This is a genomic window from Rhodococcus sp. NPDC003383 (assembly GCF_053589115.1).
The window spans coordinates 171,495-260,878 of the sequence record NZ_JBSFRG010000005.1 but is presented as its reverse complement, the minus strand read 5'-3'; the positions used below and the strand labels follow the sequence as shown (position 1 = coordinate 260,878).

The window sequence follows — 89,384 nt, the reverse complement described above, 5'->3', positions numbered from 1 at the left end:
GCCGGTGACGGTGAGCCGGGCGAGTTGGGTGTCGGCGGCCGAGAGCCGGGCCATCGGACTTACCTGCGGTGGGGTTTGCAGGTCGGTGATCCGCACCCGGGGGGACTGCACGGCCCCCGAGTCCGTTTCACCGCTCCGGCGGGTCCGGGCGAGCAGTTGCCGGCGCACACCCCGCGCGAACCCCGCCGGCACGTACTCCGCAGCACACTTTGGTGCGGCGATGCGTCCGGTAGCGGGATCGAACCGGGCCGACAGCGCCGCGATCGCCGCATCCCGATACGCCAGGGTCCGCAGGGTCGCGGTGGCGTGGGCGGTGACCACCCGCGTCACCCGCGACGGCACGTACACCCCGTCGGGATAGATCGGGGTCCAGCCCAGACGCGCCGCCGCGACGTGCCCGTGCCTCGGCAGTGCCCGGCCGTCGCGGTCACGGCCGGCGGCCAGGGTGTCGAAGGTGCTCGGCTGCCACAGTCGGGTGAGCAGTTCGGTTTCGGCGCCGGTGATCAGGTCGAGCAGCCATGCGATGCGAATATCGAGGTCGTCGAGTCCGATCTGCTCGCCGGTGCTGTCGTCGACCGCCGCGTACGGGCGGGTGGTGAACGCGAACGGGCGCCGGCCGATCGGTGCGGTGTTGCTCATCCGTTCACCCCCGCCCTGTGTCGTCGTCGATCGGTTCCTGCCGGGAACATCTCGTCGTGCTCGACTGCGGCTCCGACCGTATCGTCGGGCACCGACAGATTCGGTTCGGTCCGCGTCACGACCGGGTCGGGGTGTGTGCCGCCGCGGTGACCGGCCCTGCGGTGCGTGCCGATCCCGCTCCTCCGGGACACGCAGCAAGGCAGCAGGAAGAATCGGAGAGTATGACGGAGTATCGGATTTCTCGTCGACTGTTGTGAGCCTGCCGATGTCGCGGTCGTCGGGGACGAGACGTCGGTGCGGGCACAGTTACGGTCGCTGGTCGCCGCCGGCGCGACCGACGTGTGGGCGGCACCGTTTCCGGTCGGGGACGATCCGCGCGCCTCGTTGCGGCGCACCCGGGACCTGCTGAGAGACCTGGCCGCCGAGCCGGACTGACCGGCCTAGGGTGGGGTGGTGAGCCCGACCGTCATCGCCGCCGTACCGCCCGGATCGAACGTTCCCACCGACGGACTCGCAGGATGGGCGTTGTCGCTGATGGATCGGCTCGGCGGCCTCGGCGCCGGCCTGGCGATCGCGCTCGAGAACTTCTTCCCACCGCTGCCCAGCGAGGTGATCCTGCCACTCGCGGGGTTCGCGGCCGGACTCGGCAGTTTCACGCTGGCGTCGGCGCTGTTCTGGACGACCCTCGGATCCCTGCTCGGCGCGCTGGGGTTGTATGCGATCGGACGGGCGGTCGGACAGGAGCGGATCCGGCGGATCGTGGACCGGATGCCGCTGGTCGACGTCGCCGATCTCGACCGGACGACGGACTGGTTCCACCGGCACGGCGGCAAGTCGGTGTTCTTCGGCCGGATGATCCCGCTGTTCCGCAGCCTCGTCTCGATTCCCGCCGGGATCACCCGGATGCCGGTGTGGCGGTTCGCGGTTCTCACCGCCGCCGGAAGCGCGATCTGGAATGCGGTGTTCGTGCTGGCCGGATACCAGCTGGGAAACAACTGGTCGCGGATCGAGCCGTACGCGTCGGGATTCCAGCGCATCGTGATCGTCGCGGCCGTCGTCGTGGTCGCTGTCCTCGCGATCCGCCGGATCCGGCGGCGGCGCACCCCTGACCGCGCTGCCGAAGAATGAACGGGACTCAGAACCGGTGCCGGGCCGCCGCGAGATCGACCCGGTCCCCGCGGATCGGTGTGCCCTCCAGGGCGAGCCGCGCCAGCTGACGGTGAGCCAGATGCGCGGCCGGTTTCCCGGACGCCGGCAGCACCCGGTGCCACGGCAGGTCGGCGCTGTCGGTGCGCATGATCCACCCCACCGTGCGCGGGCTCGACAGGCCGGCGGCGTCGGCGATGTCGCCGTACGTCGCGACCTTGCCCGCGGGAATCGACGCGACCAGTTCCCGGACCCGTTCGATCTGGGCGTCGGTGGTCGCGGCCATCTACAGCATCCTGCGGATCAGGGCAGCGGTCTCCTCGGGCCGTGCCTGGTCGATCATGTGGTCGCAGTCCATCTCGAGTTCGGTCAGGTTCGCCCCGAGACGTTCGGCGAGCGCCGCGCGGAACTCGTCGGTGACGTACGGCGGCTGCACCTTCGCCGCGCGCACCACCGTGGTCGGGATGTGCGCGGGCGGGAGCACGAAGTCGCGGGCCAGTTCGCTCCAGGACGTCACCAGCGCCGGCACGAACAGGCGCCAGTTCACCCGCCCGGACTCCAGCTCGACGAGGTGCTCCGCGATCTCGGCGTCGAGCAGTTCCTCGGCGACGTCACCCCACGAGCCGTGTACCTTCTCGGAACGGGCCTCCGCGGCGTCGGTGTAGTCGGGGTAGCGGACCGTGAGATCGGCGATCTCCTGCATGCGGTCGGGCGGCAGCCCGATCGCCGGGTCCAGCAGCAGCAGCCCGCGCACCCGCTCGGGCGCGGTGGCCGCGAGATGTACCGCGAGGGCACCGCCGAACGAATGCCCGACGACGAGCACCGGTTCGGTGGTGTGCGCGTCGAGCACTCCGAGCAGGTCCTGCACGTGCGTCTCGAAATTCCACGGCGGCGTCCACGGCGAACGGCCGTGCCCGCGCAGATCCGGCGCGACGAACCGGGCCTCCGGCAGATGCCGGGTCGCGATGTGTTCCCACCGGCGGCCGTGCCCGGTCAACCCGTGCAGGGCCAGGATCTGCGGGCCGCCCGCAGGTCCGAACAGGTGGGTGTGCAGCGGTGACGGAGGCGTGTTCACGTCGATCACTATCGCAGAGCGACGTCCGGGGAAGCCGGTGAGCGCCGTGGTGCGCCGGTGCCCGGCAGCGACGACGGGCTCTGTCCGTCACAAGGGGGCGCGGTCCGTCACAAGGGAACGGGGTCGACGCCGTCACTGTGTTTACGGGTGAACCCGCCTGCCGTGCCCAGTCGGACCGGGTCGATGCGCCGCAGGATCTCCGCCGCCGCGGTCTGTGCCGAGGACAGCAGCCGCCGATCACGGACCCGCGACGTCGGGCCGGACACCGACAGCGCCGCCGAACCGGACCGGCCGATCCGGCCGATCGGCACGGCCACGCAACCGAACCCCTTCGCGTACCGGTCCATCTCCGCGACCATGCGCAGCTCGCGGACCCGCGTGATCTCCGGTGAATCCGCCGGGGACGCGGGGTCGACGGAGAGCAGTGCCTTGCCGATAGTCGACGTCGCCAGCGGCAGCCGGTTGCCGATGCGGGACCACACGCTCGGGGCGAACTCACCGCCGATCGTCTCCAGATGGACGGCTTCGGTGCCGTCGCGAATTCCGAGGTGCACGACGCAGCCGCTGACACGATGCAGCCACTGCAGAGTGGGCAGTGCGGCGCGACGTAGCTCGTCCTGGTGCGCGGCGGCGGCACCCAGCACGATCATGCGCAGGCCCAGCCGGTAGTCCATGCCGTCGCGGGACACCCAACGCAGCGCGACGAGCTGCTCCAATGCGCGGTGCACGGATGTGCGTGGCAGCCCCGTGGCCGCTGCGACCTGGGACAGGTTCATCTGACCGACGTTCTCGAGCGCATCGAGGATCACCGCTGCACGCTGCAGAGTTCCGGTTGGCCCTTCCATCCGATCCCACTCCTTCCCGGCACATGGGTAGGCACATGGGTAACAGAACCGCCTCATGCGCGTGCCGATACTTCCGGCTACCGGAAACGGTGGTTTCGAATGTGGTTCCGGCGTGGTTGTAATCCGAGGTATGTCTGATCCCCTGTGCACGAGTCCGGGCGCAATGCTCGTGGGCCGCCGCGCCGTGGTGGCCGGCGGCACCGGCGGAGCCGACGCGTGCGACGGCCCTCACGAGGTCGACTGCGTGCACGTGATGCGCCTGACCCGCGCGGTCACTCTCCGCGGAGGTGGGTCCCCTCGGGATCCGTGTCGATGTGGTCGCGCCCCATCTCGTGATAACGCGGCAGATTCGGGAAGGCGGTCGCGTGACCTGATGTAAACCGTTCTACAACAACCATTCCGGTAAGACGCACATCCGTGGGATGTGCGTCTTTCGGGCGTTCGCCGCTGCCGTGAGGCGGTGGCAGGGACGGTGCGGCGCACCCGATCCCGACAGTGTGTGCTGTTGCACAATCGGCCGCTGTTGCTGCTATGGTCGTCCCCAGTGACAGGCGAGGTGGAAACCTTCCTGCCGCTTCACTTTCGAGCGCATCTCTACGGTATCCGAGATCGGAAATCTGTCCGATCGTGCGGCTACCGGGTGCGCGCTCGGCCGATTCTTCCCCGCGACACGCGTGACTGCGTGGTCGAGTTCGGCCGCTGTCGATATCCAGGAGGACACAGGATGAAAAACACATGGGTTCGCACCGCGCGGACGATCGCCGTCGCAGCTTCGGTTTCCGCTGTCCTGGCGGCCTGTGGTGGCGGTGGAACCTCCTCGACGTCGGCGGGTGGCCCGACGGGTGAACTCGATCCGGCTGCGGTGCTGCGCATCACGGCCAGCGCCCCCACCCGCAATCTCGACCCGTATCTGCAGACCAGTTACGGCGGATGGGGCTACATCACGCCCGTCTACGACCGGCTCATGGTCGTGGACGGTGACGGGAACCTGCAACCGGCACTTGCCGAGTCGTGGGAGTTCGCTTCGGACGGCAAGTATCTCGAGCTGAGGCTGCGCACCGACGTCACTTTCCACGACGGCACACCCTTCGATGCCGCGGCCGTCGCAGCGAACATCGAACGCGGAAAAACCATGGCCGGCAGCACGGTCGTGTCGGCGCTCGCCGACGTCACCGGCGTCGAGATCGTCGATGCGCACACGGTTCGTCTGATGCTCGCACCGGGCAGCGGCGTGCAGCTGCCCGGAACGTTCACCACGAACGTGGGGATGATGGTCAGCCCCAAAGCCATCGCATCCGGAGCCGACCTGCGGACGGCGCCGGGCGACGCCGGGTCCGGAGCCTATCTCGTCGACTCCTACGTACCCGAGGAATCCTTGACGCTGGTCCGCGCCGAGGGAACGAACTGGGATCCCGAGGCCGGCAAGGTCGCATCGATCCGGTTCGAGGCCATCTCCGACGCCAGCACCCGGCTCAACGGCATGAAGACCGGAGCCACCGACCTGACGTGGGTCAGCTCGGCCAACGAGGTCGTCGAAGCCCAGAACCTCGGTGCATCGGGTTCGTTCGACGTCGACGAGGTGAAGTTCCGGAACGTGCTCGGGCTGTACATGCGGCCCCAGGGCGACCTCGCGAAGCCGGAAGCCCGGCAGGCGGTGGCGACCGCGATCGATCCCGCAGCAATCGATGCGCTGTTCTCCGGGACGTGCACCCCGAACCGGCAGCTGTACCCGTCGGGGAGTTGGTCCGTCGACGAGTCGTACCGGTATCCGTACGAGTACGACGTGGACAGGGCGCGCAGTCTCGCCGAGGCGGCGGGCGGACCGACCGTCACGTTGACGTTCGCGGCAGGCACCAACACCGAGAAGTCTGCGAACGTGCTGCAGTCGCAGCTCGCGGAGGCGGGAATCACCGCGGAACTGAATCCCGTGCCGAATGTGCAGAACGAACCCCGCTACATCGCCGGTGACTTCCAGTCGATGGTGGCGAACAGCTTCAGCCCCAAGGTCGATCCGGCCGACACCGTCAACCAGTTCGTCACCGGTCCCTACGACCTGGGCAACGGCAACCCGCAGATCGCCGAACTCGCCGAGAAGGCTGCCGACCCGGCGCTGACGCCGGACGAACGGGCGCCGCTGTACCGGCAGATCTGGGATCTCACGCTGAAGGAGGCGATGTTCGTGCCGATCTGCAACCAGACCAACGCCTCCGTCTCCAACGGCAAGGTCACCGGCCTCGACGACATGCCGTGGGTCGACCTGGGCATCTTCGACGTGCGTCACGTGGGGATGGTCGGCTAGCCGACCACCCACGTCGACACTCCGATACATGCGGGAGGAAGACGATGTTGCTGTACGCCGGGCGTCGCCTGCTCGCAGCGATTCCGTTGCTGCTGGTCGTGCCGTTGCTGATATTCCTGTTGATCGATCTGGCGCCGGGGGATCCGGCGGTGATCCTCGCCGGCGAGAACCCCACTCCGGACCGGCTCGACGAACTGCGTTCGACGCTGATGCTCGATCAGAACGTGTTCGTGCGCTACCTGGACTGGCTGGGCGGGGTTCTGCGGGGTGACCTGGGGACGTCGCTGCTGTCCGACCAGTCGGTGAGCGACCTGCTGCTGCGCCGGATGGCGACGACGCTGTCGTTGGTGGCATTCGCGATGGTGCTGGCCGTGATCATCGGCGTGGTGCTCGGGGTGCTCGCGTCGTTGCGCCCCGGCGGCCTGCTCGACCGCGTGATCAACGTCGTCGCATCCGTCGCCATCGCGATCCCTGCGTTCTGGTTCGGGCTCGTGCTCGTGTCGGTGTTCGCGGTGTCGAACCAGATCTTCCCGGCGTTCGGATACGCGCCGTTGTCCGAAGGCGTAGTGCCGTGGTTCCAGCATCTGGTGCTGCCCGGCATCGCGCTCGCTCTGCTGCCGGCGGCGGAAGTGACGGTGCAGTTGCGGTCGGCGCTCGGGCAGGTGATGGCCGGTGACTACATTCTCAACGCCAAGGCCAGGGGATTGTCGCCCGCGAGCATCGTCCTCAAGCACGGCCTGAAGAACGCGTGCATCCCGGTCGTCACGGTGCTCGGCTTCCGTGTCGCCGAGGTTCTCGGTGGTGCAGTGACCATCGAGATCATCTACAGCATGCCGGGCATGGGCAGCCTCGCGGTCAACAGCGTCCAGAACCACGACGTGCCGGTCCTTCTCGGGTTCGTCCTGTTCACCACATGTGTCGTCGTGCTGGTGAACCTGCTCGTCGATATCTCGTACGGCTACTTCAATCCGAAGGTGCGCGCATGACCACCACACTCGCGGACACCGTCACGACGTCCGACGCCGCTCCCGGGATCGCGCAGCGCGCAGCAGCTTTCGTGAAGAACCAGCCCGCGGCCGTCGTTGCCGGCGCCTTCGTGCTGCTGCTCGTCGTCGTCGCGATCTGCGCGCCGATTCTCGCGCCCTACGATCCGTACACCCAAGCGGTCGTCGACCGCCTGCAGCCGCCGTCGTCGGCGCATCTCCTCGGAACCGACGACTACGGTCGCGATGTGTTGAGCCGCATCATTTTCGGAACCCGAATCTCGCTGCAAGCATCCCTGCAAGCGGTCGCGCTCGCGCTCGTCCTGGGGCTTCCGCTGGGCGTGATCGCCGGATACCGCGGCGGGTGGGCCGACACCGTTCTCACCCGGATCATGGACGCATTGATGAGTGCGCCGTCGCTGGTGCTGGCGATCACCATCGTCGCGGTTCTCGGCTCCGGGATCACCAACGCCATGCTCGCGGTCGGTCTGGTGATGGCGCCGCGCTTCTTCCGGGTGGCGCGGGCCTCGACGATGGACGTACGCGGAGACACCTACATCGAGGCGTCGGTTGCGCTGGGATGCAGCACATTCCGCACCATCGGGCGACACATCCTGCCGAACGTGATGCCACCGATCGTGCTGGTGATCTCCGTGTCGCTCGGGACGGCGGTGGCCGCCGAGGCCAGCCTGAGTTTCCTGGGGCTGGGCGCTCCGCCGCCGGCCGCGAGCTGGGGTGCGATGCTCAGCACCGCTGCCTCGAACATGGCGCTCGCGCCCTATCTGGTGTGGCCGCCCGGTGTGATGATCTTCCTGACCGTGCTTGCCTTCACCTACCTCGGTGACGGTGTACGCCGCGCCCTGACGAGGAGCCGCAATGCCGGAAACTGACACCCTCATCCGACTCGGCGAGAAGCCCGGGGAATCGACGACACCGCTGGTGCGGGTCCGCGACCTCACCGTCGAATTCCGGTCGGGACGCAAGAACTGGGTGACTGCCGTGCAGGACGTGTCCTTCGATGTCGCCGCAGGTGAATCCGTGGCACTCGTCGGCGAATCCGGATCCGGCAAGACCGTGTCGTCGCTTGCGGTGATGGGACTGACCGGCGACACAGGTGGCCGGATCGCTCGTGGCAGTGTCCAATTCGACGGGCATGAGCTCGTGGGTGCACCGCCGTCCGAGTGGCGAGCGTTGCGCGGCACCGGGATGGGCATGATCTTCCAGCAGCCCATCCGCAGCCTCAACCCGGCGTACACCGTGGGCGACCAGATCGCCGAATCCGTGCGGAGACATCTCGGTCTCGACCGCAAATCAGCGATGGACCGCGCCGTCGAGATGCTCGACATGGTGCAGATCCCGCGTGCCGCGGACCGTGTGAACGAGTATCCGCACGCGTTCAGCGGGGGCATGTGTCAGCGCGTGATGATCGCGATGGTGATGGCGTGCAGTCCTCGGCTGCTCATCGCCGACGAACCCACCACCGCGCTCGACGTGACCGTGCAGGCCACCATCCTGCAGTTGCTGCGCGACCTGCAGGAACAGACCGGTGTGGCGCTGCTGTTCGTCACCCACGACCTCGGTGTCGTCGCGGAACTGTGCGAGCGGGTCGTCGTCATGTACGCGGGGGAGGTCATCGAGGACGGCCCCGTCGACGGTGTCTTCGCAGCACCGCAGCACCCGTACACGTCGGGGTTGCTCGGGTCGATTCCCCGTCCCGGTGCCGGCCGCCGGCTCACCGCCATTCCAGGCCGGATCCCGCCGGCCGGGGAGTGGCCGGTCGGCTGCCACTTCCACGACCGCTGCGGGCACGCCGTTGCGGGCCTGTGCGACCGCACCCACCCACCACTGGCCGCGACCACCGAGGGCCGTGCGGCCCGCTGCTCGAGAGTGGCAGACCTGGAGTTGCGAGGAGTGACGGAATCATGAGCCTGCTCGAAGTGCGGAACCTCACCAAGTCGTTTCCCACCGGACGGGACCTGCTGGGGCGCCGCACCGGATGGACCCACGCGGTCGCGGACGTCTCGTTCACCCTCGAAGCCGGCGAGTGCCTGGCGGTCGTCGGCGAATCGGGCGCGGGCAAGTCGACGGTGGGCCGGATGGTGCTGCGTCTGATCGAACCCGATTCGGGCAGTGTGGTGTTCGACGGCGAGGATGTTCTCGCTGCGTCACCGTCCCGGCTGCGGCAACTACGTCGCGGCATGCAGATGATCTTCCAGGACCCGCACAGCTCCTTGGACCCGCGGATGACGGTGCGCGACGCCGTCGTCGAACCGCTCGTCGTGCACTCCGACATGGATCGGGAGTCGCGTCGTCGTCGCGCCGAGGAACTGCTCGACAGGGTCGGAATCGGTTCCCGCTACCTGGGCCGATATCCCGCCGAACTGTCGGGTGGCCAGTTGCAGCGTGTCGCGATCGCCCGCGCGCTGACCCTCGAGCCGAGGATGATCGTGTGCGACGAACCCGTTGCGGCGCTCGATGTGTCGGTTCGCGCCCAGGTACTCAATTTGCTCCGTGATCTGCAGGAAGAACTCGGACTCGCCTACGTGTTCGTGTGCCACGATCTCGCGCTCATCGAGGTCATCGCAGACCGGGTCGTGGTGATGCGGTCGGGGACGGTCGTCGAATCCGGCACCGTCGAGCAGGTCTACCGGGATCCGGCGGAGGAGTACACGCGACAGTTGCTCGATGCGATACCCGTCCCCGTTCCCCGGTCGGTGCGCGCGACGTGAGCCCGGGGCCGACCACGCACGTTGCGTGATCGAACGGACCGAGCGCGTCGGTCGCCGCTGGGGCGGGCCCGGAAATGTCGGACCCGTCTGATGGGATGACAGTCATGACCGCAGCCGACACCCGCATGCCCGACCGGACGCGCCGTCCGGCCGCGCGGCTGGTGCAGCGACCGGACACCGCCCCACCGCGCCGCGAATGGCCCGACGACGTGCGGAAGGTGTTCGCGGACGCCCCGCCGCTGCCGCGCTGGCGGCCCTGGCAGATTCTCGGCGGTCCCGGCACCGGCAAGACGTCGCTGCTCGTCGACCTGGCCGTCTCCCGGATCGCGGCCGGAGCCGAACCGGAATCGGTGCTGGTGCTCACCCATTCGCGGCGCGCCGCAACGGCGGTGCGCGAGGAGATCACCGCGGGCCTGCTGCGCGAGGGGAACGTCACCGGTGCCCGCGCCACCCGGGAGCCGCTCGTCCGGACCGTGCACTCTTACGCCTTCGCGGTGCTGCGGCTGCAGGCGTCGAGGCACGGCAATCCGCCGCCGCGGCTGATCACCGGTGCCGAGCAGGACGCGGTGCTGCGCGAACTGCTGCGCGGCGACATCGACGACGGTGCCGGCATGTGGCCCGAGCGGCTGCGGCCCGCGCTGGGGATGACCGGTTTCGCGGTCGAGCTGCGCGACCTGATGCTGCGTGCCAACGAACGCGGTCTCGGACCGGAGGACCTCGTCGCGCTCGGCGAGGAACGCGACCGGCCCGAATGGGTCGCGGCGGGCCTGTTCGCGGCCCGCTACGAGCAGGTGATGCTGCTGCGCGGCGCGGTCGGTCTCGAAGCCCCCGAGGCCACGGCCCCGGCACTCGACGCCGCCGAACTCGTCGGTGCCGCCCTCGCCGCGTTCGCCACCGACCCGGATCTGCTCGCGTCCGAGCGCAGCCGCATCCGGCACCTGCTCGTCGACGACGCCCAGCACCTGGATCCGCAGTCGGCACAATTGATCAAGGCCATCGGCGTCGGCACCCGCACCGCCACCGTCGCGGGCGACCCCGACCAGATGGTGTTCACCTTCCGCGGCGCGGACAGCAGGTTCCTCACCGAACTGGCCGAGGCGGATCCCGAGCGGCGCATCGTCCTCGCCGCCAACCATCGCGCGGCCGCCGACATCGCTGCGGTCACCGATTCGATCGCGCGGCGGCTGCCGGGCCTGCAGCCGCATCGCGGGGCCGCCGCGGTCGCCGGTGAAGCCGAAGCCGGTCGGGTCCGGGTGCGGGTGTTGTCGACGCAAGCGAAGGAAGCGGCCCTGATCGCCGACACCCTGCGCCGCGCACACCTCATCGACGAGGTGCCCTGGTCGCGTATGGCCATCGTGGTGCGCTCGGTGCCGCGGGTCCTCGCGCCGCTGCGCCGCGCCCTGCTCGCGGCGGGTGTCCCCATGACGACCGCGGCCTCCGAACTGCCACTGGCCCGTCAGCACAGCGTCGCCGGCCTGCTGCTGGTGCTGCGGGCGCTGTCGGGCCGGCGGTTCGGCGGCGAGGAAGCCCTGGCGTTGCTGTCCGGTCCGGTCGGCGGCGCCGAACCGGTGACCCTGCGGCGACTGCGCCGGGGCCTGCGGCGCGTCGAGCTCGCCGCCGGGGGAGACCGCGACTCCGCGGAACTGCTGCGTGCGCTGCTCGTCGACGGGGAGGACGCCGAGACCACCGCGCACCTGATGCGCGGGCTCACCGAGGTCGAAGCGGCGCCGCTGAAGGGCGCGCTCGCGGTGCTCGGCAAGGCCCGCGCCGCGATGAACCGCGGTGGCGGTGTCGAGGACGTGCTCTGGGAGGCATGGCAGGCCACCGGCCTCGAACGCAAGTGGGCGGCGGCGTCCGCGCGCGGCGGACCGGCCGGGGCGCAGGCTGACCGGGATCTCGACGGGATCGTCGCGCTGTTCGACGCCGCCGCCGACTACGTCGACCGGCTGCCGCGCGCCCACATCGCCGGGTTCGTCGACTACCTCAGCGAGCAGGAGATCCCGGGCACGGTCCGCAACCGCGCCACCGCCGAATCCGAAGCGGTCACAGTGGTCAGCGCGCACTCGGCGGTCGGCCGCGAATGGGACGTCGTCGCGGTCGCCGGAGTCCAGGAAGGTCTGTGGCCGAGCCTGCGGGCGCGCGGCACCCTGCTCGGGATCGAGGCGCTCCTCGACGCGGTCTCCGGGGTCGACGGGGGAGCCGACGGCACCACCCGGCTGTCGCGGACCGCGCCGCTGCTCGCCGACGAGCGCCGGTTGTTCCTCGTCGCGTGCAGCCGCGCCCGCCGTCGGCTGCTCGTCACCGCAGTCGACGCGGCCTCCGCGGATACGGACCTGGTGCGGTCGCGGTTCGTCGACGAACTGCTCGGCCGGGACGGTGACGACACGGACACCGACGACGAGGCGCTCGAACCGGACGGGCTCCCCGACGAGGCCCGGATCCGGGTGCTCGCGTTGCCGGCGCTCGTCGCCGAACTGCGCAGCGTGGTGTGCGATCCGGTGGTCGCCGCGCACGACCCGGAACGGCAACGACGGGCCGCGGCGCAACTGGCCCGGCTCGCCCGGGCGGGGGTGCGCGGCGCGCATCCGGATCGTTGGTACGGCACCGCCGACCCCAGTACCGACCGGCCGCTGTGGGATCCCGAAACCGAGGCGGTTCCGCTGTCGCCGTCCACGATCGAGCAGCTCACCACGTGTCCGCTGCGGTGGATGTTCGAACGGCACGGCGGCACCGACGGCCAGAACAGCCACGCGGTCGCGGGAACGCTCGTGCACACCCTGGTGCAGGCGCTCGCCGGACGGATCCCACCCGACCAGGTGGACCGCGCCCTCGAACGTGCCTGGGACTCGGTCGATCTCGGTTCCCAGTGGTACGCACGCCGCGAGCTGGAGCGGACCCGCACGATGCTCGACACGTTCACGACGTGGCTGCGCGGCACCCGCGACGAGCTGACCGAGGTCGGCGTCGAGGTCGGTGTCGACGGCATCCTCGAACCGCCGTCCGACGACCTGCCGCGGGTCCGGCTCCGCGGCCGCATCGACCGCCTCGAACGCGACCCGGACGGACGGCCCGTCGTCGTCGACGTCAAGACCGCCAAGAACCCGGTGACCAAGGACGCCGCCCGTGACCACGCGCAGCTCGCCGCCTATCAGGTCGCGGCCGCGGCCGGGGCGATCGAGGGGCAGCCGGCGTCCGAACCCGGCGGCGCGCGGCTGGTGTTCGTGGCCAAGCCGCACAACAAGGAGGGCGCCACCCAGCGGGTGCAGCCACCGCTGGACGCGGAGGGGCTCGAGCGTTGGCGCACGGTGATCCACGAGGCCGCGGCGGCCACCCGCGGCCCGCAGTTCCTCGCGCAGGTCAACGACGGATGCCGGCACTGCCCGGTGATGTCGAGCTGCCCCGCGCACGACGAAGGCAGGCAGGTGACCGGCGGATGAGCACGCCTCGGGATCTGCGGGGGCGCACCGTCGGGGCGGTCGAACTGGCCGCCGCGGTGGGGCAGAAGTTCCCGCCCACCGACGAGCAGGTCGCGGTCATCGAAGCGCACCGCGGGCCGACCCTCGTCGTCGCGGGAGCCGGTGCCGGCAAGACCGAAACGATGGCCGCGCGCGTGGTGTGGCTGGTCGCGAACGGATTCGTCGCCCCCGAACAGGTGCTGGGCCTGACGTTCACCCGCAAGGCGGCCCAGCAGCTGACCACCCGCATCCGCACGCGCCTCGCGAAACTCGCCGGCTCGCGGCTGGTGCGCGACCTGGACCCCAGCGGTGAGCTGCGCAGCCGCATTCTCGGTAGCGAACCGGAGGTGAGCACCTACCACGCGTACGCGGGACGCCTGCTCGGCGAGCACGGGTTGCTGTTGCCGATCGAGCCGTCGGCGACGCTGCTGTCGGAAACCGAGCTGTGGCAGATCGCGTACCGGGTCGTCAGCGCATGGGACGGTGACCTCGACACCGACCGCAACCCCGCGGCCGTCACCGAGGCCGTGCTCGCGCTGTCCGGTCAGCTCGCCGAGCACCTCGTCGAACCCGACGACCTGCGTGAGGCCCACACCGAGCTCGACAAGCTGATCCACACGTTGCCGGCGGGGCCGGGGCAGCGCGGTGGACCGTCGAAGGCGTTGCTCGGCTACCTCGAGACCCAGCACGACCGGATCGCGTTGCTGCCCCTGGTGCAGCGGCTTGCGGAGACGCTGCGGCGTGAGGGCGCACTCGATTTCGGCAGCCAGATGTCGCTCGCGGCGAGGGTCGCGCAGGACCACCCGGAGGTGGGCCGCACCGAACGCGAACGATTCCGGGTGGTGCTGCTCGACGAGTACCAGGACACCGGGCACGCCCAGCGAATCCTGTTGTCGTCGTTGTTCGGTGGCGGCCAGGATCCGGATCTCGCCGTGACCGCGGTCGGCGATCCCATGCAGTCCATCTACGGTTGGCGCGGTGCCTCCGCCGCCAACCTGCCGCGGTTCACCGCCGACTTCCCGGTGCAGGGACGGCCCGCGCCGATCCTCGAACTGCTCACCAGCTGGCGCAATCCCGCGGAAGCGCTGGCCCTGGCCAACCACGTGACCGAACCGCTGCGATACGGCGGCGTCGAGGTCAGCACGCTGCGCCCGCGGCCGGGCGCCGACCCCGGTGACGTGCGGCTGGCGCTGCATCCCGACATCGAGACCGAACGGAACTGGATCGCCGACCGGATCGCCGCCGAATACACCGCGGACGGTCGCGACAAGCCGCCGACCGCTGCCGTGCTGGTCCGTCGCAACGCCGATGCCGCGCCCATCGCGGAGGCGCTGCGGGCCCGGGGGCTTCCCGTCGAGGTCGTCGGCCTCGGGGGTCTGCTGCACACCCCGGAGGTCGCCGACGTCATCGCGATGCTGCGGCTGGCGGCCGACCCGATGGCCGGCAGCTCCGCGGTGCGGGTGCTGACCGGTGCCCGCTGGCAGCTCGGTGCCGCCGACCTGACGGCGCTGTGGCAGCGGGCCCGAGAGCTGGCGATCGGCGGTCGGTACGCGGTGACCGGGGCGGTCGACGACACCGCGGCCCTCGACGACGCACTCGACGCCGCTCTTCCCGGCGAGCAGGCCGAACAGGCCGGGCTCGCCGACGCGATCTCCGATCCCGGTGCAGCGCAGAACTATTCGGAGTTCGGGTATGCCCGCATCACCGCGCTCGCGAAGGAACTGGCGTCGCTGCGCGAACGGCTCGGGCAGCCGCTGACCGAACTGGTCGCCGAGGTCGAACGGGTATTGGGCATCGGTATCGAAGCGCAGGCCCGTGTCGACACCCGCGGCAGCGTCACCGGGCGCGAGCACCTCGACGCGTTCGCCGACGTCGTCGCCGGATACGCCGGACGTGGCAACGCCACGCTTCCCGGGCTGCTCGCCTATCTCGCCGCCGCCGAACAGATCGAGCAGGGCCTCGCACCCGGTGAGGTGGAGGTCGACCCGAACTGCGTGCAGGTTCTCACGGTGCATTCGGCCAAGGGCCTCGAATGGGAGGTCGTCGCCGTGCCGCACGTCAGCGCCGGGGTCTTCCCGTCGTCGACCGCGGCGGCGACGTGGCTCGGCTCGGTCACGGAACTACCGCCGCAGTTGCGCGGCGACCGCTCCGAGATCTTCGCGGACGGCACTGCGACGGAGGGGGTCCCGCAACTCCACCTCGACGAGGTCTACGACCGCAAGGTCCTCGAGAACACGATCTCCGCGCACAAGGACGCGCTCAAGCAGCGCAAGCTCGACGAGGACCGCCGCCTGTTCTATGTCGCGCTGACCCGCACCGAACGGGCCCTGTTCGTCTCGGGCCACCACTGGGCCGAGTCCGGAAGCGAACCGAAGGGCCCGTCGCCGTTCCTGACCGAACTCCACGACCTCGTGGAGGCGCAGCCGGACCTCGGGGTGATCGAGACCTGGGCGCCCGCACCGGAAGCCGGCACCGAGAACCCGCTGACCGCGACCCCGCGCACGGCACCGTGGCCGCGCGACCCGCTCGGTGCCCGCCGGGCCGACGTCGAACGCGGGGCGGCGCTGGTCCTCGCGGCGCTCGACGCACCCGAACCGCCACCCCCGGCGAGCTTCGAGGACGATCCCGACGAGTGGGCCGCCGACGTCGACGCGTTGCTCGCCGAACGGGAACGCCGCGCCGAGAGCGCCGCCGAGGTGGTGCTGCCCGCGCAGATGTCGGTCAGTCAGCTCGTCGACCTCGCCACCGACCCGGACGCCCTCGCGGCCCGGCTGCGGCGGCCGCTGCCGTTCCGTCCCAACCCGCTGGCCCGCCGCGGCACCGCCTTCCACGCGTGGCTCGAGCGTCGGTACGGCGCGACGCGGTTGCTCGATCTCGACGAACTGCCCGGCGCCGACGACGAGGACGGCGACGAAACCGACTTCGACCGGTTGCAGGAGGCGTTCCTGCGGTCGCCGTGGGCGCAGCGCAGCCCGGTCGAGGTGGAGGTGCCGTTCGAGACGTCGATCGGCGGCACCGTGATCCGCGGCCGCATCGACGCGGTGTTCGAGGATCCAGACGGCGGCTGGACCGTCATCGACTGGAAGACCGGTGCCGAGCCGACCGACGAGAAGCTGAAGTCGGTGGCGATGCAGCTCGCCGCCTACCGGCTCGCGTGGGCGCAGCTCATGGCCGCCCGTACCGCGCGGCACACCGGCCGGCCCGCCGAGCTGCCGCTCGACCGGGTGCGGGCCGCGTTCCACTACGTGCGCACCGGCCGCACGGTCGCGCCGGCCGATCTGCCGGGCGCCGGGGAGCTCGAGCAGCTGATCCGCTCGGCCGGGGCGGTCGGTGAACCGGATCCGCCACTCGAAGGCGAAGCGCCACAGGAGCTTTCGTAGCAGGGTCCGCTTCCGCCGGTGCCGGCCGGCATTGTCGGGCGAGCGACAGCGTCATGAAGATGCTGTTCGGATCGTCGAGGTAGTCGCCGAACGGTGGACACTCGACGAAACCGGCTCCGGCATACAGACGACGCGCCGGTGCGAAGAATTCCATCGAGCCGGTCTCCAACGAGAGCCGTGTAACCCCTCGGCCTTCGGCCTCCTGAATCAGGTGCTCGAGCAGGGCGCGTGCAATTCCTCGTCCTCGTAGGTGGGGAGCGGTGCGCATGCGGCCGGGTTCCGGAGCTCCGACAGATCGAGGGCGTGTCGACTTTCCGCCGGTGCGGTGGGGGCGATGTCGTCCAAGTGCGCCTGTAGGAAGAGCGCCAGGCTCGAATCGTCGAAGTCGGCACGTTCGAAAACGGGATCCACATGTGAATGGTGACCGACGGCCGGCGATTCCCGTCGGACGTGAATGTGCCGAAACCGGCGGTATTGATATACGTAGACATATACGTATACTCGTGCCATGGTTACGATGGCCTCATGCCGAACAAGACGATCTACGTCTCCGATGCCGACCTGCCGGTGTTCCAGCGCGCCCAGGAACTCACCGGGGGCAATCTCTCCGCGGCGATCTCCAAGGCTCTGCACCGCCTCGTCGAGGTCGAGGAAGGGCGTCTGGAAGGCTTCGAGGAGATCACCGTCCGGGTCGGTGTCGGCGCCGGGAAACTGCAGCGGTTCCAGGGAGTACTGCTGGCCGACTGGAACCGATCCACCGCCACCGGGACCGAGCACTACCGCGTGTATCGAACGCGCACCGGCAAACTCGCCGTCCACGTCTCCCGGCCGAAGGGCTTCGTGCACACCGCCGGCAAGGACGGCCAGCTGACCGGCTGGCGCAAGCATTTCGCGACCGACCAGCAGTGGGGGGAAACCCCCGCGGCCGCGATCCTCGAGGTCTACGACACCTTCGAGGACCTGCGGGCGGAGGTCCCCGCCGAGCTGGCCGCTCTGGTGGAGGTCAATGCCACCGAACCCGAGGTCGAGGACCTCGACATCTGACGCTCCCGGCGGTGCCCGGGGGCACCCGGTCCCACCGCGAGGAGTGTTCATGTCCACCCACCCTGCCCCGGCGATCGAGATCGCCGGGCTCCGCAAACAGTACGGCGACCGGACCGTGCTCGACGGCCTCGACCTGACGGTGCCGGCCGGTACCGTCACGGCGCTGCTCGGGCCCAACGGCGCCGGCAAGACCACGACCGTCTCGATCCTGTCCACGCTGCTTCCCGCCGACGGCGGCACCGCGCGGGTTCTGGGCCACGACGTCGCCCGTGAACCGGACATCGTGCGGAGGCTGATCGGGGTGACCGGTCAGCTGTCGGCGGTCGATCCGCTGCTGACCGCCACCGAGAATCTGCGGCTCATGGCCGATCTGTTCCACCTGCCCCGATCCGAAAGCCTCAGCCGCATCGCGGATCTGCTCGACCGATTCGGCCTCGCCGAGGCTGCGCGCCAGCAGGCGCAGCAGCTGTCCGGCGGCATGCAGCGCAAGCTCGACCTAGCCATGACCCTCGTCGGCGATCCGCAGGTGGTCTTCCTCGACGAACCCACCACGGGCCTGGATCCGCGTGCCCGCCGCGACCTCTGGGACCAGGTGCGGACCCTGGTCGACGGCGGCACGAGTGTGCTGCTGAGCACCCAATATCTCGACGAGGCGGACCATCTCGCCGACCGCGTCGCCGTCCTGCACGGCGGCCGCCTCGTCGCCCACGACACCCCGGCCGGACTCAAGGCCGCTCACGACGCCGGTTCGCTCGACGACGTCTTCCTCACCCTGACTGCACCGACCGACACGAAGGAGGTGGCGTGATGACCGCCGCCGACGCCACCGCATTCGCTCCCGCGCTCGTTCCGGCGGGCCCGTCCGGCCTGACCCGCGCCATCCGCGATCTGATGACGATGACCAGGCGCGGCCTGCTGCGCCTGGTCCGCTACCCGTCGCTGACCGTGACCGTCGTCGGAATGCCGGTCGTGCTGTTGCTGCTGTTCGTCTTCGTCTTCGGTGGCGCCTTCGGAGCAGGTGTCGCCGAAGGTGTTTCACCGGGAGCCGGGGGTCGTGCCGCCTACCTCGAGTACCTCACGCCGACCATGCTCGTGATGACCGCGGCGGCCGTCGCGCAGTCCACCGCGATCGGCGTCGCGATGGACATGACCGGGGGCATCGTCACGCGGTTGCGCACCATGCCCGTCGCACCCGTGTCGGTACTCGGCGGCCATGCCGGGGCGGCCGTCGTGCAAACCATGCCGGCCATCGCGGCGGTGCTCGGTGTGGCCGTCGCCCTGGGATTCCGCCCGGGCGCAGATGCTGCCGAATGGCTTGCGCTGGTGGGTTTCCTGGCTCTGGTCGCGCTCGCGCTCACCTCGCTGTCGGTCGCGATGGGCGTGGCCGCGCGCAGCGTCGAGTCGGCGTCGAACACCCCGATGATCCTGCTGCTCCTGCCGTTCTTGGGTAGTGGGTTCGTGCCGGTCGAGACCATGCCCACCGCGGTGCGCGTGTTCGCCGAATACCAGCCCTTCACACCGATCATCGAGACCGTCCGTGGACTCCTCGCCGGCACCGGCCCGGAGGCGGCGACCGCCGGGATCGCCGTCGCGTGGTGTGTGGGCCTGACCCTCGCCGGCTGGCTGTGGGCGCGGGCCGCTTACCGCCGGCCCCGCGTCTGAGTGCGGGGCGAGCGTCGCCACACCGTCACGGCCTCGGTGACCAACGGAATCTGCAAGGGCAGTCGCGCGACCGCGGCTGCCTTTGCCGCGGGCGAGAGTCGGTCGCTGCGCAGCCACGACACGGCCATCTGAATGTTGGCGGGAAACACCGCGACGAACAGCACCGCGGCGAGGGCACCCCCGAGCCGGCGCGTGCGCGGAACCACCAGTGCGATACCGACGGCCAGTTCCGCCGCACCCGACGCGTAGGTGTAGCCACGGGCCTCGCCCGGCAACGCCCTGGGCACGATCCGATCGAACGGTTGCGGGCGAACGAAGTGCAGTGTTCCGGAGCCGAGCAGCAGCGCGGCGAGCCGCAGGGCGGGCGCGCGGGCCGGTTGCGTGGACATGTGAGCCACGGTAGCCCTCTGAGCGTAGGCTGCGACGCGATGTCTGCACGTTCCGGTGCGGGCAACCTACGACGAAGAGGTGGAGTCCACGCAATGCCCGGCAGGTTGCGCGCGCGGTTCAGCCGCTCCGATCAGCTCACCGAGCGCCCGGATTTCGCGCTGGTGGGCGTCCTGCGTGTGCCGCAGGAACAGCAGAGCCCCGGCGTGGCGATCGCCCGGAGGATCGGGTACGCGCTCGCCGCACTGGCGCTGGCGGTTCTCGTCGTCTACATCGACCGCGACGGGTACCGCGACGTGCAGGACAACGAGATGTCCCTGCTCGACTGCATCTACTACGCGACGGTCTCGCTCTCCACGACCGGATACGGCGACGTCACCCCGTTTACACCGGAAGCGCGGCTGATCAACGTCCTGGTGATCACCCCGCTGCGGATCTTTTTCCTCATCGTCCTGGTCGGTACGACCCTGTCGGCGCTCACCGAGAATTCCCGCCAGGCATTCAAGATTCAGCGTTGGAGGCGCAAAGTGCGTAATCACACCGTCGTCATCGGCTACGGCACCAAGGGCCGTACTGCTGTCGACGCCATGCTCGGTGACGGCATTTCACCGTCGGACATCGTGGTCGTCGACATGGACCCGGTGGTGCTGGAGACGGCGGCCGGGCAGGGGCTGGTGACGGTGCAGGGGTCGGCGACGAAGTCGGATGTGCTGCGCCTGGCCGGGGTGCAGCACGCGTCGGCGGTCATCGTCGCCGCGAACCGCGACGACACCGCCGTGCTGGTGACACTCAGCGCCCGCGAGATCGCGCCGAAGGCGAAGATCGTCGCCGCGATCCGCGAATCCGAGAACACCCATCTGCTGCGCCAGTCCGGCGCGGACTCGGTGGTCATCTCGTCGGAAACCGCGGGACGGTTGCTCGGCATCGCGACGACCACCCCGAATGTCGTGGAGATGATCGAGGATCTGCTGACCCCGGAGGCCGGGTTCGCGATCGCCGAGCGCGACGTCGAACCGGGCGAGGTCGGCGGATCGCCGCGGCACCTGTCCGACATCGTGCTCGGCGTCGTCCGCGACGGCCGCCTGCTGCGCATCGGCGCCCCGGAGGTCGATGCGGTCGAGGCGAACGACAAACTGCTCTACATCCGCCGGGTGTCTGCCTGATCCGCCGGCGCGAGGCGCGGATAAGGTGCAGGGCGTGACCCGTTTCGAACTGTCCGGCACCCCGTTGCTCTCCCGCACCGTCGTCGACCGTGCCGAGGAATTGCGCTCCGACGCCGAGGCGTTGCGCGCGGGCTGGGCGCAGGCCCGGCTGCTGCGCGTCGACCGTCGTGGTCAGGTGCCGGTGGACGGCGACCAGATCGTGTTCGGCAAGGCCGTCGAACTCGGGCCCGAACCGCAACCGGGCGCGGTGTTCCTGGGGGTGCGCGAGGACCGGCACATCTGGGCCGTCCGCGTGCTCGCGCAGACCGGGAAGGTCGCCGACCTGCGTCGGCTGGGGGAGCGTCTCGACAGTGCCGACGCGGACCTGATGGTCAGCGCAGTCGCGCTGCTCAACTGGCACGACCAGGCCGGGTACAGCGCGATCGACGGATCCGTGACCGAACCGACGATGTCGGGATGGTCGCGCATCAGCACCGTCACCGGTCACGAGGAGTTCCCGCGCACCGACCCCGCAATCATCTGTCTCGTGCACGACGACGGCGACCGCGTGCTCCTCGCCCGGCAACCGACCTGGCCGGAGCGACGCTTCTCGGTGCTCGCCGGATTCGTAGAGGCCGGCGAATCCCTCGAATCCTGCGTGGTCCGGGAGATCCGAGAAGAGGTCGGACTCGACGTGCGTGACGTCCGCTACCTGGGCAGCCAGCCGTGGCCGTTCCCGCGGTCGGTGATGCTCGGGTTCGCCGCGGTCGCCGACCCGGACCAGCCGTTCGAGTTCCAGGACGGGGAGATCGCCGAGGCGTTCTGGTTCACCCGCGAACAGGTCCGCGCGGCCCTCGAGGTCGGGGATTGGGCGTCGCCCGAGGACGCGCCGCTGCTGCTGCCCGGGTCGATCTCGATCGCGCGCGGCATGCTCGAAGGCTGGGCGAACGCCTGAGTTCGCCGACCTACAGGATCCGCTCGGCCGTCAGTCGTCCACTCTGACGATTGCGTCGGCGGATGACTGGCGACCGAGCGGATACGAACAGAAGCTACAGGCCGAGCGCGGCCTTGACCTCGACCAGCGACGGGTTGGTGGCGGTGCTGCCGTCCGCATACTTCACGGTCGGGACGACGTGGTTGCCCCCGTTGACGCTGCCGACGAACTCCGCGGCGGCCGGATCGGCCTCGATGTCGATCTCGGTGTACGCGATGCCGTTCGCATCGAGCTGCGTCTTCAGACGGCGGCAGTAGCCACACCAGGTGGTCGAGTACATCGTGAGGGCGGGGGTTTCGATCGTCATGCTGGCGAGAACACCACATCGAGGCGGATCTGTTCCCGACGGGGTGCCGAATGTGTTCTGCGCCACAGGCGTCGAGGGAGTCGTGGCAACCGGCTGTCGGGACGCACTGCCATGATGGAGGCCATGCGAGTGGATGCGGCGGTGGACGGGCTGGACCCGGAGCAGGCGGCGGCGGTACTCGCCCCGCGAGGCCCGGTATGTGTACTCGCCGGCGCCGGCACCGGCAAGACCCGCACCATCACCCGGCGCATCGCGCACCTCGTGTCCGCCGGTCACGTCTCCGCCGGCCAAGTCCTCGCGGTGACCTTCACCGCCCGCGCGGCGGGGGAGATGCGGTCCCGCCTGCGTGCACTGGGAGTCGGCGGATCCGGCCCCCAGGTGCAGGCCCGCACCTTCCACGCGGCCGCGTTGCGGCAACTGCGCTACTTCTGGCCGCAGGTCGTCGGAGACATCCCGTGGCAGCTGCTCGACCGCAAGTTCGCGGTCGTGTCCCAGGCCGCGCACCGCGCCAAGTTCGCGACCGATACGGACACGGTGCGCGACCTGCTCTCGGAGATCGAATGGGCGAAGGGCTCGCTCATCGCGCCCGAGGACTATCCGGCCGCGGTCGCGCGGGTCCGCCGCGAACCCCCTGCCGAGGCTTCCCGGGTTGCAGCGGTCTACGAGATCTACGAGAAACTCAAGGTCCGCGAGGAGGGGATGTACCTCGACTTCGACGACCTGCTGCTGCACACCGCGAGCGCGCTCGAGGAGAACAGCGCCGTCGCCGAGGAGTTCCGCGACCGGTACCGCTGCTTCGTCGTGGACGAATACCAGGACGTCACCCCGCTGCAGCAGCGCGTCCTCGACGCGTGGCTCGGCGACCGCGACGACCTCACCGTCGTCGGCGACGCCAACCAGACCATCTACTCGTTCACCGGCGCCACCCCGAAGTACCTGCTCGACTTCACCCGGCGCTTCCCCGATGCGACGATCGTGCGCCTCGAGCGCGACTACCGCTCCACCCCGCAGGTCGTCGACCTCGCCAACCGGGTGATCGGCGCGGCCCGCGGCCGCATCGCCGGCACCCGGCTGCAGCTGATCGGGCAGCGCCCGCCCGGCCCCGAGCCGCACTTCGCCGAGTACGACGACGAACCGGCCGAGGCCACCGCCGTCGCGAAGGCGATCGCCAAGCTGCTGCGCGACGGGGTCGACGCCGCGGAGATCGCGGTGCTGTACCGGATCAACGCGCAGTCGGAGGTGTACGAGCAGGCGTTCACCGAGGCAGGGATCCCGTATCAGGTGCGCGGCGGTGAAGGGTTCTTCCAGCGCGACGAGGTGCGGCAGGCCGTCAACGCGCTGCGGCAGGTGCACAATCGCGACGACCTGCCCGAGGAATCGGGCCGGGGCACCGGGCTCCTCACCCTCGTCCGCGCGGTCCTGGTGCCGCTAGGCCTCACCGACACCGAACCGGCGGGTGCGCAGGCCCGCGAACGCTGGGCGTCGCTGACCGCGCTCGTGCAGCTCACCGAGGAACTGCTCGAGCACCAGCCCGAACTCACCCTCGACGAATTGCTGCGCGACCTCGCGGCACGCGCCGAAGCTCGGCAGCCACCGACCGTGCAGGGCGTGACCCTCGCATCGCTGCACGCCGCCAAGGGCCTCGAATGGGACGCCGTGTTCCTCGTCGGACTCACGGACGGCATGCTCCCCATCAGCCATGTCACCGGCGACAGCAACACCCCGCCGGACGAGGCGGGCATCGAGGAGGAACGCCGCCTGCTGTACGTCGGGGTGACCCGCGCCCGCGTCCACCTGCACCTGTCGTGGGCGCTGTCGCGCAGCGAGGGCGGTCGCCGGACGCGGCGCCGGTCCCGGTTCCTGCACGGGCTCATCCCGGAGGACTCGCCGGCCTCCCGCATCGCGACACCCCCGCCCTCGAAGAAGAAGCGGCCGCAGTGCCGGGTGTGCGGCAAGCCGCTGATGGGGTCGACGTCGACGATGCTCGGCCGGTGCGAGACCTGCCCGTCGAACCTCGACGAGGACCTGCTGGTGGCCTTGAAGAACTGGCGGCGGGAACGCTCGAAGGAGCAGAAGGTGCCGGCCTACGTCGTGTTCAGCGACAACACGCTCGTCGCGATCGCCGAGCAGCGGCCGGGCGACACCCGATCACTGGTGGCGATCCCGGGGATCGGTGCGAAGAAGCTCGAGCAGTACGGCGAGGACGTGCTGGCCCTCGTGCGCGGCGAACGCACCGCGGACACTCTCGACCTCTGACCGCAAAACCCTCTGACCGCAAAACCCTCTGACCGCAAAACCGCAGGTAGAAAATAACTTGTGCGATCGACGGCATCGAATCTAGGCTGGACGATGTTGTCACGGGAAGAGCTCGTGCGCGAACGATGTGAGGAGGTGGCCACGATGATCGGCTTCAAGGCAGCTGCAGCAGCACTGGCCGCCGCGCGCGTCGTGGCGCCGCTCGCTGCCGCACGGCAGGCGCATCGCCGCCGCGCCGCCGCCGCCTCGTCCGTGGCCCGAAGCCGGTTCCGGGAGATTCCCCGGTAACCAGCCCCATCGTTTCGGCCACGGACCCCGCTCAGCGGACCGTGGCCGTTCTTCTTTCCGGCCACCGGTTCGCTCACATCATCCGAACCAGCCAGAAGGAGGCCCTTGTGCCGACCGCAACTGTGCCCACCACGACGACCGCGACCGTGACCGAGATCGTCGTCGCGATCGACCGGACCGGGGCGGCACGTGTGCGTGAACTCCCGTGCCGACAGGACAACCCGGACCTGTGGTTCGCCGAGACCCCGGCCGAGCTCGAGCAGGCCAAGGCGCTGTGCACCGGCTGCCCCATCCGCACGCGCTGCCTCGCGGCGGCACTCGATCGCGCGGAGCCGTGGGGTGTGTGGGGCGGCGAGATCTTCGATCGCGGAACCGTCGTCGCACGCAAGCGTCCCCGGGGTCGCCCCCGGAAACAGTTGGTGTGCGCGTGAATTCGTGACCACTCCGGACCCGGTCCGGGGCCCTCGGGATCAGGGGATCACTCGAGGACCTCGGACCGGTCGTCCGTGAAACCGGGCAACCATTCCGACAGGATGCGCATGTACGGTGCGTACGCGTCGAGCTGCGCGCAGATTCCCACCGAGCCCAGCAGCACCCGGAACACACTCACGTACTCCGGCGGCAGGTTCAGCGTCCGCGCGGTGCGGAACTGCGGGCTCGAGAAATCGGTGGCCGTGCCGGCGGCCTTCTGCAGCCACGCCCGCGTGAAGTGGAACGATTCGGTGCGGATCGGATCGGTGAACGGCCGGAGGTAGTCCGCGATCTCGCGGTCCGTCACCTCCTTGCCGGGCAACACGAACCGATGCGAGTACAGCAGTTCGGTCAGCTCGTCGAACCGCTCCTCCACGGCCAGGCGCACCATCCGGCCCAGCACCGGCGGCAGCCCGTCGGGCATCGCCGCGGTCGCCCCGAAATCGATGATGCCCAGGCGGCCGTCGTCGAGCAGCATGAAGTTCCCGGGATGCGGATCGCTGTGCAACAGCCCGACCACTGCGGGCGAGGCGAAATGGAACTCGGCGAGCAGCGCCCCCGCGCGGTTGCGCTGCTCGCGGGTGCCGTTCTGGATGATCGCCGACAGCGGTGTTGCCGAAAGCCATTCGGTCACGACCACTTTCGGTGCGCTCGCGACAACGTGCGGCACCACGAAGCGGGGGTCGCCGTCGAACGCCCGGGCGAAGGCCCGCTGGTTGTCCGCCTCGATGCGGTAGTCGAGTTCCTCCTCCGTGCGGGCGGTCAACTCGTCGAGGACCGGACGCACGTCGGTCCCCGGCATGACCGTCCCGAACAGACCCGCGAATCGTTGCAGCGTGCGCAGATCCGCGCGCAACGCCTCGTCGGCACCCGGATACTGCACCTTCACCGCGACGTCGCGACCGTCGGACCACACCGCCCGGTGCACCTGCCCGATGCTCGCCGACGCCGTCGGCACGTCGTCGAACGAGGAGAAACGCTCGCGCCAGCGGGTTCCCAGCTGCTGATCGAGTACCCGGTGCACGGCCTTCGCGGGCAGCGGTGGAGCCTCGGACTGCAGCTTGGTCAGTGCCTCGCGATACGGCTCGGCGAACTCCTCCGGGACGGCGGCCTCCATGACGCTCAGTGCCTGCCCGAATTTCATGGCGCCGCCCTTGAGCTCGCCGAGGACGGAGAACAACTGCTCGGCCGCCTTCGCGGCCAGCTCGGCGTCGATCTCGTCGCGGTCGCCGCCGGCGAGTCGGCGTCCGAAACCGACTGCGGCGCGTCCGGCGATCCCGAGCGGGATGCTCGCCAGTTTGGCGGTGCGGGAAGAGCTCTTACGGGGAATCTCGGCCACGCCCACCATCATGCACGACCGGGCCCCGTCATCGGTGCGCACGTGCATCGCGGATGCCGGAACCAACGGCGTGTCGTGAACCGGTGCGCGCCGAGGTCCACCTCGAGGGTGCGGTCGATCAGGATCGGCGCGTTCTCCGGCCGGCCGGCCGCGAGGGCGTCGATCTGCCCGACCGCGACCGCCGCAGTCGCGAGGACCACGGCGGGATCGGCGCGTCCGACCCGGCCCCACAGCTGGGTCGCCAGGTGCGGCCACGCGGGATCCAGATCGGTTCGGACCAGGTCCGCGCAGCGCAGGCAACTGGTCCGGCCGGGGACCACGAACGGGCCGACGACACCGCGTCCGTCCCGGAGCCGGACCGGCAGGTGCGGGATCCGGTTCCGCATGAGATCCAGGACGAGATTCGGATCCGGCGTCAGATCGTCGGTGAGCAGTACGCAGTGCACGTTCCAGGTCGTGACGTCGCTGGTCTGCGGATACGAACCGGACCGCGACACCCGCACCGACGACACCGTCAGGTGTGCGGCGACCGCATCGGCGATCGGACCGTCTCCGTGGATCCGCACGCGCGGTTCCGTCGTGGGGGCCGGACCGGTGTGCGCCGCGGGGTCCCGCAGCGCCCCGCACGCGACGAGATCGTCGAGGATCGCGTCGACCGCGGCCGCGTCCATGCCGCGATCCGCGACGTGGGCAAGCACCGTCTCACGCGGGTGGCGACCGTCGAGCATCCGCAGCACGGTGAGCAGATCGAACGTGTCGATGCCCTCCGGTGGGGCCAGCAGGGCCCCCGTCTCGGGTCCCCAGCCGAGCTGGACGGTGCCGTCCGGGCGGCGCAGCAGTTCGAGGCAGGGGTCCAGGGTGGGGCCGGGCGGGTGCGCAGGTGACGTCATGACGTCGAGCCTGACAGCCGCAGCGTCCGGCAACGCCCCCGATCAGCGGGTTATCCACAGGCAGAAACCGGTTGCTGCCTGCGGGAACAGGACGTCAGGCCGATTCGTCGGGACCGGCCTCGCGGCCCTGCTCGCCGTTGCCCTTCTCCTTCTCCTTCTCCTTCTCCGCGCGCTCGCGTTCCTCGACGGCCCGCAACTGGGCGATCGGATCGTCGAACGCCCCGGTGTCGCCGCCGAGAACCCGGTCGACGAATCCGGCCGGGCTGTCCAGGTCGGACGACTCGGGCAACAGGTCCGGATGGGCCCACACCTTGTCCCGCGCGTCCGTACCGGCCTGTTCGGTGAGGGTCCGCCACAGCGTTGCGGCCTCCCGCAGCTTGCGCGGCCGCAGTTCGAGGCCGACCAGCGTCGCGAAGGTCTGCTCGGCGGGACCGCCCGACGCACGCCGGCGACGTAGGGTCTCGCTCAGCGCCGACGTCCCGGGGATCCGGTCGCCGAGCGCGTCGGACACGACGGTCTCCACCCAGCCCTCGACGAGCGCGAGCAGTGTTTCGAGCCGTTCGAGCGCCTGCTTCTGTTCCGGGGTGGTCTGCGGTTCGAGGGCGCCCTGCTTGAGAATCTCCTCGAGCTTCGACGGATCGGTCAGCGCGGACGGGTCGAGGCCCTGCGCGAGATCCTCGATGGCGGAGAAATCCATGCGGATGTTGCGGGCGTAGTCCTCGACGGTCGAGAGCAGCCGCTGCCGCAGCCACGGCACGTGGCTGTACAGACGCTGGTGCGCCGCCTCGCGGGCGGCCAGGAACACCAGCACCTCCTGCGCGGGCTGTTCGAGGCCGTCACCGAACTTGTCGATCGCTTCGGGCAGCAGCGCCGCGGTTCCGGCCGGGCCGAGCGGCAGGCCGATGTCGGTGGAGGTCAGCACCTCCTTCGACAGCTGGCCGAGCGCCTGACCGAGCTGGGAACCGAACGCGAGCCCGCCCATCTGCCCGAACATGCCGAGCATGGGGCCGGCCATCTGCCGGGCTTCCTCGGGCAGGCCCTGGATCCACATGCCGTTGATCTGCTCGGCCACCGGATCGCACAGCCGCTTCCAGGTGTCGAGAGTGTTCTCGAGCCACTCGACCGGCGTCCACGCGACCGTGCGGGTCGCGCCCGCCGGGAGCGTTGTCGCACCGTCGAGCCACAGTTCCGCGAGGTGCGCCGCGTCGCGGATCGCATCGGCTTCCCCGGAGGAGACCGGCGTGAAGGACCCGACCTGCTGCCGGGCCAGTTTCATGGCGACCTCGTAGTTCACCGGCCCGGTGCCGCCGGTGCCCATCGCGTTGCCCATCCCGCTGAGCATCTGGCCGAACTGGGAGAGCATCTGGCCGAGCTGGGCGGGGTCGAAGCCCTGGGCGCCGAACGGGTTGGCGCCGGGGTCACCACCACCGAACGGGTTCGCACCGCCCGGCAGCCCGAAGCCGAACGGGAAGCCGCCGGACGCACCGCCCTCGGATCCGGACCCGCCGGTGCCGGAGCTGTCGTCTTTCTTCCGGTCCGGGTCGTCGTCGGAGTTCGAGAAGCCGAAAGGCGTGTCGCTCATGTATCCAACGGTACAAGGCGTCCGACGGCGATCGGTCCTGCGTGGTCACGCTGATCGCGAACATCGGCTGCCGCTACCCTGGACCGGGTGAATCGACGGTTCGTGACGCCGCTCGCGGTGCTGGTCCCCCTTCTGGCTCTGGCGGGTATCGCCACCAACGTGAAGGTTCCGTACGTGGCGCTCGGCCCGGGGCCGACGTTCGACACACTCGGCGAGGCGGACGGCAAGCCCGTCGTACAGATCGACGGCATCGAACCCGACACGACCACCGGTCAGCTGCGGATGACCACTGTCGGCGTCAACGACCAGCTGACTCTCGCGCAGGCACTGACGGTGTGGATCAGCGACCGGTACGCGCTCGCCCCGCGCGAGACCGTGTATCCGCCGAATGTCAGCAAGGACGACGTCCGTGCCGCCGACCAGGCGCTGTTCACCCAGTCCGAACGCAGCGCCGAACTCGCCGCGCTGCACCACCTCGGTCTGCCGGTGACGGTGCGGGTCGCGCAGGTCGGCGAGGACGCGCCCGCGACCGGCGTGTTCCGCGAGGGAGACCAGATCGTCGCGGTCGCGGGGGAGCCGGTGACCACGGCCGGAAGCGTGCAGCGCGCCGTCGGGGCGGCCGCACCGGGTACGGAACTGGCCGTCCAGGTCCGCCGCGACGGCATGGACGAGGACGTGCAGGTCACCGTCGCGGCGCGTCCGGGTGACCCGGAGAAGGGCTACCTCGGGATCACCACCGAAGAGGTGCCCGAGGTGCCGTTCACCGTCACCTTCAACCTCGCCGACATCGGCGGCCCCTCGGCCGGCCTGATGTTCAGCCTCGCCGTCGTCGACAAGCTCAGCCCCGGCCCGCTCAACGGCGGGCTCGCCGTCGCGGGCACCGGCACCATCGATTCGGACGGCAAGGTCGGACCGATCGGCGGCATCACCCACAAGCTCGACGGCGCGGTTGACGACGGCGCGACCTACTTCCTGGTGCCCGCGGACAACTGCGCCGAGGCCCTCACCGACGTCCCCGACGGGCTGCAGCTGATCCGGGTCGAGTCGCTCGACGACGCGATCGACGCCCTCGCGACCGTCGCCGCCGGTGGCGACGCACCCACCTGCGCGTGACCGCGGGACGTCAGTCCTCGTCGGGTTCGAGCGTCGCGTAGAGCGCGGCGACCAGGTTCGGCGCCAGGTTCTCGTAGGTGCGCAGTTCGATGCCCGCGAACGGATCCTCGTCGTCGGTGGGGCGCAGCTGCAGCAGGCACAGCGACGGCCCGTCGCGCAGCACCCCCGCGATCAGGCGCGCCTCACGCCGGTCGGGATGACTGTGCGCCGCGAGCCGCGCCGCCTCGTCCGCGGCGTGCGCGTCGGCCAGCCGCGGCGCGAGTGCGTCGTCGAGATCGGACTCTGCGCTGGGCGGCAACACCACGATCTCCTGGACCAGCACACACCCGGCCACCGACGACGGCCAGCTCGTGGTCGCCAGGAATTCGTCGAGCGCGGGACTGCCACCCTCGACGTCCTCGGGGAAGGCGTCCTGTTCGATCGGGGTGTATTCGCTGCCCTCGTCGAGCCGGTCACCGAGCGATGGTTCCTCCGCAGCCAGCAGCGCGGTCGGGACCAGCGCGAACATCACCGGCGGACGGCCCCAGCCGTCGGCGTCGACGAAGTCGACGATCTCGCCGACGCAGCGGCGCAGGCCTTCTTCGGAGGGGACGGGAAGATGCTCACTCACCGTCCTATCCTTGCACCGTGAGCCTGCGGTGAATCACCGCGGCTCACGGGACCGGTTCCGTGAGTCCGTCGATTCGGCGGCAGGAGCGATTCGTTCCGTAGAGTTGGGGCGAAACGGTCACCGGTGTACGCGCGCGGCGCGCGATGCACGGGGGCGAGCAACTGCGGCGTGATCGGCGCCGCCGAAGAGTTGGGAGTGTGACACGTGGGAATGAGGCCCCCATCAGGGGTACCCACCCTGTCCAAACGCAGCAAGGTTCTGCTGATCCTCGCGCTGGTGGTGGCGGCCTTGTTGTTGCTCGGTCCCCGGCTCGTCGACGCATACACCAACTGGCTGTGGTTCGGTGAGGTGGAGTACCGCGACGTGTACGTCAAGGTGCTGGTGACCCGCATCGTCCTGTTCGTGGTCACCGCGCTCTTCGTCGGCGCCGTCGTGTGGCTGGCGATGCTGCTGGCCTATCGATCGCGGCCGGTGTTCGTGCCCACGGCCGGTCCCAACGACCCGGTCGCGCGATACCGCACCACGGTGATGACCCGCATGCGCATGTTCGGGCTCGGCATCCCGATCGTGCTGGGTCTGCTGTCGGGTCTGGTCGCGCAGGCCAGTTGGGTCACCGTGCAGATGTTCTTCAACGGCGGCTCGTTCGGCACCGTGGATCCGCAGTTCGGGCTCGACGTCGGGTTCTACGCGTTCGACCTGCCGTTCTACCGGTTCCTGCTGAACTGGATGTTCGTCGCGGTGATCCTCGCGCTCATCGCGAACCTGGTCACCCACTACATCTTCGGCGGTATCCGGCTCGCCGGCCGCGGCGGCAACGTCAGCCGTGCCGCGCGGATCCAGCTCGCGGTTCTCGCCGGTGTGTTCGTCGCGCTCAAGGCGATCGCCTACTGGCTCGACCGGTACACGCTGCTGTGGAGCGGCCGCAAGGAACCCACGTTCACCGGCCCCGGCTACACCGACATCCACGCGGTGCTGCCGGCGAAGCTCATCCTGCTGGCCATCGCGGTGATCTGTGCGATCGCGTTCTTCGCCGCGATCGTGTTGCGGGATCTGCGGATCCCGGCGCTGGCCACCGCGTTGCTGGTGCTTTCGTCGATCCTCGTCGGCGCGGTGTATCCGCTGGTCGTCGAACAGTTCTCGGTGCGCCCGAACGCCGCGGACAAGGAATCCCCGTTCATCGAACGGAACATCGCCGCGACCCGCGAGGCGTACGGCATCACCGACGACAAGGTGGAGTACCGGGACTATCCGGGGGTCGGCACCGCGTCGCCGAGCAATGTGCCCGCAGACCTGACGACCATCGCGAACACGCGTCTGCTCGACCCGAACGTGCTGCCGCGCACGTTCACCCAGCAGCAGCAGCTCAAGAACTTCTACGGGTTCCCGCAGTCGCTCGACATCGACCGGTACAGCGTGGACGGGAAGGTCGAGGACTACATCGTCGCCGCCCGCGAGCTGTCCCCGTCGAGCCTGACCGGCAACCAGACCGACTGGATCAACCGCCACACCGTGTACACGCACGGCAACGGCCTGGTCGCCGCGCCGGCGAACCGGGTCAACGCGGCCGCCAGCGAATCGGCGGAGGAAGCCGCCAACAGCAACAGCGGCTACCCCGTGTACATGGTCAGCGATCTCGCCTCGCTCAAGACCGACAGCCAGGTGATCCCGGTCGAGCAGCCGCGGATCTACTTCGGTGAGGTCATTGCGCAGGCGAATCCGGATTACGCGATCGTCGGTGCCGCCGGCGACTCCGGGCCGCGCGAGTACGACACCGACACCGACAAGTACACCTACGACGGTTCCGGTGGTGTCTCGATCGGGAACTGGTTCAACCGGCTCGCGTTCGCCGCGAAGTACGCCGAGCGCAACATCCTGTTCTCCGGCGCGATCGGCGAGGATTCGAAGATCCTGTTCAACCGCGACCCCCGCGACCGTGTCACCAAGGTCGCGCCGTGGCTGACCGCCGACGGCGACGCCTACCCGGCAGCGGTGAACGGGCGGATCGTGTGGATCGTCGACGCGTACACCACGCTCGACAACTATCCGTACGCGCAGCGCAGTTCCCTCGAGGGTCTGGTCGAGGACAGCATCGACCAGAACACCGGCCGGTTGCTGCCCCGCAAGGAGGTCTCGTACATCCGGAACTCGGTGAAGGCGACCGTCGACGCGTACGACGGAACGGTCACCCTGTACCAGGTCGACGATCAGGACCCGGTCCTGAAGGCGTGGATGGGTGTGTTCCCGGATGCGGTGACCCCGCAGGAGGCGATCACCGACGAGTTGCGTTCGCACTTCCGGTACCCGGAGGACCTGTTCAAGGTGCAGCGCGAGATGCTCGCGAAGTACCACGTGGACGACCCGCGTGAGTTCTTCACGAACAACGCGTTCTGGTCGGTGCCGTCGGATCCCACCGTCGAGACGAACGCCAACCAGCCGCCGTACTACGTGCTCGTCGGCGACGAGGAGACGGCGGCGCCGTCGTTCCGGCTGACCTCGGCGATGGTCGGCTACAACCGGCAGTTCCTGTCGGCGTACATCTCGGTGGACGCCGACCCGAAGGACTACGGGAAGTTCACGATCCTGCAGTTGCCGACGGACACCCAGACGTTCGGTCCCGAGCAGACGCAGAACGCGATGATCTCCGATACCCGGGTGGCGTCGGAACGGACGCTGCTCGAGCGGTCGAACCGCATCCACTACGGCAACCTGCTCACCCTGCCGATCGCGGAGGGCGGCATCCTGTACGTCCAGCCGATGTACACCGAACGCAACTCGACCGGTGGCAGTACGTCCACGTTCCCGCAGCTGTCGCGGGTGCTGGTGAGCTATCGCGAACCGGGACAGGGCGGCGGCGTGCGCATCGGCTACGCCCCGACGCTGGCGGGCGCGCTGGATCAGGTGTTCGGCGGTGGCGTCGGCAATGCCGCCACCGCGCCGGGCGGCGAATCGGCACCGACCGCACCGGCGGAGCCGGGCGCGAACGGTGAACAGGCGCAGGGGTCCGTGCCGCAGCCCGCACCGCAGCCGGCGGCGCCGGCTCCGGTGCCCGCGGACCGGGCCGCCGCCGTGAACGAACTCGACGCCGCGCTGACCGAGCTGAGCAACGCGCAGCGCAGCGGTGACTTCGCGGCCTACGGCCGGGCCCTGGAACGGGTCCAGCGGGCGGTCGACGCCTACCAGGCGACCGGCGGCTGATCGGTAGGTTCAACCACGAAGCCGGGCCCCGCACTCAGTGCGGGGCCCGGCTTCGTTGCGTTCGGTCAGCGGCCGGCGACGTCGATCAGCTGCTGGAACTGGGCGCCGAGACCGTTCTGCTCGGCGAGGACGCGTGCGGCGTCGATGGCCTGCTGCACCTGGTCGCCGGGCACGGGGGCCGCGGGCGCGACCGGAGCAGCCGGGGCCGGCGCCGGGGCGGGTGCCGCCGGAGCGGGCGCGGGCGCGGACTCGGTGGTCAGGTACTGACCGCACACCGGCCACGCACCGGGACCCTGGGACTGCAGGGTGTTCTCGGCGACGCGGATCTGCTCTTCCTTCGACGCGGTGTGCGGGCTGCCGGTGCCGCCGTTGGCGGTCCAGGTGCTCTGCGAGAACTGGAGGCCGCCGTAGTAGCCGTTACCGGTGTTGATGGCCCAGTTTCCGCCGCTCTCGCACTGCGCGACGCCGTCCCAGTTGTGGGTCGCTGCGGAGGCGGTGCCGGTGGCCAGGCCGACGGGGAGGGCGACGAGGGCGCCGGTGACGACGGCCATGCCCAGGCCGCGCTTGCTGAACAGAGTGGTCATGCGGGTGGATCCTCTCCGCGCTCGCTGACGGCGGCGGGCCCTGGCATCCTCGTCACACCGGATTCGGCGTCGATCGGGAGCGGGCGCGTGTCGTGGCCGCGTCCCTGCCCCTCGAAGGATTCGTAGGCACCGGATCCTGCGGGGCAGGGTGTCAGCAGCGGCAGTCCGGTGTTGGCCCGGTGGTTTCGGGCCGGGACCGACCGTACAGAGCGGTCGCGTCGGCGTATACCCACCCGATTCGGCGGACGCGTGTCCAACTGGTGAGACCGTCGACCGGCATTTCCCCAGGTCGACGGTCGAAAATAACGGTCAGCCACCCGTTCTGTTACACGCCCGTTATGTGAAATGAATCATGCGTGGAATGTGGTCCGGGTCACCAGTTTTCGCCTGTTGTCTCGGGTGGCGGACGCCGATTTTCGGTTCGGCGAGCCGGCGGGTGCCGTCCCCTGGAGGTGGCGGTGCAGGCGATTTGCCTTCGGTTCGAACGCTCGTGTAACTTCGTTTCTGCAACGCGGGGTGGAGCAGCTCGGTAGCTCGCTGGGCTCATAACCCAGAGGTCGCAGGTTCAAATCCTGTCCCCGCTACCACCGGAAGGCCGGCATCCGAATTCGGATGCCGGCCTTTCCTTTTGCCCGCGTCCGCCCAATTTTTCCGAGCGAATGTACCGTTCGCTCGGTTGAAGGAGCCGAGCGATACATTCGCTCGGAGGGGACCGGTCAGATCTCCATGTCGACGAGCACGCGGCGGAGCAGCTTGCCCGTCGTGTTGCGGGGAAGTTCCTCGAGGAAGATCACATCGCGCGGCACCTTGTAGCGCGCCAGATTCGCCTTCACGTACGCCTTGATCTCCTCGGGGTCGCGGGCTGCTGTGGGTGTGGGGACCACGAACGCCCGCAGGCGGGCGCCGAACTCGGGATCCTCCACCCCTACTACCGCCGCGTCGAGCACGTCGTCGCGTTCGACCAGCAGGTTCTCCACCTCCAGCGGATACACGTTCTCCCCGCCGGAGATGATCATGTCGTCGTCGCGGCCGTCGACGAACAGATAGCCGTCGGCGTCCCAGTGACCGACGTCGCCGGTCGAGAGCAGACCGCGGATGCGTTCCTTGTCCCGCCCGTCCGTGTAGCCCTCGAAGCTCAGTCCGCTGGCGGCGAAGATGCGGCCGGACACGCCGGGTTCGGTGACGGGGTTACCCGCGTCGTCGAGGATCTCCACCCGGCACGACACGGGTGGGCGGCCGGCGGTTCCGGGCGCGCGCCGCAGGTCCTCGGGGGTCGCGACCGTCGCGACCGCGCACTCGGTCGACCCGTAGAGGTTGTGCAGGACGTCGCCGAACGCCTCGCGGGTGCGCCGGCACAGATCGGGGGACAGGGCCGACCCGGCAGCGAAGATGATCTTCAGGCTCGAGGTGTCGAACTCCGCGATCTTCCCGATGCCGAGGTCGAGGATGCGCTGCAGCATCGTGGGCACGACGACCAGCACGTTCGCCCGTTCGCCCTCGATGAGCCGCAGGGTTTCGAGCGGATCGAACCGGCGCGCCATGATCACCGTCTGCCCCAGCGCCAGGGCCATCGCCATCTGGGAGACGCCGGTGCCGTGGAAGGCGGGCGCGGCCATGAGCATCCTCTGGCCACGACGCAACGGAACCCGGTCGAGGAACTGGGCGGATGTGAACGGCGAGGTCCGGCCGCGTGGCGCGCCCTTCGGGGTGCCGGTGGTACCGCTGGTGAGCAGCACGAATCCGCCCGGCTCCGACGGCGCGGGGACCGGCGACCGATCGAACTTGTAGAGCAGCGAGTCGATGGCCGGTGCGCCGGGAACCAGCTCGTCCTGCCACGACAGATAGGTGCGGGTGCCCTCGGGCAGGGCAGCGGCCGCGGCGGCGAACTCGGAGTCGAACACGAACGTCTCGACGTTCTCGCGGGCCGCGATGTCGGCGAGCTGGCGGGGTGCGAGTCCGGTGTTCATCAGCACGAGTTTCGTGCCGAGCTTCGCCGACGCGAGCATCGTCAGGACCAGGCCGCGGTGGTTGCGTGCCATCACACCCAGCACGGTGCCGGGGCGGATGCCGTCGGCCTGCCAGGCCCGCACCAGCGCGTTGGACATGCCTTCGAGGTTCCGGTAACTGACCGCGCCACGTTCGTCGATGATCGCGATGGCCTCGAGGCCGCGTGCGACGTCGGCGTGCACCGGCCCGGCGAACGGTCCGTACTTGCGCACCGCGAGGAGCGTGGAGACCGTGTGGTCGACCCGGGGGAACGACAGTACCCCGGCGCGCTGCATGACCATGAGCGATCCGACGGTGTCGGTGACCTTCCGGACGAGATCCTGCGCCGACATACGACACCTCCTTGTGCCCGATGGATGCACCCACATCGTGACCCAAATCACAGCCGATGGGGGCACCTTTGCGCTCACCGTCGCCCCGGGTAGGGGAGGAAGCTCCGATGTCGGGGGTCGATGACAGGGTGGAGGTGTGCTCGAGTTGACCGCCGACGCGGCCCGACGCGTCGTCCTCGCCGCCCAGGGTTTCGCGGACCGTCGCCCGGCCGGCCGTGCCACGCGCCGTCACGTGCTGCGCGCGGTCCAGCGCACGTCGTTGCTTCAACTCGACTCGGTGTCGGTCGCCGTGCGCGCGCACTACATGCCGGTGTTCAGCCGGATCGGTGGTTACGACCGCGAACTCCTCGACACCGCCGCCTGGCAGAACACGAGCCGGTCGCCGCGCGCCCTCGTCGAATACTGGGCGCACGAGGCCGCGCTGATCCCCGTCGACGACTGGCCGCTGATGCGGTGGCGCATGAACCGCTACTCCCACGGCCGCTGGGCCGGGGAACGACGTGTGGTGGAGCAGAATCCCATGCTGGGCAGGGATGTGCTCGACGTCGTCAGGGAGGTCGGTGCCGCCACCGCCGGGGACATCGAACGGCACCTGCGGATCACGCCGCAGGGCCGCGGCGGGCCGTGGTGGGGACGCACCGAGACGAAGGTGATCTGCGAACAGCTCTTCGCCTCCGGCGCGTTGTCGGTCGACCGGCGGGTCGGCTTCACCCGGCACTACGACTTGGCCGAACGTGTCCTCCCGGACGACGTGATCGGCGTGGAGATCGACGAGCGCGACGCGATCCGCGAGCTCGTTCGTCGTGCGGCACGGTCGCTGGGGGTGGCCACCGCCGCGGATCTGCGCGACTACTACCGGCTCTCGGCCGAGCAGACGGCGGCGGCCCTGGCCGATCTCGTCGACGAGGGCGCGCTCGTACCCGTGACCGTGCGCGGCTGGTCCGATTCTGCCTACCTGGATGCCGCCGCCCGGATCCCGCGACGCGCGCACGGCACGGCGCTGCTCTGCCCCTTCGATCCGCTCGTCTTCTGCCGGCCGCGCACCGAGCGGCTCTTCGGCTTCCGGTACCGCATCGAGATCTACACGCCCGCCCACAAACGCGTGCACGGCTACTACGTCTTCCCGTTCCTGCAGAACGGTGACCTCGTGGGGCGGGTCGACCTCAAAGCCGACCGCGGAGCCGACGCCCTGCGCGTGCCGGGCGCGTTCGTCGAACCGGGTCGCGACGCCGGGGAGGTCGCCGAATCCCTCGCCGTCGAGCTGCGGGAGATGGCGACCTGGCTGGGACTGTCCGATGTCGTGGTCGGGGACCGCGGCGACCTGGTCGCCGAGCTGGCGGCGCGCCTCTGACCACCCTTCGGGGTTTCGTGAACGGCCAGGACGGGCATCTGCATCGCATGACGCCCCACGTCGGCACGACTTCGCCCACCGACTCGATCCGCACGACGGTTGTCGCACTGAGTGCGGTCGTCGCGGTGCTCTGTTCGTTCCCCGGCTCGGGAGCGGTTGCCGGAACCCCGATCTCGGAGGCGGCGGGAGGAGCATTGTCGGCTGATGCGACGGCCGTCGCGCCCGGCGGCGCCGCCTTCTCGATCTGGACGCTCATCTACGTCGGGTTGATCGCGCTCGCAGTGTGGCAGGCGCTGCCGCAGCAGCGCGCGAATCCGCGTCAGCGACAGTCAGGGTGGTGGATCGCCGCGTCGATGCTGCTCAATGCCGCATGGATCCTGGCCGTCCAGGTCGATCTGGTGTGGCTCAGCGTCGTGGTCATCGCGGCGCTGCTCGGGGTTCTGGCCAGGGTTTTCGTATTGCTCACGGCAACCCGGCCGGAGTCCCGGCTCGAGGCAGTGGTGGTCGACGGCACCATGTTCGTGTATCTGGGCTGGGTGGCGGTCGCGACGGGGGCGAACATCGCCGCCGCGCTGCAGGCCGACCGCCTCGACCCGCTGGGTCTGGGAGCGGACACGTGGGCGGTGATCGTCCTCGCGCTGGTGGCTGTGGTGTCGGTGTTCCTGGCCGTTGTCGGACGCGGGCGGCTCGCGGTCACGGCCGCGATCGTCTGGGGGCTGTTGTGGATCGCGCTGGCGCGCATCGACTCCGACGGCTGGCAGTCCACACCTGCCGCGGTGGCCGCGGCCGTTGCCGCCGTCGTGGCAGCGGTGTCGGCTGTCGTCGTCCGGACCGCCACGTCGAAGCCGGAACCGCGATTCTGATCACGGCGGCATCTTTCGCTCCATCGCCGGTAGGTTCGTCGGCATGCCCGAACAGCCCGACGAGAATCGACCGCACCCTCCCTACGGCTGGAGTCTTCCGGGCTCCGACCCTGACGACTGGGATCGAGTGCGTGCCAACCTCGTTCCGGGGCAGCGATTGTCCGGAACCGTCGCACTGATCCCACGGCCGGGCGCGATCGGCATCTTCGTAGACCTCGGTCTTCCCGTCGGCGGATTCGTCGACGTTCTGTTGCTTCCCGACGACACCGGCAGCTGGCCCGCAGAGGGGACCGTCACGGACTTCCTCGTGTGGTGGATGGACCCGGAGAGGCCTCAGATACGCCTGGTCCCCACCGAATCCCGTTTCCGCCGTGAGGACTTCGACACCTGGTGCCTCACCCACGCTCCCACCGGCGATCCGCGGGTTCTCGAATCCTTCCGGTTCGACTCGTGAGCCACCCGAGGTCGCACGGAAACCGGTCCGGGCCGCCGTGGCGCCCCGGACCGGTTTCTCGCGTTCGACCCGCTTACTTGAGTTCGGAGGACGACTTGCCGAGCAGGCGTCGCGCGACGATGAGCTGCTGGATCTGCTGGGTGCCTTCGAAGATGTCGAGAATCTTCGAGTCGCGTGCCCACTTCTCGAGCAGCGGCCGCTCCGAGTAGCCGTAGGTGCCGGCGAGTTCGACGGCCTTGAGCGACACCGCGGTCCCGGTGCGTCCGGCCTTCGCCTTCGAGATGGACGCCTCGAGCGAGTTCGGCTTCTTGTTGTCGGCCATCCACGTGGCGCGCAGCGCGAGCAGGTAGGACGCTTCCCAATCCGCCTCGAGCGCCAGGAATTCGGCGGCCGCGGCGTGCTGGTTGTTCGCCGGGATGTCGTAGGACACCTCGATCCCGGCCTCGGACAGGATCGCGCGCAGTTCCTCGAGCACGGCCCGTCCCAGGCCGATCGCCATACCGGCCACGATCGGCCGGGTGTTGTCGAAGGTCTGCATGACGCCCGCGAAGCCTTGTTCGACGTTCACCTCGGGGGAACCGAGGATGTTGTCCTTGGGGATTCGGCAGTCCTGCAGAACCAGGACCGCGGTGTCGGATGCCCGGATGCCGAGCTTGTGCTCGAGCCGGGCGACGCTCAGTCCCGGTGCGTCGCGCGGCACCACGAACGACTTGATCGCCGCGCGACCCTTGGATCGGTCCACGCTGGCCCAGACGACGACGTGCGTCGAACGCTCACCGGCCGTGACGAAGATCTTCTCGCCGTTGAGGACCCACTCGTCGCCGTCGAGCACGGCGGTGGTGGTCACGGCCGCCGAGTCGGAGCCGAAACTCGGTTCGGTGATCGCCATCGAGGCCCACACCTTGCCGAACCGTTCGAGCTGTTCGTCGGTGGCGACCGCGGCGATCGCCGAGTTGCCCAGGCCCTGGTAGGGGATGGACAAGGTCAGTCCGACATCGCCCCAGCAGGTTTCGATGACGTTGAGCAGTCCGGCCATGTTGCCGCCGTTGGCGTTGCCGCCCTTGGCGTCCTGCTTCTTCGCGTCGCGCCCGAGCGCGGCGCCGGCCGCACCCTGCCCGGAGTCGTTGAGCCCCTCGACCATCGCGGCCATCGTGTCGAGCTCGACCGGGTAGACGTGCTCGGCGAGGTCGTACTTGCGGGAGACCGGGCGGAAGATCTGCGCGGCGACCTGATGGGCCTGATTCGCAGAGGCCTTGAGCTTCTTCGGAAGTTCGAGATTGATCATCTACAGATTCCTTGTTCGGGTCGGACCGCTCAGATGAGGACGATGCCCTCGGCGACGCCGACGGCACGCAGGTCGCGGTACCAGCGTTCGACGGGATGTTCCTTGGTGAAACCGTGGCCGCCGAGCAACTGCACGCCGTCGAGGCCGATCTGCATGCCCTTGTCGGTCGCGAGCTTGCGGGCCAGCGCGGCCTCGCGGGCGAACGACAGGCCCTGTTCCGCGCGGGAGGCGCCGCGCAGGGTGACGAGACGGATGCCGTCGAGCTCGATCTTGATGTTGGCGACCATGAAGGCCACCGCCTGACGGTGGCTGATCGGCTCACCGAACGCCTGGCGCTCGTTGACGTAGGGGATCACGTAGTCGAGCACGGCCTGGCCGGTGCCCATCGCGAGCGAGGCCCAGCCCAGACGGGCCAGACGCACGGCGTCGGCGTACTGCTCGGCACGCAGGTCCGCAGCGGCGGTGTCGAGCGAATCGGTTCCGTCCGAGCCGAGCAACGCCGACTGCGGTACCGCGACGTCGTTCAGGTGCAGCCGGCCGAGGCCGGCGGCACGCAGGCCCATGCTGGGATCGGCCTCGACGACGACGCCCTTGCTCTTGGCCTCGACGATGAACAGGGCCGGGCGGCCGTCGAGTTCGGCGGCGACGACGAAGAGCTCGGCGCTGCCCGCGGCCGGGACGAACGACTTGACGCCGTTGAGGCGGTAGCCGCTGGGGGAGCGCACTGCCTTGGTCTGCAGGGCGAACGGATCGAACAGGGCGTGCGGCTCGGCGATCACCACGGAGGCCTGCGGCACGTCGTCGCTCGCGAAGGCGGGCAGGTAGGTCTTCTGCTGCTCGTCGCTGCCCCACTGGGTGAGCGCGACGGCGACGCCGCTGGGCGCCAGGATCGGCAGCGCCAGGCCCATGTCGCCGTGCGCGAGTGCTTCGGCGACGAGTGCGTTGGTGACGGTGCCGCGCTCGGTGGCGGCGCCGTCGAACGCCTCGGGGACGTTGACGAGGGTGATGCCGAGCTCGGCGGCGCGGGCGAGCAGGTCGGCGGGCGCCGCTGCGGCCTCGTCGGCGTCGTGGGCCGCGGGCCGGAGGATCTCGGCCGCGAATTCCTGGACGGTCTCGACGATCATCTGCTGATCGTCGGTGGGGGTCAGATCGAAGAAGTCGCTTCTCTTCGGTGCGTCGAGGCGCTGCGGCGCACCGCCGCCGGAGACCTTCTTGAACGCGCGGGTGGCGGCACCGAGCGTCTTGAAGCCGGTCTTGGTGGACTGGTACGTGGCCCGGTCGATGGTCTGACGGAAGTTGTAGCGATCCGCCAGCTCCGAACCGGTGATTCGCGTGAGCACGCGCATCGCGGCGCCCATGACGTCCCGCTTCACCGGGTTCAGGCCGACCGCAGACGTATCGCGTCGGGGGGTCCGGGCCACACTGTCTTGCTTGCTCATGATCACCAGAAGTCTCTCGAGGGGATCGGACCCCACCAACCTTACTCTGGAGTAAGAAGAGTGTCTACTACGGAGTAAGAAGCTTCCGGCGACCGCGCCGACGCAGGTCAGTGAGCCGGACGCAACCTCGCGAGCACGTCGTCGTGCAGGGCCGAATTGGTCGCGACGGCGCTGCCGCCGTGCGGGCCGTCCACGCCCTCGACGTTGGTGAACCGGCCCCCGGCCTCGCGGATCAGCACATCGAGCGCGGCCAGGTCCCACAGCGAGACCTCCGGCTCGAGCGCGATGTCCAGGGCGCCCTCCGCGAGCAGACAGTAGGAGAAGAAGTCGCCGTACGCGCGGACCCGCCACACCTCGTCGGTCAGGGCGATGAACTCGTCGCGCAGGCCGCGGTCGCGCCAGCCCGACAGGCTCGAGAAACTCAGCGACGCCGACTCCGGGCGGGTCACCTCCGACACCGCGATCCGGCGCGGCGCCCCGCCCTCGAAGGACGTCCACGCGCCCTGTCCCGCGACCGCCCACCACCGGCGGTTCAGGGCCGGGGCGCTGACCACGCCGACCACCGGCACGCCGTCGTCGAGAAGCGCGATCAGGCTGGCCCACACCGGCACCCCGCGCACGAAGTTCTTGGTTCCGTCGATCGGGTCCACCACCCACTGGCGGCCGGAGAACACCGCGTCGCCGCCGAACTCCTCGCCGAGCACCGCGTCCGCCGGCCGCTCGGCACCCAGCACGTCGCGGACCAGTCGCTCCACCGCGAGATCCGCGTCCGACACCGGGGTCAGGTCCGGCTTGTCGCTCACCTTGAGGTCCAGCGCACCGAAGCGGGCGCGGGTGACGGCGTCCGCCTCGTCGGCGATGCGCAGGGCGAGGTCCAGGTCGGCGGTGAAGTCGGTGGTCATGCCCAGAACGCTAGCCGGTAACCTTGGAAATCGTGCATCCCGATGTTTCCGCAGACCTGGCCGAGCTCGCGACCACCCTCGAGACCGTGGAAACGGTCCTCGACGTGGAGGAGCTGCGCCGTCGAATCGACGAACTCGAGCACCAGGCCGCCGACCCAGAGCTGTGGAACGACCAGGAGCACGCGCAGCAGGTCACCAGCCAGCTCTCGCACGCCCAGGGCGAACTGCGCCGTGTCGAGGAGCTGCGCTCGCGGCTCGACGACCTGCCGGTGCTCTACGAGCTCGCCGAGGGCGAGGAGGGCGACGACCGCGCGGCCGCGCTCGCCGACGCCGACGCCGAACGCGCGGCGCTGCGCGCCGACATCGAGGCGATGGAGGTGCGCACCCTGCTGTCCGGTGAGTACGACCAGCGCGACGCCCTGGTGAACATCCGGGCCGGTGCCGGTGGTGTCGACGCCGCCGACTGGGCCGAGATGCTCATGCGCATGTACATCCGCTGGGCCGACAAGCACGGTTACGGCGTCGAGGTCTACGACACGTCCTACGCGGAAGAAGCCGGCATCAAGTCGGCGACCTTCGCGATCAAGGCGCCCTACACGTACGGCACGCTGTCCGTCGAAATGGGCACCCACCGCCTCGTGCGCATCAGCCCCTTCGACAACCAGGGACGTCGCCAGACCTCCTTCGCCGAGGTCGAGGTCCTGCCGGTCGTCGAGACGACCGACCACATCGACATCGACGAGAACGACGTGCGCGTCGACGTGTACCGGTCGTCCGGTCCCGGTGGCCAGTCCGTCAACACCACCGACTCCGCGGTGCGCCTGACCCACATTCCCACCGGCATCGTCGTGACCTGCCAGAACGAGAAGTCGCAGCTGCAGAACAAGGTCTCGGCCATGCGCGTGCTGCAGGCCAAGCTCCTCGAACGCAAGCGTCAGGAGGAGCGCGCCGAGATGGACGCGCTCAAGGGCGACGGCGGCAGCTCGTGGGGCAACCAGATGCGCTCGTACGTGCTACACCCGTACCAGATGGTCAAGGACCTGCGCACCGAGTACGAGGTCAACAATCCGTCGGCGGTGCTCGACGGTGAGATCGACGGATTTCTCGAAGAAGGCATCCGCTGGCGCATGCGCGAGAACCAGAACCAGTAACCGCCCGACCCGGTAATCGCTCGACCCGACACTTCACAGACCCCAGGGAGGTCTCCCTCTGTTTCCCGGTAGAACGCTGCTCGACTGGCTGACCACCAACGGCCTGCTGATCGCCCTGACGGTGCTCGGCGCCGTCATCATCGCCCGGTTCGTGAGCTGGGTCGGGAACCGGATCACCCGGAACATCGACGAGAAGTACCAGGAGTCGGACGACCTGGTGCGGTCGGAGGCATCCAAACACCGGCACTCGGTGGCCCAGGTCGTGCGGTGGGTGGTCATCACTTTCGTCTACATCGTGGCGACGCTGAAGGTGTTCGACTACCTGCAGCTGCCGATCGGCAGTCTCGTCGCGCCGGCGACCGTGCTCGGTGCGGCGCTCGGCTTCGGCGCGCAGCGCATCGTGCAGGACATCCTCGCGGGATTCTTCATCATCACCGAACGCCAGTACGGGTTCGGCGACACCGTGCAGATCTCGGTCACCGGTTCCTCACAGGACGCGGTCGGCACCATCGAGAACGTCACGCTGCGGGTGACGCGGCTGCGCAACTCGGCCGGTGAGGTGATCATCGTGCCCAACGGCCAGATCAACAAGGCGATCAACCTGTCCAAGGACTGGGCGCGGGCGGTCATCGACGTGCCGGTGCCGGTCACCGCGGACATCTCCGAGGTCAACGAGATCCTGCACGACGTGGGTGTCGCCGCCTACAAGGACGGGAAGCTGCGGGAACTGCTGCTCGACGAACCCAGCGTGATGGGTGTCGAGAGCCTCGAGGTCGACCAGGTCAGCATCCGGGTCGTCGCGCGGACACTGCCTGGCAAGCAGTTCCAGGTGGGCCGCGCGCTGCGGGCACGCATCGCCGCCGCACTGAGACGCAAGGGCATCACGGTGACACCGCAACTCGACACCGTGTCCGTCGTCAACCGGGCGGAGGAGGTGGACGCATGAGCGACGCGAACAAGACCGGCGATCGGGCGAAGCCGGCCACACCCGCCAAAGAGACGACCGGCAAGGTGACGACCACCGGGACCGCGGCCGGGAACGAGACCGCGGCCGGGAAGACGCGACCGCAGATCAAGATCCCGCCCAAGCTGTTCGGCGGCCGAATGCGCACCACGACCGTGGCGATGTGCGTGACCTGGCTCGGCCTGTGGATGCTGTACCTCTATCTCAACCAGGACGAGGAACCGGCGGTCCCGGCACAGCCGGGTGCGGTCGTGATCTCGGAGACGCCGTACGTGCCGTTCGTGGCGCCCGCCGAGACGCCCGCGACGACCGCGGAGACCACCGTGCCGCAGTCCACCACGCCGACGACCACCACGGGCGCCCCCACCTCGGTACCGGCCGTCCCGGAGCCGTCGGTGACCACGACCGCGCCCACGACGACGGAGACGCCGCGGTTCCGTCTGCCCGAGTTCCCCGGCATCCCCGGTCTCGAGGGCGGCGACAGCGGTAACACCACCACCGCGAACACCACCGAACCCACCGTCGCTCCAGGCCAGTAGGTCACCATCCGGTAACAAACAGCTAGCATGGCGTCGTGATCCGCCTGGAGAATGTGTCCAAGTCGTACAAGACGTCCACCCGTCCCGCACTGGACAACGTCAGTGTCGAGATCGGTAAAGGCGAGTTCGTGTTCCTCATCGGACCGTCGGGCTCGGGCAAGTCGACGTTCCTGCGACTGCTGCTGCGCGAGGAGACACCGACGTCCGGCGACGTCCACGTCGCGGACTTCCACGTCAACAAGCTCTCCGGGCGACGGGTGCCGAAGCTGCGGCAGTCCCTCGGCTGTGTGTTCCAGGACTTCCGGTTGCTGCAGCAGAAGACGGTCGCCGAGAACGTCGCGTTCGCCCTCGAGGTGATCGGCAAGCCCCGGTCCATCATCGAACGCACGGTGCCCGAGGTCCTTGACCTGGTGGGTCTCTCCGGCAAGGCGGACCGGCTGCCCGGCGAACTGTCCGGCGGCGAACAGCAGCGCGTCGCGATCGCCCGGGCGTTCGTGAACCGTCCGCTGGTGCTCATGGCCGACGAGCCGACCGGCAACCTGGACCCCGACACCAGCCAGGACATCATGATGCTGCTCGAACGGATCAACCGCACCGGCACCACGGTCCTGATGGCCACCCACGACCACCACATCGTCGACTCCATGCGCCGGCGCGTCGTCGAACTCGACCTCGGCCGGGTGGTCCGCGACGAAGCGCGCGGCGTCTACGGCGTCGGCCGCTAGCAGGCGCCGGCCCCCAGCTCTCGACCGCCCGGCAACCGAAGGACTTCCCACCCGATGCGAGCAAGCTTCCTGTTCAGCGAGGTCGTGACCGGCCTGCGCCGCAACCTCACCATGACCGTCGCGATGATCCTGACCACCGCGATCTCCCTCGGCCTGTTCGGTGCCGGTCTGCTCGTCGTGCAGATGGCCGACAAGACCCAGAGCATCTTCCTCGATCGGGTGGAGGTGCAGCTGTTCCTCACCGACGACGTCTCGACCCTCGACCCCGACTGCGAACAGGACATCTGCCGCACCCTGCGCAGCGACCTGGAGAACACGCCGTCGGTGGTGTCGGTGCAGTACCTCAACCGTGAGGACGCCGTCGCCGACGCGACCGAACGTGTCTTCAAGGACCAGCCGGAGCTGGCGGAGCTGGTCAGCGCGGAGAGCTTCCCGGCGTCGTTCAAGGTGAAGCTGTCGGACCCGGACCGGTTCGGCATCATCCAGGACGAGTTCGGGTACCGGCCCGGCGTGGAGAGCGTGCTCAATCAGAAGGACCTCGTCGAGCGGCTGTTCAGCGTGCTCTCCGGTGTCCGCAACGCGGCGTTCGCGATCGCGGTGGTGCAGGCGATCGCCGCGATCCTGCTCATCGCGAACATGGTGCAGATCGCGGCGTTCACCCGCCGCACCGAGGTCGGCATCATGCGCCTGGTCGGCGCCACCCGTTGGTACACCCAGCTGCCGTTCCTGCTCGAAGCGGTCGTCGCCGCGGTGATCGGCGCGGTGCTCGCGATCGCGGCGTTGTTCACCGCGAAGAGCGCCTTCGTCGACGATGTGCTCGCCGACGTGTACGACGCCAACATCGTCGCCCGCATCACCACCAGCGACGTGGTGCTCGTCTCGCCGATCCTCGTGATCGTCGGGGTCGGCATGGCCGCGATCACCGCGTACGTCACGCTGCGCCTGTACGTGCGTGAATAACCGGTTGCCGGAGGTTCCTATGCTGGACGGTGTTCTGTTCGATCGCTCGTGGACCGGAAGGGCCTGCACGTGAAGGAGAAGGGCCGGAAGGTCATCGCGACCAACCGCAAGGCACGCCACAACTACACCATCCTCGACACCTACGAGGCGGGCATCGCCCTCGTCGGTACCGAGGTCAAGAGCCTGCGCGAGGGCAAGGCCTCGCTCGTCGACGCGTTCGCGACCGTCGACGACGGTGAGGTCTGGCTGCGCGGACTGCACATCCCCGAGTACGGCCACGGCACATGGACCAACCATGCGCCGCGACGCACCCGCAAGCTGCTGCTGCACCGCCGTCAGATCGACGCGCTCGTCGGCAAGTCCCGGGAGGGCAACCAGACGCTGGTGCCGCTGTCGATGTACTTCTCCGACGGCAAGGTCAAGGTCGAACTCGCCTTGGCGAAGGGCAAGCAGGACTACGACAAGCGTCAGGACATCGCGCGTCGCACCGCCGAGCGGGAGGTCACGCGTGAGCTCGGCCGCCGCGTGAAGGGAATGCGCCGCTGACTGCGGTTCTGCTCGCTCTGGTCGCCGCGGTCGGCTACGGCGTGAGCGATTTCGTCGGGGGTGTCGCCTCCCGGCGCATCGCGGCGCTGCGGTTCGTCGTCGCGTCGTACCCGTTGTCGCTGCTGCTGGTGCTCGCGGTGGCCCCGCTGGTGGGTGGGGAGATCACCGTCTCGTCCCTGGTGTGGGGTGCGGTCGCCGGGGTGGCCGGCGGGGTGGCGATCTGGTGGTTCTACCAGGCGCTCGCCGAGGGACCGATGTCCGTGGTGTCTCCGGTGACCGCGCTGCTCGTGGCGGGTATACCCGTGCTCGTCGGGCTCGTGCTGGGGGAGCGGCCGGGCCCGCTCGCCTATGCCGGTATCGCCCTCGCGCTGCTCGCGGTGGTCCTGGTCAGCCGCGAATCCGACGAGGACGTCGGCGGCAGCGCGCACCCGCGGTTCACCGCTCGGGTGGCGTGGCTGACGTTCGTGTCCGGGCTCACCTTCGCCCTGATGTTCGTGGCGATGAATCAGGTCCCCGAGGGAACCGGGTTGTGGCCGCTGGCGATGGCGCGGCTGACGGCATCGGTGGTGGTGGGCGCGGTCGCGCTGGGCGCCGGGATGCTGCTGCGGCCACCACGGCAGCTGTGGCCGTTCATCGCCGGGGTGGCGGTGCTCGACGTCGTCGCCAATGCGGCGCTGATGTTCGCGTTCCAGCACGGCATGCTGTCGATGGTCAGCGTGATCGGCGCGCTCTACCCCGCGGCGACGGTGCTGCTGGCGACGACGGTTCTCGGCGAGCGCGTCGGCCCCGATCGACGGATCGGCATGGTGCTGGCGGTCGCTGCGGTCGCGATGATCACATTCGCGAGCTGAACGTCGCTGCGCACTAGTTTCGCGTGGAACCGGCACCGCGGCTGCTGGCCCGCAGGTGGATGCGTTCGCCCTGCTTACCGAAGAGTGTGAGCAGTTCGACGGGCCGGTCGTCGGCGGGGCCCAGCCAATGCGGGATGCGGGTGTCGAACTCGGCCGCCTCCCCGGCCCTCATGGTGAGCTCGCGGTCGCCGAGGATCAGCCGCAGACGTCCCGAGAGCACGTAGAACCACTCGAAACCCTCGTGCGTGCGCGGCTCGGGTAGTGCGTCGTCGGGGGTGAGGATCATCTTGTAGGCCTGCAGATTGCCGGGCTGCCTCGTCAGGGGGATGACCGTCATCGAACCGACGGTGCGCGGCCGGGCCGTCACCCGCGGATCCCCGACCTCCGGTCCGACCAGTTCGTCGAGCGTGACCCGGTAGGCGGTGGCGATGGGCAGCAGCAGGTCGAGCGTCGCCCGCCGGAGCCCCGACTCGAGCCGGGAGAGGGTGCTCACGGAGATGCCGGTGTCGTCCGACAGGTCCTGCAACGTGATGTCCCGGTCCTGGCGCAGCGCCTTCAGGCGCGGTCCGATCGCGGCGAGGCGGGCGGTGAGATCCATGCGTCCAGCATGACCTCCCGTTGCCGATACGGCAAAGAACATTGCCGGATTCGTTGGCCGCTGGGAGTCTGGGTGCATGGAATTCGACGTGATCGTCCTCGGCGGCGGCGCCGCCGGTCTCAATGCCGCACTCGTCCTCGCACAGGCCCGCCGGTCGGTGCTGGTCCTCGACGACGGCACGCCGCGCAACGCGCCCGCCGCGCACCTGCACGGCTATCTCGGATTCGACGGCCGGTCGCCGGCGGAGTTGCTCGCGACGGGCCGCGACGAGGTCCGGCGCTACGGCGGCCGCATCGAACACGCCCGGGTGCGCGGCGTCCGAGCCGGTGACGACGGCTTCGTCGTCGACCACGACGGTGGCGCCGTCACCGCCCGGCGGCTGCTCGTCGCGACCGGACTCGCCGACGAACTGCCCGACATTCCCGGACTCGCGCAGCGGTGGGGCAGCACGGTCGTGCACTGTCCCTACTGCCACGGTTCGGAGGTGCAGGGCCGACCCGTCGCGGTCCTGGCGAACACCCCGGACATGGCGGCCCACCAGGGGCTCCTTCTGCGGCAGTGGTCCGACGACGTGACGCTGGTCCGCGGCTGGGACCGCACCGAGACCGATCTCACCGGCGAACAACTCGAACGGCTCGAGGCCCGCAGCGTCGTGGTCGTCGACGGCCCGGTGCTCTCGGTCGCCGGAGGCGCCGACGACATCGAGGTCACCCTGTCCGGCGGCCGGGTGCTCGAGCGGGCACGGTTGTTCGTGGGCGGGGCGCTCGTGTTCACCCCGCGGGACGCGGTGCTGCGGCAACTGGGGTGCGCGCGGACCGACACCCCGGCCGGCAGTTACGTGGCGGTCGACGCGCAGGGTGCCACCAGCGTTCCGGGTGTGCGGGCGGCCGGCAACGTCGTCGATCCGATGGCGAATCTGATCGTCAGCGCCGCGGCCGGAGCGAGCGTCGCCGCCGCGCTGAACATGGAGCTGGTCGAAGCCGACTGCCGGGAGGCGCTCCAACTGTTGTGAGGCGCGCGCTGCTGTGAGGCGCGTCATGTGAACGCACCGAAAAATGGGAATGACAGCACCCGAATCGGACGTTATAGTCGGTAGTCCTGCGAAGGTCGCAGGTACGTACGGGGCTGAACGGTTTCGACTGCGTACGTTCAACTAGGGGAAGCGTGTCGGTGCAGGCAAGAGACCACCGTAAGCGTCATTGCAACCAATTAAGCGCCGAGTCTACTCAGCGCGAGTACGCCCTCGCTGCCTGATCAGCGATCGCGTCTCTGTCAGCCCGGGTTTGCTCTCGACCCGGATCCTGGCATCGACTAGGGAGCTCTACCGTTCGACTCGGTCACGGAGTCGGGCGGGACATCAAACAGTGACTGGGATCGTCATCTCGGCTTGTTCGCGAGACCGGGAGATCCAAGTAGAGGCTTAGCGAACTGCACACGGAGAAGCCCTGGTGAGGCGGCGGAGGACCCGGGTTCGATTCCCGGCAGCTCCACCAAACCCCAGGTGAGAGACCGAATACGGTCTCTCACCTGGGGTATTTTTTCGTCCGGGGGAAGAGCGGTCAGCACTCACCCGTCGCGGCGGCCCGGACTGCTTCGCGGTAGTTCTCCCGCTGATCCTCGGGGAGGCTCTCGCCGTTCATCGTCGCCGTGAGGAACTGCTCGGCCGCGGTCTCGACGTTGTATCCGGGGGTCTGTCGCAGGGTCTCGAACATCGGGAGGAGCTCGGCGCACATCGCCTCGGCGGTCTTCGGTTCCGCGGCGTCGCCGTCGATCGTCACCACGTTGCTTGCCGTGCCGGTGGCATCGGCCGCTGGAGCCGAGCTCGTCGTCGAGGGGGTTGCGTCCGGCGTCGACGGTGCGGGATCCGGGTCGGAGGATCCGCAGGCGACGGCGAGAAGCAGCAGAGGGGCCAGGGCGAGTGCGCGAATTTTCACGCCCGGATCATGCCATTCGGTCCAGGACATACGAAAAAAGAAAAGTGGGAAACGGGCGTAACGCTCGATCCGTGGTTGTCGATTCAACTGTCGTGGTCGTGGAGACGCGCCCCCGACACGCTCGCCGCGGCCACTTTCGCGCCCCGCTTTTCCGACCCCTGTACCCGGAGAAGCGGGGTGCAACTTTTCGATTCAGGGAACGAGGAACACCAACAACAACAGGGTGACGACCACCCCGAGCCCGATCGCGAGGGTGGCTCCGCCGGCTGCACACTCTTCCGTGAACAGCGGGGTCTCGGAATCCCAATTCGCCTTGTCCATACATCCATGAAACGGGCCGGTCGGCCGGTTTCGCAGCGTTTTGGCACTGGAACAGCCTTGTATTGAATTCATGGCTGTTCCAGAATGGGTGCATGCCGAAGTCGGAATCGTCGGCACCCCCGGCCTCACCGCGACGGGCGTACAACTCGCCCCGCCGCCGCGCGAACGCGGCGGACACCCGGCAGGCCGTGCTCGACGCGGCGGCGGAGTTGTTCGCCACACGAGGCTGGTCCGCGACCGGCATGCGCGACATCGCACGCCGTGCCCGCGTGGCCGTCGAAACCGTCTATGCCACCGCAGGAACCAAGACCGACCTGTTGTTGCGGGTGATCGACGTGGCGGTGGCGGGGGACGACGAACCGATCCCGGTGGCCGAGCGTCCCGAGTTCCTGGCACTGGGCGTCGGCACTCTCGCGGAACGCGCGGGCGCCGCCGCCAATCTGCTGACGGCCCAGTTCGGCCGGGCCGCACTGCTCGAACGGACCTTCGCGCACGCTGCCGCTGCCGACCCCGACGTCGCCGCGCGGCATCGGATGATGCACGAGCGTCGCCGCGTCAATTTCCGGCAGGCGGCCGCACTCGTTCTCGGCCGGGACCCCGAACCCGGCCTGGTCGACGGTCTGTGGGCCGTCGGCAGTCACGACGTCTACCTGCTCCTCGTCGAGGACTCCGGGTGGACGCCGCAGCAATACCGCGACTGGATTGCCGACACTGTCCTCCGCCTTCTCGGGCCGGACCCCCGCACCGCCGTCGACGCTCCGGCCCATCCCGATTGATCTTCCTCGAACACCGGGAGACGTCATGATCTCCAACCCCGACGGACCTGCCGACACCCGGATCATGGGCATCGTGCACTCCGCGCTCCGACGCGACCTGCTCCGCACCCGCACGGTCCTGGACACCGGACCGGTCTCCGACGATCGCCGCGCCCGCCTCGCCGACCACATCCTGTGGATGATGGACTTTCTGCACCACCATCACGAAGGTGAGGACACCGGGCTCTACCCGCTCGTCGTTCGGCTGAACCCGGAGGCCGCGCCCCTCGTGCACAGGATGGACGAGGACCACCGGCGGATCGAACCCGCGATGGTCGAAGTCGGATCGGCGGCAAGGCGATTCGCTCGCGCCGAGAGCGGTTCGCGGGCGGGGCTCAGTGCGGCCCTCACGGCTCTGACCGACGTGCTGCTGCCACACCTCGAACGCGAAGAACTCGACATGATGCCGGTCGTGTCGGAAACCCTCACCGACGCGCAGTGGCGCACCTGGGACGAGGAAGCCAACATCGCCCCCAAGAGCATGTCGGCCCTGGGCAAGGAGGGGATCTGGCTCATCGACGGACTCGGCGACGACGACCGCGACCACGTCGTCCACCTCGTCCCGGTGATCCCACGGTTCATCCTGCTCCACGTCCTCGGCATCGCCAACCGCCGCCACTTCGCCGCGATCTGGTCCGGAACCGACGCGGCGGCCGTCCCGTCCCAGTCGATCACCCGCACCCCGGGACGGCTGCCGTGAGCACGGCACGGATCCCGCGCAGCGGCAGTATCGAGACCGTCGTGGATGCCACCCCCGAGCAGGTCTGGGCGGTGCTCGCCGATGTCACCCGGATCGGTGAGTGGAGCAGCGAATGCCGCGGCGCCGAGTGGCTGGACGGCGCAACGAGTCCGAGGCTCGGAGCGAAGTTCCGCGGCCGCAATCGGGTCGGCCCGATCCGCTGGACGCGCGTGTGCACGATCACCGAGGCCGCCGCGCCCCGCGTGCTCGCGTACCGGACCCGCGGCGCGATCTTCCGCGACTCGACGGCCTGGATGCTGCATCTCGAACCGGTCGGCGACCGGAGGACCCGCATCACGATGTCGTACCGGCTCCTGGTGATGCCGCGTGTGCTCGAGCTGATCGTCGTCAATCTGATTCCGCCGCACCGCGACCGCTCGGAAGACCTGGCCGCGGACCTGGTTCGGCTCGGGGAGGTCGCACGGTCGGGTGTGCGGCATCCCAGCAGCACCCACGCGCGGCGTCCCGGCGTGCGATAACCGGCCGGCGGGGTAACGTCCCTGACTTGTGCCCCTGTCCCCAAGTCCCCGAGCGGTCGCGGTGGTCGCGGCCGGGGGAGCACTCGGCGCGGTCGCGCGCTACGGCCTGTCCACGGCGTTCCCCGGCGTGTGGACGATCGCCGCGATCAACATCGTCGGCTCGCTGCTGCTCGGCATTCTCGCCGCGATGGTCGGCCCGGACCGGTTGCTGCGGTTGTTCCTCGGAATCGGTGTGCTCGGCGGCTTCACCACGTTCTCGACCTTCGCGGTCGACGCGGTCCGCAATCCGGCAATCACGGCCGCCTACGTGGCGAGCACGCTCACCGGAGCCCTGATCGCGGCGCGGTGCGGAATGGCCGTCGGCGAGCGGTTGCACCGGCGAAGGGCGGCACGGTGACCGTGTTGTTCGTCGCGCTGGGCGGCGGGGCCGGGGCCGTGGTCCGCTACCTGGCGGGACGGTACATCCGGTCGTACCGCAGTGTTCCGCTCGCGACGCTCGCGGTGAACGTGTTCGGGTGCGCCCTGCTCGGGGCGTTGGCCGGGGCCGCCGCACTGTCCCTGGATCTGTTCGCGCTGCTCGGTTCCGGCTTCTGCGGTGGCCTCACGACGTATTCGACGTTCGCGGTCGAAGCCGTCGGCCTCACCCGGATCCGGCGCCCGCTCACCGGCATCGGTTACGTCGTCGTCAGCGTCGTCGCCGGGCTTGCCGCGGCGTGGGGTGGGTACACCCTCACTGCCTGATCCGTGTTGTCGCGCGCGGCCGGTCGGCCCCGTGCAAGATGAGAGCGACCACGATGAGAGCGGCCGGGAACAGAGCGACACCGCCGTCGACGAGGAGGACCCCATGGTGCACGAACGAGCAGGACAACCGGCAGAACCCGGCGACCTCGAGGACCTCGCGCATCTGGTCACCGCCTATTACACCGTGCAGCCCGATCCGCAGGATCCGCTGCAGCAGGTCGTGTTCGGCACCTCCGGGCATCGGGGATCGAGCCTCGACGGCGCGTTCAACGAACAGCACATCCTCGCGACCACGCAGGCGATCGTCGAATATCGTGCCGCGCAAGGCATCACCGGGCCGTTGTTCCTCGGGCGCGACACCCACGCATTGTCCGAGCCGGCATGGACGACCGCGCTCGAGGTGCTCGTCGCGGGCGGCGTCGAGGTCGTCGTCGACGCCCGCGACCGCTACACCCCGACCCCCGCGGTGAGCCACGCGATCCTGCAGCACAACGCCGGCACCGGGCCGCGCGCCGACGGCATCGTCGTGACGCCCTCGCACAATCCGCCGCGCGACGGCGGCTTCAAGTACAACCCGCCGCACGGGGGTCCCGCCGACACCGACGCCACCTCCGTCATCGCGGCCCGCGCCAACGAGCTGCTCGCAGGGGGCATCGACGGGGTCCGCCGGGTGCCCGCCACGCGCGCCCTCGCGGCCGCGGGCCGGCACGACTTCCTCGCCGCGTACATCGACGACCTGCCGAACGTCGTCGATCTCGACGCGGTGCGCGAGGCCGGGGTGCGGATCGGCGCCGATCCGCTCGGCGGCGCGAGCGTCGACTACTGGGCCGCGATCGCCGAACGGCACCGCCTGGACCTGACGGTCGTCAACCCGCTCGTCGACGCGACCTGGCGGTTCATGACCCTGGACACGGACGGCAAGATCCGGATGGATTGCTCGTCGCCGAACGCGATGGCGTCGCTGATCGGTGCGCGCGCGAAGTTCGACGTCGCGACGGGCAACGACGCGGACGCCGACCGGCACGGCATCGTCACCCCCGACGGTGGCCTGCTCAACCCCAATCACTACCTCGCCGTCGCCATCGACTACCTCTACGGGCACCGGCCCGGGTGGCCGACCGACGCGAAGGTCGGCAAGACGCTGGTCAGTTCCTCGATGATCGACCGGGTCGCCGCCGGTCTGGGCCGCGACCTGCTCGAGGTGCCCGTCGGGTTCAAATGGTTCGTGCCGGGTCTGCTCGACGGCAGCCTCGGGTTCGGTGGGGAGGAGAGCGCCGGCGCGTCGTTCCTCCGCAAGGACGGCTCGGTGTGGACCACCGACAAGGACGGCATCCTGCTGGCGCTGCTGGCCTCCGAGATCATCGCGGTGACCGGGCAGACCCCGTCGCAGCGGTACGCGGATCTGGCGGCCCGCTACGGAAGCCCCGCGTACGCGCGCGTCGACGCCCCGGCGGACCGCGCCCAGAAGGCGGTGCTCGCGAAGCTGTCCGCGGACCAGGTCGGTGCCACCGAGCTGGCCGGGGAGCCGATCACAGCGACGTTGACCGAGGCGCCGGGCAACGGCGCCGCGATCGGCGGACTCAAGGTCACCACGGAGAACGCGTGGTTCGCGGCCCGGCCGTCCGGCACCGAGGACGTCTACAAGATCTATGCGGAATCGTTCCTCGGCGCCGACCATCTGAAGCAGGTGCAGGACGCCGCGCGCGAACTGGTGTCGAGCGTGCTCGGCTGACCCGTACGCCGGTCGTGCTCGACCGACCGGCCCCCCGGTCGTGTCGTGCGCGAAGCTAACATCGGCTCATCATGCGCACACGTGACGCGGCGCTGCCGCGGGAGATCTGGGTGCTGGTCAGCGCCAGCTTCGTCATCGCCCTCGGGTTCGGGCTCGTCGCCCCGGCACTGCCGCAGTTCGCCCGCAGCTTCGACGTCGGCATCACCGCCGCGACCGTCGTCGTCTCCGCGTTCGCCGCGATGCGGCTGGCGTTCGCGCCGGCCAGCGGTGCCCTCGTGCAGAAGCTGGGGGAGCGGCCCGTCTACATCACCGGCGTGCTCATCGTCGCGTTGTCCACCGGCGCGTGCGCGTTCGCGCAGAACTACTGGCAACTCCTGGTGTTCCGGGGGCTCGGCGGTATCGGTTCGACGATGTTCACCGTCTCCGCACTGGGCCTGATCATCCGGATCGCACCGCCGGATGCGCGCGGACGCGTCTCCGGTCTGTACGCGACGAGTTTCCTGCTCGGCAACATCGGCGGACCGCTGGTCGGCGGTGCCCTGGTCGGCTTCGGCCTGCGGGTCCCGTTCGTGATCTACGCGATCGCGTTGCTGGTGGCCGCTGCCGTGGTCGGTATCAGCCTGCGCGGATCCGCACTCGCCGAGCCGGCTGCAGCCGACGGTGCCCCGGCGCTGCGGCTGCGCGACGCACTGCGCGTGCCGATGTATCGCGCGGCGCTGGGATCGAACTTCGCCAACGGATGGGCCGTGTTCGGGGTGCGGGTCGCGATGATGCCGCTGTTCGTCGTCGAGGTCCTGCAGCGCGACGCGTCCCTCGCGGGCGTGGCGCTGACGGTGTTCGCGGTCGGCAACGCCCTCGTGCTCATGTCCTCCGGCCGCCTGTCCGACCGCTACGGGCGGCGGCCGTTCGTGCTGATCGGGCTGCTGGTGTGCGGCGCGGCCACGATCGGGATGGGACTGACCGACGACGTGCCGCTGTTCTTCGTCACCTCTCTCGTCGCCGGGATCGGATCCGGTCTGCTCGGCCCGCCGCAGCAGGCCGCCGTCGCCGACGTCGTGGGCAGCAAGGCGCGTGGCGGTCCGGTGCTGGCGGCGTTCCAGATGACCGCCGACGTCGGATCGGTGGTCGGGCCGGTCGTCGGTGGCCTGCTCGCGGAACGCCTGTCCTTCGAGGTCGCGTTCACGGTGACCGGCGCGATCCTGCTCGCCGCGGTACTGCCGTGGGCGCTGCTCGCGCGCACCGCACCGCCCGGTGTGGTCACCGAGCCGGTGGTGACCGACGACATACGCCGTTGAGCCCGCGCTCGGTACCCTCGACGAGGTGTGGATTCGCATCGTCAGCCTGATCGCCCGGCTCGGTCTGGCCGCCATCTGGTTGGTCTCCGGGTGGATCAAGTTCTCCGATCCCACCCAGACGATCGTCGCCGTCCGGGCCTACCAACTGCTGCCCGAGGACATCGTGCGCCCGGTCGCGGCCGGGCTGCCGATGCTCGAACTCGTGCTCGGCCTGCTGCTGCTGATCGGCCTGGCGGTACGTCCGGTCGCCGCGGTGAGCGCCGTCGTGCTCGTCACCCTGATCGCCGCGATCCTGTCGGCGTGGGCGCGGGGACTGTCCATCGACTGCGGTTGCTTCGGCGGCGGTGGCGCCGCGGACGTCGACAGCTGGGACTACGCCCGCGAAATCCTGCGTGACCTCGGGTTCCTTGCCCTATCGGCCTGGCTGATCGTGTTCCCGCGCAGCCCCGTGGCACTGGGACCGGGCTCACGCGCGTCCTCAGCTACCGCTCAGCCCGCGATGGCAGAGTGAGATCCCGTCAGCAATCCCCGAGCAGCGAAGGGCAGTAACCGTGAGCGCGAAGAAGGTCAAGCCGGTCAAGTATTCGCCGGAGCCGACGTCCAGCAAGTCCACCTTCATCCTCGGTGGTCTCGCCCTTCTCGTCATCGCCGCGCTCGTCATCGGCGGTGTGCTGTGGCAGTCCAACAGCGGTAAGGCCCGCAACGAGGGATACGGCGGTGTGCAGAACTCCGCGGTGCAGGTCACGGTCGCGGACAACGGTGTCGCCCTGCTCGGCCGGCCCGACGCGGCGACCACCATCGACCTGTTCGAAGACCCGATGTGCCCCTACTGCGGTGAGCTCGAGCACAAGCACGGTCAGGAACTGGCCCAGGCGATCGACGATGGCCGGGTCGCCGTGCGCTACCACATGCTCGCGTTCCTCGATCAGCTCTCCGCCAGCGGCGACTACTCGACCCGTGCAGTCGCGGCGCTGCAGTGCGTCGCGCAGAGCGGTGACGCCATCGCGTACTCGGCGTTCCATTCCGCGCTGATGTCCCCGGACAACCAGCCCGCCGAGCGCGGCGACAGCGACCACAGCAACGAAGATCTCGCGCAGATGGCACGTGACGCCGGCGTCTCCGACGAGGCGGCGCAGTGCATCGCCGACGGCACCCGGGTCGAGCAGGCCCGCGCCGACGCCGAGGCCGGCCGGCAGTTGCTCGCCACGACCGGTGCCGCCGGCACCCCCGCCGTCGTTCACAACGGTGTCGTGATCGACGCCCTCGGCAACGAGAACTGGGTCGCCGAACTCGGCTGACGACTCGCGGTGATGCCGGGAGACGATCCCGGCATCACCGCGCTGACCAGCCGATTTGTTGACGCCGAGCGCGATGGTGTAGCTTTCTTTCAGCGCGAGGGGCTCGCCCCCGGACGCGAAGCAAGGAACTGAATACGGGGCTATGGCGCAGCTGGTAGCGCACCACACTGGCAGTGTGGGGGTCAGGGGTTCGAGTCCCCTTAGCTCCACTTCCGACTACAGGCGAGAGTTCACACTCTCGCCTGTAGTCTTGAGAAGAGACAGTTTCACGGTGGACATGTTCACTGGACATTTTCACAAGGGGCTATGGCGCAGCTGGTAGCGCACCACACTGGCAGTGTGGGGGTCAGGGGTTCGAGTCCCCTTAGCTCCACAGTTCTCGCAACGAATCCCTCCGACATGTGTCGGAGGGATTTTTTGTCGGGCCCCGTCGCTACACTTTCGAACATGCTTTCGAGCCAGGTGGGGGTGCGGTGGTCGAGGCGCGGCTGTCCGCGCTCGACGCCGCGGTCGACGGCCTGCTCGGCGACGATCTGTCGGGCCTGTCGAACGACGACATCGTCGAGGTCCTGCAACGCCTGGAGGTCACGCTGCGCAAGGCCTCCGCGGTCGGGCACCGACTGGTCGTCGAGGCCACCGAACGCATAATTCCCGGGCATCTCGGGTGCCGGTCGGTCAACGATCTCCTGGTCGGCGCGCTGCGGATCTCCGCCGCCGACGCGGCCCGGCGGGTCAAGGGCGCGAAGAAGGTCGGCACCTGGCGTTCCCTCGACGGCGAGGACATCGAACCGGAACTGCCGGCCACCGCGGCCGCTGTGAAGACCGGGACCATCGGATCCGACCATGTCGCCGCGGTCGCGAAGGTGATGCGGAAGGTGCCGCACGGGGTCGGATTCGACGAGATCACCGTCGCCGAAAAGATCCTCGCGGACGCGGCCTGCTCGGTCACGCCCGACGATCTCGTGAAACTCGGCGCGCATCTGCTCGCGTACCTGAATCCGGACGGGGACGTGCCGGACGAGAAGGAACGCAAGCGTCGGCGTGGTCTGCGGATCGGCAAGCAGGGCGTCGATCTCATGACCCCGATCTCCGGGCTCATCGATCCCGAGACCCGGGCGCTGCTCGAACCGGTCCTGGCGAAACTCGCCCGCCCCGGCATGAACAATCCGGACGACCCCGAATCACCTTCCGGTGATGTCGAATCCGAGACCCTCGACCGCGACGCGCTCGCCAAGGCCGCGGCCCGCGACACCCGCACCGCGGTGCAGCGCAACCACGACGGACTGAAAGTCGCCCTGCGGCAGTTGTTGTCGTCGGGTGTGCTGGGCAGCCACCGGGGATTGCCGGTGACCGCGATCCTGACCATGACCGTCAGGCAACTCGAAGACGCGACCGGCATCGTGACCACCGCCTCCGGCGGGCTGGTGCCGATCCGCGACGCGCTGCGCATGGCCGAGACCGCGCATCCGGTGCTGGCGATTTTCGATCACCACGGCCGGCCGCTGCATCTCGGCCGCGCCAAGCGCCTGGCGTCGGCCGATCAGCGCCTCGCATTGATCGCCGCGTCCGGTGGCTGCACCCGGCCCGGCTGCGACGCCCCCGCGACACTCACCGCGGTGCACCACGTCACCGAATGGCGGGACGGCGGGCTCACCGACATCACCAACGAGGACCTCGCCTGCGATGCCTGCCACGCGCTGGTGCACGACGGGCCCGGCGGCTGGGAAACACGCGTCGCGTCGGCCAACTCCGAGCACCCGGGTCGCACGGAGTGGATCCCGCCACCGCACATCGACCCCGAGCAGAAGCCTCGGGTCAATCACCGTCATCATCTCGGTGATCTGTTGTCGGCGGCGTTGGCGCACTACCGCGCCCGCCGCGAAACCGAGCTGCGGGAACACCGGCGGCAGTGGATGCGGGTACCTACCGGAGATGTCGACACCGGAGAGGTTCCTTAGTGGCAGATCCGCGGCCGCAGGAAAGGCGTCTCACCCGTTCTGCGCCATGTGCGCGGCGCGTTCCTCGGCATGGAACTCCCACGGCGCCTGAGGCAGCACCTCGCCCGTTTCCAGCAGCGTCTTGAGGTTGGCGAGCACGGCGGGCCAGCCCTGGCCGATCGCGTGCAGATCGTCGGCGTTCCGCAGCTTCCGGTGCACCACGGTGAGTTTGACGATGTCCCGGTGCGGTTCGATCTCGAATGTCACGACGCTCGGCTCGAAGTCCGGGTTATCGACCCGTGCGGGGTCGTCGAAACCGAACGTCAGACGCCGGGGGCGGTCGGCCTCGATCACCCGGCCGGCGCAGTCCGCGATGCCCGAGCCGTCGGTACGGACGTGCTCGACCCTGCTGCCCGGCGTCCAGTCGGAGACCTGGGCGTGCCCCCAGTAGCGCGCGGTCAGGTCGGCGTCGGTGAGTGCGTGCCACACGTCCTCGGCGGTGGCGCGGATGTAGGTGGTGTAGACGTAGTCGGGAATGGTGTGTGCGTCTGTCGAGGTCATCGCGAGCTCCTCCGCGCGTCGAGCGATCGCGTCCAGGGCGAGCACCCGGGGTTCGTCGAACTTCGAGATCCAGCGGTTCCGGATCTCGTGGATGGGAACAGGATTCGGATAGTGCAGCTTGCGGCGGCCGTCCCGGATCGTGGTCACCAGATTCGCGAGCTCGAGAATTTCCAGGTGCTTGCTCACGGACTGGCGGCGCATGTCGAGGCCGTCGCACAACTCGCCCAGGGTGCTCCCCGGATGCGCGCGCAGCGAATCGAGGAGGCTGCGGCGGGTGGGGTCGGCGAGGGCCTTGAACACCGCATCCTCATCCACTCCTCCAATATGCAGCCAATCGGCTGCATATGTCAATGCTCGTCGTAGAGCCGATCGATCACGTCCGCGAACCGCTCGAGGACCACTGCACGCCGCGGCGCGCCGGTCTCGTCCCGATCACCGGCGCCGAGCGGCCGGTCCACGATCGCGACCCGCCGGATGCGTTCCCATCTGTTCAGCTCGCCGTTGAGCTGCTCGACGGCCGCGTGCACGTCGGCGTCAGGGGCACCGGGAAAGTCCGGGTCGCCGGGAAAGACCAGACCGATGCAGTGGGAGCGACCCTCGCCGACCACCACGATCTCCGCGCCCGGACACAACGTGCGGAACCGCTCGGCGATCGCGTTCGGTGCCACGTACTTTCCGGTGGTCGTCTTGAACACGTCCTTCTTGCGGCCACGCATCGAGACGAACCCGTCGGGGTCGACCGTCGCGCAGTCGCCGGTGTGGAACCAGCCGTCGGCGTCGAGCGCGGCCGCGGTCGCCACCGGATCGGCGTGGTAGCCCGTCATCAGGGACGGACCGCGAATGAGAAGTTCGCAGTCGTCGGCGATCCGGACCTCGGTGCCCGGCAACGGCAGACCCACCGAGCCCGGTTTGTGCGCGTCGGGACGGTTGACACACACCGGCCCGGCGGTCTCGGTGATCCCGTATCCCTCGAACACGGGAACGCCGAGATCCTCCAACCGCTTCGCGAGGTCGCGTGGCAACCGCGCCGACCCCGAGATGAGAAACCGCAGCCGGCCGCCGAGCGCCGACCTGTCCGCCGCAGCGGCGGCGCCGATCTTCGCGAGCACGTGCGGCACGGAACCGAGGAACGTCGGGCGCACCGACCGCAGATTCTCCACGACCCGATCGGCCCGGCCGTCCACCGCGGTGGGCAGGCCCACCTGCATCGCCACGAACAGCAGCGCCCGGCCGAACACGTGCGACAGCGGAAGCCACAGCAACTGCAGGTCCCGCGGGCCGATCATGCCCACCTCCGCCATGGCCCGCGCCGTGTACGCGACCGCGCCGTGCGACAGGATCGCGCCCTTGGCGCTTCCGTCGTCGCACGCGGTGTAGATCAGGCACGCGGCCGAGTCGGGGGTGACCTCCGCGATCCGGGCGTCGACGGCGTCCGGGTCGGTGTCGAGCAGCGCATCACCGTCCGCCGCGAGTTCGGCGAGCCGATCGAGGTGCAGCACGCGTGCGTCCACGTCCCGGTCGGTGACGGTCAGCGCCGCGTCGCAGTGCCGTGCCAGGTTGCGGACCTCGTCGTCGCGGGTCGGGGCATACACCGGCACCGAGACCGCGCCCGCGCACGCGACCGCGAGATCGGCGAGGATCGCCCGATAGCTGGTGGCCGCGCGGATCGCTATCCGGGCGCCCGGTGCGACACCCCGCGCGACGAGCCCGGCCGCGAGTGTCGTGACGCGCGAACCGACCTCCGCCCACGTCACACTCGCCCAGCCGCCGGAATCCGGGAATCGGTAGGCCTCGCTGCCCGGAGTGTCGGCCACCCGGTCGAACAGCAGACGGGGCACAGTGCCGCGAGCAGCGTCGTAGTGTGCTGCGGACCCCACGGGCACCTCCTGCTTCCTGCTCCGAAATCGTAGCCGCCGGTGCACGACAGCGGGCCGAGTGCCGGCCCCCGATATCGTGGGGCGGTGAGCACGACGAACCCCGAAGCCGGCCCCCTGATCACCGCGCTGCGCGACGTGCTGGTCGGCCCGCTCACCGACATCGGCCAGCGCTTCTCGGCGCTGCTCACCGATCTCGTCGCGCACGACGCGCTCGTCGTCTTCACCCGGGAATGCACGGGCCGGCCCCGGAAGGTCGCGGGCGACCCCGCCGTAGTGGACCGGGTGACGATCGCCGAACTCGACCGTGTCCGAAGCGAACTCGTCGCCGGTCAGATCAGACGCGGCCCCGCCGTGATCGGCGGCCGCAGCCGGGAGGTGTGCGCGATCCTCGACCGCACCGACACGCTGCTCGTGCTCGTGCCGCGCGGATCATGGCCGCCGGCGCAACGATTCGAACTCGTCCGGGCGTTGTTCACCGTCGTCGCGACCGGGATCCAGCTCCAGGTACAGGAAGCGAGCCCGGCCTATCTCGCCGAGTCGCGCGCGGCGTCCACGGAACGGGCACGCACGGTCGCCGAACTCACCGAGGCGCATGCGGTGACACTCGAGACGATCCTGGCGACGCTCCGGTCGAACGATCTCGACGACACCCGCGCTCGCACGACCGCCCGGGAGACGGCGACGAACGCGCTGATCGGACTTCGTTCGGCGGTGGATCGTCACCGCGAGTTCGCGGAGGAGGCCGTGACCACCGCGTTCGCCAGAATGCACGGTGAACTGCGCGGACTGGTTCGGCACCGGCCGTTGACGCTGGAGATGGTCGAACCCTCGGCGCACGGTCGCGGGATGCCCGGTGAGGTCGCGCACGCGGCGCGGGCCGTCGCACGCGGTGCGGTACTCGCGCTCGCGGAACAGCCCGGGGTCACGCGGATCCGGGTGGCGTGGCATTGCGACGGTGAGAGCCTGTCCATCGACATCCGCGACGACGGAGACGGCCGGCTCGACGCCGCCGAACTCGGGCGCCAGCTCCGTGATCGGGCCGAAACCCTCGGTGGCAGTATCGAATCCGAGGCGACACCCGGCTGGGGTTGCCGGGTCGCGGCACGGCTGCCGCTGGATCTGGCGGCGCCCTCGCCGGGCGGTCCGGCTCTCGACGCACTCGCCGAACTCGGTCCGCGTGAGGTCGAGGTGCTCGAACACCTCGTCGCGGGCCGGCGGAACAAGGCGATCGCCGAACGGCTCGGCGTCAGCGAGTCGACCGTGAAATTCCATGTGGCGAGCGTGCTCAGGAAACTCGGCGCCGGCAGCCGTGGCGAGGCCGCGGCGCTCGGCGCGGAGGCCGGGGTCAAAGCCGCGCTGTAGGGCCGCGTTGGGCGGAACGTCAGCGGTGCAGGGCCGTCCAGCGCCGCGCGCGGCTGGCTGCGTTGGTACGGACCCGGCGTTCGGTTTCGGACAGTCCACCCCACACGCCGTAGGGCTCGCCGACGGACAGGGCGTGCTCGCGGCACATCTCCAGTACGGGGCATCCGGCGCAGACGAGCTTGGCGCGCAGTTCGCGCTGTTCACGGGCGTGTCCGCGTTCGCCGTCGGGGTGGAAGAACGCCGACGACTCGAATCCGCGGCAGGCCGCGTCGCGTTGCCAGTCCCACACGTCGGTGTGGGGGCGGGGGAGGGTCACCGTGTTGACGATCGACATTGCACTCCTCGGGGCCGGGGGCGAACGTGAATCCGACGTTAGCCGAACTTAGAACCGTGCACAACACCACTTAGGTATTTTTGAGGACAAAGTTCGATCTGGTCTTTCGAGTAGGTCGATCAGTCCGTTCGATCAGGTACGCGGGCGGTCCGGGCTGGATACGGTGGGCCCAGGTCGCGATACCGCCTTTACAGCAGGATCGATCCACAGCAGAAGGAGACACCGTCATGCCGCAGACAGTTCGGGGCGTCGTTGCTCGCGCGAAGGGTGCACCCGTCGAGGTCGTGCCCATCGTGATCCCGGATCCGGGACCGGGCGAGGTCGTCGTCGCGGTGGCCGCGTGCGGGGTGTGCCACACCGACCTGCACTACCGGGAGGGCGGCATCAACGACGAATTCCCGTTCCTGCTCGGCCACGAGGCCGCCGGCGTCGTCGAATCGGTCGGCGAGGGTGTCGAGTCCGTCGCGGTCGGCGACTTCGTCGTCCTGAACTGGCGGGCGGTGTGCGGGCAGTGCCGCGCCTGTAAGCGCGGTCAGCCGCAGTACTGCTTCGACACGTTCAACGCGACGCAGAAGATGACCCTCGAGGACGGCACCGAGCTGACCCCGGCGCTGGGCATCGGCGCCTTCGCCGACAAGACCCTCGTGCACGCCGGCCAGTGCACCAAGGTCGATCCGACCGCGGACCCGGCCGTCGTGGGCCTGCTCGGCTGCGGCGTGATGGCCGGTCTCGGCGCGGCGGTGAACACCGGCGGGGTCACCCGCGGCCAGTCCGTCGCCGTGATCGGTTGCGGCGGGGTCGGCGACGCCGCGATCATGGGCGCTCGCCTGGCCGGTGCCGGCACGATCATCGCCGTCGACCGCGACGACAAGAAGCTCGAGTGGGCCACCGACCTCGGCGCCACCCACACGATCAACTCCACCTCGGTCGATGCCGTCGAGGCGATCCAGGAACTGACCGGCGGCTTCGGCGCGGACGTCGTCATCGACGCCGTGGGCCGCCCGGAAACCTGGAAGCAGGCGTTCTACGCCCGCGACCTGGCCGGCACCGTCGTGCTGGTCGGCGTCCCGACCCCGGACATGACCCTCGAGATGCCGCTGATCGACTTCTTCTCCCGCGGCGGCTCGCTCAAGTCCTCGTGGTACGGCGACTGCCTGCCCGAGCGGGACTTCCCGACCTACGTCGACCTCTACCAGCAGGGCCGGTTGCCGCTCGAGAAGTTCGTCACCGAGCGCATCGGCATCGACGACGTGGAGAAGGCGTTCGAGACCATGCACCGCGGTGAGGTGCTGCGTTCGGTGGTGGTCCTGTGAGCGTCTCGCCGATCCGCGTCGACCGGGTCGTCACCTCGGGCACGTTCGCGCTCGACGGTGGCGAGTGGCAGGTCGACAACAACATCTGGCTCGTCGGCAACGACGACGAGGTCGTGGTCATCGACGCCGCGCACACCGCGCAGCCGATCGTCGACGCGGTCGCGGGCCGGAAGGTCGTGGCGATCGTGTGCACGCACGCTCACAACGACCACATCACCGTCGCCCCGGAGCTCTCCGAGCGGCTCGACGCGCCGATCCTGCTCAACCCGGCCGACGACGTGCTGTGGGAGATGACCCATCCGGGCGTCGCGCACGGCACGCTCGAGGACGGGCAGCGGATCGCGGTCGCCGGCACCGAGATCCAGGCGATCGCGACGCCGGGACATTCGCCCGGCTCGACCTGCCTGTATCTGCCGGAGGCGGGGGAGCTGTTCACCGGCGACACGCTGTTCTCCGGTGGTCCCGGTGCGACGGGCCGGTCGTTCTCGGACTTCCCGACGATCATCGGCTCGATCCGCGACAAACTGTTCGCGCTGCCTGCCGAGACGGTCGTGCACACCGGGCACGGTGACGGCACCACGATCGGTACCGAATCCCCGCACCTGGAGGAGTGGATCCGGGCCGGATCCTGACGATACGGGCGGTGCGTCCGCCGGTCGGCCCTCGCAGCCGGACGGACGCACCGCCGTATGATGTCCGGATGGACGAGACCCTGCCGCCGTGCCCCGAATGTTCGTGCGAGTACACCTACGAGATGGGGTCGTTGCTCGTGTGCCCGGAGTGCGCGCACGAGTGGGCGCGTACGTCCGAGTCGGCCGAGGACACCGCCGACGGCGTGATCCGGGACGCGGTGGGCAACGTGCTGGCCGACGGTGACACCGTCACGGTGGTCAAGACCCTGAAGGTCAAGGGCAGCGCCACGGGGATCAAGGCGGGCACCAAGGTCCGCAACATCCGCCTGGTGAACGGCGTGGACGGGCATGACATCGACTGCAAGGTCGACGGATTCGGACCCATGCAGCTCAAGTCGAGCGTGGTCCGAAAGGCCTGACCCGGCGCCGTTACGCTCGATCCATGGCGAACAAGAAGATTCCCGTCATCGTGGTGGCGGGCTTCCTCGGCTCCGGGAAGACGACGCTGCTCAACCACCTGCTGCGCAATACCCGGGGCGCGCGCATCGGCGTGATCGTCAACGACTTCGGTTCCGTCAACATCGATTCGATGATGGTCGCGGGTCAGGTCGACTCGATGGTCTCGCTCAGCAACGGCTGCCTGTGCTGCGCCGTCGACGTCAGCGACATGGACGCGATGCTTGACAAGCTCGCCCACCGGTCCTCGGATCTCGACGTCATCGTCGTCGAGGCGAGCGGTCTGGCCGAGCCGCGCAACATGATCCGGCTCGTCACCGGCTCGGCGAACGAGTACATCACGTACGGGGGACTGGTTCTGGTCGTCGATGCCGCCGAGTTCGACGACGCCTGCGCCCGCCATCCCGAACTGGAACAGCACGTTGCACTCGCAGATCTGTTGCTGCTCAACAAGACCGACCGCATCGACGAGGACGCGCACGACGAACTGCTGGGGCGGCTGTGCGCGCTGAACCGGCGCGCGGCGGTCGTCTCCACCGAGCATTCCCGGATGGATCCGGGCCTGTTGTTCGATATTCCGGACCGTCCGGAACCGCAGCCGGGAGAGCAGCTCACCCTCGACAGCCTGCTCTACGACGAGCACGAGGGTGAACACACGCACCTGCACGACGGATACGACGCCGTCACGTTCACGTCGGCGAAGCCGCTGCATCCGCGGCTGTTCGTGGATTTCCTCGAGGCGCAACCGGCCGGGGTGTTCCGCATCAAGGGATACGTGCACGTGGCCGCGGGCCTGCGCAGCCGCGCCTACCTGGTGCACACCGTCGGCGACTACATCCGGTTCGAACCGGCCCGGAAAGGTGAGGCGCCCGCGACCACCGAACTCGTCGTGATCGGCGCCGACCTCGACGCCGATTCGGTGTGCGAGCGGCTGGAGGGTTGCGTTCCGGTGGAACCGGTGTCGGCGGACGCGATGTACGCCGTCCACCGGTTCACGCCACGCTGACCCGGTCTGCGAAAAAGGTTACCGCGCAGCCGAATTACGCTGCGCGCGACGCCGGGCCGCGCCCTGACCCGAACCGGCCTGGCCGGACCGGCTCTGTCCGGATCCGCCCTGACGCGTGCCGGTGCCCTGACGCGTGCCGGAGCCCTGACGCGTACCACCCTGACGCGATCCACCCTGACGCGATCCACCCTGACGGGAACCTTCGCCGTGGCGGGCGCCTCCGCGACGGCCCTGACCGCCCGAGCGCTGCGGCCGCGACGGGGCGGCAACCGCCTTCGGGGCCGGCGGCACATGTGGTGCGACCTCGCCGACGAGCTTCAGCACGTGCTCCGAGTCCGCGGTCACGCGGATCGGCGACACCGTGATCGCGGCCTTGCGCATGATGATCTGAAGGTCCTTGCGCTGGTCCGGAAGTACGACCGTCACCACGTCACCGGTGCTGCCGGCGCGCGCCGTGCGGCCGGACCGGTGCAGGTACGCCTTGTGCTCGGCCGGCGGATCGACGTGCACGACCAGCTCGACGTCGTCGACGTGCACACCGCGCGCCGCAACGTCGGTCGCGACCAGCACCCGCGCCTCACCCGACGCGAACGCCGCGAGGTTCCGGTCGCGGGCGTTCTGCGACAGGTTGCCGTGCAGATCCACGGCCGGGATACCCGACTCGGTGAGCTGACGGGCCAGCTTGCGGGCCTGATGCTTGGTGCGCATGAACAGGATCCGGCGTCCGGTCCCCGACGCGAGGGTCCGCACCAGTGCCTTCTTCGAGTCGACGCTGTCGACGTCGAACACGTGGTGGGTCATCGCCGCGACCGGCGAATGGGCCTCGTCGACCGAGTGCATCACCGGGTCGTGCAGGAAGCGCTTGACGAGCTTGTCGACACCGTTGTCCAGGGTCGCGGAGAACAGCAGCCGCTGACCGTTCTGCGGGGTCGCGTTGAGGATCCGGGTGACGCCGGGCAGGAACCCGAGATCGGCCATGTGATCGGCCTCGTCGAGCACGGTGATCTCGACTGCGTCGAGCGTGACGAAGCCCTGACGCATCAGGTCCTCGAGGCGACCCGGGCACGCGATGACGATGTCGACGCCGCGGCGCAGCGCCTCGACCTGCCGGTTCTGGGACACGCCACCGAAAATGGTGGTGACGCGCAGGCCCGTGGTGTGGGCGAGCGGTTCGACCGTCGCGGCGATCTGGGTCGCCAGTTCGCGGGTCGGAGCCAGCACGAGACCGCGCGGCCGTCCCGCCGCGCGCGACGAACCGCCGGCGAGGCGGGCGGTCAGCGGAATCGAGAACGCGAGGGTCTTGCCGCTGCCGGTGCGGCCGCGACCGAGGACGTCGCGTCCGGCCAGAGTGTCGGGGAGGGTGTCGACCTGGATCGGGAACGGCGCGGTGATGCCGTTGTCGCCGAGGGTCGCGACGAGCGTCCTCGGGACACCGAGATCGGAAAAGGATGTGGTCAAGGTACGGCGCTGCCTTTCGATGCGGCGTGTGTGCACGCGACCGGAAGTTCCGGTGGTGTGCGGTGGATCGCCGCGAGGAAGGCCGATGCTGCATTGCGTGCGGGCCGGGCACGATCCCGGGCCGCCGGTATCCCACGACGGTGAGTGTCGTCGTGACACTCGAACCGGGTCAGCCTACCGCATGTTCAGGACGCCGCCGGACGCGTCTCAGAGTCCGACCCACTCCGACGCGCCGTCGGTGAACGCCTGGCGCTTCCAGATCGGCACTTCCCGTTTGATGCGTTCGACCAGTTCCGCGCAGGTGGCGAACGCTTCCGCGCGGTGCGGGGCCGCGACCGCCGCGACGAGCGCGAGGTCCCCGATGGTGAGATGGCCCACTCGGTGCACCGCGGCGACCGGCAGACCCGATTCGGCGGCCACCTGTTCGCAGCAGTTGCGCAGGAAGGTCTCCGCGTCCGGGTGCGCCTGGTACTCCAGTGCGGTCACGGACTGCCCGCCGTCGTGGTTGCGGACGACGCCGGTGAACACGACGACGGCGCCGTGCTCGGGTCCGGCGACCGCGGCATCCACCGCTGCCGGGTCGAGCGGCTCCGACGAAATCCGTGCCAGCAGTTCACTCATGAGCTCCGCCTCCCGAAACCTGCGCGAGAAGATGATCGAGGATCGGTTCGAGCGCGGCCAGTCCGTCCTTGACCCCGCCCGGCGACCCGGGCATGTTCACCACCACGGTACGGCCGACCAGTCCGGCGACCCCGCGCGAGAGCACCGCGTGCGGGGTGACGTCGAGACCGCGGCGACGGATCGCGTCGGCGACGCCGGGCAGTTCCCGATCGAGCACGGCCAGTGTCGCTTCCGGGGTCGCATCGGTCGGGGACGCGCCGGTGCCGCCGGTGGTCAGCACCAGGGCGGGCGCACCGGTGAGCGCGTCGGCCAGTCCCTCGGCGATCCGCGCGTCCGGGTACACGAGGGGTCCGCGCACCGCGAATCCGCGCTCGCTCAGCCACCGGACGATGACCGGTCCGGTGGTGTCCTCGCGGGTGCCGGCCGCGACCCCGGTCGACGACACCAGCACCACCGCCGAACGTTCCTGTGGTACTGCAGAATCCGCAGCGGGTGACTCGTCGCGGGTCCAGTGTCCGCGCTTGCCGCCCTCCTTCGAGATCAGCCGCACCCCGTTCATCACGGCCGCGGGGTCGACGGCCTTGACCATGTCGTGCAGGGTCAGTCCCGCGACCGCGACCGCGGTCAGCGCTTCCATCTCGACGCCGGTGGGCCCCTTCGTCTTCGCGGTCGCCTCCACGGTGATCGACGTGTCGGTGAATCCGAACGACACCTTCACCGACGACAACGCCAGTTGGTGGCACAGCGGGATGAGTTCCCAGGTGCGTTTGGCGGCAGCGATTCCCGCGATGCGCGCGGTCGCGAGGACGTCGGCCTTGGGCATGTCGTCGGCCCGTACCAGCGCCACCACCTCGGGGGTGGTGACCAGCTCACCGGCGGCGACCGCGACCCGGGTGGTGTCGGCCTTGGCGGAGACGTCGACCATGCGGGCCCGGCCCTGGTCGTCGAGATGACTCAGATCGCTCACAGCGGAAGTACTTTCACGAGATCCCCGGCGCGGAGGGAGGTGGTGTCGGCGGCGACGTCGAGCAGCGCGTCGGCGCCCGACATTCCGGCGATGAGGTGTGATCCGGGTCCGGACACGACGGTCACGCCGTCACCGTCGCGGCGGGCCCGGAAGAACTGGCGCTTACCGGCCACCGAGGTCAGATCGGCGGTGAGCGGCAGCGTCAGCGGCTCGATCGCGGGCAGTCCCGCGGCGGCGCGCAGCAGCGGCCGGGTGAACACCTCGAACGAGATCAGCGCGCTGACCGGATTGCCGGGGAACGCCAGAACCGGAATCCCGTCGACGACCGCGGTGCCCTGCGGACCGCCGGGCTGCATCGCCACCGACACGAACTCGCCGCCGCGGGGACCGAGCACGTCCTTGACGACCTCGAAGTCGCCCTTGGAGACGCCACCGGAGGTGATCACGACTTCGGCGACGTCCGCGGCGTGCGTGAGCTTCAGGGCGAATTCCTCGGCGTCGTCGTCGCTGTGGTCGACGGACACGACCTCGGCTCCGTTGGCGAGCGCGCTGGCCGCGAGCGCCGGCCCGTTGGAGTTGAAGATCTTGCCCGGACCGAGATCGGTGCCGCCGAAGACGAGTTCGCTGCCGGTGGAGATCACGGCGACCCGCGGCAGGGCGCGCACCGGAACCTCGGTCATGCCGACCGCGGCGAGCGCGGCGATGTGCCGGGGCGCGAGGACCTGTCCGGCCGGGAGCAGTTCGGCGCCGGCGGCGATGTCGCTGCCGCGTTCGCGCACATAGGTGCCGGCCGTGACGGACCGGTGCACGGTGACGGTGGCCGGTTGCCCGTCGGTGGAGCTGTTGTCGGTGGTGTCCTCGACGGGGACGACGGCGTCCGCGCCCTCGGGGATCGGAGCGCCGGTCATGATCTTCCGCGCGGTGCCCGCCTCGTGGACGGACATCCCGGCACCGGCGGCGAGCACTCCGCGCACCGGCAGCGTCACCGGCACGGTCGCGACCGCGGCGGCGTCGACGGCGTAGCCGTCCATCTGGGAGTTGCGGAAGGCGGGCAGATCGATGGGTGCGAGGATCGGTTCGGCCAGCACCCGGTTCAGGGCCCGGGCGAGCGGCACCTTCACCGTCGGCCTCGTTCGCAGCGGCGCCAAGAGCGCCGCGACGTGCTCCACGTGTTCCTCCACGGACCGCCTGCCGCCTGTCATGCCCGCAATCCTAGGCACACCGCGCGCGGAGACCGTTGCGGTAGGCCGTGCGACGCGCAGGCGGGGACCCCGGACAGCCTCCGGCGACCGGCCGGGGGAGGTGTCTTCCGCCGCGAATCGGACGGGAGCGGCATACTGGCGTCATGACGGCGGTGATCCGATGACGACGATCGATGTGGGGATTCCGTCCGTGCGAGTCGCCACGGACGACGTGTCCGATCGTCCCGACACACCGGAACTGGTGGACCGCTTCGGTCGCGTGGCCCGCGACCTGCGCGTGTCGATCACGGAGAAGTGCTCCCTGCGCTGCACGTACTGCATGCCGGAGGAGGGGTTGCCCGCGATTCCGCGCGAGAACCTGCTCACCGCGGCGGAGATCGTCCGGCTCGTCGGGATCGGGGTCCACCTGCTCGGCATCGAGGAGGTCCGCTTCACCGGCGGCGAACCGCTCATGCGCCGCGACCTCGAGGAGATCATCGCCGGATGCGCCGAGGTCGCGCCGGGCACTCCGCTGGCCGTGACCACGAACGCGGTCGGGCTCGCGCATCGCGCGGCGGGGCTGGCGGCGGCCGGTCTGACCCGCGTGAACATCTCCCTCGACACCGTCGACCGCGACCACTTCGCGCGGCTGACCCGCCGCGACCGCCTCGATTCGGTGCTCGCCGGCATCCGCGCCGCCAACAGCGCCGGATTCACGCGGGTGAAGATCAACGCGGTGCTCATGCCCGACACGCTCGCCGGCGCCGCCGACCTGCTGCAGTGGTGCCTCGACGAGCAGGTCGAACTGCGGTTCATCGAGGAGATGCCGCTCGACGCCGACCACGCGTGGGCGCGGGAGAACATGGTCACCGCGCAGCGGCTGCTCGACGTCCTCGGGGAACGGTTCGAGCTCACCGAGACCGGCCGGGAGGATCCGTCCGCTCCGGCGGAACGGTGGCTGGTGAACGGCGGTCCCGCCACGGTCGGGATCATCGCGTCGGTCACCCGGTCGTTCTGCTCGGACTGCGACCGCACCCGCCTCACGTCCGAGGGCACGGTGCGGTCCTGCCTGTTCAGCGACACCGAAACCGATCTGCGGGCGGCGTTGCGCGGGGGTGCGAGCGACGAGGAGCTTGCCGCGGTGTGGCGCGGCGCGATGTGGAACAAGTGGGCCGGGCACGGCATCGACGCGGCGGACTTCGCCCCGCCGCAACGCAGTATGGGAGCTATCGGTGGGTGATCAGGTGACCGGCATCGAGGTGCGGTACTTCGCGGCGGCCGTCGACGCGGCGGGCCGGGAGAAGGAAACCGTCGAGCTGGCGTCGCCGGCGGATCTGGGTGCGTTGAAGGCGGCGTTGATCGAGCGGCACGGCCCGGACATGGAACGGGTCCTGAAGGTGGCCGCATTCCTCGTCGGATCGGGTCCGGACGCCGAGCTCACCCGCGACCTCGCCCGCCCCACCGGGGAGCGCGTCGACGTGCTGCCCCCGTTCGCCGGGGGATAACCCACCCGGTCAGCCGGCGGTCCGCTCCGCGAGCCACTGCGTGAAGGTGATCGTGCCGTCCCGGTGGTCGGGGACGAGGTTCTCCCCGGCACGCCAGAAGCGTCCGAGACCACCGGGCAGCCGGATCGGTGCCACCACCCCGCGGACGCCGGCCGCGCGCTTCCACTCCCGCACGAGGTCGTGCATCGGCAGGATCTCCGGACCTCCCACGATCTGCGGGACGCCCGCCCGGCCGGGTTCGTCCGGCGGAGCGTCCGCGGCGTCGGCGAGCGCGCGGGCGACGTCCCGGACGTCGATGGGCTGGAACGCGGTGTCGGTGAACGCGGGTAGCAGCCCGACCCGCGCGGCCGGGCCGCACAGCATCGGCACGAAGCTGTGGAACTGCGTGGCCCGCACGATCCGGGTGTCGAGGCCGGAGTCCCGGTAGCGCCGTTCCTGCTCGCTCTTGGCCCGGTAGTAGGCCAGCGGACCGCGATCGACGTTCACGATCGACAGCAACACCATTCGCGTCACGTGCGCGGCGCCGGCCGCGGCGAGCAGATTCGCCGCGCCGGTCGTCAGCACGGGCCGCGCCCGCCGCGATTTGCCGTCGGTGGTGTCGACCACGACGTCGACGCCGGTGAGCGCCTCGGCCAGCCCCGACCCGGAGATCAGGTCGGCAGGGGCCGGTTGCGCACCCGCGATCGGGCTGCCGCCGCGCCGGCTGAGCACCCGCACGTCGTGGCCGCGGCCGAGCAGTTCCGCCACCACCGCCGCGCCGGCCTCGCCGGTGCCACCGGCCACCAGTACCGTCGCCATCGTTCCCTCCCGTCGGGCGGGTGCGGGACCCGTCAGCGCCACCAGGTGTCGTACGGCGTGACCGGGACGGTGCGCTTGTGCCGGGTCTTGAGGAAGACCTCCTCGACCTTGGCGGCCAGTTCGTCGGTGACGGGCTTGCCCTCGAGGTAGTCGTCGATCTCGTTGTAGGTCATGCCGAGCGCCACCTCGTCCGGCAGTGCCGGACGGTCGTCCTCGAGGTCGGCGGTGGGAACCTTCTTCCACGTGCTTTCCGGCGCGCCGAGTTCACGCAGGAGTTCCGCGCCCTGACGCTTGGTCAGGCCCGTCAACGGCGTGAGATCGACACCGCCGTCGCCGAACTTGGTGAAGAAGCCGGTGACGGCCTCCGCGGCGTGGTCGGTGCCGACGACGAGATAGCCGAGTTCCCCGGCGATCGCGTACTGCAGCATCATCCGCTCGCGGGCCTTGATGTTGCCGCGCACGAAGTCGCGCAGCCGGATCCCCTCACCGAAGATCTCCGCCATCGCCTCGCCGGCTTCGGCGGCGCTCGCGTCGGCCCCGGGCTTGACGTTGACCCGCAGCGACCGGTCCGGCCGGATGAAGTCGAGCGCGATCTGCGCGTCGTGTTCGTCGGCCTGCTCACCGTAGGGCAGGCGAACGGCGACGAACTCGACGTCGTAGTGTTCGGCGCGCAGTTCCTCGACGGCGAGCTGCGTCAGCCGGCCGGCCAGCGTGCTGTCCTGGCCACCGCTGATGCCGAGGACGAATCCTTTGGCGAACGTGCTGCGCAGGTAGTCCTTGAGGAAGTCCACCCGCAGCCGGATCTCGGCCTGCGGGTCGATCGTCGGCTTGACGCCGAGTTCTTCGATGATCTGGGCGCGAAGGGTCGTCATTCGCAAAACCCTAGCGGTGTCGTTGCGGCGCCGCGCGCCTATGTCCGGCACACCGGGCAGACTCGGTGCGGTGAACAGCGACCGTGTCTTTCGCAAACACGATCCGGGTGCGCACCCGGACTTCTACCGCGCCGAGGCGGCCGGTCTGGAATGGCTCGCGCGGGCCGGGCTGCGGGTGCCGCGGGTGCACCGCGTCGACGCCCGGTCCATCGAACTCGAGCGGATCACCGAGACCGCGCCGGATGCGGCGGCGGCCCGGGAGTTCGGGGCACGCCTGGCGATCGCGCACGATGCCGGAGCCGACGGGTTCGGTTGCGCGCCGGACGGATTCGACGGCCAGATCTTCATCGGCCGTCGACCGATGAGCAGCACGGTGCACGCGAGCTGGGGAGAGTTCTACGCGATGGAACGCGTCCTGCCCTTCGTCGGGATCGCGGTCGAGGCCGGTCACGTGACCGCGCGGCAGCTGCCCGACATCGAGCGGGCGTGCGCGCTCGTCGCGTCCGGGGCCTTAGACGACGACGCACCGCCCGCCCGGCTGCACGGCGACCTGTGGAACGGCAACGTGCTGTGGTCGCCCGACGGGGTGGTGGTCATCGATCCCGCGGCACACGGCGGGCACCGCGAAACCGATCTCGCGATGCTCGCGCTGTTCGGCTGCCCGTACCTGGACGACGTGCTCGCCGGTTACGACTCCGCGCATCCGCTGCGACCCGGGTGGCGCGAGCGGGTGCCGCTGCACCAGCTGCATCCGCTGGCGGTGCACGCCGCAGGATACGGTTCCGGATACGGGCGAGCGCTGCACCGGGCGGCGCTCGCGACCCTCGACATCGGAGAACGCACGTGAACGGGATTCTTGTCGTCGCCGCCACCAAGAGCGAGGCCGCCCATGTGCCGAAGCGCTTCGAGACCGTGATCACGGACATCGGGAAGGTCGCGGCGGCGGTCGCGGTGACCGAGGCGCTGGCCGCGTATCCGCGGGACGCGCGGCCGCTGGTCGTCAACATCGGAACCGCCGGTGCGCTGCATTCGCACCACGGCGGCCTGTACGTGCCGTCGACGGTGATCAACCACGACATCAGCAGCGAGATCCTGCGCAGCCTCGGACATCCCGTGCAGGACGTGCTCGAGCTGCCCGACGGCGACGGCACGGTGCTGGCCACCGGGGACGCGTTCGTCTCCGACGCCGAGGTGCGCGACGCGCTCGCGACCCGCGCCGATCTCGTCGACATGGAGGGGTTCGCGATCGCGTTCGCTGCCGCCCGCATGGGCGCGCGGTGCCGGCTCGTGAAGCACGTCAGCGATCACGCCGACGAGTCCGCGCTGGACTGGCCGGCGCAGGTCGACGAGAGCGCCCGGATTCTCGCGACCTGGCTGGCCGACCTGTACTGAGCCGCTACCGGGCGGTGAAGCCGAGCCCGTCCACGCCGTTGGGGGCGGTGATCCGCATCGTGGCGGCGTCGATCTCGTAGACGGTCTCGCCGGCCAGCACCGCCAGCACGTGGTTCTCGACGGCGGCCACCTCGGGGTCCGGGCACGCCATGCGGGTCGTGGCGAGCGGCCCGAACGTCAGGGTGCCGTCGCCGATCTGCGCGGTGCCGGTGAACTGATTGCATCCGGTGCTGCCGCTGACCGACCCGTCCTCGTCGACGAGCAGGCTGGGCGCGGACCGCTCGAGCGCCACCGACGTGACGGTCGCGTCCGGGGTGTACATCGTGGTGGCGACCCATTCGGTGCCGGTCAGCGGCCGGTCCGGATCGACGACCTTCTTGTCGGTGAGCGAGACGGTCACCGCGTCGCCGGTGAGGGTGAGCACGTCGCCGTCGACGGACCACTGTGGATCGGCGTCGAACAGTCCGGTCAGCCACGCGTCGGCGCCGTCCTTCGGGGGCGGGCAGGCCATCATCGTGCTCGCCAGCCGATCGGTGCGCAGCACCCCGTCCGCGAGATCGACCTCGCCGACCGCACGGTTGCATCCGGCGGTGGCCGCGATCCGGCCCGGCTCCGGGAATTCGACGACGAGCGGACCCTCGCCCGGGATCGGGGTGCCGGTGACTTCGGTGGAGACGAACGTGCGGCCGATCAGGGCGGCGGGGTCCGTTGCGGACGATGTGGCGTCGGCGCCCTCGTCGCTGCTGCAGGCGGTCGCGACGACGGTGAGAGCAAGTGCGGCAAGAACTCCGAAGGTGCGGCTCATGCCGTCACAGTACGGTCCGGATCGTCCGAATCGGGGGAGGCTGCGACGCGGCGCACCAGATCGGACCAGTTGTCGGAGAGCCGGTCGAGGCTGTAGCCGAGGTTGCGCCACTGGTGCAGCACGAGGGTCGCCTCGAGGGAAGCGCACAGGGAGTGCGCCAGCAGAGGCACGTCGCCGCCGACGTCCGCGGCCCGCAGCAGCGTCTCGATGTGGGTGCGGGTGACCGCCCGGGCGGGTGCGTCGAACCGATTGGAACTGGACGCCTCCGCCGCGCGCAGCAACTCGCCCTGCACCTCGACGAGGGCGATCCGGGCCCGGCCGAACGCGATCAGCCGGTCGACGGGATCGGCGCCGGGGCCCAGCGGCGGGGGACCGGTCATGAACGCTTCCTGGAATTCGCGTTCGGTGTGGTCGAGCAGCGCCTGCATCAGGCCGCCGCGCGATCCGAAACGGCGGAACACGGTGCCCTTGCCGACCCCGGCCCGGGCCGCGACGGCTTCCATCGTCACGGCATCGACACCGCGTTCGCTCACCAGGAGGGTCGCGGCGTCGAGGAGGAGGCGCCGGTTGCGGGCGGCATCGCATCGCTCGGCGGTGTGCTCGTCGTCCGCCCGGGGCAGGGGGATGGTGTTCACGTCATCACAATAGCCGCCCCGGGAATGAAAGTGGACCGCGGTCCGTTTATGCTTGTCGTGGGTAACCGGCCCACCCCTGGATCAAAACGAAGGATGACCCATGTCCCAGACGCGCATTCTCGCTCTCGTCGGCAGCCTCCGCTCCGCCTCCGTCAACCGTAAGCTCGCCGAGGCCGCCGCCGAACTCGCACCCGAGGGCGCCGAGGTCGTCATCTACGAAGGCCTGGCCGACGTTCCCTTCTACAACGAGGACATCGACGGCGAGAACGCCCCGGCCGCGGCGGTCGCGCTGCGTGAAGCCGGTGCCGCCGCCGACGCCGTCGTGCTGTTCACCCCCGAATACAACGGCACCATCCCGGCCGTGCTGAAGAACGCCATCGACTGGCTGTCGCGCCCCTACGGCTCCGGCGCCATCGCCGGCAAGCCCGTCGCGGTCGTGAGCGCCTCCCCGAGCAGCAACGCCGCCAAGTGGGCGCTCGAGGACACCGTCAAGTCCGTCGGCATCGCCGGCGGCAAGGTCGTCGAGGGCGGCTCGCTGTCCGTCGGCGGCACCATCGGCAAGTTCGGTGAGGCGCACCCGAAGGAGCACGCCGAGACCGCCGGCCAGCTCACCGAGGTTCTCGTCAACCTTCTCGCCGCCGAGAAGGCCCTCGTCGACGCCTGACATCTCCGTCGCACTTCACAGGCCCCCGCATCGCATCCGCGATGTCGGGGGCCTGCGTCGTCCGGTACCGCGCCGAGCCGGGTTTCCGGCCCCGAATCGGGGGAACTCCATCCGAAGACACACGGATCGGAGGGAACATGTCGAACGGCGCGGACCACCCGGAGACCGGCGACCACTGGCACACCGTCACCCTGCGCGTCGACGGACACGAACGGCGCATCGTCGTGGACGTGCGCACCACCCTGCTCGACGCCCTGCGCGACCGCATCGGCTGCATGTCCCCGAAGAAGGGCTGCGATCACGGCCAGTGCGGTTCGTGCACGGTCCTGCTCGACTCCCGCCGCGTCGTGACCTGCCTGGCCCTCGCCGTCTCGCACGACGGCGCCGACATCGTCACCGCCGCCGGACTCGCCGAACGGCCGAGACATCCGCTGCACGACGCGTTCGTCGACCACGACGCGTTCCAGTGCGGCTACTGCACCCCCGGCCAGATCTGTTCGGCGACAGGCATGCTCGCCGAGTTCGACCGCGGCGACCCCAGTGCCGTCACCTCTCCGGGCGGTTCACCCGAGCTCGACGACGCCGAGATCCGGGAGCGGCTGAGCGGCAACCTGTGCCGCTGCGCCGCCTATCCCAACATCGTCGCCGCGGTGCGCAGCGTCGCCGCGAACCGGGAGGCCAGGCCGTGAGACCACTGCAGTACCTCCGGCCGGAGAATCCCGAGGCAGCGGTCGCCGCCATGCACTCCGCGCCCGGCGGCGCGTACCTCGCCGGCGGGACGAACCTCGTCGACCACCTCAAACTCGGCGTCACCGCCCCCGATCTGCTCGTCGACATCTCCCGCCTGCCGCTCGACGGGATCGAACCGACCGCCGACGGGGGAGTGCGGATCGGCGCGACCGTCTCCAACACCGACCTCGCGGTGCATCCCACCCTCCGCGACCTCTATCCCGGACTGTCGCAGGCCCTTCTCTCCGGTGCCTCCGCGCAGATCCGCAACGCCGCCACCGTCGGCGGCAATCTGCTCCAGCGCACCCGCTGCGTGTACTTCCGGGACCCGACCACCCCGTGCAACAAACGAGACCCCGGCAGCGGCTGCGCGGCCCTCGGCGTATTCAACCGCCAGCACGCGGTCCTCGGCGGCTCCGACCGGTGCGTGGCGACCCACCCGTCCGACATGGCCGTGGCGATGGTCGCGCTCGACGCGGTCGTCGTGGTGCTGGGCACGACAGGGGAGCGGCACATCCCGCTCGAGGAGTTCTACCGGCTGCCCGGTGACGACCCGCAGAGCGACACCGTTCTCGACCACGACGATCTCGTCGTCGCGGTGGAGCTTCCCCCGCCGCAGAACGCGGTCGCCTGCTACCGGAAGGTGCGCGACCGGGCGTCGTACGCGTTCGCGCTGGTGTCCGTCGCCGCGGACCTCACCGTCTCGGCCGGCACCGTCACCGGCTGCCGTCTCGCCTACGGCGGCGTCGCAACCCGGCCGTGGCGCGCCCACCGCGCCGAGGAGGTCGTGCTCGGCCACGCACCCGAGGACACGACGTTCGCCGCGGCCGCCGACGCCGAACTCGCCGACGCCCGGCCCCTCGACGGCAACGCCTTCAAGGTGCCGCTGCTGCGCCGCACCACCGTGGCGGTGCTGCGCGACCTCACTGCACGAGCGACCCGGGAGGAACGATCGTGACCGCATCGCACACGGCGATCGGAACCTCGACGCCGCGCGTCGACGGCCCGCAGAAGGTCGCGGGCACAGCGCCGTACGCATACGAACATCCCGTCGATCATCCGGCCTACCTGGTTCCGCTGACCGCGGCGGTCGCCCGCGGGACGATCCGGGCCATCGACACCGACGCCGCGCTGGCCGTACCCGGGGTCCTCACCGTGCTCACCCCGCAGAACGCACCCCGGCTCGTAGAACCTGCCCGCGGCGAGCACCGCGTGCTGCAGAGCTTCGAGGTCGCGTTCCGCGGGCAGATCGTCGCCGCCGTCGTCGCCGAGACACCCGAGGTCGCACAGGAGGCGTGCGACCTGATCGCCGTCGAGTACGACGAACAGCCCCACGACGTCGTGTTCCGGGCGGACCACCCCGACCGCTACACGCCGGAGAAGGTCAACGGCGGATTCCCGCCGGACACCGCGCGCGGCGACGTCGACAACGCCCTCGCCCATGCGGACGTGGTCGTCGACGAAACCTATTCCACCCCCGAGGAACACAACAATCCGCTCGAGCCGCACACCGCGGTCGCGGTGTGGGCCGACGACCGGCTCACCGTCTACGACTCGACCCAGCACCCGCACGGAGTCGCCGCGGCGCTCGCGTCCGCACTGGGCATCGAGCAGGAGCGGATCCGGGTGGTCGCGCCCTACGTCGGCGGCGGATTCGGGTCGAAGGGCGGCCCGCACGCCCACGACGTGCTCACCGCGATGGCCGCGCGGAAACTGCCCGGCCGCGCCGTGAAGTTCGCGGTGCCGCGCCGCGACATGTTCGGCTACGTCGGCTACCGCGCTCCGACCGTATCGCGGGTGCGCCTGGGCGCCGAGCACGACGGCCGCTTGGTCGCGGTCTCTCACGACAGCGTCGTGCAGTCCTCCCACGTCGACGAATTCGTCGAGCAGGCCGCGGTTCCCGCCCGCACCATGTACGCCACCGGCAACCTGCGCACCACCCACCGCGCCGTCCCCCTCGACGTACCGGCACCGTTCTGGATGCGCGCCCCCGGGGAGGCGCCGGGAATGTTCGCGCTCGAGGTCGCGCTCGACGAACTCGCACACCGCTGCGGCGTGGACCCGATCGAGTTGCGCATCCGCAACGAACCCGAAATCGATCCCGAGTCCGGGAAGCCGTGGTCGTCGCGACGTCTGGTCGAGTGCCTGCGCGAAGGCGCCCGCCGGTTCGGGTGGAACCCCGACGATCGCGAACCCGGGATCCGGCGCGACGGTCGCTGGCTGGTCGGAACCGGGGTCGCCTCCGCGACCTACCCGCACATGGTCGCCCCGGGTTCGGAGGTCACCGTCCGATACCTCGGTGCGGGCCGGTACTCGGTGCGCACCGGCGCCGCCGACATCGGGACCGGCGCCTGGACGGCACTGACCCTCGTCGCCGCCGATGCGCTCGGCTGCCGTCCCGAGGACGTGGACGTCGAGATCGGCGACACCGCACTGCCGAACGCGACGGTCGCGGGCGGGTCGTCCGGCACGTCGTCGTGGGGGAGCGCGATCGTCGCGGCGGCGGACGAGTTCCACAAGCGGTTCGGCGGCGACCCCGAGCCGGGCGCCGAGGCGAGTGCGACCGCGGGCAAGGCTCCGGAACTCGAGCACTACAGCATCCACTCGTACGGCGCGCACTTCGCGGAGGTGCGGGTCGACGTGGACACCGGCGAGATCCGGGTCCCCCGGATGTTCGGGATGTTCTCGGTGGGGCGGGTGGTCAATCCGCGCACCGCCCGCTCGCAGTTCATCGGCGGCATGAGCTTCGGGATCTCGATGGCGCTGTTCGAGGAGAGCCACCGCGACGCCCGGCTGGGCCACATCGTCAACCACGATCTCGCCGAATACCTGATTCCGACCCACGCCGACATCGGCGACGTCGATGCCGCATGGCTCGACGAGGACGATCGGCGCGCCACCCCGATGGGCTCGCGCGGCACGGGGGAGATCGGCATCGTCGGCAGCGCCGCCGCGGTGGTCAACGCGGTCTGGCATGCGACGGGGACGAGGGTGCGAGCACTGCCCGTGCGGCTCGACGATCTGCTGCCGGCACTGCCCTAGAAGAACGCCTCGCGCGACGCCCACGGAACGTGTCGGTGGGCTGCGCCACACTGTCCTCGGACGCGCCTCGCGGTGTGGTCGAACGCACACCCCGACGGACGGCGCGCGACACGCCGAAAGGGGGTGGAAAACGCCCAGGTCGGACATGCGCGACCTGGGAATACCAAGAATGTAGTTCACAACATCCTGGGTTTGGTGAATCTGTCTGCCACAAGGTGTAGTGTCTAGACCGCTGGAAGGCCACAACATCACCGGTCCCTCTGGGGAAGAAGGATCGACTCGATTCGACGGCCGTTCGAGCACCACGCAGCAGTCAGTCGCCAGGCCGTTTCGGCCCGTTGGAACAAAAGGGGCTCCTATGAACATCACCGTCTACACCAAGCCTGCTTGCGTCCAGTGCAATGCCACCTACCGTGCCCTCGACAAGGCCGGTATCGAGTACGACGTCGTCGACATCTCCGAGAACCCGGAGGCTCGTGACTACGTGATGGCCCTGGGTTACCTCCAGGCGCCCGTTGTCGTCGCCGGTGACGACCACTGGTCGGGTTTCCGTCCCGATCGCATCAAGCAGCTCGCGGTCGCGGCCTGATGTTCCCGGTGCCGCTCCGGCGGCACCGGCACAACCCCTTGTGTGTGAACCCTTGTGTGTGTGAAGGACCGGGTGTGTGGGGCCGGTCCTTCCGAGCGAGCGAGCAGATGGTGAGTACCGATGAGTTCAGCACCCACAGGAACGCGCCTCGTGTACTTCTCGAGTGCGTCGGAGAACACCCATCGATTCGTCGAGCGGCTCGGGTTGCCGGCGCACCGGATCCCGCTGCACGACCGTGACGGCTCGTTCGAGGTGCACGAGCCGTACGTCCTGATCGTGCCGACCTACGGGGGCGGCACCACCGTGACCGGACGGGACACGAGCTTCGTTCCCAAACAGGTCATCCGATTCCTCAACAACGAACACAACCGCGCACTGATCCGGGGCGTCATCGCCGCGGGAAACACCAACTTCGGCGAGTCGTATTGCTTTGCAGGCGATATCGTTTCGCGAAAGTGCAAGGTTCCGTACCTCTATCGATTCGAACTGATGGGAACCGCCGAGGACGTCGAACGCGTCCGGGCGGGACTCGCGCAGTTCTGGGATCGGTCACTGCAGACCGCCTAGCCGCCCCGCGTGGTCTCCACGCCTCGAACGACCGCGAACCGGCAAGCCGGGTGCGCGGCCGCAGACGTAACTCGCCGTTACCCGATACTCACAGTGGGAGCAAACACCGTGACCATCACCGATCCCGCGCCGACCGCGACGAGCGCCAAGTCGGACGCTTCGCTCGAAGGCCTCGACTACCACGCGCTCAACGCGATGCTGAATCTCTACGGTCCCAACGGCGAGATCCAGTTCGACAAGGACGTGGCCGCGGCCCGGCAGTACTTCCTGCAGCACGTCAACCAGAACACCGTGTTCTTCCACGACCTCGACGAGAAGCTCGACTACCTCGTCGAGGAGAACTACTACGAGCCCGAGGTTCTCGGGAAGTACTCGCGCCCGTTCGTGAAGAAGCTGTTCCAGCACGCGTATTCGAAGAAGTTCCGGTTCCCGACGTTCCTGGGTGCGTTCAAGTACTACACGTCGTACACGCTCAAGACGTTCGACGGCAAGCGGTACCTCGAACGCTTCGAGGACCGTGTGTGCATGGTCGCGCTGACCCTCGCCGACGGTGACGAGATCCTCGCGACGCACCTGGTCGACGAGATCATCTCCGGCCGCTTCCAGCCGGCGACCCCCACGTTCCTCAACTCCGGCAAGAAGCAGCGCGGCGAGCCGGTCTCGTGCTTCCTGCTGCGCATCGAGGACAACATGGAGTCGATCGGCCGCGCGATCAACTCCGCCCTGCAGCTGTCCAAGCGCGGCGGCGGTGTCGCGTTGCTGCTCAGCAACATTCGTGAGCACGGCGCCCCGATCAAGAAGATCGAGAACCAGTCGTCGGGTGTCATCCCGATCATGAAGCTGCTCGAGGACTCCTTCTCGTACGCCAACCAGCTCGGTGCCCGTCAGGGTGCCGGTGCCGTCTACCTGCACGCGCACCACCCGGACATCTACCGGTTCCTCGACACCAAGCGTGAGAACGCCGACGAGAAGATCCGCATCAAGACGTTGTCGCTGGGCGTCGTGATCCCGGACATCACGTTCGAGCTCGCGAAGCGGAACGAGGACATGTACCTGTTCTCGCCGTACGACGTCGAGCGCGTCTACGGAAAGCCGTTCGCGGACATCGACGTCAGCGAGAAGTACTACGAGATGGTCGACGACAAGCGCATCCGCAAGTCGAAGATCAAGGCGCGCGAGTTCTTCCAGACGGTCGCCGAGCTGCAGTTCGAGTCCGGCTACCCGTACATCATGTTCGAGGACACCGTGAACCGCGCGAACCCGATCGCCGGCAAGGTCACCCACTCGAACCTGTGCTCGGAGATCCTGCAGGTCTCGACCCCGTCGACGTACAACGACGATCTGTCCTACAGCCATGTGGGCAAGGACATCTCGTGCAACCTCGGGTCGCTGAACATCGCGAAGACGATGGACTCGCCGGACTTCGCGCAGAGCATCGAGGTCGCGATCCGCGCGTTGACCGCGGTCGCCGACCAGACGTCCATCGACTCCGTTCCCTCGATCAAGAAGGCGAACGACGAGGGACACGCCATCGGCCTGGGCCAGATGAACCTCCACGGCTACCTGGCGCGGGAGCGGATCTTCTACGGATCCGAGGAGGGCGTCGACTTCACGAACATCTACTTCTACACGGTGCTGTTCCACGCGTTGCGCGCGTCGAACAAGCTCGCGATCGAACGCGGTACGTACTTCGCGGGATTCCCGGAGTCGAAGTACGCCTCGGGCGAGTTCTTCGACAAGTACACCGACCAGGTGTGGGAGCCGGCGACCGAGAAGGTGCGTCAGCTCTTCGCCGATTCGAACATCGACATCCCCACGCAGGACGACTGGCGCGAGTTGAAGGCGTCGGTGCAGAAGCACGGCATCTACAACCAGAACCTGCAGGCCGTGCCGCCGACCGGGTCGATCTCCTACATCAACAACTCCACCAGCTCCATCCACCCGGTGGCGTCGAAGATCGAGATCCGCAAGGAAGGCAAGATCGGTCGCGTCTACTACCCGGCGCCCTACCTGACGAACGACAACCTGGAGTACTTCCAGGACGCGTACGAGATCGGATACGAGAAGATCATCGACACCTACGCCGCGGCGACGCAGCACGTCGATCAGGGCCTGTCGCTGACGCTGTTCTTCAAGGACACCGTCACCACCCGCGACGTGAACAAGGCACAGATCTACGCGTGGCGCAAGGGAATCAAGACGCTCTACTACATCCGTCTGCGGCAGATGGCGCTCGAGGGCACCGAGGTGGAGAACTGCGTCTCCTGCATGCTCTGACGAAATCTGCCGACACTCTTCGACATCCAGTAGGGAAAGACCGATGACCACTTCCGCACCCCGCGCACACTCGCCGGCCGACGGCGCCCACGTGAAACTGATCGACCGCGTGTCCGCGATCAACTGGAACCGCGTCCCCGACGAGAAGGACTCCGAGGTCTGGGATCGCCTCACCGGCAACTTCTGGCTGCCGGAGAAGGTCCCGGTGTCCAACGACATCCCGTCCTGGGGCACGCTCACCGCGTACGAGCAGCAGCTCACGATGCGCGTGTTCACGGGTCTGACGCTGCTCGACACCATCCAGGGCACGGTCGGTGCGGTGTCGCTGATCCCGGATGCGGTCACCCCGCACGAGGAGGCGGTGCTCACCAACATCGCGTTCATGGAGTCCGTGCACGCGAAGTCGTACTCGAACATCTTCTCCACGCTGTGCTCGACCCGCGAGATCGACGATGCGTTCCGCTGGTCGGAGGAGAACGAGAACCTGCAGCGCAAGGCGCAGATCGTCCTCGACTACTACCAGGGTGACAGCCCGCTCAAGCGCAAGGCGGCCTCCACGCTGCTCGAGTCGTTCCTGTTCTACTCGGGCTTCTACCTGCCGATGTACTGGTCGTCGCGCGCCAAGCTCACCAACACCGCCGACATGATCCGCCTGATCATCCGCGACGAGGCGGTGCACGGCTACTACATCGGCTACAAGTACCAGAAGGGCCTCGAGCAGATCACCCAGGCCGAGCGCGACGACCTCAAGGACTGGGTCTTCGAGCTGCTGTTCGAGCTGTACGACAACGAAACCCAGTACACCGCAGACCTGTACGACGAGGCGGGCCTGACCGAGGACGTCAAGAAGTTCCTGCGGTACAACGCCAACAAGGCGTTGATGAACCTGGGTTACGAGGCGCTGTTCCCGAAGGACGAGACGGACGTCAACCCGGCGATCCTGTCGGCACTGTCCCCGAACGCCGACGAGAACCACGACTTCTTCTCGGGCTCCGGCAGCTCGTACGTCATCGGCAAGGCGGTCGTCACCGAGGACGAGGACTGGGACTTCTGACCCGACTGCCCGCGTAACCCCCGCGCTCGTGCGCGTTTTCGGTAGCACCCGCTACCGGAAACACGCACGAGCGCAGGCGTTTCCGGGGCGTTTCAGGGGCGGCGGAACCACGCCTCGGGCACGTCGCGCAGCGCCTTGTCGATGCGCAGCGCCGAGGTGTCCGTCAGATCGGCGGGCAGCGCGTCGGGCGCGAACCACGCGACCTCGAGGTTCTCGTCGTCGGCCACGCGCGCCGAGCCGCCGGTCGCGCGCAGCAGGAAGCACACGTCCAGGTACTGCGCGACGTCGCCGTTCGGGTAGGTGATCGGCGCGGTCACGTCCACACTCGTCAGGCGCACGACGTCGGCGACCACCCCGGTCTCCTCCGCGACCTCGCGGACCGCCGCGACCGCAGGTTCCTCACCGGGCTCGAGGATGCCCGACACGATCGCCCAGCGACCGTTGTCGGCGCGACGGGTCAGCAGGAGCCGGCCGTGGTCGTCGCGCACGACGGCGCTCACGCCGGACAACCACAAGGGGGCGGTACCGACGTGAGCGCGCAGCGCGGCGACGAACTCGGGGACGGGCACGACGGCCCTCAGTAGCGGAAGGTCACGGGTGCGGCCTGCCCACCGGAGTACGGCAGCAGCACCGACGGCTGCAGCGGCACCGAGAAGCGGGCGGGAACGCCGTCCCACTCGGTGCGGCTCGCGTCGGCGGCAGCATCGAGACGTGCGACGGTGATCCGGCTCATCGAGTCGGTCCCGACCTGATCGCCGGTCGACGATTCGGCGGTGAGGTAGGTGCCGTCCTCGGTGAACTCGATCCACGGATCGGCCAGCGCGATCTCGAGGAGATGGAAGCGCGTGAACGAGACGACGGTGCCGCGGTACTCGATCCGGCCGAGCCCGGTCTCCGGGTCGATCTGCGCACCGGCCAGTTCGAATGCGAGCGTGCCGTCCGGGTTGACGGTCGCGCCGTTCTTCCCGACGACCGAACCCTGCGTGGTGTCGGTGACCAGGTCCGTGTAGCCGGGCGCGAATCCCCACACCAGGTCCTGCGACGCGGGGACGGGAGCGTTCGGGCCGGGCGAGGGATCGAAGTTCACCGGCACGGACAGTTCCTGCTCGGCGTTGAGCGCGTCGGCGGCACCGTACGTGTAGATGCCGTACACCGCGTCGGCGGGCACGGTGGCGGGAGCGTCGATCGTGAGGGTCGCGGTGAACGAGCCGTCGTCGGACAGCGGAACCCACTGCTGCCGGACGGTGCGGCGCATGTCGAACGGCACGTTGGGCACCTGGTTCAGTGCGCGTTCGGACAGCACCCACGCGTTGGTGGATCGTACGGTCGCGCGGTTCGCGGTGGGGGCACCCTCGGAAGGACGCCAGTGCTCGGAGAAGCCGCCGAACGAGACGAAGGTGCCGTGCGGCACTCCCGGCGGTACCGGCACCGGCAGGCCACCGGTGCGGTTCGCCTCCGGGTCGAAACCGGTTCCGCGCACGACGACGGTGTCGCCCTCGTGCACCGGCAGGTCGCCGAGCGGGGTGACGCCGTCGGCGGCGAACACCTCGATGGCCGGGGTCTCCGGTTGCGCCGACGCCGGCGCGGCCGCCGGAAGCACGGTTGCGAGCAAGCCTGCGAGGACAGCGCCGACCCGCACGGCGGGTCGGCCGAATTCAGTTCGAATAGCCATTGAGCGCTACCTTCAGGTCGGTGAGGACCGCCCGGGCCGCGACCGGGCCGGGCGTGGACCACACGTCGTCGGTCACCGCGAACAACCGGTGGTCGCTCACGGCGCCGAGATCGAGCCAGCGGTCCGTTTCCATGTATTCGGTGCCCTCCGCGAGGCCGGTGTCGCCGTCGAAGCGGACGAAGAGCACGTCCGCGTCCGCCGCCGCCGGATCGTCGGTGTCGACGGGTTCGAACGACCGGCCGTCGACGACGCCGAAGCGCTGGGCGGGGGGCCGGGCGGCGCCGGCGTCGGCCATCACCTGGCCGGCGAACGACGCGGTGCCTTCCACGACGGGCCCGTCGG

At 69.5% G+C, this 89,384-nt stretch carries 88 protein-coding genes, 3 tRNA genes, 1 other RNA gene and 3 pseudogenes (1 of these 95 only partly in view); 61 read left to right on the top strand and 34 right to left on the bottom strand.

The genetic code is table 11. The features are described from left to right. Positions 1 to 639, bottom strand: a pseudogene (locus ACWDTS_RS07440) (transposase); the annotation flags it as partial. Positions 640 to 933: 294 nt separating this feature from the next. On the opposite strand from ACWDTS_RS07440, the gene ACWDTS_RS07435 reads away from it, so the two are divergent. Next, entirely contained in the window at positions 934 to 1,074 is a 141-nt protein-coding gene (locus ACWDTS_RS07435) for a hypothetical protein (protein WP_450110712.1), read from the top strand. Positions 1,075 to 1,173: 99 nt separating this feature from the next. Next, positions 1,174 to 1,767, top strand: coding sequence for a DedA family protein (locus tag ACWDTS_RS07430; RefSeq protein ID WP_450110748.1), 594 nt, complete (start codon positions 1,174 to 1,176; stop codon positions 1,765 to 1,767). 7 nt (positions 1,768 to 1,774) lie between these two features. On the opposite strand, the gene ACWDTS_RS07425 is transcribed toward ACWDTS_RS07430, so the two are convergent. The 3 genes from ACWDTS_RS07425 to ACWDTS_RS07415 form a co-directional block, all read right to left on the bottom strand. Beyond that, positions 1,775 to 2,071: an MGMT family protein gene (locus ACWDTS_RS07425; RefSeq protein WP_450110713.1), complete on the bottom strand. Its 297-nt coding sequence runs from the start codon at positions 2,069 to 2,071 to the stop codon at positions 1,775 to 1,777. Beyond that, the gene (locus tag ACWDTS_RS07420) at positions 2,072 to 2,860 is read right to left on the bottom strand and encodes an alpha/beta fold hydrolase (protein ID WP_450110714.1); all 789 of its coding nucleotides are present in this window, start codon (positions 2,858 to 2,860) and stop codon (positions 2,072 to 2,074) included. 107 nt (positions 2,861 to 2,967) lie between these two features. Further along, entirely contained in the window at positions 2,968 to 3,705 is a 738-nt protein-coding gene (locus tag ACWDTS_RS07415) for an IclR family transcriptional regulator (protein WP_450110715.1), read from the bottom strand. Positions 3,706 to 4,429: 724 nt separating this feature from the next. On the opposite strand from ACWDTS_RS07415, the gene ACWDTS_RS07410 reads away from it, so the two are divergent. The 7 genes from ACWDTS_RS07410 (at position 4,430) to ACWDTS_RS07380 (ending at position 16,551) form a co-directional block, all read left to right on the top strand. Then, positions 4,430 to 6,004, top strand: coding sequence for an ABC transporter substrate-binding protein (locus ACWDTS_RS07410; protein ID WP_450110716.1), 1,575 nt, complete (start codon positions 4,430 to 4,432; stop codon positions 6,002 to 6,004). 44 nt (positions 6,005 to 6,048) lie between these two features. After that, on the top strand, positions 6,049 to 6,990 hold the full coding sequence (locus ACWDTS_RS07405) for an ABC transporter permease (protein WP_450110717.1): 942 nt from the start codon (positions 6,049 to 6,051) through the stop codon (positions 6,988 to 6,990). Beyond that, positions 6,987 to 7,877, top strand: coding sequence for an ABC transporter permease (locus ACWDTS_RS07400; RefSeq protein ID WP_450110718.1), 891 nt, complete (start codon positions 6,987 to 6,989; stop codon positions 7,875 to 7,877). Before ACWDTS_RS07405 ends, ACWDTS_RS07400 begins: the two co-directional genes overlap by 4 nt. Further along, on the top strand, positions 7,864 to 8,913 hold the full coding sequence (locus ACWDTS_RS07395) for an ABC transporter ATP-binding protein (RefSeq protein WP_450110719.1): 1,050 nt from the start codon (positions 7,864 to 7,866) through the stop codon (positions 8,911 to 8,913). Before ACWDTS_RS07400 ends, ACWDTS_RS07395 begins: the two co-directional genes overlap by 14 nt. Further along, positions 8,910 to 9,716 carry an ATP-binding cassette domain-containing protein gene (locus tag ACWDTS_RS07390; RefSeq protein ID WP_450110720.1) on the top strand — a complete coding sequence of 269 codons (807 nt, stop codon included), beginning with the start codon at positions 8,910 to 8,912 and terminating at the stop codon, positions 9,714 to 9,716. Before ACWDTS_RS07395 ends, ACWDTS_RS07390 begins: the two co-directional genes overlap by 4 nt. A 104-nt stretch (positions 9,717 to 9,820) precedes the next feature. After that, positions 9,821 to 13,153 (top strand): ATP-dependent helicase, encoded by a 3,333-nt coding sequence (locus tag ACWDTS_RS07385; protein ID WP_450110721.1) that lies wholly within the window; start codon positions 9,821 to 9,823, stop codon positions 13,151 to 13,153. Continuing rightward, positions 13,150 to 16,551, top strand: a complete 3,402-nt coding sequence (locus tag ACWDTS_RS07380) for an ATP-dependent helicase (protein ID WP_450117880.1) — start codon at positions 13,150 to 13,152, stop codon at positions 16,549 to 16,551. The genes ACWDTS_RS07385 and ACWDTS_RS07380 overlap by 4 nt, the downstream gene beginning before the upstream one ends. A 160-nt stretch (positions 16,552 to 16,711) precedes the next feature. Here the strand turns inward: ACWDTS_RS07380 and ACWDTS_RS07375 are convergent. After that, positions 16,712 to 16,774 (bottom strand): annotated as a pseudogene (locus tag ACWDTS_RS07375) (hypothetical protein); the annotation flags it as partial. Further along, positions 16,759 to 16,962, bottom strand: a complete 204-nt coding sequence (locus ACWDTS_RS07370) for a hypothetical protein (protein ID WP_450117888.1) — start codon at positions 16,960 to 16,962, stop codon at positions 16,759 to 16,761. The pseudogene ACWDTS_RS07375 and the gene ACWDTS_RS07370, both read right to left, overlap by 16 nt. Before the next feature lie 114 nt (positions 16,963 to 17,076). On the opposite strand from ACWDTS_RS07370, the gene ACWDTS_RS07365 reads away from it, so the two are divergent. From ACWDTS_RS07365 to ACWDTS_RS07355, 3 genes and pseudogenes are all read left to right on the top strand, one after another. After that, a complete protein-coding gene (locus ACWDTS_RS07365) occupies positions 17,077 to 17,595 on the top strand; it encodes an EXLDI protein (RefSeq protein WP_197254298.1) in 519 nt (172 codons plus the stop codon). A 49-nt stretch (positions 17,596 to 17,644) separates the two neighbouring features. Further along, a pseudogene (locus ACWDTS_RS07360) lies at positions 17,645 to 18,385 on the top strand (ABC transporter ATP-binding protein); the annotation flags it as partial. Positions 18,386 to 18,402: 17 nt separating this feature from the next. After that, positions 18,403 to 19,257, top strand: coding sequence for an ABC transporter permease (locus ACWDTS_RS07355; RefSeq protein WP_450117879.1), 855 nt, complete (start codon positions 18,403 to 18,405; stop codon positions 19,255 to 19,257). Here the strand turns inward: ACWDTS_RS07355 and ACWDTS_RS07350 are convergent. After that, entirely contained in the window at positions 19,236 to 19,646 is a 411-nt protein-coding gene (locus ACWDTS_RS07350; protein WP_450117878.1) for a DoxX family protein, read from the bottom strand. The genes ACWDTS_RS07355 and ACWDTS_RS07350 overlap by 22 nt on opposite strands. A gap of 93 nt (positions 19,647 to 19,739) precedes the next feature. Here ACWDTS_RS07350 and ACWDTS_RS07345 point away from each other — a divergent pair, with 93 nt between their 5' ends. Both ACWDTS_RS07345 and nudC read left to right on the top strand, forming a co-directional pair. Beyond that, on the top strand, positions 19,740 to 20,807 hold the full coding sequence (locus tag ACWDTS_RS07345) for a potassium channel family protein (RefSeq protein ID WP_450110723.1): 1,068 nt from the start codon (positions 19,740 to 19,742) through the stop codon (positions 20,805 to 20,807). Between the two features lie 34 nt (positions 20,808 to 20,841). Then, on the top strand, positions 20,842 to 21,741 hold the full coding sequence (gene nudC / locus ACWDTS_RS07340) for an NAD(+) diphosphatase (RefSeq protein ID WP_450110724.1): 900 nt from the start codon (positions 20,842 to 20,844) through the stop codon (positions 21,739 to 21,741). Between the two features lie 94 nt (positions 21,742 to 21,835). Here nudC and mrx1 read toward each other — a convergent pair whose 3' ends face one another. Continuing rightward, complete coding sequence (gene mrx1, locus ACWDTS_RS07335) at positions 21,836 to 22,087, bottom strand: mycoredoxin Mrx1 (protein ID WP_450110725.1); 252 nt, start codon at positions 22,085 to 22,087, stop codon at positions 21,836 to 21,838. A 123-nt stretch (positions 22,088 to 22,210) separates the two neighbouring features. Between mrx1 and ACWDTS_RS07330 the strand changes: the two genes are divergently transcribed. From ACWDTS_RS07330 to ACWDTS_RS07320, 3 genes are all read left to right on the top strand, one after another. Further along, positions 22,211 to 24,343: an ATP-dependent DNA helicase UvrD2 gene (locus ACWDTS_RS07330; protein ID WP_197254313.1), complete on the top strand. Its 2,133-nt coding sequence runs from the start codon at positions 22,211 to 22,213 to the stop codon at positions 24,341 to 24,343. Positions 24,344 to 24,487: 144 nt separating this feature from the next. Further along, the gene (locus ACWDTS_RS07325) at positions 24,488 to 24,631 is read left to right on the top strand and encodes a hypothetical protein (RefSeq protein ID WP_450110726.1); all 144 of its coding nucleotides are present in this window, start codon (positions 24,488 to 24,490) and stop codon (positions 24,629 to 24,631) included. A gap of 146 nt (positions 24,632 to 24,777) precedes the next feature. Next, the gene (locus ACWDTS_RS07320) at positions 24,778 to 25,062 is read left to right on the top strand and encodes a WhiB family transcriptional regulator (RefSeq protein ID WP_307846392.1); all 285 of its coding nucleotides are present in this window, start codon (positions 24,778 to 24,780) and stop codon (positions 25,060 to 25,062) included. 47 nt (positions 25,063 to 25,109) lie between these two features. Here the strand turns inward: ACWDTS_RS07320 and ACWDTS_RS07315 are convergent, their stop codons facing one another. From ACWDTS_RS07315 to ACWDTS_RS07305, 3 genes are all read right to left on the bottom strand, one after another. Beyond that, a complete protein-coding gene (locus tag ACWDTS_RS07315; RefSeq protein ID WP_450110727.1) occupies positions 25,110 to 26,453 on the bottom strand; it encodes an ABC1 kinase family protein in 1,344 nt (447 codons plus the stop codon). Beyond that, complete coding sequence (locus ACWDTS_RS07310) at positions 26,450 to 27,331, bottom strand: TOMM precursor leader peptide-binding protein (protein WP_450110728.1); 882 nt, start codon at positions 27,329 to 27,331, stop codon at positions 26,450 to 26,452. The genes ACWDTS_RS07315 and ACWDTS_RS07310 overlap by 4 nt, the downstream gene beginning before the upstream one ends. A gap of 94 nt (positions 27,332 to 27,425) precedes the next feature. After that, positions 27,426 to 28,913, bottom strand: a complete 1,488-nt coding sequence (locus tag ACWDTS_RS07305) for a zinc-dependent metalloprotease (protein ID WP_450110729.1) — start codon at positions 28,911 to 28,913, stop codon at positions 27,426 to 27,428. Between the two features lie 87 nt (positions 28,914 to 29,000). On the opposite strand from ACWDTS_RS07305, the gene ACWDTS_RS07300 reads away from it, so the two are divergent. Beyond that, the gene (locus ACWDTS_RS07300; RefSeq protein ID WP_197254329.1) at positions 29,001 to 30,026 is read left to right on the top strand and encodes a YlbL family protein; all 1,026 of its coding nucleotides are present in this window, start codon (positions 29,001 to 29,003) and stop codon (positions 30,024 to 30,026) included. 10 nt (positions 30,027 to 30,036) lie between these two features. On the opposite strand, the gene ACWDTS_RS07295 is transcribed toward ACWDTS_RS07300, so the two are convergent. After that, the gene (locus tag ACWDTS_RS07295) at positions 30,037 to 30,636 is read right to left on the bottom strand and encodes a PPA1309 family protein (protein ID WP_197254330.1); all 600 of its coding nucleotides are present in this window, start codon (positions 30,634 to 30,636) and stop codon (positions 30,037 to 30,039) included. A gap of 204 nt (positions 30,637 to 30,840) precedes the next feature. Here ACWDTS_RS07295 and ACWDTS_RS07290 point away from each other — a divergent pair, with 204 nt between their 5' ends. Continuing rightward, entirely contained in the window at positions 30,841 to 33,831 is a 2,991-nt protein-coding gene (locus ACWDTS_RS07290) for a UPF0182 family protein (RefSeq protein ID WP_450110732.1), read from the top strand. A gap of 65 nt (positions 33,832 to 33,896) precedes the next feature. On the opposite strand, the gene ACWDTS_RS07285 is transcribed toward ACWDTS_RS07290, so the two are convergent. Next, positions 33,897 to 34,415: a transglycosylase family protein gene (locus ACWDTS_RS07285; RefSeq protein WP_450110733.1), complete on the bottom strand. Its 519-nt coding sequence runs from the start codon at positions 34,413 to 34,415 to the stop codon at positions 33,897 to 33,899. 510 nt (positions 34,416 to 34,925) lie between these two features. On the opposite strand from ACWDTS_RS07285, the gene ACWDTS_RS07280 reads away from it, so the two are divergent. Beyond that, positions 34,926 to 35,002 (top strand) — tRNA-Met (locus tag ACWDTS_RS07280). Between the two features lie 129 nt (positions 35,003 to 35,131). Here ACWDTS_RS07280 and ACWDTS_RS07275 read toward each other — a convergent pair. Then, positions 35,132 to 36,754, bottom strand: coding sequence for an acyl-CoA synthetase (locus ACWDTS_RS07275; RefSeq protein ID WP_450110734.1), 1,623 nt, complete (start codon positions 36,752 to 36,754; stop codon positions 35,132 to 35,134). 136 nt (positions 36,755 to 36,890) lie between these two features. Here ACWDTS_RS07275 and ACWDTS_RS07270 point away from each other — a divergent pair, with 136 nt between their 5' ends. Genes ACWDTS_RS07270 through ACWDTS_RS07260 form a run of 3 tightly spaced genes read left to right on the top strand, consistent with a single transcriptional unit; the run spans position 36,891 to position 39,422 of the window. After that, the gene (locus ACWDTS_RS07270; RefSeq protein ID WP_450117877.1) at positions 36,891 to 38,105 is read left to right on the top strand and encodes a winged helix-turn-helix domain-containing protein; all 1,215 of its coding nucleotides are present in this window, start codon (positions 36,891 to 36,893) and stop codon (positions 38,103 to 38,105) included. Positions 38,106 to 38,152: 47 nt separating this feature from the next. Continuing rightward, positions 38,153 to 38,968, top strand: a complete 816-nt coding sequence (locus ACWDTS_RS07265; RefSeq protein ID WP_248673369.1) for a TspO/MBR family protein — start codon at positions 38,153 to 38,155, stop codon at positions 38,966 to 38,968. A 43-nt stretch (positions 38,969 to 39,011) separates the two neighbouring features. Continuing rightward, the gene (locus tag ACWDTS_RS07260; protein ID WP_248673368.1) at positions 39,012 to 39,422 is read left to right on the top strand and encodes a hypothetical protein; all 411 of its coding nucleotides are present in this window, start codon (positions 39,012 to 39,014) and stop codon (positions 39,420 to 39,422) included. Positions 39,423 to 39,495: 73 nt separating this feature from the next. Here ACWDTS_RS07260 and ACWDTS_RS07255 read toward each other — a convergent pair whose 3' ends face one another. The 3 genes from ACWDTS_RS07255 to hisN all read right to left on the bottom strand — a co-directional run bounded on the left by ACWDTS_RS07255 (position 39,496) and on the right by hisN (position 43,048). After that, entirely contained in the window at positions 39,496 to 40,707 is a 1,212-nt protein-coding gene (locus ACWDTS_RS07255) for an acyl-CoA dehydrogenase family protein (protein WP_248673367.1), read from the bottom strand. Positions 40,708 to 40,736: 29 nt separating this feature from the next. After that, positions 40,737 to 42,152: an acyl-CoA dehydrogenase family protein gene (locus ACWDTS_RS07250; RefSeq protein WP_450117887.1), complete on the bottom strand. Its 1,416-nt coding sequence runs from the start codon at positions 42,150 to 42,152 to the stop codon at positions 40,737 to 40,739. Positions 42,153 to 42,253: 101 nt separating this feature from the next. After that, complete coding sequence (hisN, locus tag ACWDTS_RS07245) at positions 42,254 to 43,048, bottom strand: histidinol-phosphatase (RefSeq protein WP_450117876.1); 795 nt, start codon at positions 43,046 to 43,048, stop codon at positions 42,254 to 42,256. Between the two features lie 32 nt (positions 43,049 to 43,080). Between hisN and prfB the strand changes: the two genes are divergently transcribed. The 7 genes from prfB (at position 43,081) to ACWDTS_RS07210 (ending at position 48,784) form a co-directional block, all read left to right on the top strand. Beyond that, positions 43,081 to 44,199, top strand: a complete 1,119-nt coding sequence (gene prfB / locus ACWDTS_RS07240; protein ID WP_248673365.1) for a peptide chain release factor 2 — start codon at positions 43,081 to 43,083, stop codon at positions 44,197 to 44,199. Between the two features lie 88 nt (positions 44,200 to 44,287). Beyond that, complete coding sequence (locus ACWDTS_RS07235; RefSeq protein WP_231611151.1) at positions 44,288 to 45,145, top strand: mechanosensitive ion channel family protein; 858 nt, start codon at positions 44,288 to 44,290, stop codon at positions 45,143 to 45,145. Then, positions 45,142 to 45,702 carry a hypothetical protein gene (locus ACWDTS_RS07230; protein ID WP_231611142.1) on the top strand — a complete coding sequence of 187 codons (561 nt, stop codon included), beginning with the start codon at positions 45,142 to 45,144 and terminating at the stop codon, positions 45,700 to 45,702. The genes ACWDTS_RS07235 and ACWDTS_RS07230 overlap by 4 nt, the downstream gene beginning before the upstream one ends. A gap of 35 nt (positions 45,703 to 45,737) precedes the next feature. Next, positions 45,738 to 46,427 carry a cell division ATP-binding protein FtsE gene (gene ftsE, locus ACWDTS_RS07225; RefSeq protein WP_197254341.1) on the top strand — a complete coding sequence of 230 codons (690 nt, stop codon included), beginning with the start codon at positions 45,738 to 45,740 and terminating at the stop codon, positions 46,425 to 46,427. Between the two features lie 54 nt (positions 46,428 to 46,481). Continuing rightward, positions 46,482 to 47,387, top strand: coding sequence for a permease-like cell division protein FtsX (gene ftsX, locus ACWDTS_RS07220; protein WP_197254343.1), 906 nt, complete (start codon positions 46,482 to 46,484; stop codon positions 47,385 to 47,387). Between the two features lie 69 nt (positions 47,388 to 47,456). Beyond that, complete coding sequence (gene smpB / locus ACWDTS_RS07215; RefSeq protein ID WP_450110740.1) at positions 47,457 to 47,933, top strand: SsrA-binding protein SmpB; 477 nt, start codon at positions 47,457 to 47,459, stop codon at positions 47,931 to 47,933. Positions 47,934 to 47,941: 8 nt separating this feature from the next. Then, on the top strand, positions 47,942 to 48,784 hold the full coding sequence (locus tag ACWDTS_RS07210) for an EamA family transporter (protein ID WP_450117886.1): 843 nt from the start codon (positions 47,942 to 47,944) through the stop codon (positions 48,782 to 48,784). A gap of 13 nt (positions 48,785 to 48,797) precedes the next feature. On the opposite strand, the gene ACWDTS_RS07205 is transcribed toward ACWDTS_RS07210, so the two are convergent. After that, complete coding sequence (locus tag ACWDTS_RS07205; protein WP_450117875.1) at positions 48,798 to 49,382, bottom strand: helix-turn-helix domain-containing protein; 585 nt, start codon at positions 49,380 to 49,382, stop codon at positions 48,798 to 48,800. 76 nt (positions 49,383 to 49,458) lie between these two features. Here ACWDTS_RS07205 and ACWDTS_RS07200 point away from each other — a divergent pair, with 76 nt between their 5' ends. Next, positions 49,459 to 50,394 carry an NAD(P)/FAD-dependent oxidoreductase gene (locus ACWDTS_RS07200; protein WP_450110741.1) on the top strand — a complete coding sequence of 312 codons (936 nt, stop codon included), beginning with the start codon at positions 49,459 to 49,461 and terminating at the stop codon, positions 50,392 to 50,394. Between the two features lie 109 nt (positions 50,395 to 50,503). After that, positions 50,504 to 50,875, top strand: a transfer-messenger RNA (tmRNA) gene (gene ssrA / locus ACWDTS_RS07195). 66 nt (positions 50,876 to 50,941) lie between these two features. On the opposite strand, the gene ACWDTS_RS07190 is transcribed toward ssrA, so the two are convergent. Continuing rightward, positions 50,942 to 51,316: a hypothetical protein gene (locus tag ACWDTS_RS07190; protein ID WP_450110742.1), complete on the bottom strand. Its 375-nt coding sequence runs from the start codon at positions 51,314 to 51,316 to the stop codon at positions 50,942 to 50,944. Positions 51,317 to 51,508: 192 nt separating this feature from the next. Then, entirely contained in the window at positions 51,509 to 51,637 is a 129-nt protein-coding gene (locus ACWDTS_RS07185; protein WP_269437665.1) for a hypothetical protein, read from the bottom strand. A 92-nt stretch (positions 51,638 to 51,729) separates the two neighbouring features. Here ACWDTS_RS07185 and ACWDTS_RS07180 point away from each other — a divergent pair, with 92 nt between their 5' ends. From ACWDTS_RS07180 to ACWDTS_RS07125, 12 genes are all read left to right on the top strand, one after another. After that, positions 51,730 to 52,413 carry a TetR/AcrR family transcriptional regulator gene (locus tag ACWDTS_RS07180; RefSeq protein ID WP_450117874.1) on the top strand — a complete coding sequence of 228 codons (684 nt, stop codon included), beginning with the start codon at positions 51,730 to 51,732 and terminating at the stop codon, positions 52,411 to 52,413. Between the two features lie 25 nt (positions 52,414 to 52,438). Further along, a complete protein-coding gene (locus ACWDTS_RS07175) occupies positions 52,439 to 53,152 on the top strand; it encodes a hemerythrin domain-containing protein (protein ID WP_450117873.1) in 714 nt (237 codons plus the stop codon). Further along, on the top strand, positions 53,149 to 53,670 hold the full coding sequence (locus ACWDTS_RS07170) for an SRPBCC family protein (protein ID WP_450117872.1): 522 nt from the start codon (positions 53,149 to 53,151) through the stop codon (positions 53,668 to 53,670). Before ACWDTS_RS07175 ends, ACWDTS_RS07170 begins: the two co-directional genes overlap by 4 nt. A 28-nt stretch (positions 53,671 to 53,698) precedes the next feature. Next, positions 53,699 to 54,067, top strand: coding sequence for a fluoride efflux transporter FluC (locus tag ACWDTS_RS07165; RefSeq protein ID WP_450110744.1), 369 nt, complete (start codon positions 53,699 to 53,701; stop codon positions 54,065 to 54,067). Continuing rightward, complete coding sequence (crcB, locus tag ACWDTS_RS07160; RefSeq protein ID WP_450110745.1) at positions 54,064 to 54,411, top strand: fluoride efflux transporter CrcB; 348 nt, start codon at positions 54,064 to 54,066, stop codon at positions 54,409 to 54,411. The genes ACWDTS_RS07165 and crcB overlap by 4 nt, the downstream gene beginning before the upstream one ends. 103 nt (positions 54,412 to 54,514) lie before the next feature. Continuing rightward, complete coding sequence (gene pgm / locus ACWDTS_RS07155) at positions 54,515 to 56,143, top strand: phosphoglucomutase (alpha-D-glucose-1,6-bisphosphate-dependent) (RefSeq protein ID WP_450110746.1); 1,629 nt, start codon at positions 54,515 to 54,517, stop codon at positions 56,141 to 56,143. Between the two features lie 71 nt (positions 56,144 to 56,214). Continuing rightward, on the top strand, positions 56,215 to 57,438 hold the full coding sequence (locus tag ACWDTS_RS07150; protein ID WP_197254364.1) for an MFS transporter: 1,224 nt from the start codon (positions 56,215 to 56,217) through the stop codon (positions 57,436 to 57,438). A 25-nt stretch (positions 57,439 to 57,463) separates the two neighbouring features. Then, positions 57,464 to 57,949, top strand: coding sequence for a MauE/DoxX family redox-associated membrane protein (locus ACWDTS_RS07145; protein ID WP_197254365.1), 486 nt, complete (start codon positions 57,464 to 57,466; stop codon positions 57,947 to 57,949). Between the two features lie 40 nt (positions 57,950 to 57,989). Next, complete coding sequence (locus ACWDTS_RS07140; protein ID WP_197254367.1) at positions 57,990 to 58,736, top strand: DsbA family protein; 747 nt, start codon at positions 57,990 to 57,992, stop codon at positions 58,734 to 58,736. Between the two features lie 136 nt (positions 58,737 to 58,872). Next, positions 58,873 to 58,945 (top strand) — tRNA-Ala (locus tag ACWDTS_RS07135). A gap of 91 nt (positions 58,946 to 59,036) precedes the next feature. Then, a tRNA-Ala gene (locus ACWDTS_RS07130) sits at positions 59,037 to 59,109 on the top strand. A 100-nt stretch (positions 59,110 to 59,209) separates the two neighbouring features. After that, positions 59,210 to 60,694 carry an HNH endonuclease signature motif containing protein gene (locus ACWDTS_RS07125; protein WP_450117871.1) on the top strand — a complete coding sequence of 495 codons (1,485 nt, stop codon included), beginning with the start codon at positions 59,210 to 59,212 and terminating at the stop codon, positions 60,692 to 60,694. 30 nt (positions 60,695 to 60,724) lie between these two features. Here ACWDTS_RS07125 and ACWDTS_RS07120 read toward each other — a convergent pair whose 3' ends face one another. Both ACWDTS_RS07120 and ACWDTS_RS07115 read right to left on the bottom strand, forming a co-directional pair. Next, positions 60,725 to 61,549 carry an ArsR/SmtB family transcription factor gene (locus ACWDTS_RS07120; protein WP_197254376.1) on the bottom strand — a complete coding sequence of 275 codons (825 nt, stop codon included), beginning with the start codon at positions 61,547 to 61,549 and terminating at the stop codon, positions 60,725 to 60,727. Between the two features lie 32 nt (positions 61,550 to 61,581). After that, positions 61,582 to 63,111, bottom strand: a complete 1,530-nt coding sequence (locus ACWDTS_RS07115; protein WP_450107975.1) for an AMP-dependent synthetase/ligase — start codon at positions 63,109 to 63,111, stop codon at positions 61,582 to 61,584. Positions 63,112 to 63,195: 84 nt separating this feature from the next. On the opposite strand from ACWDTS_RS07115, the gene ACWDTS_RS07110 reads away from it, so the two are divergent. After that, positions 63,196 to 64,473 carry a helix-turn-helix transcriptional regulator gene (locus ACWDTS_RS07110; protein ID WP_450107976.1) on the top strand — a complete coding sequence of 426 codons (1,278 nt, stop codon included), beginning with the start codon at positions 63,196 to 63,198 and terminating at the stop codon, positions 64,471 to 64,473. Positions 64,474 to 64,492: 19 nt separating this feature from the next. Here the strand turns inward: ACWDTS_RS07110 and ACWDTS_RS07105 are convergent, their stop codons facing one another. Next, entirely contained in the window at positions 64,493 to 64,807 is a 315-nt protein-coding gene (locus ACWDTS_RS07105; protein WP_450107977.1) for a WhiB family transcriptional regulator, read from the bottom strand. A gap of 227 nt (positions 64,808 to 65,034) precedes the next feature. Between ACWDTS_RS07105 and ACWDTS_RS07100 the strand changes: the two genes are divergently transcribed. The 4 genes from ACWDTS_RS07100 to ACWDTS_RS07085 all read left to right on the top strand — a co-directional run bounded on the left by ACWDTS_RS07100 (position 65,035) and on the right by ACWDTS_RS07085 (position 68,214). Further along, entirely contained in the window at positions 65,035 to 66,120 is a 1,086-nt protein-coding gene (locus tag ACWDTS_RS07100; protein WP_197255324.1) for an S-(hydroxymethyl)mycothiol dehydrogenase, read from the top strand. Beyond that, positions 66,117 to 66,752: an MBL fold metallo-hydrolase gene (locus tag ACWDTS_RS07095; protein ID WP_197255326.1), complete on the top strand. Its 636-nt coding sequence runs from the start codon at positions 66,117 to 66,119 to the stop codon at positions 66,750 to 66,752. Before ACWDTS_RS07100 ends, ACWDTS_RS07095 begins: the two co-directional genes overlap by 4 nt. Positions 66,753 to 66,820: 68 nt before the next feature. Next, on the top strand, positions 66,821 to 67,171 hold the full coding sequence (locus ACWDTS_RS07090) for a zinc ribbon domain-containing protein YjdM (protein WP_197255328.1): 351 nt from the start codon (positions 66,821 to 66,823) through the stop codon (positions 67,169 to 67,171). A 23-nt stretch (positions 67,172 to 67,194) separates the two neighbouring features. After that, the gene (locus ACWDTS_RS07085; RefSeq protein WP_450107978.1) at positions 67,195 to 68,214 is read left to right on the top strand and encodes a CobW family GTP-binding protein; all 1,020 of its coding nucleotides are present in this window, start codon (positions 67,195 to 67,197) and stop codon (positions 68,212 to 68,214) included. Between the two features lie 18 nt (positions 68,215 to 68,232). On the opposite strand, the gene ACWDTS_RS07080 is transcribed toward ACWDTS_RS07085, so the two are convergent. From ACWDTS_RS07080 to ACWDTS_RS07065, 4 genes are all read right to left on the bottom strand, one after another. Next, positions 68,233 to 69,672 carry a DEAD/DEAH box helicase gene (locus tag ACWDTS_RS07080; RefSeq protein ID WP_450107979.1) on the bottom strand — a complete coding sequence of 480 codons (1,440 nt, stop codon included), beginning with the start codon at positions 69,670 to 69,672 and terminating at the stop codon, positions 68,233 to 68,235. A gap of 207 nt (positions 69,673 to 69,879) precedes the next feature. Beyond that, entirely contained in the window at positions 69,880 to 70,293 is a 414-nt protein-coding gene (locus ACWDTS_RS07075) for a molybdenum cofactor biosynthesis protein MoaE (RefSeq protein ID WP_420750008.1), read from the bottom strand. Further along, complete coding sequence (gene moaCB / locus ACWDTS_RS07070; protein WP_450107980.1) at positions 70,286 to 71,260, bottom strand: bifunctional molybdenum cofactor biosynthesis protein MoaC/MoaB; 975 nt, start codon at positions 71,258 to 71,260, stop codon at positions 70,286 to 70,288. The genes ACWDTS_RS07075 and moaCB overlap by 8 nt, the downstream gene beginning before the upstream one ends. Next, complete coding sequence (locus ACWDTS_RS07065) at positions 71,257 to 72,462, bottom strand: molybdopterin molybdotransferase MoeA (RefSeq protein WP_248673354.1); 1,206 nt, start codon at positions 72,460 to 72,462, stop codon at positions 71,257 to 71,259. The genes moaCB and ACWDTS_RS07065 overlap by 4 nt, the downstream gene beginning before the upstream one ends. 160 nt (positions 72,463 to 72,622) lie before the next feature. Here ACWDTS_RS07065 and moaA point away from each other — a divergent pair, with 160 nt between their 5' ends. Next, a complete protein-coding gene (gene moaA / locus ACWDTS_RS07060) occupies positions 72,623 to 73,681 on the top strand; it encodes a GTP 3',8-cyclase MoaA (protein ID WP_197255335.1) in 1,059 nt (352 codons plus the stop codon). Beyond that, the gene (locus ACWDTS_RS07055) at positions 73,674 to 73,946 is read left to right on the top strand and encodes a MoaD/ThiS family protein (protein WP_450107981.1); all 273 of its coding nucleotides are present in this window, start codon (positions 73,674 to 73,676) and stop codon (positions 73,944 to 73,946) included. The genes moaA and ACWDTS_RS07055 overlap by 8 nt, the downstream gene beginning before the upstream one ends. A 9-nt stretch (positions 73,947 to 73,955) precedes the next feature. Here the strand turns inward: ACWDTS_RS07055 and ACWDTS_RS07050 are convergent, their stop codons facing one another. Next, positions 73,956 to 74,744: an SDR family oxidoreductase gene (locus ACWDTS_RS07050; RefSeq protein WP_450107982.1), complete on the bottom strand. Its 789-nt coding sequence runs from the start codon at positions 74,742 to 74,744 to the stop codon at positions 73,956 to 73,958. A gap of 32 nt (positions 74,745 to 74,776) precedes the next feature. Continuing rightward, positions 74,777 to 75,616, bottom strand: a complete 840-nt coding sequence (nadE, locus tag ACWDTS_RS07045; RefSeq protein ID WP_450107983.1) for an ammonia-dependent NAD(+) synthetase — start codon at positions 75,614 to 75,616, stop codon at positions 74,777 to 74,779. A gap of 40 nt (positions 75,617 to 75,656) precedes the next feature. On the opposite strand from nadE, the gene ACWDTS_RS07040 reads away from it, so the two are divergent. Both ACWDTS_RS07040 and ACWDTS_RS07035 read left to right on the top strand, forming a co-directional pair. Next, positions 75,657 to 76,463, top strand: coding sequence for a fructosamine kinase family protein (locus ACWDTS_RS07040; RefSeq protein ID WP_450117870.1), 807 nt, complete (start codon positions 75,657 to 75,659; stop codon positions 76,461 to 76,463). After that, complete coding sequence (locus ACWDTS_RS07035) at positions 76,460 to 77,008, top strand: nucleosidase (protein ID WP_450117869.1); 549 nt, start codon at positions 76,460 to 76,462, stop codon at positions 77,006 to 77,008. The genes ACWDTS_RS07040 and ACWDTS_RS07035 overlap by 4 nt, the downstream gene beginning before the upstream one ends. A gap of 4 nt (positions 77,009 to 77,012) precedes the next feature. Here the strand turns inward: ACWDTS_RS07035 and ACWDTS_RS07030 are convergent, their stop codons facing one another. Together ACWDTS_RS07030 and ACWDTS_RS07025 are read right to left on the bottom strand one after the other, a co-directional pair. Then, positions 77,013 to 77,813: an META domain-containing protein gene (locus tag ACWDTS_RS07030; protein WP_197255354.1), complete on the bottom strand. Its 801-nt coding sequence runs from the start codon at positions 77,811 to 77,813 to the stop codon at positions 77,013 to 77,015. Continuing rightward, a complete protein-coding gene (locus ACWDTS_RS07025) occupies positions 77,810 to 78,448 on the bottom strand; it encodes a TetR/AcrR family transcriptional regulator (RefSeq protein ID WP_197255356.1) in 639 nt (212 codons plus the stop codon). The genes ACWDTS_RS07030 and ACWDTS_RS07025 overlap by 4 nt, the downstream gene beginning before the upstream one ends. Positions 78,449 to 78,548: 100 nt before the next feature. Between ACWDTS_RS07025 and ACWDTS_RS07020 the strand changes: the two genes are divergently transcribed. The 8 genes from ACWDTS_RS07020 (at position 78,549) to nrdF (ending at position 87,370) form a co-directional block, all read left to right on the top strand. Beyond that, complete coding sequence (locus ACWDTS_RS07020) at positions 78,549 to 79,112, top strand: NADPH-dependent FMN reductase (protein WP_450117868.1); 564 nt, start codon at positions 78,549 to 78,551, stop codon at positions 79,110 to 79,112. 137 nt (positions 79,113 to 79,249) lie between these two features. Then, positions 79,250 to 79,801, top strand: coding sequence for a (2Fe-2S)-binding protein (locus tag ACWDTS_RS07015; RefSeq protein WP_197255361.1), 552 nt, complete (start codon positions 79,250 to 79,252; stop codon positions 79,799 to 79,801). Further along, the gene (locus ACWDTS_RS07010) at positions 79,798 to 80,799 is read left to right on the top strand and encodes an FAD binding domain-containing protein (protein WP_450117867.1); all 1,002 of its coding nucleotides are present in this window, start codon (positions 79,798 to 79,800) and stop codon (positions 80,797 to 80,799) included. Before ACWDTS_RS07015 ends, ACWDTS_RS07010 begins: the two co-directional genes overlap by 4 nt. Further along, entirely contained in the window at positions 80,793 to 82,883 is a 2,091-nt protein-coding gene (locus ACWDTS_RS07005) for a xanthine dehydrogenase family protein molybdopterin-binding subunit (RefSeq protein ID WP_450117885.1), read from the top strand. The genes ACWDTS_RS07010 and ACWDTS_RS07005 overlap by 7 nt, the downstream gene beginning before the upstream one ends. Positions 82,884 to 83,241: 358 nt before the next feature. Next, the gene (locus ACWDTS_RS07000; protein ID WP_197255364.1) at positions 83,242 to 83,472 is read left to right on the top strand and encodes a redoxin NrdH; all 231 of its coding nucleotides are present in this window, start codon (positions 83,242 to 83,244) and stop codon (positions 83,470 to 83,472) included. A gap of 120 nt (positions 83,473 to 83,592) precedes the next feature. Next, positions 83,593 to 84,039, top strand: a complete 447-nt coding sequence (nrdI, locus tag ACWDTS_RS06995) for a class Ib ribonucleoside-diphosphate reductase assembly flavoprotein NrdI (protein WP_197255366.1) — start codon at positions 83,593 to 83,595, stop codon at positions 84,037 to 84,039. Positions 84,040 to 84,147: 108 nt separating this feature from the next. Continuing rightward, complete coding sequence (nrdE, locus tag ACWDTS_RS06990; protein WP_450117866.1) at positions 84,148 to 86,316, top strand: class 1b ribonucleoside-diphosphate reductase subunit alpha; 2,169 nt, start codon at positions 84,148 to 84,150, stop codon at positions 86,314 to 86,316. A gap of 43 nt (positions 86,317 to 86,359) precedes the next feature. After that, positions 86,360 to 87,370, top strand: coding sequence for a class 1b ribonucleoside-diphosphate reductase subunit beta (gene nrdF, locus ACWDTS_RS06985; RefSeq protein ID WP_197255371.1), 1,011 nt, complete (start codon positions 86,360 to 86,362; stop codon positions 87,368 to 87,370). A gap of 92 nt (positions 87,371 to 87,462) precedes the next feature. On the opposite strand, the gene ACWDTS_RS06980 is transcribed toward nrdF, so the two are convergent. The 3 genes in view from ACWDTS_RS06980 to ACWDTS_RS06970 are tightly spaced (at most 8 nt apart) and all read right to left on the bottom strand, a layout consistent with a single transcriptional unit that may run on beyond the window. Beyond that, the gene (locus ACWDTS_RS06980; protein WP_450107990.1) at positions 87,463 to 87,939 is read right to left on the bottom strand and encodes an NUDIX hydrolase; all 477 of its coding nucleotides are present in this window, start codon (positions 87,937 to 87,939) and stop codon (positions 87,463 to 87,465) included. 8 nt (positions 87,940 to 87,947) lie between these two features. After that, positions 87,948 to 89,042, bottom strand: coding sequence for an HtaA domain-containing protein (locus ACWDTS_RS06975; protein WP_450117865.1), 1,095 nt, complete (start codon positions 89,040 to 89,042; stop codon positions 87,948 to 87,950). After that, positions 89,026 to 89,384, bottom strand: the 3' portion of a protein-coding gene (locus tag ACWDTS_RS06970) for an ABC transporter substrate-binding protein (protein WP_450117864.1). 706 nt of this gene lie beyond the right edge of the window; only the last 359 of its 1,065 coding nucleotides appear in the window; its start codon lies beyond the right edge, outside the window — the gene reads right to left on this strand; the stop codon is at positions 89,026 to 89,028. The genes ACWDTS_RS06975 and ACWDTS_RS06970 overlap by 17 nt, the downstream gene beginning before the upstream one ends.

What these genes read in the sequence shown, in the direction of transcription:
- ACWDTS_RS07430 (WP_450110748.1), top strand. Translation starts at nt 1,174, where the DNA reads ATGGATCGGCTCGGCGGCCTCGGCGCCGGCCTGGCGATCGCGCTCGAG.
- ACWDTS_RS07205 (WP_450117875.1), bottom strand. Translation starts at nt 49,382, where the DNA reads ATGGATCTCACCGCCCGCCTCGCCGCGATCGGACCGCGCCTGAAGGCG.
- ACWDTS_RS07400 (WP_450110718.1), top strand. Translation starts at nt 6,987, where the DNA reads ATGACCACCACACTCGCGGACACCGTCACGACGTCCGACGCCGCTCCC.
- hisN (WP_450117876.1), bottom strand. Translation starts at nt 43,048, where the DNA reads ATGACCACCGACTTCACCGCCGACCTGGACCTCGCCCTGCGCATCGCC.
- ACWDTS_RS07265 (WP_248673369.1), top strand. Translation starts at nt 38,153, where the DNA reads ATGACGCCCCACGTCGGCACGACTTCGCCCACCGACTCGATCCGCACG.
- moaA (WP_197255335.1), top strand. Translation starts at nt 72,623, where the DNA reads ATGACGACGATCGATGTGGGGATTCCGTCCGTGCGAGTCGCCACGGAC.
- ACWDTS_RS07090 (WP_197255328.1), top strand. Translation starts at nt 66,821, where the DNA reads ATGGACGAGACCCTGCCGCCGTGCCCCGAATGTTCGTGCGAGTACACC.
- ACWDTS_RS07410 (WP_450110716.1), top strand. Translation starts at nt 4,430, where the DNA reads ATGAAAAACACATGGGTTCGCACCGCGCGGACGATCGCCGTCGCAGCT.
- ACWDTS_RS07305 (WP_450110729.1), bottom strand. Translation starts at nt 28,913, where the DNA reads ATGAGCGACACGCCTTTCGGCTTCTCGAACTCCGACGACGACCCGGAC.
- ACWDTS_RS07050 (WP_450107982.1), bottom strand. Translation starts at nt 74,744, where the DNA reads ATGGCGACGGTACTGGTGGCCGGTGGCACCGGCGAGGCCGGCGCGGCG.
- ACWDTS_RS07030 (WP_197255354.1), bottom strand. Translation starts at nt 77,813, where the DNA reads ATGAGCCGCACCTTCGGAGTTCTTGCCGCACTTGCTCTCACCGTCGTC.
- ACWDTS_RS07200 (WP_450110741.1), top strand. Translation starts at nt 49,459, where the DNA reads ATGGAATTCGACGTGATCGTCCTCGGCGGCGGCGCCGCCGGTCTCAAT.
- ACWDTS_RS07275 (WP_450110734.1), bottom strand. Translation starts at nt 36,754, where the DNA reads ATGTCGGCGCAGGATCTCGTCCGGAAGGTCACCGACACCGTCGGATCG.
- ACWDTS_RS07100 (WP_197255324.1), top strand. Translation starts at nt 65,035, where the DNA reads ATGCCGCAGACAGTTCGGGGCGTCGTTGCTCGCGCGAAGGGTGCACCC.
- ACWDTS_RS07260 (WP_248673368.1), top strand. Translation starts at nt 39,012, where the DNA reads ATGCCCGAACAGCCCGACGAGAATCGACCGCACCCTCCCTACGGCTGG.
- ACWDTS_RS07365 (WP_197254298.1), top strand. Translation starts at nt 17,077, where the DNA reads ATGCCGAACAAGACGATCTACGTCTCCGATGCCGACCTGCCGGTGTTC.
- ACWDTS_RS07000 (WP_197255364.1), top strand. Translation starts at nt 83,242, where the DNA reads ATGAACATCACCGTCTACACCAAGCCTGCTTGCGTCCAGTGCAATGCC.
- ACWDTS_RS07105 (WP_450107977.1), bottom strand. Translation starts at nt 64,807, where the DNA reads ATGTCGATCGTCAACACGGTGACCCTCCCCCGCCCCCACACCGACGTG.
- ACWDTS_RS07310 (WP_450110728.1), bottom strand. Translation starts at nt 27,331, where the DNA reads ATGACGTCACCTGCGCACCCGCCCGGCCCCACCCTGGACCCCTGCCTC.
- ACWDTS_RS07355 (WP_450117879.1), top strand. Translation starts at nt 18,403, where the DNA reads ATGACCGCCGCCGACGCCACCGCATTCGCTCCCGCGCTCGTTCCGGCG.
- nrdI (WP_197255366.1), top strand. Translation starts at nt 83,593, where the DNA reads ATGAGTTCAGCACCCACAGGAACGCGCCTCGTGTACTTCTCGAGTGCG.
- ACWDTS_RS07405 (WP_450110717.1), top strand. Translation starts at nt 6,049, where the DNA reads ATGTTGCTGTACGCCGGGCGTCGCCTGCTCGCAGCGATTCCGTTGCTG.
- pgm (WP_450110746.1), top strand. Translation starts at nt 54,515, where the DNA reads ATGGTGCACGAACGAGCAGGACAACCGGCAGAACCCGGCGACCTCGAG.
- ACWDTS_RS07425 (WP_450110713.1), bottom strand. Translation starts at nt 2,071, where the DNA reads ATGGCCGCGACCACCGACGCCCAGATCGAACGGGTCCGGGAACTGGTC.
- ACWDTS_RS07385 (WP_450110721.1), top strand. Translation starts at nt 9,821, where the DNA reads ATGACCGCAGCCGACACCCGCATGCCCGACCGGACGCGCCGTCCGGCC.
- ftsX (WP_197254343.1), top strand. Translation starts at nt 46,482, where the DNA reads ATGCGAGCAAGCTTCCTGTTCAGCGAGGTCGTGACCGGCCTGCGCCGC.
- ACWDTS_RS07415 (WP_450110715.1), bottom strand. Translation starts at nt 3,705, where the DNA reads ATGGAAGGGCCAACCGGAACTCTGCAGCGTGCAGCGGTGATCCTCGAT.
- ACWDTS_RS07230 (WP_231611142.1), top strand. Translation starts at nt 45,142, where the DNA reads ATGAGCGACGCGAACAAGACCGGCGATCGGGCGAAGCCGGCCACACCC.
- ACWDTS_RS07175 (WP_450117873.1), top strand. Translation starts at nt 52,439, where the DNA reads ATGATCTCCAACCCCGACGGACCTGCCGACACCCGGATCATGGGCATC.
- ACWDTS_RS07285 (WP_450110733.1), bottom strand. Translation starts at nt 34,415, where the DNA reads ATGACCACTCTGTTCAGCAAGCGCGGCCTGGGCATGGCCGTCGTCACC.
- ACWDTS_RS07330 (WP_197254313.1), top strand. Translation starts at nt 22,211, where the DNA reads ATGCGAGTGGATGCGGCGGTGGACGGGCTGGACCCGGAGCAGGCGGCG.
- ACWDTS_RS07020 (WP_450117868.1), top strand. Translation starts at nt 78,549, where the DNA reads ATGTCCCAGACGCGCATTCTCGCTCTCGTCGGCAGCCTCCGCTCCGCC.
- ACWDTS_RS07185 (WP_269437665.1), bottom strand. Translation starts at nt 51,637, where the DNA reads ATGGACAAGGCGAATTGGGATTCCGAGACCCCGCTGTTCACGGAAGAG.
- ACWDTS_RS07255 (WP_248673367.1), bottom strand. Translation starts at nt 40,707, where the DNA reads ATGATCAATCTCGAACTTCCGAAGAAGCTCAAGGCCTCTGCGAATCAG.
- ACWDTS_RS07085 (WP_450107978.1), top strand. Translation starts at nt 67,195, where the DNA reads ATGGCGAACAAGAAGATTCCCGTCATCGTGGTGGCGGGCTTCCTCGGC.
- mrx1 (WP_450110725.1), bottom strand. Translation starts at nt 22,087, where the DNA reads ATGACGATCGAAACCCCCGCCCTCACGATGTACTCGACCACCTGGTGT.
- nadE (WP_450107983.1), bottom strand. Translation starts at nt 75,616, where the DNA reads ATGACGACCCTTCGCGCCCAGATCATCGAAGAACTCGGCGTCAAGCCG.
- ACWDTS_RS07390 (WP_450110720.1), top strand. Translation starts at nt 8,910, where the DNA reads ATGAGCCTGCTCGAAGTGCGGAACCTCACCAAGTCGTTTCCCACCGGA.
- ACWDTS_RS07015 (WP_197255361.1), top strand. Translation starts at nt 79,250, where the DNA reads ATGTCGAACGGCGCGGACCACCCGGAGACCGGCGACCACTGGCACACC.
- ACWDTS_RS07150 (WP_197254364.1), top strand. Translation starts at nt 56,215, where the DNA reads ATGCGCACACGTGACGCGGCGCTGCCGCGGGAGATCTGGGTGCTGGTC.
- nrdF (WP_197255371.1), top strand. Translation starts at nt 86,360, where the DNA reads ATGACCACTTCCGCACCCCGCGCACACTCGCCGGCCGACGGCGCCCAC.
- ACWDTS_RS07180 (WP_450117874.1), top strand. Translation starts at nt 51,730, where the DNA reads ATGCCGAAGTCGGAATCGTCGGCACCCCCGGCCTCACCGCGACGGGCG.
- ACWDTS_RS07315 (WP_450110727.1), bottom strand. Translation starts at nt 26,453, where the DNA reads ATGATGGTGGGCGTGGCCGAGATTCCCCGTAAGAGCTCTTCCCGCACC.
- ACWDTS_RS07075 (WP_420750008.1), bottom strand. Translation starts at nt 70,293, where the DNA reads ATGAGTGAACTGCTGGCACGGATTTCGTCGGAGCCGCTCGACCCGGCA.
- ACWDTS_RS07395 (WP_450110719.1), top strand. Translation starts at nt 7,864, where the DNA reads ATGCCGGAAACTGACACCCTCATCCGACTCGGCGAGAAGCCCGGGGAA.
- ACWDTS_RS07325 (WP_450110726.1), top strand. Translation starts at nt 24,488, where the DNA reads ATGATCGGCTTCAAGGCAGCTGCAGCAGCACTGGCCGCCGCGCGCGTC.
- ACWDTS_RS07040 (WP_450117870.1), top strand. Translation starts at nt 75,657, where the DNA reads ATGTCCGGCACACCGGGCAGACTCGGTGCGGTGAACAGCGACCGTGTC.
- ACWDTS_RS07380 (WP_450117880.1), top strand. Translation starts at nt 13,150, where the DNA reads ATGAGCACGCCTCGGGATCTGCGGGGGCGCACCGTCGGGGCGGTCGAA.
- ACWDTS_RS06975 (WP_450117865.1), bottom strand. Translation starts at nt 89,042, where the DNA reads ATGGCTATTCGAACTGAATTCGGCCGACCCGCCGTGCGGGTCGGCGCT.
- ACWDTS_RS07345 (WP_450110723.1), top strand. Translation starts at nt 19,740, where the DNA reads ATGCCCGGCAGGTTGCGCGCGCGGTTCAGCCGCTCCGATCAGCTCACC.
- ACWDTS_RS07065 (WP_248673354.1), bottom strand. Translation starts at nt 72,462, where the DNA reads ATGACAGGCGGCAGGCGGTCCGTGGAGGAACACGTGGAGCACGTCGCG.
- ACWDTS_RS07350 (WP_450117878.1), bottom strand. Translation starts at nt 19,646, where the DNA reads ATGTCCACGCAACCGGCCCGCGCGCCCGCCCTGCGGCTCGCCGCGCTG.